Origin of the sequence: Streptomyces sp. P13-3-3 (assembly GCF_050571355.1) — a bacterium.
Classification (GTDB): domain Bacteria; phylum Actinomycetota; class Actinomycetes; order Streptomycetales; family Streptomycetaceae; genus Streptomyces; species Streptomyces althioticus.
The window spans coordinates 3,808,005-3,918,687 of record NZ_CP192228.1; the positions used below are offsets into that span (position 1 = coordinate 3,808,005).

General features: G+C 70.3%; 115 protein-coding genes and 2 pseudogenes (2 of these 117 only partly in view). 94 read left to right on the plus strand and 23 right to left on the minus strand.

The genetic code is table 11. The features are described 5' to 3' along the window. Positions 1–2,332, plus strand: partial view of a DNA-directed RNA polymerase subunit beta' gene (locus tag ACQZOG_RS17490; protein WP_033272478.1) — the 3' portion only. 1,580 nt of this gene lie to the left of the window's left edge; the window shows 2,332 of its 3,912 coding nt (coding positions 1,581–3,912); its start codon lies off the left edge, out of view; it ends in the stop codon at positions 2,330–2,332. A gap of 162 nt (positions 2,333–2,494) precedes the next feature. Continuing rightward, the gene (locus tag ACQZOG_RS17495; RefSeq protein WP_359498706.1) at positions 2,495–3,025 is read left to right on the plus strand and encodes a DUF1707 and DUF4190 domain-containing protein; all 531 of its coding nucleotides are present in this window, start codon (positions 2,495–2,497) and stop codon (positions 3,023–3,025) included. 4 nt (positions 3,026–3,029) lie between these two features. Here the strand turns inward: ACQZOG_RS17495 and ACQZOG_RS17500 are convergent, their stop codons facing one another. The 6 genes from ACQZOG_RS17500 to ACQZOG_RS17525 form a co-directional block, all read right to left on the minus strand. Next, the gene (locus tag ACQZOG_RS17500; RefSeq protein WP_359520348.1) at positions 3,030–4,160 is read right to left on the minus strand and encodes a M48 family metalloprotease; all 1,131 of its coding nucleotides are present in this window, start codon (positions 4,158–4,160) and stop codon (positions 3,030–3,032) included. A gap of 219 nt (positions 4,161–4,379) precedes the next feature. Beyond that, positions 4,380–4,943, minus strand: coding sequence for a Pycsar system effector family protein (locus ACQZOG_RS17505; RefSeq protein ID WP_261675466.1), 564 nt, complete (start codon positions 4,941–4,943; stop codon positions 4,380–4,382). Beyond that, positions 4,940–6,382: a hypothetical protein gene (locus ACQZOG_RS17510; RefSeq protein ID WP_354793188.1), complete on the minus strand. Its 1,443-nt coding sequence runs from the start codon at positions 6,380–6,382 to the stop codon at positions 4,940–4,942. Before ACQZOG_RS17510 ends, ACQZOG_RS17505 begins: the two co-directional genes overlap by 4 nt. A 34-nt stretch (positions 6,383–6,416) precedes the next feature. Next, a complete protein-coding gene (locus ACQZOG_RS17515) occupies positions 6,417–8,636 on the minus strand; it encodes a hypothetical protein (RefSeq protein ID WP_359520350.1) in 2,220 nt (739 codons plus the stop codon). Continuing rightward, the gene (locus tag ACQZOG_RS17520; RefSeq protein ID WP_261675470.1) at positions 8,633–9,484 is read right to left on the minus strand and encodes a hypothetical protein; all 852 of its coding nucleotides are present in this window, start codon (positions 9,482–9,484) and stop codon (positions 8,633–8,635) included. The genes ACQZOG_RS17515 and ACQZOG_RS17520 overlap by 4 nt, the downstream gene beginning before the upstream one ends. Before the next feature lie 250 nt (positions 9,485–9,734). Beyond that, entirely contained in the window at positions 9,735–10,523 is a 789-nt protein-coding gene (locus ACQZOG_RS17525) for a Crp/Fnr family transcriptional regulator (protein WP_261675471.1), read from the minus strand. A gap of 401 nt (positions 10,524–10,924) precedes the next feature. Between ACQZOG_RS17525 and rpsL the strand changes: the two genes are divergently transcribed. The 4 genes from rpsL to tuf all read left to right on the plus strand — a co-directional run bounded on the left by rpsL (position 10,925) and on the right by tuf (position 15,298). Next, on the plus strand, positions 10,925–11,296 hold the full coding sequence (gene rpsL, locus ACQZOG_RS17530) for a 30S ribosomal protein S12 (protein ID WP_003948652.1): 372 nt from the start codon (positions 10,925–10,927) through the stop codon (positions 11,294–11,296). 2 nt (positions 11,297–11,298) lie between these two features. Next, positions 11,299–11,769 carry a 30S ribosomal protein S7 gene (gene rpsG, locus ACQZOG_RS17535; RefSeq protein ID WP_003998848.1) on the plus strand — a complete coding sequence of 157 codons (471 nt, stop codon included), beginning with the start codon at positions 11,299–11,301 and terminating at the stop codon, positions 11,767–11,769. A gap of 39 nt (positions 11,770–11,808) precedes the next feature. Then, complete coding sequence (fusA, locus tag ACQZOG_RS17540) at positions 11,809–13,935, plus strand: elongation factor G (protein WP_058916773.1); 2,127 nt, start codon at positions 11,809–11,811, stop codon at positions 13,933–13,935. Between the two features lie 169 nt (positions 13,936–14,104). After that, the gene (gene tuf / locus ACQZOG_RS17545) at positions 14,105–15,298 is read left to right on the plus strand and encodes an elongation factor Tu (protein ID WP_033272475.1); all 1,194 of its coding nucleotides are present in this window, start codon (positions 14,105–14,107) and stop codon (positions 15,296–15,298) included. A 124-nt stretch (positions 15,299–15,422) separates the two neighbouring features. Here the strand turns inward: tuf and ACQZOG_RS17550 are convergent, their stop codons facing one another. Next, positions 15,423–16,163: a TetR/AcrR family transcriptional regulator gene (locus ACQZOG_RS17550; RefSeq protein ID WP_193456071.1), complete on the minus strand. Its 741-nt coding sequence runs from the start codon at positions 16,161–16,163 to the stop codon at positions 15,423–15,425. 115 nt (positions 16,164–16,278) lie between these two features. Here ACQZOG_RS17550 and ACQZOG_RS17555 point away from each other — a divergent pair, with 115 nt between their 5' ends. Further along, positions 16,279–17,142: an SDR family oxidoreductase gene (locus tag ACQZOG_RS17555; RefSeq protein WP_430741629.1), complete on the plus strand. Its 864-nt coding sequence runs from the start codon at positions 16,279–16,281 to the stop codon at positions 17,140–17,142. A 16-nt stretch (positions 17,143–17,158) separates the two neighbouring features. Here the strand turns inward: ACQZOG_RS17555 and ACQZOG_RS17560 are convergent, their stop codons facing one another. After that, positions 17,159–17,776, minus strand: a complete 618-nt coding sequence (locus tag ACQZOG_RS17560) for a TetR/AcrR family transcriptional regulator (protein WP_430741630.1) — start codon at positions 17,774–17,776, stop codon at positions 17,159–17,161. Positions 17,777–17,920: 144 nt separating this feature from the next. Between ACQZOG_RS17560 and ACQZOG_RS17565 the strand changes: the two genes are divergently transcribed. From ACQZOG_RS17565 to ACQZOG_RS17575, 3 genes are all read left to right on the plus strand, one after another. Then, a complete protein-coding gene (locus tag ACQZOG_RS17565; protein WP_430741631.1) occupies positions 17,921–18,943 on the plus strand; it encodes an aldo/keto reductase in 1,023 nt (340 codons plus the stop codon). Positions 18,944–18,974: 31 nt separating this feature from the next. Further along, positions 18,975–19,874 carry an LLM class flavin-dependent oxidoreductase gene (locus ACQZOG_RS17570; RefSeq protein WP_430741632.1) on the plus strand — a complete coding sequence of 300 codons (900 nt, stop codon included), beginning with the start codon at positions 18,975–18,977 and terminating at the stop codon, positions 19,872–19,874. Between the two features lie 134 nt (positions 19,875–20,008). Beyond that, positions 20,009–21,196 (plus strand): endo-1,4-beta-xylanase, encoded by a 1,188-nt coding sequence (locus tag ACQZOG_RS17575; protein WP_033272471.1) that lies wholly within the window; start codon positions 20,009–20,011, stop codon positions 21,194–21,196. Between the two features lie 19 nt (positions 21,197–21,215). Here ACQZOG_RS17575 and ACQZOG_RS17580 read toward each other — a convergent pair whose 3' ends face one another. Both ACQZOG_RS17580 and ACQZOG_RS17585 read right to left on the minus strand, forming a co-directional pair. Next, entirely contained in the window at positions 21,216–21,416 is a 201-nt protein-coding gene (locus ACQZOG_RS17580; protein WP_351033026.1) for a hypothetical protein, read from the minus strand. An 88-nt stretch (positions 21,417–21,504) separates the two neighbouring features. Beyond that, entirely contained in the window at positions 21,505–21,852 is a 348-nt protein-coding gene (locus tag ACQZOG_RS17585; protein WP_203550294.1) for a hypothetical protein, read from the minus strand. A gap of 433 nt (positions 21,853–22,285) precedes the next feature. Between ACQZOG_RS17585 and ACQZOG_RS17590 the strand changes: the two genes are divergently transcribed. The 3 genes from ACQZOG_RS17590 to gdhA all read left to right on the plus strand — a co-directional run bounded on the left by ACQZOG_RS17590 (position 22,286) and on the right by gdhA (position 24,983). Continuing rightward, positions 22,286–23,161: a helix-turn-helix domain-containing protein gene (locus ACQZOG_RS17590; protein ID WP_193466714.1), complete on the plus strand. Its 876-nt coding sequence runs from the start codon at positions 22,286–22,288 to the stop codon at positions 23,159–23,161. Further along, positions 23,158–23,370 (plus strand): DUF397 domain-containing protein, encoded by a 213-nt coding sequence (locus ACQZOG_RS17595; protein ID WP_037641075.1) that lies wholly within the window; start codon positions 23,158–23,160, stop codon positions 23,368–23,370. Before ACQZOG_RS17590 ends, ACQZOG_RS17595 begins: the two co-directional genes overlap by 4 nt. Before the next feature lie 278 nt (positions 23,371–23,648). Next, a complete protein-coding gene (gdhA, locus tag ACQZOG_RS17600) occupies positions 23,649–24,983 on the plus strand; it encodes an NADP-specific glutamate dehydrogenase (protein ID WP_106963427.1) in 1,335 nt (444 codons plus the stop codon). A gap of 57 nt (positions 24,984–25,040) precedes the next feature. On the opposite strand, the gene ACQZOG_RS17605 is transcribed toward gdhA, so the two are convergent. Further along, on the minus strand, positions 25,041–25,799 hold the full coding sequence (locus tag ACQZOG_RS17605; RefSeq protein WP_430741633.1) for a YqjF family protein: 759 nt from the start codon (positions 25,797–25,799) through the stop codon (positions 25,041–25,043). Between the two features lie 75 nt (positions 25,800–25,874). Between ACQZOG_RS17605 and ACQZOG_RS17610 the strand changes: the two genes are divergently transcribed. The 11 genes and pseudogenes from ACQZOG_RS17610 to ACQZOG_RS17660 all read left to right on the plus strand — a co-directional run bounded on the left by ACQZOG_RS17610 (position 25,875) and on the right by ACQZOG_RS17660 (position 35,284). After that, positions 25,875–26,207, plus strand: coding sequence for a cupin domain-containing protein (locus ACQZOG_RS17610; RefSeq protein WP_430741634.1), 333 nt, complete (start codon positions 25,875–25,877; stop codon positions 26,205–26,207). A gap of 2 nt (positions 26,208–26,209) precedes the next feature. After that, the gene (locus ACQZOG_RS17615; RefSeq protein ID WP_399567466.1) at positions 26,210–26,851 is read left to right on the plus strand and encodes a hypothetical protein; all 642 of its coding nucleotides are present in this window, start codon (positions 26,210–26,212) and stop codon (positions 26,849–26,851) included. 77 nt (positions 26,852–26,928) lie between these two features. Continuing rightward, positions 26,929–27,576 (plus strand): hypothetical protein, encoded by a 648-nt coding sequence (locus ACQZOG_RS17620; RefSeq protein ID WP_430741635.1) that lies wholly within the window; start codon positions 26,929–26,931, stop codon positions 27,574–27,576. Between the two features lie 24 nt (positions 27,577–27,600). After that, positions 27,601–28,068, plus strand: coding sequence for a hypothetical protein (locus tag ACQZOG_RS17625; protein WP_430741636.1), 468 nt, complete (start codon positions 27,601–27,603; stop codon positions 28,066–28,068). A 59-nt stretch (positions 28,069–28,127) separates the two neighbouring features. Beyond that, a complete protein-coding gene (locus tag ACQZOG_RS17630; RefSeq protein WP_430741637.1) occupies positions 28,128–28,346 on the plus strand; it encodes a hypothetical protein in 219 nt (72 codons plus the stop codon). A gap of 150 nt (positions 28,347–28,496) precedes the next feature. After that, the gene (locus tag ACQZOG_RS17635) at positions 28,497–28,658 is read left to right on the plus strand and encodes a hypothetical protein (protein WP_430741638.1); all 162 of its coding nucleotides are present in this window, start codon (positions 28,497–28,499) and stop codon (positions 28,656–28,658) included. A gap of 329 nt (positions 28,659–28,987) precedes the next feature. After that, positions 28,988–33,460, plus strand: a complete 4,473-nt coding sequence (locus ACQZOG_RS17640) for a DUF6531 domain-containing protein (protein WP_430741639.1) — start codon at positions 28,988–28,990, stop codon at positions 33,458–33,460. A gap of 2 nt (positions 33,461–33,462) precedes the next feature. Further along, a complete protein-coding gene (locus tag ACQZOG_RS17645; RefSeq protein ID WP_158698220.1) occupies positions 33,463–33,996 on the plus strand; it encodes a hypothetical protein in 534 nt (177 codons plus the stop codon). 81 nt (positions 33,997–34,077) lie between these two features. Next, positions 34,078–34,197, plus strand: a pseudogene (locus ACQZOG_RS17650) (polymorphic toxin type 28 domain-containing protein); the annotation flags it as partial. 82 nt (positions 34,198–34,279) lie between these two features. Further along, positions 34,280–34,717 carry a contact-dependent growth inhibition system immunity protein gene (locus tag ACQZOG_RS17655; protein WP_430741640.1) on the plus strand — a complete coding sequence of 146 codons (438 nt, stop codon included), beginning with the start codon at positions 34,280–34,282 and terminating at the stop codon, positions 34,715–34,717. 57 nt (positions 34,718–34,774) lie between these two features. Continuing rightward, positions 34,775–35,284 carry a hypothetical protein gene (locus ACQZOG_RS17660; RefSeq protein ID WP_371233878.1) on the plus strand — a complete coding sequence of 170 codons (510 nt, stop codon included), beginning with the start codon at positions 34,775–34,777 and terminating at the stop codon, positions 35,282–35,284. 178 nt (positions 35,285–35,462) lie between these two features. Here the strand turns inward: ACQZOG_RS17660 and ACQZOG_RS17665 are convergent, their stop codons facing one another. Next, the gene (locus ACQZOG_RS17665) at positions 35,463–35,909 is read right to left on the minus strand and encodes an ATP-binding protein (protein ID WP_397804531.1); all 447 of its coding nucleotides are present in this window, start codon (positions 35,907–35,909) and stop codon (positions 35,463–35,465) included. Positions 35,910–36,060: 151 nt separating this feature from the next. Here ACQZOG_RS17665 and ACQZOG_RS17670 point away from each other — a divergent pair, with 151 nt between their 5' ends. From ACQZOG_RS17670 to truA, 40 genes are all read left to right on the plus strand, one after another. Next, on the plus strand, positions 36,061–36,906 hold the full coding sequence (locus tag ACQZOG_RS17670) for a helix-turn-helix domain-containing protein (RefSeq protein WP_367506822.1): 846 nt from the start codon (positions 36,061–36,063) through the stop codon (positions 36,904–36,906). Beyond that, entirely contained in the window at positions 36,903–37,103 is a 201-nt protein-coding gene (locus ACQZOG_RS17675) for a DUF397 domain-containing protein (RefSeq protein WP_397804529.1), read from the plus strand. Before ACQZOG_RS17670 ends, ACQZOG_RS17675 begins: the two co-directional genes overlap by 4 nt. A 126-nt stretch (positions 37,104–37,229) precedes the next feature. Further along, positions 37,230–40,769: a helicase-related protein gene (locus ACQZOG_RS17680; RefSeq protein ID WP_397804527.1), complete on the plus strand. Its 3,540-nt coding sequence runs from the start codon at positions 37,230–37,232 to the stop codon at positions 40,767–40,769. Beyond that, the gene (locus tag ACQZOG_RS17685) at positions 40,766–43,555 is read left to right on the plus strand and encodes a DUF1156 domain-containing protein (protein WP_430741641.1); all 2,790 of its coding nucleotides are present in this window, start codon (positions 40,766–40,768) and stop codon (positions 43,553–43,555) included. The genes ACQZOG_RS17680 and ACQZOG_RS17685 overlap by 4 nt, the downstream gene beginning before the upstream one ends. 98 nt (positions 43,556–43,653) lie before the next feature. Further along, complete coding sequence (locus tag ACQZOG_RS17690; RefSeq protein WP_430741642.1) at positions 43,654–47,040, plus strand: DUF499 domain-containing protein; 3,387 nt, start codon at positions 43,654–43,656, stop codon at positions 47,038–47,040. 128 nt (positions 47,041–47,168) lie between these two features. After that, positions 47,169–48,149 carry a hypothetical protein gene (locus tag ACQZOG_RS17695; protein WP_370404586.1) on the plus strand — a complete coding sequence of 327 codons (981 nt, stop codon included), beginning with the start codon at positions 47,169–47,171 and terminating at the stop codon, positions 48,147–48,149. Between the two features lie 54 nt (positions 48,150–48,203). Next, a complete protein-coding gene (locus ACQZOG_RS17700) occupies positions 48,204–48,755 on the plus strand; it encodes a hypothetical protein (RefSeq protein ID WP_430741643.1) in 552 nt (183 codons plus the stop codon). A gap of 166 nt (positions 48,756–48,921) precedes the next feature. Beyond that, positions 48,922–49,131: a hypothetical protein gene (locus ACQZOG_RS17705; RefSeq protein ID WP_430741644.1), complete on the plus strand. Its 210-nt coding sequence runs from the start codon at positions 48,922–48,924 to the stop codon at positions 49,129–49,131. 161 nt (positions 49,132–49,292) lie between these two features. After that, positions 49,293–50,267 (plus strand): SUKH-3 domain-containing protein, encoded by a 975-nt coding sequence (locus tag ACQZOG_RS17710; protein ID WP_371233881.1) that lies wholly within the window; start codon positions 49,293–49,295, stop codon positions 50,265–50,267. 426 nt (positions 50,268–50,693) lie between these two features. Further along, entirely contained in the window at positions 50,694–51,002 is a 309-nt protein-coding gene (gene rpsJ / locus ACQZOG_RS17715; RefSeq protein ID WP_003948644.1) for a 30S ribosomal protein S10, read from the plus strand. 17 nt (positions 51,003–51,019) lie between these two features. Continuing rightward, the gene (gene rplC, locus ACQZOG_RS17720) at positions 51,020–51,664 is read left to right on the plus strand and encodes a 50S ribosomal protein L3 (protein ID WP_033272460.1); all 645 of its coding nucleotides are present in this window, start codon (positions 51,020–51,022) and stop codon (positions 51,662–51,664) included. An 8-nt stretch (positions 51,665–51,672) separates the two neighbouring features. Continuing rightward, the gene (gene rplD, locus ACQZOG_RS17725; RefSeq protein WP_033272459.1) at positions 51,673–52,332 is read left to right on the plus strand and encodes a 50S ribosomal protein L4; all 660 of its coding nucleotides are present in this window, start codon (positions 51,673–51,675) and stop codon (positions 52,330–52,332) included. Next, positions 52,332–52,751 carry a 50S ribosomal protein L23 gene (gene rplW / locus ACQZOG_RS17730; RefSeq protein ID WP_006130779.1) on the plus strand — a complete coding sequence of 140 codons (420 nt, stop codon included), beginning with the start codon at positions 52,332–52,334 and terminating at the stop codon, positions 52,749–52,751. Before rplD ends, rplW begins: the two co-directional genes overlap by 1 nt. Positions 52,752–52,789: 38 nt before the next feature. Then, entirely contained in the window at positions 52,790–53,626 is an 837-nt protein-coding gene (rplB, locus tag ACQZOG_RS17735; protein ID WP_033272458.1) for a 50S ribosomal protein L2, read from the plus strand. Between the two features lie 12 nt (positions 53,627–53,638). After that, the gene (rpsS, locus tag ACQZOG_RS17740) at positions 53,639–53,920 is read left to right on the plus strand and encodes a 30S ribosomal protein S19 (RefSeq protein ID WP_010036728.1); all 282 of its coding nucleotides are present in this window, start codon (positions 53,639–53,641) and stop codon (positions 53,918–53,920) included. A 44-nt stretch (positions 53,921–53,964) separates the two neighbouring features. Beyond that, positions 53,965–54,312 carry a 50S ribosomal protein L22 gene (gene rplV, locus ACQZOG_RS17745; protein WP_006130776.1) on the plus strand — a complete coding sequence of 116 codons (348 nt, stop codon included), beginning with the start codon at positions 53,965–53,967 and terminating at the stop codon, positions 54,310–54,312. Further along, positions 54,312–55,139: a 30S ribosomal protein S3 gene (rpsC, locus tag ACQZOG_RS17750; protein WP_004927271.1), complete on the plus strand. Its 828-nt coding sequence runs from the start codon at positions 54,312–54,314 to the stop codon at positions 55,137–55,139. Before rplV ends, rpsC begins: the two co-directional genes overlap by 1 nt. Before the next feature lie 5 nt (positions 55,140–55,144). Further along, the gene (rplP, locus tag ACQZOG_RS17755) at positions 55,145–55,564 is read left to right on the plus strand and encodes a 50S ribosomal protein L16 (protein ID WP_004984526.1); all 420 of its coding nucleotides are present in this window, start codon (positions 55,145–55,147) and stop codon (positions 55,562–55,564) included. Further along, on the plus strand, positions 55,564–55,788 hold the full coding sequence (gene rpmC, locus ACQZOG_RS17760) for a 50S ribosomal protein L29 (RefSeq protein WP_003974259.1): 225 nt from the start codon (positions 55,564–55,566) through the stop codon (positions 55,786–55,788). Before rplP ends, rpmC begins: the two co-directional genes overlap by 1 nt. Next, positions 55,785–56,072, plus strand: a complete 288-nt coding sequence (gene rpsQ / locus ACQZOG_RS17765; RefSeq protein ID WP_019526950.1) for a 30S ribosomal protein S17 — start codon at positions 55,785–55,787, stop codon at positions 56,070–56,072. The genes rpmC and rpsQ overlap by 4 nt, the downstream gene beginning before the upstream one ends. A gap of 98 nt (positions 56,073–56,170) precedes the next feature. Beyond that, a complete protein-coding gene (gene rplN, locus ACQZOG_RS17770; protein WP_003998823.1) occupies positions 56,171–56,539 on the plus strand; it encodes a 50S ribosomal protein L14 in 369 nt (122 codons plus the stop codon). 2 nt (positions 56,540–56,541) lie between these two features. After that, positions 56,542–56,865: a 50S ribosomal protein L24 gene (rplX, locus tag ACQZOG_RS17775; RefSeq protein WP_033272457.1), complete on the plus strand. Its 324-nt coding sequence runs from the start codon at positions 56,542–56,544 to the stop codon at positions 56,863–56,865. Further along, positions 56,865–57,422, plus strand: coding sequence for a 50S ribosomal protein L5 (rplE, locus tag ACQZOG_RS17780; protein ID WP_006130773.1), 558 nt, complete (start codon positions 56,865–56,867; stop codon positions 57,420–57,422). Before rplX ends, rplE begins: the two co-directional genes overlap by 1 nt. A 5-nt stretch (positions 57,423–57,427) precedes the next feature. After that, positions 57,428–57,613, plus strand: a complete 186-nt coding sequence (locus tag ACQZOG_RS17785; RefSeq protein ID WP_003948630.1) for a type Z 30S ribosomal protein S14 — start codon at positions 57,428–57,430, stop codon at positions 57,611–57,613. Positions 57,614–57,824: 211 nt separating this feature from the next. Then, positions 57,825–58,223, plus strand: coding sequence for a 30S ribosomal protein S8 (rpsH, locus tag ACQZOG_RS17790; protein ID WP_033272456.1), 399 nt, complete (start codon positions 57,825–57,827; stop codon positions 58,221–58,223). 24 nt (positions 58,224–58,247) lie between these two features. After that, a complete protein-coding gene (gene rplF, locus ACQZOG_RS17795; RefSeq protein ID WP_033272455.1) occupies positions 58,248–58,787 on the plus strand; it encodes a 50S ribosomal protein L6 in 540 nt (179 codons plus the stop codon). A 3-nt stretch (positions 58,788–58,790) separates the two neighbouring features. After that, entirely contained in the window at positions 58,791–59,174 is a 384-nt protein-coding gene (gene rplR / locus ACQZOG_RS17800) for a 50S ribosomal protein L18 (RefSeq protein ID WP_004927235.1), read from the plus strand. Between the two features lie 41 nt (positions 59,175–59,215). Further along, positions 59,216–59,821, plus strand: coding sequence for a 30S ribosomal protein S5 (gene rpsE / locus ACQZOG_RS17805; RefSeq protein WP_004927232.1), 606 nt, complete (start codon positions 59,216–59,218; stop codon positions 59,819–59,821). A 2-nt stretch (positions 59,822–59,823) separates the two neighbouring features. Further along, positions 59,824–60,006, plus strand: a complete 183-nt coding sequence (gene rpmD / locus ACQZOG_RS17810; RefSeq protein ID WP_003974250.1) for a 50S ribosomal protein L30 — start codon at positions 59,824–59,826, stop codon at positions 60,004–60,006. 2 nt (positions 60,007–60,008) lie between these two features. Continuing rightward, the gene (rplO, locus tag ACQZOG_RS17815; RefSeq protein ID WP_024883206.1) at positions 60,009–60,464 is read left to right on the plus strand and encodes a 50S ribosomal protein L15; all 456 of its coding nucleotides are present in this window, start codon (positions 60,009–60,011) and stop codon (positions 60,462–60,464) included. A 243-nt stretch (positions 60,465–60,707) separates the two neighbouring features. Beyond that, the gene (gene secY, locus ACQZOG_RS17820; protein ID WP_033272454.1) at positions 60,708–62,021 is read left to right on the plus strand and encodes a preprotein translocase subunit SecY; all 1,314 of its coding nucleotides are present in this window, start codon (positions 60,708–60,710) and stop codon (positions 62,019–62,021) included. Next, complete coding sequence (locus ACQZOG_RS17825) at positions 62,021–62,674, plus strand: adenylate kinase (protein ID WP_033272453.1); 654 nt, start codon at positions 62,021–62,023, stop codon at positions 62,672–62,674. The genes secY and ACQZOG_RS17825 overlap by 1 nt, the downstream gene beginning before the upstream one ends. A 159-nt stretch (positions 62,675–62,833) precedes the next feature. After that, on the plus strand, positions 62,834–63,670 hold the full coding sequence (gene map / locus ACQZOG_RS17830) for a type I methionyl aminopeptidase (protein ID WP_058916786.1): 837 nt from the start codon (positions 62,834–62,836) through the stop codon (positions 63,668–63,670). Positions 63,671–63,819: 149 nt separating this feature from the next. Further along, positions 63,820–64,041 (plus strand): translation initiation factor IF-1, encoded by a 222-nt coding sequence (infA, locus tag ACQZOG_RS17835; RefSeq protein ID WP_004927214.1) that lies wholly within the window; start codon positions 63,820–63,822, stop codon positions 64,039–64,041. A gap of 59 nt (positions 64,042–64,100) precedes the next feature. Next, positions 64,101–64,214, plus strand: coding sequence for a 50S ribosomal protein L36 (gene rpmJ, locus ACQZOG_RS17840; protein WP_003974245.1), 114 nt, complete (start codon positions 64,101–64,103; stop codon positions 64,212–64,214). A 192-nt stretch (positions 64,215–64,406) separates the two neighbouring features. Next, positions 64,407–64,787, plus strand: a complete 381-nt coding sequence (gene rpsM, locus ACQZOG_RS17845; RefSeq protein WP_003992375.1) for a 30S ribosomal protein S13 — start codon at positions 64,407–64,409, stop codon at positions 64,785–64,787. Positions 64,788–64,853: 66 nt separating this feature from the next. After that, complete coding sequence (gene rpsK, locus ACQZOG_RS17850; protein WP_003956432.1) at positions 64,854–65,258, plus strand: 30S ribosomal protein S11; 405 nt, start codon at positions 64,854–64,856, stop codon at positions 65,256–65,258. Positions 65,259–65,428: 170 nt separating this feature from the next. After that, positions 65,429–66,451 (plus strand): DNA-directed RNA polymerase subunit alpha, encoded by a 1,023-nt coding sequence (locus ACQZOG_RS17855; RefSeq protein ID WP_003966937.1) that lies wholly within the window; start codon positions 65,429–65,431, stop codon positions 66,449–66,451. Between the two features lie 191 nt (positions 66,452–66,642). Continuing rightward, complete coding sequence (gene rplQ, locus ACQZOG_RS17860) at positions 66,643–67,122, plus strand: 50S ribosomal protein L17 (protein WP_033272451.1); 480 nt, start codon at positions 66,643–66,645, stop codon at positions 67,120–67,122. A gap of 142 nt (positions 67,123–67,264) precedes the next feature. Then, positions 67,265–68,104, plus strand: coding sequence for a tRNA pseudouridine(38-40) synthase TruA (gene truA / locus ACQZOG_RS17865; protein ID WP_403257852.1), 840 nt, complete (start codon positions 67,265–67,267; stop codon positions 68,102–68,104). A 19-nt stretch (positions 68,105–68,123) separates the two neighbouring features. Here the strand turns inward: truA and ACQZOG_RS17870 are convergent, their stop codons facing one another. Beyond that, positions 68,124–69,008, minus strand: coding sequence for a hypothetical protein (locus ACQZOG_RS17870; RefSeq protein WP_037641111.1), 885 nt, complete (start codon positions 69,006–69,008; stop codon positions 68,124–68,126). Positions 69,009–69,082: 74 nt separating this feature from the next. On the opposite strand from ACQZOG_RS17870, the gene ACQZOG_RS17875 reads away from it, so the two are divergent. From ACQZOG_RS17875 to glmM, 4 genes are all read left to right on the plus strand, one after another. Beyond that, positions 69,083–70,297 (plus strand): glycosyltransferase family 87 protein, encoded by a 1,215-nt coding sequence (locus tag ACQZOG_RS17875; RefSeq protein ID WP_033272448.1) that lies wholly within the window; start codon positions 69,083–69,085, stop codon positions 70,295–70,297. A 243-nt stretch (positions 70,298–70,540) separates the two neighbouring features. Next, entirely contained in the window at positions 70,541–70,984 is a 444-nt protein-coding gene (rplM, locus tag ACQZOG_RS17880; protein ID WP_019526965.1) for a 50S ribosomal protein L13, read from the plus strand. A gap of 42 nt (positions 70,985–71,026) precedes the next feature. After that, positions 71,027–71,539, plus strand: a complete 513-nt coding sequence (rpsI, locus tag ACQZOG_RS17885) for a 30S ribosomal protein S9 (RefSeq protein ID WP_033272447.1) — start codon at positions 71,027–71,029, stop codon at positions 71,537–71,539. Between the two features lie 425 nt (positions 71,540–71,964). Further along, complete coding sequence (gene glmM / locus ACQZOG_RS17890) at positions 71,965–73,323, plus strand: phosphoglucosamine mutase (protein ID WP_033272446.1); 1,359 nt, start codon at positions 71,965–71,967, stop codon at positions 73,321–73,323. A gap of 382 nt (positions 73,324–73,705) precedes the next feature. Here the strand turns inward: glmM and coaA are convergent, their stop codons facing one another. After that, positions 73,706–74,674, minus strand: a complete 969-nt coding sequence (gene coaA, locus ACQZOG_RS17895; protein WP_033272445.1) for a type I pantothenate kinase — start codon at positions 74,672–74,674, stop codon at positions 73,706–73,708. Between the two features lie 177 nt (positions 74,675–74,851). On the opposite strand from coaA, the gene ACQZOG_RS17900 reads away from it, so the two are divergent. The 4 genes from ACQZOG_RS17900 to ACQZOG_RS17915 all read left to right on the plus strand — a co-directional run bounded on the left by ACQZOG_RS17900 (position 74,852) and on the right by ACQZOG_RS17915 (position 79,073). After that, complete coding sequence (locus ACQZOG_RS17900) at positions 74,852–75,640, plus strand: hypothetical protein (protein WP_193455562.1); 789 nt, start codon at positions 74,852–74,854, stop codon at positions 75,638–75,640. A gap of 102 nt (positions 75,641–75,742) precedes the next feature. Beyond that, positions 75,743–77,590 (plus strand): glutamine--fructose-6-phosphate transaminase (isomerizing), encoded by a 1,848-nt coding sequence (gene glmS / locus ACQZOG_RS17905; protein ID WP_430741645.1) that lies wholly within the window; start codon positions 75,743–75,745, stop codon positions 77,588–77,590. 49 nt (positions 77,591–77,639) lie between these two features. Next, positions 77,640–78,011 (plus strand): holo-ACP synthase, encoded by a 372-nt coding sequence (locus tag ACQZOG_RS17910; protein ID WP_033272442.1) that lies wholly within the window; start codon positions 77,640–77,642, stop codon positions 78,009–78,011. Positions 78,012–78,236: 225 nt separating this feature from the next. Further along, positions 78,237–79,073 (plus strand): RNA polymerase sigma factor SigF, encoded by an 837-nt coding sequence (locus ACQZOG_RS17915; RefSeq protein WP_167338169.1) that lies wholly within the window; start codon positions 78,237–78,239, stop codon positions 79,071–79,073. 188 nt (positions 79,074–79,261) lie between these two features. On the opposite strand, the gene ACQZOG_RS17920 is transcribed toward ACQZOG_RS17915, so the two are convergent. After that, a complete protein-coding gene (locus tag ACQZOG_RS17920) occupies positions 79,262–80,410 on the minus strand; it encodes a hypothetical protein (RefSeq protein WP_359494416.1) in 1,149 nt (382 codons plus the stop codon). A gap of 236 nt (positions 80,411–80,646) precedes the next feature. Here ACQZOG_RS17920 and ACQZOG_RS17925 point away from each other — a divergent pair, with 236 nt between their 5' ends. From ACQZOG_RS17925 to tsaE, 4 genes are all read left to right on the plus strand, one after another. After that, positions 80,647–82,107: a bifunctional ADP-dependent NAD(P)H-hydrate dehydratase/NAD(P)H-hydrate epimerase gene (locus ACQZOG_RS17925; protein ID WP_037641117.1), complete on the plus strand. Its 1,461-nt coding sequence runs from the start codon at positions 80,647–80,649 to the stop codon at positions 82,105–82,107. Positions 82,108–82,658: 551 nt separating this feature from the next. Further along, entirely contained in the window at positions 82,659–83,837 is a 1,179-nt protein-coding gene (gene alr / locus ACQZOG_RS17930; protein WP_033272438.1) for an alanine racemase, read from the plus strand. A 36-nt stretch (positions 83,838–83,873) separates the two neighbouring features. Next, on the plus strand, positions 83,874–85,082 hold the full coding sequence (locus ACQZOG_RS17935; RefSeq protein WP_203550284.1) for an alpha/beta fold hydrolase: 1,209 nt from the start codon (positions 83,874–83,876) through the stop codon (positions 85,080–85,082). Beyond that, positions 85,057–85,554: a tRNA (adenosine(37)-N6)-threonylcarbamoyltransferase complex ATPase subunit type 1 TsaE gene (gene tsaE / locus ACQZOG_RS17940; protein WP_033272436.1), complete on the plus strand. Its 498-nt coding sequence runs from the start codon at positions 85,057–85,059 to the stop codon at positions 85,552–85,554. The genes ACQZOG_RS17935 and tsaE overlap by 26 nt, the downstream gene beginning before the upstream one ends. 288 nt (positions 85,555–85,842) lie before the next feature. Here tsaE and ACQZOG_RS17945 read toward each other — a convergent pair whose 3' ends face one another. Then, the gene (locus ACQZOG_RS17945) at positions 85,843–86,388 is read right to left on the minus strand and encodes a hypothetical protein (RefSeq protein WP_033272435.1); all 546 of its coding nucleotides are present in this window, start codon (positions 86,386–86,388) and stop codon (positions 85,843–85,845) included. 118 nt (positions 86,389–86,506) lie between these two features. Between ACQZOG_RS17945 and tsaB the strand changes: the two genes are divergently transcribed. From tsaB to ACQZOG_RS17980, 7 genes are all read left to right on the plus strand, one after another. Further along, the gene (gene tsaB / locus ACQZOG_RS17950) at positions 86,507–87,160 is read left to right on the plus strand and encodes a tRNA (adenosine(37)-N6)-threonylcarbamoyltransferase complex dimerization subunit type 1 TsaB (RefSeq protein ID WP_033272434.1); all 654 of its coding nucleotides are present in this window, start codon (positions 86,507–86,509) and stop codon (positions 87,158–87,160) included. Next, the gene (gene rimI / locus ACQZOG_RS17955; protein WP_033272433.1) at positions 87,157–87,714 is read left to right on the plus strand and encodes a ribosomal protein S18-alanine N-acetyltransferase; all 558 of its coding nucleotides are present in this window, start codon (positions 87,157–87,159) and stop codon (positions 87,712–87,714) included. The genes tsaB and rimI overlap by 4 nt, the downstream gene beginning before the upstream one ends. After that, the gene (tsaD, locus tag ACQZOG_RS17960) at positions 87,707–88,804 is read left to right on the plus strand and encodes a tRNA (adenosine(37)-N6)-threonylcarbamoyltransferase complex transferase subunit TsaD (RefSeq protein ID WP_033272432.1); all 1,098 of its coding nucleotides are present in this window, start codon (positions 87,707–87,709) and stop codon (positions 88,802–88,804) included. Before rimI ends, tsaD begins: the two co-directional genes overlap by 8 nt. After that, positions 88,801–89,064, plus strand: a complete 264-nt coding sequence (locus tag ACQZOG_RS17965; protein ID WP_033272431.1) for a hypothetical protein — start codon at positions 88,801–88,803, stop codon at positions 89,062–89,064. The genes tsaD and ACQZOG_RS17965 overlap by 4 nt, the downstream gene beginning before the upstream one ends. 130 nt (positions 89,065–89,194) lie before the next feature. Then, complete coding sequence (locus ACQZOG_RS17970) at positions 89,195–90,247, plus strand: LacI family DNA-binding transcriptional regulator (protein ID WP_033272430.1); 1,053 nt, start codon at positions 89,195–89,197, stop codon at positions 90,245–90,247. Positions 90,248–90,561: 314 nt separating this feature from the next. Then, a complete protein-coding gene (locus tag ACQZOG_RS17975) occupies positions 90,562–90,918 on the plus strand; it encodes a YciI family protein (RefSeq protein ID WP_033272429.1) in 357 nt (118 codons plus the stop codon). A 59-nt stretch (positions 90,919–90,977) separates the two neighbouring features. Further along, positions 90,978–92,243: an RNA polymerase sigma factor gene (locus ACQZOG_RS17980; protein ID WP_430741646.1), complete on the plus strand. Its 1,266-nt coding sequence runs from the start codon at positions 90,978–90,980 to the stop codon at positions 92,241–92,243. Positions 92,244–92,841: 598 nt separating this feature from the next. Here ACQZOG_RS17980 and ACQZOG_RS17985 read toward each other — a convergent pair. Continuing rightward, positions 92,842–94,017 (minus strand): class I SAM-dependent methyltransferase, encoded by a 1,176-nt coding sequence (locus ACQZOG_RS17985; protein WP_037641120.1) that lies wholly within the window; start codon positions 94,015–94,017, stop codon positions 92,842–92,844. A 138-nt stretch (positions 94,018–94,155) separates the two neighbouring features. Here ACQZOG_RS17985 and ACQZOG_RS17990 point away from each other — a divergent pair, with 138 nt between their 5' ends. The 5 genes and pseudogenes from ACQZOG_RS17990 to ACQZOG_RS18010 all read left to right on the plus strand — a co-directional run bounded on the left by ACQZOG_RS17990 (position 94,156) and on the right by ACQZOG_RS18010 (position 99,686). Then, a complete protein-coding gene (locus ACQZOG_RS17990; RefSeq protein ID WP_261676295.1) occupies positions 94,156–95,028 on the plus strand; it encodes a polysaccharide deacetylase family protein in 873 nt (290 codons plus the stop codon). Continuing rightward, a pseudogene (locus ACQZOG_RS17995) lies at positions 95,025–95,756 on the plus strand (polysaccharide deacetylase family protein); the annotation flags it as partial. The gene ACQZOG_RS17990 and the pseudogene ACQZOG_RS17995, both read left to right, overlap by 4 nt. A gap of 617 nt (positions 95,757–96,373) precedes the next feature. Next, positions 96,374–96,682, plus strand: a complete 309-nt coding sequence (gene groES / locus ACQZOG_RS18000) for a co-chaperone GroES (RefSeq protein ID WP_006130737.1) — start codon at positions 96,374–96,376, stop codon at positions 96,680–96,682. A gap of 150 nt (positions 96,683–96,832) precedes the next feature. Beyond that, positions 96,833–98,461 carry a chaperonin GroEL gene (gene groL, locus ACQZOG_RS18005; RefSeq protein ID WP_033272426.1) on the plus strand — a complete coding sequence of 543 codons (1,629 nt, stop codon included), beginning with the start codon at positions 96,833–96,835 and terminating at the stop codon, positions 98,459–98,461. Positions 98,462–98,627: 166 nt separating this feature from the next. Further along, positions 98,628–99,686 carry a hypothetical protein gene (locus ACQZOG_RS18010; protein WP_387787389.1) on the plus strand — a complete coding sequence of 353 codons (1,059 nt, stop codon included), beginning with the start codon at positions 98,628–98,630 and terminating at the stop codon, positions 99,684–99,686. Positions 99,687–99,713: 27 nt separating this feature from the next. On the opposite strand, the gene ACQZOG_RS18015 is transcribed toward ACQZOG_RS18010, so the two are convergent. Beyond that, the gene (locus ACQZOG_RS18015; RefSeq protein ID WP_387787392.1) at positions 99,714–100,601 is read right to left on the minus strand and encodes a septum formation family protein; all 888 of its coding nucleotides are present in this window, start codon (positions 100,599–100,601) and stop codon (positions 99,714–99,716) included. A 96-nt stretch (positions 100,602–100,697) separates the two neighbouring features. Between ACQZOG_RS18015 and ACQZOG_RS18020 the strand changes: the two genes are divergently transcribed. Beyond that, on the plus strand, positions 100,698–100,970 hold the full coding sequence (locus ACQZOG_RS18020) for a hypothetical protein (protein ID WP_033272423.1): 273 nt from the start codon (positions 100,698–100,700) through the stop codon (positions 100,968–100,970). A 27-nt stretch (positions 100,971–100,997) separates the two neighbouring features. Here ACQZOG_RS18020 and ACQZOG_RS18025 read toward each other — a convergent pair whose 3' ends face one another. The 3 genes from ACQZOG_RS18025 to ACQZOG_RS18035 form a co-directional block, all read right to left on the minus strand. Then, positions 100,998–101,477: a hypothetical protein gene (locus ACQZOG_RS18025; protein ID WP_359568353.1), complete on the minus strand. Its 480-nt coding sequence runs from the start codon at positions 101,475–101,477 to the stop codon at positions 100,998–101,000. Between the two features lie 440 nt (positions 101,478–101,917). After that, the gene (locus ACQZOG_RS18030) at positions 101,918–102,691 is read right to left on the minus strand and encodes an SDR family NAD(P)-dependent oxidoreductase (protein WP_058916800.1); all 774 of its coding nucleotides are present in this window, start codon (positions 102,689–102,691) and stop codon (positions 101,918–101,920) included. An 86-nt stretch (positions 102,692–102,777) separates the two neighbouring features. Beyond that, entirely contained in the window at positions 102,778–103,458 is a 681-nt protein-coding gene (locus ACQZOG_RS18035; RefSeq protein WP_351036089.1) for an MOSC domain-containing protein, read from the minus strand. 92 nt (positions 103,459–103,550) lie between these two features. Between ACQZOG_RS18035 and ACQZOG_RS18040 the strand changes: the two genes are divergently transcribed. Next, complete coding sequence (locus tag ACQZOG_RS18040; protein WP_193455574.1) at positions 103,551–104,450, plus strand: LysR family transcriptional regulator; 900 nt, start codon at positions 103,551–103,553, stop codon at positions 104,448–104,450. Between the two features lie 104 nt (positions 104,451–104,554). Here the strand turns inward: ACQZOG_RS18040 and ACQZOG_RS18045 are convergent, their stop codons facing one another. After that, positions 104,555–104,887 (minus strand): WhiB family transcriptional regulator, encoded by a 333-nt coding sequence (locus tag ACQZOG_RS18045; RefSeq protein ID WP_058916801.1) that lies wholly within the window; start codon positions 104,885–104,887, stop codon positions 104,555–104,557. Positions 104,888–105,267: 380 nt separating this feature from the next. Here ACQZOG_RS18045 and ACQZOG_RS18050 point away from each other — a divergent pair, with 380 nt between their 5' ends. The 4 genes from ACQZOG_RS18050 to ACQZOG_RS18065 all read left to right on the plus strand — a co-directional run bounded on the left by ACQZOG_RS18050 (position 105,268) and on the right by ACQZOG_RS18065 (position 109,976). Continuing rightward, complete coding sequence (locus tag ACQZOG_RS18050; protein WP_003948568.1) at positions 105,268–105,879, plus strand: response regulator transcription factor; 612 nt, start codon at positions 105,268–105,270, stop codon at positions 105,877–105,879. 570 nt (positions 105,880–106,449) lie between these two features. Then, positions 106,450–107,037 (plus strand): sigma-70 family RNA polymerase sigma factor, encoded by a 588-nt coding sequence (locus ACQZOG_RS18055; protein WP_006130726.1) that lies wholly within the window; start codon positions 106,450–106,452, stop codon positions 107,035–107,037. 182 nt (positions 107,038–107,219) lie between these two features. After that, positions 107,220–108,725: an IMP dehydrogenase gene (guaB, locus tag ACQZOG_RS18060; protein ID WP_033272417.1), complete on the plus strand. Its 1,506-nt coding sequence runs from the start codon at positions 107,220–107,222 to the stop codon at positions 108,723–108,725. A 126-nt stretch (positions 108,726–108,851) separates the two neighbouring features. Next, on the plus strand, positions 108,852–109,976 hold the full coding sequence (locus ACQZOG_RS18065; protein WP_033272416.1) for a GuaB3 family IMP dehydrogenase-related protein: 1,125 nt from the start codon (positions 108,852–108,854) through the stop codon (positions 109,974–109,976). A 542-nt stretch (positions 109,977–110,518) separates the two neighbouring features. On the opposite strand, the gene ACQZOG_RS18070 is transcribed toward ACQZOG_RS18065, so the two are convergent. Next, positions 110,519–110,683 carry the final stretch of a nucleotide sugar dehydrogenase gene (locus ACQZOG_RS18070; protein ID WP_033272415.1) on the minus strand. Its footprint extends 1,044 nt past the window's final position, so only the last 165 of its 1,209 coding nucleotides appear in the window; its start codon lies off the right edge, out of view; it ends in the stop codon at positions 110,519–110,521.

Sequence of the window (110,683 nt, forward strand, 5' to 3'; positions counted from 1 at the left end):
CGTCTGCACCGCGTTCAACGCGGACTTCGACGGTGACCAGATGGCCGTCCACCTGCCGCTCTCCGCGGAGGCGCAGGCCGAGGCCCGCATCCTGATGCTGTCCTCGAACAACATCCTCAAGCCGGCCGACGGCCGCCCGGTGACGATGCCGACCCAGGACATGGTCCTCGGTCTGTTCTTCCTCACCACCGACGGCGAGATGCGCGACCTCAAGGGCGAGGGCCGTTCCTTCGCCTCGGTCGCGGAGGCGATCATGGCCTTCGACGCGGGCGAGCTCTCGCTCCAGTCGAAGATCGACATCCGCTTCCCGGTCGGCACCATCCCGCCGCGCGGCTGGACCCCGCCGGTGGGCGAGGACGGCGAGACCGAGGGCGGCGCCGAGTGGCAGCAGGGGGACCCGTTCCGCCTGAACACCACCCTGGGCCGGGCGCTCTTCAACGAGCTGCTGCCCGAGGACTACCCGTTCGTCGACTACGAGGTCGGCAAGAAGCAGCTCTCCGAGATCGTCAACGACCTCGCCGAGCGGTACCCGAAGGTCATCGTGGCGGCGACGCTCGACAACCTGAAGGCGGCCGGCTTCTACTGGGCGACCCGTTCCGGCGTCACCGTGGCCATCTCCGACGTCGTCGTTCCCGAGGCGAAGAAGGAGATCGTCAAGGGCTACGAGGCGCAGGACGAGAAGGTCCAGAAGCAGTACGAGCGCGGTCTGATCACCAAGGACGAGCGCACGCAGGAGCTCATCAACATCTGGACCAAGGCGACCAACGAGGTCGCCGAGGCGATGAACGACAACTTCCCGAAGACCAACCCGATCTTCATGATGGTGAACTCGGGTGCACGAGGCAACATGATGCAGATGCGTCAGATCGCCGGTATGCGTGGTCTGGTGTCGAACGCGAAGAACGAGACGATCCCGCGTCCGATCAAGGCGTCGTTCCGTGAGGGCCTGTCCGTGCTGGAGTACTTCATCTCCACGCACGGTGCCCGTAAGGGTCTGGCGGACACCGCTCTGCGTACCGCCGACTCGGGTTACCTCACCCGTCGTCTGGTCGACGTCTCCCAGGACGTCATCATCCGCGAGGAGGACTGCGGCACCGACCGCGGTCTGCGCCTGAAGATCGCGAGCCGGGACGAGACGGGCGTGCTCCGCAAGGAGGGCGACGTCGAGACGTCCGTGTACGCGCGCTGCCTCGCCGAGGACATCGTCGTCGACGGGCAGGTGCTGGCCCCGGCCGGCACCGACCTGGGCGACGTCCTCATCGAGGAGCTCGTCCAGCGCGGCGTCGAGGAGGTCAAGACCCGCTCGGTCCTGACCTGCGAGTCCGCCGTCGGCACCTGCGCGATGTGCTACGGCCGTTCGCTGGCCACGGGCAAGCTGGTCGACATCGGTGAGGCGGTCGGCATCATCGCCGCCCAGTCCATCGGTGAGCCCGGCACCCAGCTGACGATGCGTACCTTCCACACCGGTGGTGTGGCCGGTGACGACATCACCCAGGGTCTGCCGCGTGTCGTCGAGCTCTTCGAGGCCCGTACCCCGAAGGGTGTCGCCCCGATCTCCGAGGCCTCCGGCCGCGTGCGGATCGAGGAGACGGAGAAGACGAAGAAGCTCGTCGTCACCCCGGACGACGGCAGCGACGAGACGGCGTACCCGATCTCGAAGCGCGCCAAGGTCCTGGTCTCCGAGGGCGAGCACGTCGAGGTGGGCCAGCAGCTCACCGTGGGTGCCACCAACCCGCACGACGTGCTGCGCATCCTGGGTCAGCGTGCCGTCCAGGTCCACCTGGTCGGCGAGGTCCAGAAGGTCTACAACTCGCAGGGCGTGTCGATCCACGACAAGCACATCGAGATCATCATCCGGCAGATGCTGCGCCGCGTGACGATCATCGAGTCCGGCGACGCCGAGCTGCTGCCCGGCGAGCTGGTCGAGCGGTCGAAGTTCGAGACCGAGAACCGTCGTGTGGTCCAGGAGGGCGGTCACCCGGCCTCCGGTCGTCCGCAGCTCATGGGTATCACCAAGGCCTCGCTGGCCACGGAGTCCTGGCTGTCGGCGGCGTCCTTCCAGGAGACGACGCGAGTCCTCACGGACGCGGCGATCAACGCCAAGTCCGACTCGCTCATCGGCCTCAAGGAGAACGTCATCATCGGTAAGCTCATCCCGGCCGGTACGGGTCTGTCCCGCTACCGCAACATCCGGGTCGAGCCGACCGAGGAGGCCAAGGCCGCGATGTACTCGGCCGTCGGCTACGACGACATCGACTACTCGCCGTTCGGCACCGGCTCCGGCCAGGCCGTTCCGCTGGAGGACTACGACTACGGTCCGTACAACCAGTAAGCGAGTCGCCTGAACCGAAGGGCGGTCACTCCGTACGGGGTGGCCGCCCTTCGGCGTGTGCGCCCGCGGACGCGTATCTGGAACCGCACGCCCCGTGCGCTGCGTTCCTGTGGGTGAAACGCTCATACTGGGACTGTCCGTCCCGGCCCTGGGGAGGCAGCCGTGTCGTATCCGACTCCGTGGCAGGGGCCTCCGTTGCCCGGATCCGGCGTCCCGTCGATGCTGGCCTCCCACGCGGACCGCGAGCGCGCGGTGGACGTGCTGCGCGCGGGGTACGGGGAGGGCCGCCTGGACCACCCGGAGTTCGAGAAGCGGGTGGCGCGTGCCTACTCGGCGCGTACGGTGGGGGAGCTGTCCCTCCTGGTGGCCGACCTGCCGCAGGGCCCGGCGCCCCAGCCGATGACACCCCACGGCCCGGTCCCGCCGGCGTTCCTGCCCCGCCCGCAGCCCCGCACCAACGGCAAGGCGCTGGCGTCCATGGTGTGCGGGGTGCTGTGCGTGGCCACCGGCGGCCTCACCGGCATCCCGGCCGTGATCCTCGGGCACATGGCCCAGTCCGAGATGCGCCGCACCGGCGAGACGGGCGACGGCATGGCCCTGACGGGGCTGGTGCTCGGGTGGCTGTCGGTGGCGGGGTGGCTGGTCTTCCTGGGGCTGTTCGGGCTGCTGGCGGTGGTGGCGACGTCGGGCTGAGCCCTCAGCGCGGCGGCCGGAGGTACTCCTGCAGGTGGTGCAGCCGCGTGTGGTAGTCGGGATGCGAGGACAGCAGCCTGCTGGCGGGCGCCTCCTTCTCCTGCGCTCCGCCCTGCCCGGCCGCGGCCAGCTGCGCCTGCTCCTGCTGGTGCAACTTCTCCAGCACGGCGGCCAGCATCGGAGCGAAACCCAGCGCCGCCGCGTGTTGATCGGCCCGCAGCTCGGAGCGGCGGCCGACGGCGGCCAGGGCGTACGGCATGCCCAGGAGCAGCAGCGGCAGACCGTACAGGGTGCCGATGGTGGCCAGGGCGACGCCACCGACGCAGATGCCGAAGAACGCCACGCCGATGCAGGAGAACGCCCGCGACACGTGGAACAGGAAGCCGGTGACGGTACGCAGCAGCCGCCAGGCGATCCGGCCGGGCAGCGCGTACCAGTAGCCCAGCAGCCCGGACCAGGCGTGCCCGCCGACGTGGTGGCCCAGCTCGTGCGCCATGACGGCGGCCAGTTCGCCGTTGGGCAGCTGGTTCAGGGCGAAGCGCGTCACGCCCACGATGTGGCCGGCGGCGGCGACGGCGTTGAGGCTGTCGCTGTCCTCGACCCACAGTTCGTAGTTGCGGCCCTCGACGCCGGCACGGGCGGTGACCTCACGCCAGACCGGTTCAAGTGTGGCCCGTTCTTGCGGAGTGGGGTAGCGCAGACGGAGCAGATGGCGTGCGAGGGCGCTTTCGGTGGGCCGGTGGAAGACAAGTGCGCCACTGGCCAGCCAGGCCAGTATGACCAGAGGGCCGAGGCCGCCGAAGAGCAGCGAGACCAGGACGACGACCACCAGACTGCACAGGAAGTTCGGCAGGTACAGGAGCAGGTTGCCGAAGGCGGTGGCGTCGGTGTGCCGCTGGTGGCTGGAGACGTGGACACGCCCGCGGTGGGCGGTGTCGATGTGGTGCGGGTGCAGCGGGGAGCCGGGTGGCGCGACGGCGGGGGGGTGCGGATACGGGGGCGGCGGGGCCGCGGCCGCCTGGGGGAGAGGCGGCCGCGGCTGGGGAGCCGTGGGGTACTGCGGTACGGGACCGGGTCCCGGGTGGTGCGAGGTCTGCGGGGCCGTCGGGTACGGGGGCGGCTGTGCCGCGGACATGGGGACCTGCGGGGGCTGCGGGTACGGCGGCGCCTGCGGCGGGACGTACGGCTGTCCGGGCCCGGGCGCGGAGGGGTGGGTAGGCGGGACCCGGGGCGTCTGCGCCCCTGGTTGCGACGGCCCGCCCGCAGGCTCGGGGTACTCCGGGGGGATCGGCGGTGGCTGGGTCATGGTGCTTGCTTCCTTCGAGGGACGTGCGCGGGAGGCCGTCCGCGTGGGTCAGCCGGTGAGCAGGGAGGCGGGCAGCAGGAGCGTGCCGGTGCAGAAGGCGATCAGGCCGGTGCGGATCCACTGGTGCTTGCGCCAGGCGATGAGGCTCGTCTCGGTGAGCGCCGTCGTCAGAGCGGCCAGGGGATCGGCCTCGGTGTCGGCGAGCGCGGAGTCCAGCCGGCCCGCTTCGACGGCCCGCCGGATGTCGCCGAAGTACGACAGGGGCTGCCCCGGCGCCCAGCTTCCGCTGCGGTAGCGGGGCAGGACGGCCAGGAGGAGCGCCAGCAGTGACAGGGCGAGGGCCGCGATTCCGGCCCACCACACCACGGCCCCCAGGGCGGACAGCCTGTCCGGCGACCAGTCACGGCCCGCGAGCAGACCGCTGAACACGCCCGCGGTGATGCCGAGCGCGGCGACGAGGACGGCTGCCTTGCTGTCGGCGCGGGCGATCTCGGTGCGCAGGTCCGCGAGCAGGCGTTCGCACACCTGGGTGTGGGCGGCGGAGGGGGGCGCCGCGGGCGGCGCCGGGACCGGGGGCATCGGGGAGGGGGCGTCCGGGTCGACGGCGGTCATGACTCCGGTTCCTTCTCCGCGGGCGCCGTCGGGTCGGGCGCGACGGGCGGTTGCTGCGGGGGCGCGGTCGGCGTGGTGCCGTAGCCCGGAGGCGGCTGCCAGGCCGGGGCCGTCGAGGGCGGCGGCGGGTACGTCCCAATCGGGGATACGGGCGGGACCGGCGGGGTGTACGGCCCGGGCGGCGGCGTCCGGGGCGGGCCGGGCGGCGGGGTGTACGACGCGACGACCGGGGGCGGGAACTCCGCGGGCCGGGGCGCGTGTGCGTCCGGGGTGCCGGGTGCACCGGGGGATGAGGGGGGTGCCGCGGGCGGGGCGTTGTCGGCCCCGGCCCCGTCAGGCGACGGCAGCAGGGGCGGGTCCTGCGGTACCCCGGGCAGCCGCTGGTTGAGGATGTCGCTGACGGTGCGCAGCGCGAGCTGCTTGGGCCCCTCCAGCTCGAACTTCTCCGCGCCCTCCCCGCCTAGCAGCTCCTTCACCAACTCCATCTGGGCCTGGATCATGCGGAGCTGGTCCTCGCGCATGCTGTTCATCACCAGGTGCGAGTCCTCCGGGTGCTGCGCCAGGTGCAGTGCCCAGGAGTGCACCCCGCCCTGTGAGAGATGCCACTGGTAGAACTCGATCTTCTGGGCCTCGATCTGCTGCATCTCCAGCGACTGCCGCCCCTGGAGCATCGCCTGTTCGTGCTGCCACCGGTGCTGCTGCATGGCCAGCTCCTGCTGTTGACGGCCGTACTCCAGGGACCGCGCGGACTGGAGCGCGTCCTGCCGGCGGTGGCGTTCGTCCATGGCGACGTCGACCCGCATGCCCTCCTGCGCCGCGTGGATCTGCTCCTCCGCCGAGTGGCCGATCTGCTGGAGCCTCCGCTGGTGCTCGATGTCCGCCTGGTCCCGCCGTAGCCGGAGCGTCCACGACACCTGCAGTCCCGCGGGAGCCCCCAGCGGACCGATGACGGTGACGGCGTCCAGCAGTTCCCGTTCGGCCCGCGCGCTGTCCTCGACGGCGAAGCGGCGGGTGACCGGGCGGGCCGCCTGCTGGAGTTCGCCGATGAGCAGCGTGGGCACGTCCCGGACGCCGCAGGCCACGAACCGGGCCGGGTCCAGCACCTGCCACGTGACATCCACCTCGGCGGTGAACTCGAAGGCGTCGTTGTCGCTGGGCAGGGTGAGCGTCTCGGTGAACGGGTGGACACCCATGTCCACCTCGTACACGGCGGTGTAACGGCGGGCGGCGATCTCGGCGCGGCTGGGCCGGGCGGGCGGCGGATAGGCCTCGTAATTGCCCTTCGGGGTGGAGAAGACCAGGGCGTGGTCGATGCGGACCACGTGCTTCAGGGACAGCTCGAAGCGGGACAGCTGTCTCACGGTGAGCACGGGGTCGGTCAGCCGGGTGTGCCGGTCGGCGGACTGCTGCCACTCGGGCGGACGGTGGAAGGAAGGCATGGGCCGGATGTCTTTCGTCGGTGGGGTCGGAGCGTCAGCGGGGCGGCAGCGCGCCCAGCAACCGGGCGGCGACCTCCGGCGGGGGGTTCCCGTCCTCGCCGGGCATGGTGCGCAGCAGGTGGCTGAGCCGCTGGTACTCGGTCGGCGTGGTGACGAGCCTCGGCAGCAGTGCGGCGAGCGCCCATTCGACGGTGGTGGAGCGGTCGGCGACCAGAACCCACTCACGCATCGCCGCGAGGGCACCCGTCGTGTGCTGCGGGTCGCCGAGCGCCTCGCGCCACAGGTGCGCGATGCCGTCGGCGTCCCGGTGCTCGTCGGTCGCGGCGCGGGCGTACCGGTCGAGGACCAGCGGGACGCCGTGGCGCTCGTCGTCCTGGGTGCGACGGCAGGCGCTGACGAAGCCGCCGAGGGCCAGGTCGTGCACGGCGCGATCGTCGTCGAGGTGGGCGCGCAGGTCGTCGAGGACCTCGGAGGAGGCGGGGGAGAGCAGCAGCAGTTCCACGGCCTCCGCGAGCTCACCGGCCGTCTCCACGTCGAAGTCGTCCGGATCGCCCACGTTCCGGTACAGCTCGCGGGCCGCGGCGCGCAGCGCGGCGAGCGCCTGGGCTGGCCGCTCGGGACCGATCAGGGCGTAGGCGCGGACCGCCACCCAGCGCAGCCGGGGGTCCTCGGCTGACGACCAGGTGTCGAGGATGCGCGGCACGTTGGGGGTGCCGATGTGGTGGGCGAGGGTCAGCGCGTTGACGGCGACGAGCCGGTGGCGGAACCGGTTGGACCGTGCCCAGGGCTCGATGACCAGGGCCATCGCGGACGGCAGGTCGGTACGGGCGAGCACGGCCACGGTTGATGCGGCGCGGGTGCGCACCAGCGGGCGTCCGTCGTCGGCGAGTCGGCGCAGCCACGAGATCAGCGCGGGCCGCGCCGACGGGTGCCCCGTCCACACCTCGCGCAGCAGCACCAATGCGGCCCGCTCGTCGTGGAACGCGGCCTTCGTCTGCGTGATCGGGCCCCACTCGGTGTGCTCCTCGCCCTCGGACAGCCGGGCGCGGGCGAGCTGAAGACGCTTGCCGATGTGGGTGCCGAAGATCGGGATGTCCGGTGCCCGGGAACGGTCCTGCGTCTGCTGGAGGAAGTCGTACAGCCGGTCGCCGAGTTCGGCGGTGAGCGCGTAGGGGCCGTCGTCGAACGCGGCGAGCGCGATCAGGAACGCCTTGTCCCGCAGGTGGACGGTGTTCTCGTCCTCCTCGAACCACTCGCGGACCTGGTTCTCCAGCGACACCAGCGAGAAAGAGGCGACCTCCTGTTCGGTGGCCTCACCCGCGGCGAACCGGCCGAGCAGCTGGGCGAAGGCGGCCACTTCGCGCAGCTGATGGCCGCGGTCGAGGAACTCCTTGACCGCCGGCAGCTCCAGCAGGCGCGGTACGGCGTCCTGGCCCGCGCGGACCCGCAGGTGCGCGGCGAGCACGTCCGCGTCGGCGGGTGGCCGCCACTCGACGGGGAGGACGTCGTCCTCCAGGACGGCGGTCGGTCCCACGGTGATCACCGCGTACGCGTTCCGCTCGGCGAGGCGGTCGGCGGCGCCGAGCAGTTGGGTCTCGCGGAGGGCGCTGCCGCGGCGTGTCTCCAGGTCGCACAGCACGTAGCCGCGGGCCGCGCCGGGACGGTCCGCGGCGCCGTCCGGCGTGTCGTCGCGTGCGGTGAAGGCGTCGGCCAGGGAACCGGGGGTGGTCGCGCGGTCGAGGGCGATTACGGGGGCCGCGCCGAGCCTGTGCAGCAGCATCAGGGCGGCCGTGCGCCGACCGGAGAAGCGGGCGCCTGAGAGGACCAGCACCCGCTCCCGGCGCAGCCGTTCGACCAGGTCGCCGAAGGCGTCGGCTGTGGTGACGAAGGTAGCGGCGAGCCGGGTCAGGGTGGAGGGCGGGATTTCGCCCGAGGCGGAGGCGGCTGTGGACAGGCCGGGGAACGTCCAGTGATGGACCGTCTTGGTGCCCATGACCACGTCGCCGGTGACCTGGCCGCCGGAGACGCCGTGCTGGTCGCCCTCGACGTAGCCGCCGCCGAACTCGGCATGCGAGCCGACCTTCATCGTGCGAGGGCTGTGGTCGACCAGGTCGCGGCGGGCCGACCACGCGTTCTGCGGCTGGTCGTGCTCCTCCGTCTCCTCGGCGGAGGACTCCTTCGCAGGGTGCTCGTCGGGCGTGGCCCCGTCCGGGGCGGTGGCGTCTTTGGGGGCCGCCGGGTCGGGTCCGTTCACGAGCGGTCACCGTCCGTCTTGGTGCCCATGACCACGTCGCCGGTGACCTGGCCGCCGGAGACGCCGTGCTGGTCGCCCGCGACGTAGCTGCCGCCGAACGACACGGTGCCGCCGTTGACGTCCAGGACCGGACCCGGCGCCGGGGCTCCCCGGTGTGCTGCCGGCGCCGGGTGGTTCCGGGCGTCCTCCGCGGCGCCGGGGGCGGTCGACGCCGGGCGGTCCCCCGATCCGCCCGGCGCTTCGCCCGCCCCCTGCTCACCGTGGTCCTCCCCGGCCGACGGCACCGGGCCGTGCAGCCACGCCGTCAGCGGGCCGTTCTTCGTCTCCACGGACACCCGATGGAAGTCGGCGGCCGGGACGCCGGGGTGGTCGTGGCGTACGACGCCCTGGTACACGGAGTCCGAGACGCACAGGGCGAAGCCGTCGGGGCGCTCTCGCAGGGCCGCCCTGAGGAGGGCGGCGTCCAGCAAGCGGCAGGCGTGGTTGAGGTCGGAGCCGACCCAGCCGTGGAGGCCGTCGACTGCCACGTAACCGCCTGCGACGACGCCGCGGAGCCTCATCTGCGCCGAACGGGACGCCATGCGGTTCACGGCTCGCAGTTCCGTGGGGATCTCGGTGAGGAGGGCCCGCATCAGTGCGGTGACCGGCGCGTTCGCGTCGATCAGCTCCATCACGGAGTCGCCGCGGTCGGCGCGCGTGCGCAGCGTCTCGTCGATGCCGGCGGCCTCCAGCGCCCGATCGGTGACGTCGTACAGCATGCGCCGCAGATACGCCTGCTCGACGTCGTCCCGGTCGCTGAACCTCTCGATGTCCAGCAACAGGATCGTGCGGCTCACGGGGTGGGTCATGGTCGCCCTTCGCAGGATGGGGTGGTCGCGCAGGGCAGCAGAGTGGCGTGAGCGGAGCGTGGGGCGTGAGGGCGTATGACCCAGAGAAACTGTGTACCTGTACACAGAAGCGAGCCCTCGAAAGGGCGCGGGGAACTGTGCGCTCAGCCCCCCGGCGGAGGTCGGCTGGGGTGGAGGCCCGTTGTGGGGTGCTGTCCGTCCGCGGATGGCGGGGTGGGCGCGCCCGTAAGGGGCGCGAGGGGCTGCGCGGTCAGGCTCCGCCCGGCCGGGGCCCGCGTCGTCGCGTCGTTCCCTCCCGCGGCCGCCGCGGAGAGGGGACCGCCGGAGCAGGGTCGTCGGAGACGGCGATGCGGCGGAGGACGTCCGGGCGCCGGATCAACAAGGTCCGGCGCCCGGTGGACACCGCATCCTTCTCCCGCAGCTCGCGCAGTAGCCTCTGCACCATCTCCCGGGACGCCCCCACCGACCCGGCCAGCTCCTGCTTGCTCAGCGGCACGGCCAGTTCGACACCGTCCGCCGTACGGCGGCCGTGGCTGCGCGCCAGGTCCAGCAACAGCACGGCGAACCGCTGACGCACGCTCATCGAGGCGAACTCCAGCCGCCGCCGGTCCGCCGCCCGGGTGCGGTCCGCGGTGAGGCCGAGGAGCGCGAACGACGCGGCGGGCGACCGGCTCAGGAACTCCTTGAACCGCGCGTGCTCCACGGCCACCGCCCGCACCGGCTCCAGCGCGGTCACCGTCGCCGACCGAGGCCGCCCGGTCAGCGCGGCGGACTCGCCGACGACGTCGCCGGCGCCGCGCAGCGCGAGCAGTGCCTCGTAGCCGTTGGCGGCCGCGGCCGTAACCTTCGTCCATCCCTGGACCAGGAACAGCACGTGGGAGGACGGTTCACGCTGGTGCAGCAGCACGACGCGCGGCGCGAACCGCAGCTCACGGCCGAGCCCGAGCAGCGCGGTGCGCTCTCCGCTCTCCAGACGGGCCAGGAACGGCACCCTGTCCTCCAGGCCACCGTCGTCCGGACCGTGTGACGCCGATGTCATCAGACTGGACCCCCCGTTCATCCGCGGCGGACGGATCAAAGTACTGAGCGCGGGGTGTGTAAAGGGCGCGATCCGGCCAAGTCGCCGAAGGGTTACGTGCCGTGCGAAAGGAATCACGGGCACCAGCAGGAAGAACCGCGAGAAGTCCGGCGTGTCGCGTCCCACTCCGTTTGTTTTGACCGGAGTCCATGAGCTAGGTACGCTCAGACCTTGTGCCTGGGGTGTGCCCTGGCCTTCGTGCGTGCCATCACACCGCACCGGGGGCTGTGAAACGGTCACCGCAATTCAGCGCTTCCTTCTGCCTTGCGGTGGGAGTCCGCCGGATTCGACACACCCGACCGCGTGGGTCGGAGATGTTCCAGGTTAGCTGTACCCATCGGCACACAGAAACCGGAGAAGTAGTGCCTACGATCCAGCAGCTGGTCCGAAAGGGCCGGCAGGACAAGGTCGAGAAGAACAAGACGCCCGCACTCGAGGGTTCCCCTCAGCGCCGTGGCGTCTGCACGCGTGTGTTCACGACCACCCCGAAGAAGCCGAACTCGGCCCTGCGTAAGGTCGCGCGTGTGCGTCTGACCAGCGGGATCGAGGTCACCGCCTACATTCCGGGTGAGGGACACAACCTGCAGGAGCACTCCATCGTGCTCGTGCGCGGCGGCCGTGTGAAGGACCTGCCGGGTGTTCGCTACAAGATCATCCGCGGCTCGCTCGACACCCAGGGTGTCAAGAACCGCAAGCAGGCTCGCAGCCGTTACGGCGCCAAGAAGGAGAAGTAAGAATGCCTCGTAAGGGCCCCGCCCCGAAGCGCCCGGTCATCATCGACCCGGTTTACGGCTCCCCTCTGGTGACCTCCCTGATCAACAAGGTGCTGCTGAACGGCAAGCGCTCCACCGCCGAGCGCATCGTCTACGGCGCCATGGAGGGCCTGCGCGAGAAGACCGGCAACGACCCGGTCATCACGCTGAAGCGCGCTCTCGAGAACATCAAGCCGACCCTCGAGGTCAAGTCCCGCCGTGTCGGTGGTGCCACCTACCAGGTCCCGGTCGAGGTCAAGCCCGGCCGTGCCAACACGCTGGCGCTGCGCTGGCTGGTCGGTTACTCCCGCGCCCGTCGCGAGAAGACCATGACCGAGCGTCTGCTCAACGAGCTCCTCGACGCCAGCAACGGCCTGGGCGCCGCTGTGAAGAAGCGTGAGGACACGCACAAGATGGCCGAGTCCAACAAGGCCTTCGCGCACTACCGCTGGTAGTCGCAGACCCCATCGAGACCGAGAGAAGACTGAAGCCTTATGGCTACCACTTCGCTTGACCTGGCCAGGGTCCGCAACATCGGGATCATGGCCCACATCGACGCGGGCAAGACGACGACCACCGAGCGGATCCTGTTCTACACCGGCGTTTCCTACAAGATCGGTGAGGTCCACGACGGCGCTGCCACCATGGACTGGATGGAGCAGGAGCAGGAGCGTGGCATCACGATCACCTCTGCTGCCACCACCTGTCACTGGCCGCTGGAAGACGTCGACCACACCATCAACATCATCGACACGCCGGGCCACGTCGACTTCACCGTCGAGGTGGAGCGTTCCCTGCGCGTGCTCGACGGTGCCGTGACGGTGTTCGACGGCGTCGCCGGCGTCGAGCCCCAGTCCGAGACCGTGTGGCGTCAGGCGGACCGCTACGGCGTTCCGCGTATCTGCTTCGTCAACAAGCTCGACCGCACCGGTGCCGAGTTCCACCGCTGCGTCGACATGATCAGCGACCGCCTGGGTGCGCAGCCGCTCGTCATGCAGCTGCCCATCGGTGCCGAGGCCGACTTCCAGGGTGTCGTCGACCTCGTCACGATGAAGGCCTTCGTGTGGTCCGCCGAGGCGGCCAAGGGCGAGATGTACGACATCGTCGACATCCCGGCCACGCACACCGAGGCCGCCGAGGAGTGGCGCGGCAAGCTGCTCGAGGCCGTCGCGGAGAACGACGAAGAGCTGATGGAGCTGTACCTCGAGGGCCAGGAGCCCTCCGTGGAGCAGCTGTACGCGGCGATCCGTCGTATCACCATCGCCTCCGGCAAGGGCGACGGCACCACCGTCACCCCCGTGTTCTGCGGCACCGCGTTCAAGAACAAGGGCGTGCAGCCCCTGCTCGACGCCGTCGTGCGCTACCTGCCCTCCCCCCTGGACGTCGAGGCCATCGAGGGCCACGACCCCAAGGACGCGGAGCAGGTCGTCGCCCGCAAGCCGTCGGACGAGGAGCCCCTCGCCGCGCTCGCGTTCAAGATCATGAGCGACCCGCACCTCGGCAAGCTCACCTTCGTCCGCGTGTACTCCGGCCGTCTGGAGTCCGGCACCCAGGTGCTGAACTCCGTGAAGGGCAAGAAGGAGCGCATCGGCAAGATCTACCGCATGCACGCGAACAAGCGTGAGGAGATCGAGTCGGTGGGCGCCGGTGACATCGTCGCCGTCATGGGTCTGAAGCAGACCACCACCGGTGAGACGCTGTCCGACGACAAGAGCCCGGTCATCCTGGAGTCCATGGACTTCCCGGCGCCGGTCATCCAGGTCGCCATCGAGCCCAAGTCGAAGGGCGACCAGGAGAAGCTCGGCGTCGCGATCCAGCGGCTCGCCGAGGAGGACCCCTCGTTCCAGGTTCACTCGGACGAGGAGACCGGCCAGACCATCATCGGCGGTATGGGCGAGCTGCACCTCGAGGTGCTGGTCGACCGCATGCGCCGTGAGTTCAAGGTCGAGGCCAACGTCGGCAAGCCCCAGGTCGCGTACCGTGAGACGATCCGCAAGACCGTCGAGCGCGTCGACTACACCCACAAGAAGCAGACCGGTGGTACCGGTCAGTTCGCCAAGGTGCAGATCGCGATCGAGCCGATCGAGGGCGGCGACGCCTCGTACGAGTTCGTGAACAAGGTGACCGGTGGCCGCATCCCGAAGGAGTACATCCCTTCGGTGGACGCCGGTGCCCAGGAGGCCATGCAGTTCGGCATCCTGGCCGGCTACGAGATGACGGGCGTCCGCGTCACGCTTCTCGACGGTGGCTACCACGAGGTCGACTCCTCCGAGCTCGCGTTCAAGATCGCCGGATCGCAGGCCTTCAAGGAGGCCGCGCGCAAGGCCGGCCCTGTGCTGCTCGAGCCGATGATGGCCGTCGAGGTCACCACGCCCGAGGACTACATGGGTGAGGTCATCGGCGACATCAACTCCCGCCGTGGCCAGATCCAGGCCATGGAGGAGCGGGCCGGTGCCCGCGTCGTGAAGGGTCTCGTGCCCCTCTCGGAGATGTTCGGCTACGTCGGCGACCTGCGCAGCAAGACGTCCGGCCGTGCCAGCTACTCCATGCAGTTCGACTCCTACGCCGAGGTTCCGCGGAACGTCGCCGAGGAGATCATCGCGAAGGCCAAGGGCGAATAAGGGGCTCCGTTTAACGGACTCCGTAACAACGCTTTAGGCTTGACCCCGGAGCCTGCAAGTGGTCATTCCACCGTCACCCGGTGGAATGACCCGGGCCCGGGTTTCCCAGCAAAGATCACCTGGCGCCGATGAAGTAAGGCGTACAGAACCACTCCACAGGAGGACCCCAGTGGCGAAGGCGAAGTTCGAGCGGACTAAGCCGCACGTCAACATCGGCACCATCGGTCACATCGACCACGGTAAGACGACCCTCACGGCCGCCATTACCAAGGTGCTGCACGACGCGTACCCGGACCTGAACGAGGCCTCGGCCTTCGACCAGATCGACAAGGCTCCCGAAGAGCGCCAGCGCGGTATCACCATCTCCATCGCGCACGTCGAGTACCAGACCGAGACGCGTCACTACGCCCACGTCGACTGCCCCGGTCACGCGGACTACATCAAGAACATGATCACGGGTGCGGCGCAGATGGACGGCGCCATCCTCGTGGTCGCCGCCACGGACGGCCCGATGCCGCAGACCAAGGAGCACGTGCTCCTGGCCCGCCAGGTCGGCGTTCCCTACATCGTCGTCGCCCTGAACAAGGCCGACATGGTCGACGACGAGGAGATCCTGGAGCTCGTCGAGCTCGAGGTGCGTGAGCTCCTCTCCGAGTACGAGTTCCCGGGCGACGACGTTCCGGTCGTCAAGGTCTCCGCCCTGAAGGCCCTCGAGGGCGACAAGGAGTGGGCCAACTCCGTCCTCGAGCTCATGAACGCCGTCGACACCGCGATTCCGGAGCCGGAGCGCGACGTCGACAAGCCGTTCCTCATGCCGATCGAGGACGTCTTCACGATCACCGGTCGCGGTACGGTCGTCACCGGCCGTATCGAGCGTGGTGTCCTGAAGGTCAACGAGACCGTCGACATCATCGGCATCAAGCCGGAGAAGACCACCACCACGGTCACCGGCATCGAGATGTTCCGGAAGCTCCTCGACGAGGGCCAGGCCGGTGAGAACGTCGGTCTGCTCCTCCGCGGCATCAAGCGCGAGGACGTCGAGCGCGGCCAGGTCATCATCAAGCCGGGCTCGGTCACCCCGCACACCGAGTTCGAGGCCCAGGCCTACATCCTGTCGAAGGACGAGGGTGGCCGTCACACCCCGTTCTTCAACAACTACCGCCCGCAGTTCTACTTCCGTACGACGGACGTGACCGGCGTCGTGACCCTCCCCGAGGGCACCGAGATGGTCATGCCGGGTGACAACACCGAGATGAAGGTGGAGCTCATCCAGCCCGTCGCCATGGAGGAGGGCCTGAAGTTCGCCATCCGTGAGGGTGGCCGGACCGTGGGCGCCGGCCAGGTCACCAAGATCGTCAAGTGACGTTCTGACCTGGTAGCTCCTGCTGCGAGCACCTGAAAGGGGCCCGCACGACTTCGGTCGTGCGGGCCTCCTTTTTGCTTTCCGGGCCGGGTTTTCCAGGACTGCGGTTCTCTGGGTGCCGGCCTCAGAGGTTGGCGAGGCGGGTCAGCCACTCGTCGAGGAGGAGACGCTCCGCGGGGCTCAGGGGAGTCCGGTCGTCGAGGACGGCCCGGAGGGCCCTTGCCGCCCCTGCGGGACCCTCCTCGGCCTCTACGACCGGCTCCTTGCGGGTCACGGCCGTCACCATCGCCTCTCTCAGAGAGGCCAGCAGTGCCGGGTCGCGTTGCGTCTCGGGCAGCGACAGCCAGGTGAGCACCGCGCCGCGTCCCGTCGCGTGGATGATCTGCGCGGCCAGTTCCTCGTCGACGCGCAGCCAGCCGGCCGCGGCGAGCCTGCGGACGCGCGCCCGAAGGATCTTCAGGCCGGCCTGGAAGGCGGGGGAGTCGGAGCGGGTGGGCTCCCCGTACATCAGCGTGAAGAGCGCCGGGTTCGAGAGGCCGAACTCGACCGCGAGGTCCCAGCCGTGACGCAGGTCCTCGACGAGGTCCGGCGGGTCGGGGTCGAGGCGCTTTCCGGCGACGAACGTGGCGAAGCCGTACTCGGCGACGGCGTCCAGCAGCCCTTCCTTGTCGCCGAACAGCCGGTAGATGGCCGGCGGCTGGAGGCCCGCCGCGTCGGCGACGGCCCTGGTGGTGACGGCGTCCCGGCCGCCTCGCGCCAGCAGGTCGATGGCCGCGTCGATGACGCGCTGCCGGGTCTGCTCCCGGGCTCCGGAGGAGGGGACGCCGCCGTCCGCGGCGGCGTCAGAGGTCGTCGATGAGGACATGAATCAATGGTAGCGCCTGCCCGATATCGACGTTAGTATCGTTGATAACGGTGACGTGGTTCCGATGGAAACATATCCGTGGGCGTCGCCGTGTCCGCTACTGAGGGAGCGTGTCATGATCATCATCACGGGAGCCACCGGGAAGCTGGGCCGTCTGGTCGTCGAGAAGCTCCTCGACCGCGTGCCGGCCACCGAGGTCGGCGTCAGCGTCCGCGATCCGCGCAAGGCGCGGGGTCTCGCCGAGCGGGGTGTGCGCGTGCGTCAGGGCAGCTTCACCGACCCGGGCAGCCTCGCCCACGCCTTCGAGGATGCCTCGCAGGTGCTGCTGATCTCCGTCGACAAGATGGGCGAGGAGTGCGTGAAGCAGCACCGCACCGCCGTCGAGGCCGCCGTCACGGCCGGCGTCCGCCGGGTCCTCTACACCGGGCACGTGGGCGGCGGTTCCGCGTCCCGCTTCCAGGCCTGCCGCGACCACGCGGCGACCGAGGAGGCGCTGCGCACCTCGGGCCTGCCGTACACCGTGCTGCGCAACGGCTTCTACGCCTCCAGTGCCCTGGACTTCCTCGCTCCCGGGCTGCAGTCGGGCCGGGTCGCTCTGCCGGCGGACGGCCCGGTGAGCTGGACGGCGCACGCCGACCTGGCCGAGGCGGCGGCGGCGATCCTGGCCGACGAGGGCCGCTTCGAGGGGGCCACCCCGCCGCTGACGGGACCGGAGGCGCTGACCTTCGACGACCTGGCCCGCATCGCCACCGAGGTGACGGGCCGTACGGTCACCAGGGCGGTCGCGCCCGACGAGGAGTTCCGGGCGGGCCTGACGGGCCGGGGCGTGCCGGACGAACTGGCCGGCCACCTGCTGGGTGTCTTCGAGGCGAGCAGGGCGGGGGAGTTCGCGGCGGTCGATCCGGCGCTGGCGGATCTGATAGGCCGGGAGCCGGTCGGGGTGGCGGCACAGTTGCGGGAGAGGGTGGAGCGCGGCTGAGGGTGCGCGGGGCTCGTCAGCTGGGGCGGCGCAGGCCGTCGACCAGGACCGCTGCCAGGCGGCGGGCGTCGTAGTCGGGGTCGGTCTCCGCGCCGATGCAGAGGTTGCCCACGCCGCGCATCAGGGTGAGGGCGGCGATGTCCTCGCGGATCTCCCCGGCCGCCCGCGCGGCGTCGAGCAGCTGCGTGCAGACGGGGACCAGGCGGTCGAGGAAGTACGCGTGCAGGCCCTCGAAGCCCGACTGGTCGGAGCGGAGGACCGCGGCCAGGCCGTGCTTGGTGACCAGGAAGTCGACGAACAGGTCGATCCACTGCCGCAGTGCGTCGTGCGGGCTCGGGGTGGACTCCAGCAGGGCCGGGCCGGCCTCGGCGCAGGCCTCCACCTGATGCCGGTAGACGGCGATGATCAGGTCCGCGCGGGTGGGGAAGTGCCGGTAGAGGGTGCCCAGGCCGACGCCGGCCCGGGAGGCGATGTCGCGCACCGGGGCGTCCACGCCGCTCGTGACGAAGACCGCGGCGGCCGCCTCCAGCAGCGTCTCCTTGTTGCGCCGGGCGTCCTTGCGCCGTGACGCGGTGTCGCCCGCGTCGCCGTCCTTGTCCCTCTGCTTCACCGTGTCGTCCTCCACCTCGCGCATGCCTCCGCATGGTCTCACGCACGCCCGAGGGCGCTTCCTCGTGCCCGGGGTGCCGGATCCACTGGCGAAACGGAACAGTGTTCCGTATCGTAGGACGCGTACCGGAACGTCGTTCCGTTTACCTACCCGTGAGGAGACCACGGCATGCAGTACCGCACGCTCGGCCGCACCGGCGTCCAGGTCAGCACGCTCGCCCTGGGGGCGATGAACTTCGGCGCCATCGGGCGCACCACGCAGGAGGAGGCCACCGCCATCGTCGACGCGGCCCTGGAGGCCGGCGTCAACGTCATCGACACCGCCGACATGTACGGCGACGGCGAGTCCGAGGAGATCGTGGGCAAGGCCATCGCCGGCCGCCGCGACGACATCGTGCTGGCCACGAAGGCGACCATGCCGATCGGTGACGAGCGCAACCACCGCGGCAGCTCGCGGCGTTGGATCTACACCGCCCTCGACAACAGCCTGCGCCGCCTCGGCGTCGACCACGTGGACCTCTACCAGATGCACCGCTGGGACCCGACGACCAGCGACGAGGAAACCCTGTCGGCCCTCACCGACCTCCAGCGCGCCGGCAAGATCCGCTCCTTCGGTTCCTCGACCTTCCCCGCGTACCGCATCGTGCAGGCCCAGTGGGCCGCCCGCGAGCACCGGCTCGGCCGGTACGTGACCGAGCAGCCCAGCTACTCGATGCTGCAGCGCGGCATCGAGGCCCACGTCCTGCCGGTGACCGAGGAGTACGGCATGGGCGTGCTGGCCTGGTCCCCGCTGGCCTCCGGCTGGCTGTCGGGTGCGGTGCGCAAGGGCCGGGACGTCACCACCCACCGCTCGGCGATCCTGCCGGAGCGCTTCGACCCCTCGCTGCCGCACAACCAGGCCCGGTACGACGCGGTGGAGCGGCTGGCCGGCGTCGCGGACGAGGCCGGGCTCACCCTGATCCAGCTCGCGCTCGGCTTCGTCAACGCCCACCCCGCCGTGACGGCCGCGCTCATCGGTCCCCGCACGGTCGAGCACCTCAGCTCACAGCTCGCCGCCGCGGACACCGTGCTGTCCGCCGACGTCCTCGACGCCATCGACGAGATCGTCGCCCCGGGGACCGACCTGGCTCCCGGCGAGAAGTTCGACACCCCGCCCGCGCTCCTCGACGCCTCGCTGCGCCGCCGTCGCTGACCGCCGCCCGTCCGGAAGGGGGCTCCGGCCCATGCCCGACACGACCCATCCGGCCGCCCGGCCCGGGCGGCCCAGCTTCGGCGTCATGACGGCGCCCTCGCAGGTCGGCTACGACGACCTCGTCCGCGTCTGGCGCGAGGCGGACGAGGTGCCCGAGATCGAGCACGCCTGGCTGTTCGACCACCTCATGCCCATCTGGGGTGATCCGGAGGGGCCGACGTTCGAGGGCTGGACGCTGCTGGCTGCCCTCGCGGCGCAGACGCGGCGGCTGCGGCTGGGGGTGATGGTCACCAGCAACCGGTTCCGGCCGCCCGCCCTCCTCGCGAAGATCGCGACGACCGTCGACGTCGTGTCGGGCGGCCGGCTCGACTTCGGCATAGGCGTCGGCTCGCGCCCGAACCCGCCCGAGGCCTGGCGGGAGTACCCGGCCCACGGGCTGCCGTTCCACGAACCGGCGCAGGCGGTGGCGAGCCTGGCCGAGGCCTGCGTGCTGATCAAGCGGCTGTGGACGGAGGAGAAGCCCTTCGACTTCCACGGTGAACACCACCGCCTGACGGGGGCGTTCGGCAGCCCGAAGCCGGTGCAGCGCCCGCACCCGCCGATCCTCGTCGGCGGCCGGTCGTCGGCGACGCTGCGTGTGGCCGCGGCCCACGCCGACCTGTGGAACGTTCCGGGCGGCGACATCGACGACGTGGTGCGGCGCAGTGCCCTGCTGGACCGGTACTGCGCCGACATCGGCCGCGACCCCGCGTCGATCGTCCGGTCGATCCACGTCCCGGTCGACACCGGCCGGCCCGACGCCGTACGGGACGCCGTGGGGGAGGCGCTGGAGGCAGGGTTCCGGCACATCGTGCTCGGGCTGCCCGCTCCGTTCCCCGAAGGCATTGCCCGGTGGGTGGCGGAGGAGGTGATCCGCCCGTCGACGGGATGAGCGCCGCGCGAACACCTCTCACATGCACGGGTATTGACGCGCCGCTCGGCAGGACCGTACGGTCCGGCCATCCCTAATGTTTCGGTTACCACTTCGAAACATTCGAGAATGACGACGGGAATGAGAGCCCCCGCATGAGACCCTTCCGTTTCGCCACCGTGGCCCTCGCCACCGCAGCGCTGGCCCTGCCGCTCCTCGGCGGTTCGGCGTCCGCCGCCTCGCCGGCCGGCCCTAAGGCGCCGCCGCACGCCCACGGCTCGCACGCCCCGCTGCGCGCGGCCGCCCCCGAAGGTTTCGTGATCGGCACCGCCGTCGCCGGCGGCGGCCACCACCTGGAGCAGGACTACCCGGACCCCTTCACGTACGACAAGGAGTACCGGAAGGTCCTGGGGCGGGAGTTCAGCTCGGTCTCGCCCGAGAACCAGATGAAGTGGGACTACATCCACCCCGAGCGCGACCGCTACGACTTCAAGCAGGCGGACGCGATCGTCGAGTTCGCGCGCAAGAACCACCAGGTGGTGCGCGGCCACACGCTGTTGTGGCACAGCCAGAACCCGGCGTGGCTGGAGGAGGGCGACTTCACCAAGGCGGAACTGCGCGGGATCCTGCGCGAGCACATCACCAAGGTGGTCGGCCGCTACAAGGGCAAGATCCAGCAGTGGGACGTGGCGAACGAGATCTTCGACGACCAGGGCAACCTGCGGACGCAGGAGAACATCTGGATCCGTGAGCTCGGCCCGGAGATCGTCGCGGACGCGTTCCGCTGGGCGCACAAGGCGGACCCGAAGGCGAAGCTGTTCTTCAACGACTTCAACGTCGAGAGCGTCAACGCGAAGAGCGACGCGTACTACGCGCTGGTGAAGGACCTGCTCAAGCAGCGGGTGCCGGTGCACGGCTTCTCCGTGCAGGGCCACCTGAGCACGCGCTACGGCTTCCCCGGCGACCTCGCCGACAACCTGCACCGCTTCGACGCGCTCGGCCTCGAGACCGCGGTCACCGAGCTGGACGTCCGCATGGACGTGCCCGAGGGCTCGCTGCCGACCCCGGCCCAGGAGAAGCAGCAGGCCGAGTACTACCAGCGGATGCTGGAGGCGTGCCTGGACGTCGAGGGCTGCAACTCGTTCACCATCTGGGGCTTCACCGACAAGTACTCGTGGGTCCCGGTGTTCTTCGAGGGCGAGGGCTTCGCGACGGTCATGACGGAGGACTTCGACCGCAAGCCGGCGTACTACGCGCTGCGCGACACGCTGAAGGACGCCCGTCACCACGACTGCGGGAAGGGTGGCCCGAAGGGGCCGAAGGGGCCGAAGCACAAGCACTGAGCGGTCTCCCGCACGTCCCTCACACCGCCGCCCCGGCCCGGTCGCCCGTCACCGGTCCGGGGTGGCGGTGCTGTGGGCTCCCGGGGCAGAAGCCCAGGTAGGTGATCTGGAGGATGTACACCCGCTCACTGCGCACGACGATCTGATAGGCGAACATTCCGCCGCGCACGGTGATGTCACTGCCCCTGGGGTCCAGCTCGGCATGGGCCCGACCGTGCACGCGGCCTGGTGCTCCACCTCGGCGACGAACGCGGGTGGTGCGGTGCGGGCGGCTTCCTCGGCTCCGAAGGCGTACTCCCACGCCCAGCTCAATCGCGTACTGCCTTCATGGCCTCGTCCAGCACCTCGGTCAGTTCGCGCAACGCCTCCTTGGCCGTCCTGGCGTCCTCGTGCTCCAGGTTGCTCCTGGCGCGGGCATGCCGGGCGGCGAGGTCGGGGCGGCGGGCGATCTCGATGTCACGGGCCCAGGTGAGGACCCAGCCGCGTACCGGGCTGAGCGACTGCCACTCCACGACCTTGGCGAAGGCCTCATCCTTGGTCCGCTGCATCTCCGGGAGGAGCTGCGGGGCGACGACGGCGAGTGCGGCACGGAGGGCGTCGGGGGTCTGCTCCGGACGGGGTACCAGCTCGTGTCCGTGGCCGGCCTGCGTGCTCATGGAGTCCTCCAGGGAGTGCACTGGCCAGAGCAGTCGTCCGGGGTGGCCGGGGTGTCGGAGCGCGGGCATGAGGGAGCGTTTCTCCTGCTCAGGAGGTGCGTGGCAAGCCGGCTGCTCTGGCTTGCGCTCTACCGGAAGCAGAAGCGCCGGGGGCTCGCGAGCGCAGCTGAGTGGTGGATGATCACTCACCCGAGTGATCATCGGGACCCGCTGGACTCTTCGTCGCCTCCCGTGCAAGAAGTCAGCAGCGCGCAGAGAGCTACCGGCGTGGCGAAGGCCGTGCGGGTGGTGCGCATCGAAGTCCCGTTCCTCCGAACATCAGTGGTCTGTCGTGATCGTCCACGAGTTGTCCAGTGCTGTCCACGCTGTCCGGCTCGTTGGCAGGGGGAGGTGCCGGTGTGTGCGGTGCGCGGACGACTCGGAGGGGTGTGGGATGGCGGTGGACGGTGAGGCCGTACGGGGCTCGGGGGAGGCCGACGAGCCGGGGTGGGAGGTGGATCCGGACGACGAGTGGGGCGTCGCCGTCATCACCACCGTGGGACGGCAGTTGAAGCTGCGGCGCGAGGCCGAGGAGATGCGGGTGTGCGACTTCGCCCGTGCCGTCGGCTACGGGGAGGACCTCGTGTACAAGGTCGAGGCGGGAAAGCGGATTCCGCGGCGCGAGTATCTGGAGCGGGCCGACGAGGTGCTGAGGGCGGGTGGGCTGCTCGCGGCGGCGTGGGAGGACGTGAAGAGGGTTCGGTATCCGCGCCGAGTACGGGAGTTGGCCAAGCTCGAGGCGCAGGCCGTCGAGATCGGCGTATACGAAAGCATCAGCGTCAACGGCCTGTTGCAGACCCCGGAGCACGCGCGGGCGCTGTTCGAGGCATGGCAGCCCGCCTATTCGGAGGAGGACCTGGAGCGCGTGCTGGCGGCCCGGATGGCACGGCAGTCCGTCTTCGAGCGCTCACCCGCGCCCGCACTGAGCTTTGTCCTGGAAGAGGCGGCCCTCCGGCGCCGCGTGGGCAGCACAATGGTGTGCCGCCGACAACTCGAACGCCTGCTGCAGGTAGGCCGGTTGCGCAACGTCACCCTCCAGGTGATGCCGACCAGCAGCGGCGCCCATCCAGGGCTGAGCGGACGGATCGAGATCCTGAAGTTCGCCGACGGCACGGCGGTGGGCCGGTCCGACGGCGCGTACAACGGCCGCCCCACCTCCGACCCGAAACAGCTCCGCGTTCTCGAACTGCGGTATGGCACCATCCGAGCCCAGGCGCTCCCGCCCGGGGAGTCGCTCACCTTCATCGAGCACGTGCTGGGAGAGACATGATGCGCAAGGCAGCCGCCGGAGACATCTCCGAGCCGAAGTGGTTCAAGAGCAGCTACAGCAGCGGCCCCGACGGCGACTCCTGCGTCGAGGTCGCCATAACCCCCCGCACCGTCCACGTCCGCGACTCGAAAACACCCGCCGGCGCCCGGCTGGCCCTCACCCCCACGGCGTGGACCCGCTTCCTGGCGTACGCGTCCCACGAGGGCTGATCCGGCCCCGCCCGCGCACGCGACCCCGTATCCACACTCCGTACAACGTGTCCAGATAGCGGACAATCGGGCCCGCCTCTTGGTATCCGCTTAACACAGGAGTAACACTGGAAGGGTCGGGCGACCTGTCGTATACGAAACAGGTGTTCCGACGTCCCGCGCGCGGCAACGGCGCCGAGCGCTCCTCACCGGTTCCCCGGCAGAAGCGATGCATGCCCGCGAACCGGTTGCCAGCCGTGCCAGAAAGGGACCCCGTGACCTCACGCCCCGACCCCAAGATGTCGCTCGACCAGATCCGCGCCGAGATCGAGCGACGCAACCCGGCCGAGCCGGAGTTCCACCAGGCCGCGCGTGAGGTGCTGGAGACGCTCGCCCCCGTACTCACCGCGCGGCCGGAGTACGCCGACCCCGGCCTCGTGGAGCGGCTGATCGAGCCCGAGCGGCAGATCATCTTCCGGGTGCCGTGGACGGACGACAACGGCCGCGTCCACGTCAACCGGGGCTTCCGCATCGAGTTCAACAGCGCCCTCGGCCCGTACAAGGGCGGCCTGCGCTTCCACCCCTCGGTGAACCTCGGCATCATCAAGTTCCTCGGCTTCGAGCAGATCTTCAAGAACGCGCTCACCGGGCTCAACATCGGCGGCGGCAAGGGCGGCAGCGACTTCGACCCGCAGGGCCGCAGCGACGCCGAGGTCATGCGCTTCTGCCAGTCGTTCATGACGGAGCTGTACCGGCACATCGGCGAGTACACGGACATCCCCGCCGGTGACATCGGCGTCGGCGCCCGCGAGATCGGCTATCTCTTCGGCCAGTACCGGCGCATCACCAACCGCTGGGAGGGCGGCGTCCTCACCGGCAAGGCGGCCGGCTGGGGCGGCTCGCTGATCCGCCCGGAGGCGACCGGCTACGGCAACGTGCTGTTCGCCGAGGCCATGCTGCGCGCCCGCGGCGAGGAACTGGACGGGCAGACCGCCGTCGTCTCCGGCTCCGGCAACGTCGCCATCTACACCATCCAGAAGCTCACCGCCCTCGGCGCCACCCCCGTCACCTGCTCCGACTCCGGCGGCTACGTCGTCGACGAGAAGGGCATCGACCTGGAGCTGCTGCGCCAGATCAAGGAGGTCGAGCGCGGCCGCGTGAGCACGTACGCCGAGCGCCGCGGCGGCTCCGCGCGGTTCGTGCCCGGCGGGCGCGTCTGGGAGGTCCCCGCGGACGTCGCCCTCCCGTCGGCCACGCAGAACGAGCTCAACGCCGACGACGCCGCCGCGCTGATCCGCAACGGCGTGAAGGCGGTCTCCGAGGGCGCGAACATGCCCACCACCCCCGACGCCGTCGACCTGCTCCAGCAGGCCGGTGTCGCCTTCGGCCCCGGCAAGGCGGCCAACGCGGGCGGTGTCGCGGTCAGCGCGCTGGAGATGACGCAGAACGCGTCCCGCACGTCCTGGAAGGCCGACCACGTCGAGGCGGAGCTGGCCAGGATCATGACCGACATCCACACCACCTGCGCGGAGACCGCCGAGCGCTACGGCCTCCCCGGTGACTACGTCGCCGGCGCGAACATCGCCGGGTTCGAGCGGGTCGCGGACGCGATGCTGGCGCAGGGCGTCATCTGACGCGTACGTCGTACGTCCGTGGGGCCGGGGGCATCGCGCCCTCGGCCCCCTCCGCGTTCAGGGCGTGGGGACGCCCGCCGGGCGGGCCGGGCGGCCGAAGCGGGCGGGCACGCCCGGCGAGTACAGCACGCTGACCGGCTCACCGGCCGGCGCGGGCAGCCCCGCCGCCGCGACCAGGTCCTCCTGGCACTCCAGCAGCTCGGCCCGGTAAAGCGGCCAGCGCGGATGGGCGTTCGGCAGGTACATCGGGCGCCCGAAGAACACGCCGTGCATGCCCCAGCGGGCGGTGAGGAAGTGCTCCAGCTCCGTCGGCCGGTCGACCGCCTCGCCCCGCCGCACGGTGAGCCGCGTCCCCGCGCCGCGCGGCCCGGGCAGGCGCCGGGAGGCGGTGTACGTGACGGTGCGGTCGTCGACGTGCCGTACGCGCATCCGGGACCAGACGTACGGCATCCCGAACCCGAGGCGGCCGACCAGGACCGGGACCAGCCGGGAGGCGTCCAGGGACAGGAACACCACCCCGCGCCGGCCGTGGTCGTCCACGGAGTAGAGGCGGACGTTGGTCTCGGGGAAGCTCCCCAGGTACGGCACGCCCGGCAGCCGCAGCCACCCCACCCGGTGCATCCGGAACGCGACGAGACCGACGTACGTCACGCCGTCCAGGGTGTCGGGCACGGCGCCCGGCGGCAGCAGCCCCGCCACGTCGGCCGGGTCCACCGCCCAGTGGACGAACGTCAGGTCCAGCCAGGACTGGGTGAGCAGCGGACGCGCGATCGCGTCCGGCGGGTCGGGCGTCACGGGCTGCGGGGTCGACGGCACGGCGCCAGTATCGCGGAAGGCGCGTACCCCACATGGCCCTGGCCGCGGCCAGGGGCGCTCGGCGACGCTGGACACATGGAGAAGCTCTCGCTCGACGCCCTTGTCCGGACCCACCTGGAGCAGGCCGCCAGCGCCTCCAGCGGCCGCAGCGCGACCACTGTGTACGGCGGTCACGAGCACACCCTGCGCCAGACCCTCCTCGCCCTGACCGCCGGCACGGAGCTCGCCGAGCACGACAGCCCCGGCGAGGCCACCCTGCTCGTCCTGCGCGGCCGCGTCCGCCTCACCAGCGGCGACACGGGCTGGGAGGGCCGCACCGGCGACCTCCTCGTCATCCCGAACGCCCGGCACGGCCTGGAGGCGCTGGAGGACGCGGCGGTGCTGCTGACGGTGGCGAAGAAGGGCTGACGGTGACCGGAGACGGTAGGCCGGTCGAGGAGTTCACGGCAGAACTGCTCGCCCGGGAGGTCTTCGGCCCGCTCGGCGGGGTGGTGGAGATCGGAGCGGTGAACGCCACGGGCACGTGGCGCCTGGCCGACGTATCACTGGGCGACTTCCTGCACGGGCGCAGGGCCGAGGTGGACGTGCTGCTGGCGCGCCTCCGGTCGGCCTGCGCCTTCGACAGCACGGCGATGAGCATCGCCTGGGACCTGGGCTGGCTCCGCCCCCACGACGTGACCGCCGCCTCGCTGCTCCTCTGGTCGGGTGGGCTGACGGGCGTCCCGGACGACCCGGCGGAGCTGGAGTCGCCGGCGGTGGTCCGGCACATGTGCCAGGTCGGCGCGGACCTCCAGCTCACGCGCCTGCTGCACGCGTCGGTGACCGCGGCGGTGACGGCCGGCACGGAGGCGAAGCGGGGCGCGCGCGCACTGGCGGCCGTACTGACGGCGGCCTGCGCCCTCTCGGGTGGGCCACGCCCGTCGGACGTTCTGCGTCTGTGGCGGGTCGCCCACCTCGTGCACGTCCTCCGCCCCGGCTCGGACGCGTCGGACGCCGGCCGCTCGGCCTTCCGGGCGTACGAACACGTCCTGACGGCGACCTTCGGCGACTGACGGGCCCGCGTCCGACGCGATGACGGCTCGGTGGCACCATGTCGGCACGTCATCGACCGAAGGGGGACGTCGGCGTCATGGCCCGTTACATGGAAGCGCTGACCGTCGAGCGGGGCGGTTTCCGGATCAAGGTGCCGGAGAGCTGGTGGGAGTTCGACGTACGGCCGGAGTCGCGGGACGACTCGATCCACCGCATGGTGACCGAACGCCTGCGCGCCCACCCCGAACTGGCCCCGCACCGCGACACGTACATCTCCTTCCTGCGCAAGGCGGCGGCGGACGCCTGGAAGTCGGGCACGCTGTACTGCGGCTGCATGGCGGAGACCTTCGGGGGCGACACCCCGATCACCGGCTCGGTCACCGTCTCGCTGGTCGGCGGCCGCACCAGCAAGGGCGACCCGCTCCCCACCGACCCGGAGGCGGTCGCCGCCCAGCTCGCGGTCAAGGAGGCGAAGCGGGAGGGCGACTCCTGGCGCAAGGTGACCACCGTCGACATCCCGGGCGTCGGCCCGGCGGCCCGGACGTACGGCATCGAGGACGTGCCGGTACCGGGCGACGAACTCGGCCGCACGATCCGGGCGGTGCTGATGCAGACGTTCATCCCGGTGCCGGGGCAGGAGGGCAAGGTCGCCCTGGTCGCGGGCAGCAGCCAGGTCCTGGACCTGGCGGAGTCCTTCTTCGACATCTTCGACGCGATCACGTCGACGTTCCGGTTCGCGGACTGAGCGGGCCGAGCGGACTGAGCGGGCATGACGCGGTCGTGGGACTGGGCGACGGGGGAGGGGCTGCTGGGGCTCGACGACCCGGGGGAGTGGGACGCCGCGTTCGAACGCGGTGAGCGGAACCTGGGAACGGCGGCGATCGGCCTCGCCTTCAACTGCCCGCTGGAAGACGCCTCCCCGCGTCTCGTCCGCGCGACGCAGCTCCCGGACACCGCCCAACGAGGCTTCGCCTTCACGGCGGTGGGCACGGCGGCCCGGCTGAACGGGGCGCTGACACCGGAGCTGTACGAGGTGCTGCGCGCGGCGGGCCCCGGACGCAAGAGCATCGCCGTGAACGCCGTGGACGACACCCTGACCTTCGTACGGTTCCGCGACCTGCCGCCGTGGCTGAAGTGGAGGGTGGTGTACGTGACGGTCCGGGACAAGCTGGAAGGCTGGTGGTTGCGGGGGGAGGACGCGGCGCGTCGCGTGTGGCAGGTCGTGCGCCGTGGGTGACGCGGCACTGGCGGAGGGGGAATCGAAAACGAGCTAGGTTTCAGGGGAGGGGGTTGGGCGTGATCGTTCCTTCGAGACTGCTCGGAGATCTGCTCGAACAGATCCACCAGGAACGAGCGGCTCATCTGGCGCTGGACTTCGCACGGCACGTGTTGGATCTGGAGCGGGACGAGATCGAGGAGCCCGTGTGGGCCGCGTGCCTGGAGTACGTCGAGGCGTGTCACGAGGCGATTGACCTCGGGAAGGTTCCTCCTCGGCTGTCCGAGGCGAAGGAGTGACTGTGGGAAGCCGCCGCACGGTGGAACACCGACAGGCACGTCCTCGCCCGGGGAGCGGGGCTGGCTCTCGACGCCGCACGGGTCGGCACCGAGCAGATGCTGGCCAAGGCGGCGGGGCATGGCCCCTCCACCCCTATCCCTTGCCTCTACATGGCCCGCCGGCTCCAGGCGGAAGTCGGCCACTGGGCCGCGCAGCACCGTCCGGCCGGCACCGACGAGCGACTCGCCGCCCGCCGCGCCCGCTGGGAGGAAGCCCGCTGGCAGGTGCGGCACGTCATCGCGTCGGAACGGAACCCACACGGGGACGCGTGAGGAGGAGCGGCCATGCGCATCGGCACGGGAGTCGTCCACGCCTGTCGGGGAGACGGACCCCCCAAGAACTCCTGGTCCGGTACGAGTGAGCCCCCTGCTGACGTGACGGTGATCGTGGCCCCAGCACGTGGTGAGTAGCGCCCGACTGACGCCCCTGCGGCGAGAAGGGCCGCTCTTCCGATCGAACTGTCGTGCCGGGTAAGTTCACGTGTGCATACGGGTGTTGGCGATGTGCGCGTGACGGGGGTTGCGGGATGGCGGGTCACCGGCCGACTGATTGGCATGTCCTTGATCTGGACAAGGATCCGACGCCTGGTGACCCGGAGCGGGTGCGGAAGCTCGCGAGGTTCCTGCACGACTTCGCCGACGACGTCTCCGAGGCGTTGCGTCTGGTGAAGGGGATGGCCGGTGAGGGGACGCTGGCGGAGTGGGCCGGGAAGTCGGCGAAGGTGTTCAAGGAGGAGTTCTCCGGCGTTCCCAAGAATCTGCGGAAGCTGGAGAAGTCGTACGCGATGTGCGGGGACGCGCTCGCGGACTACTGGCCGAAGCTGGAGCGGGCGCAGGCGCTGGCGGACAAGGCGTTGGCGAAGGCGCGTGAGGCGCAGGCGGATCTGACGTCGGCGCAGTCGAAGCTGGCGTCTGCGGAGTCGTGGGTGGGGCGGGCGACGAAGGAGGCCGACAAGTACAAGGACGACCCGACGGGGTCGAAGTCGGACGCGGACAAGCCCGACGAGGCGAAGGTGCGGGCCGCGACCCGGGACGTGCAGAGCGCCAGGAGCGCGCACACGAAGGCGCAGTCGGATGTGACGTCCGCGCAGGGCGCGCTGGACGCGGCGAAGAAGATGGCCGCGGACGCGCGGAAGATGCGTGAGGAGGCGGCGCGGGACGCGAAGTCGAAGATCGACGAGGCCTCAGACGCGGGGATCCAGAACCGGTCGTGGTGGGAGGAGATCGGCGACTGGTTCACCGACAACTGGGACAACATCGTCGCGGCCTGCAAGATCGTGGTGGCGGTCGTCGGCATCGTCGCGATGATCATCGGCGGGCCGATCCTCGGCGCGATCGTCCTCATCGCCGCCCTCGTCGTCCTCGCCGACACGCTCTACAAATACTCCAAAGGCCAGGCCTCCCTCTGGGACGTCGGGCTCGCCGCGTTGGGTTGCATACCCGGCATGAAGGGGCTGACCACCCTCGGCGGACTCGCCCGGGGTGCCAAAGCCCTGGGGCAGGGCGGCCTCAGGGGCATGGCGGCGGCCGTACGGGGTCTGGGCAAGAGCGCCCGCAGCATGGTCACCGGTACCAAGGGGGCCTGGAACAGGCTGAGCAAGGTGGTCCGCTCCAAAGGCAGCGATCCCGTGGACATGGCCACGGGCGCGATGTACCTGCCGCAGTCGGACATCGAGTTGCCGGGTCTGCTGCCGCTCGTCTTCACGCGACGCGTCGCCTCCGACTACCGGTGCGGCTGGTGGTTCGGTCCCACCTGGGCCTCGACCATCGACCAACGACTCGAGGTCGACACGGCCGGCATCGTGTATGTCACCGAGGACGGACTGCTGATCGCGTACCCGCATCCGGTCGACGTACAGACACCAGTACTTCCCGTGGCAGGGCCGCGGTGGCCACTGACTCGCACCGAGGGCGGCGGCTACCGGATCGACGACCCGGCGACCGGGCACACCCGTCACTTCGCCTGCCCCGACGGTCAGGGCATCGCACTGATCACCGGTATCAGTGACCGCAACCACCACACGATCACCTTCGACCACGACGAGCACGGCACTCCGCTCGCAATGCGTCACTCCGGCGGCTACCACCTCGCCTTCACTACTGAGGGTGGTCGGGTCACCACCCTCAGCCTGGTCGGCGCCGCCGAGGACGGGTCGGACGTCGTCGTCAGGCGTTACGGCTACACCGGAGGCAGTCTGACCGAAGTGATCAACTCCTCGGGCCTGCCACTGCGGTTCACCTACGACCACCGTCTCCGCGTCACGTCCTGGACAGACAGGAACAACAGCCGTTACGCGTACACCTACGACGAATGGGACCGCTGCGTCGCCGAAGGCGGCGAGGCCGGCCACATCACCGTCACCCTCGACTACGACGGCATCGACCCCAGGTGGCCCGACTGCCGCGTCACCACTCTCACCACGGCCGAAGGCGCGGTCAGTCGTTTCGTCGTCAACGCCGGCAGCCAGGTCGTCGCCGAGATCGATCCTCTCGGCGGGATCACACACACCGCCTACGACGACCACCACCACGTTGTCTCTCAGACCGACGAACTCGGCCACACCACCGAGTACGTGAACGACGAACTCGGCCGCCCCCTAGTCATCCGCTATCCGGACGGGACCCGGACGACGATCGCGTACGACGAGCTGGGCCTGCCCGTCGAGACGGCGATGCCGGACGGAGGACGGTGGCTGCGCACGTACGACGCACGTGGCAACGGTCTCACCCTCACCGACCCCACGGGAGCGACGAGCCGTTTCCGCTATGACGAGCAGGGCGGTCTCGTGGAGTTCACGGACGCCCTCGGAGCGGTCACCCACCTCGTGAACAACGACGCGGGCCTCATCGTGGAGGCCACGGACCCGCTCGGCGGACGAACACTGCTGCAACGTGACGCCTTTGGCCGGAGGGTCTCGGAGACCGGCCCACTGGGCACCGTGACCTGGTGGCGCTGGAACACGGAGGGCGAGCTGCTCGGCCTCACCCGTCCCGACGGGTCCACCGAGTCCTGGACGTACGACGCGGAGGGCAACTGCACGGGCCACACCGACGCGATGGGCGCCGAGACCCGCTGGTCCTACACCCACTTCGACCTGCCCAGCGCCCGCGCCAACCCCGACGGGACGGAGTACCGCTTCGAGTACGACCCGTCGCTCCGGCTGACACGGGTGACCGGCCCGACGGGCCGTACCTGGGACTACACCTACGACGCCGCAGGGCGTCTGACCGAGGAGTCGGACTTCGAGAACCGGGTCGTCCGCTATGCGTACGACGCGGCGGGCCGGCTCACCGCACGGACCAGCGCGGCCGACGAGGTCATCCGTCACACCCGGGACGTAATGGGGCGGTTGGTACGCACCGAGTCCGGTGGTGAGGCCACGGACTTCACCTACGACGCGTCCGGCCGCCTCACGGGGGCCGTATGGCCGGGCGGACGACTGTCCCGCTCGTACGACGCCTCGGGGCAGCTGACGGAGGAGACGATCAACGGGCACACACTGCACCTCGCGTACGACCCGGCGGGGCAGCTCATCCGGCGCCGCACCCCCTCCGGCGCCGACACGACGTACTCTTTCGACGCCGCCGGCCGGAGGACCGGGCTGACCTCGGGCCGACACACCGTGGCCTCGGCCCATGACGCGGAAGGTCGGGAGACGAGCCGGACCTGGGAGCAAGCCCTTCACCTGGCGCAGGCGTGGGACTCCGCCGGCAGGCTGGTCGGCAGCCGGGTGCGCGGGCCCGACGGCTCGGTGGTGTCTTCGCACGAGTACCTGTGGAGGCCGGACGGTGCACCGTCCGGAGCCGGGCCACGGAGTTACAGCCTCGACACCGCCGGGAGGGTCGTCCAAGTACACGCGGCCGACTGGACCGAGACGTACGTCTACGACCGAGAGGGCAACCAGTCGGAGGCCCACTGGCCCCCGACGCACCCCGGTACCGAGGCCTCGGGGCCGCGCGAGTACGCCGGAGCGCGGCTTGTCGCCGCCGGGCGGACGCGGTACGAGCACGACGCGAGCGGGCGGCTCACCGTACGGCGCCGCACCCGCCTGTCCCGCAAGCCGGACGTGTGGCGTTACACCTGGGACGCGCAGGACCGGTTGTCGGAGGTCATTACCCCCGACGGGACCGTTTGGCGCTACCACTACGACCCGCTCGGGCGCCGTACGGCCAAGCAACGCCTGGGCGACGACGGGCGGACCGTGCTGGAGGAGACCCGGTTCACCTGGCACGGGGGGATTCTGGTCGAGCAGTGCACGACCATGGCCGGAGTGCCCGTTGCCCAGACCATGACCTGGGAGTTCGACGAGAGCGGTTTGGAGCCGCTGGCACAGACGGAGCGGTACACGCGTGTGGAAGGCCTGTCGCAGGAAGAGGTGGACAGCCGCTTCTACGCCATTGTCACCGACTCCATCGGGCTTCCCAGTGAGCTGCTCGACGAGTACGGCACCGTCGTCTGGCGCCGGACCTCGACCTTGTGGGGGGTGACCACATGGAACCCCGATGCGACGGCGTACACGCCCCTGCGCTTCCCGGGTCAGTACCACGATGCCGAGACGGGGCACCACTACAACCTGCACCGCCACTACGACCCCGAGACGGGTCGGTACCTCAGTCCGGATCCTCTGGGCCTGACCGCGGCCCCCAACCCGGACACGTATGTCCACAACCCCCTGACGTGGCTCGACCCTTACGGGCTCTCCCCGTACCCGCCGATCCGGGTGAGGCCGGGGCAGCAGGTGAAGAAGGGCACGCCGTACGAGATGAGCCCGCCGGAGCGGGAGTTCGTGGAGAAACTTCTGGAGAAACGAACGAACTTGCGCGTCTACCGTACTCACGGAAAGCAGGCAGAGGGAGACTTCGTGATCGTAGACATGACCAACAAGAATCATAAGGTCGGGTGGGTGGTCGACCACAAGATGAATGCCGATAAGGTCACCAAGGGTAACCAATTCACAAATGCGGCTCGAGCGGCGAAGAGTCTCGGTCTTGAGAAGTATGAGATTGCCACGGGTGACACCGGAAAATTGTTGAACATTCTCAGTCGTGGTCGCGGCGCGTGGGGCGGAATCTGATCATGATTGTATTTCCCAGGCTCCTCAGTGATCTGCTGGACGAGATGGACGGTCCGCGAGCGGGCCATCTGGCGTTGGACTTCGCATGGCATGTGCTGGATCTGGAGCGGGAAGGAATCGAGGAACCGGTACTGTCCGCGTGCTTGGAGTACATTGAGGCGGCTCATGAGGCGATTGACCTAGGAGAGGCCGTGCCTCGCTTGTTGGAAGTCAGGGAACGCCTGGATGCGGTTGCCGAGCGGAGGGTTTCCAACATGTTTTTCCTTGCCGGCGAAGCGCAGTTCACGGTGGATGCGGCGCGTGTCGGTGTTGGATTGATGCTGGACAAGGCGTACGAGCGGGGTCCGTTCAGTCACCCTTCCTGCCTGTCCGTCGCCCGCCAACTGCAGGCGGAGGTCGGCCGCTGGGCCGTCCAACACAGTGAGGGCGGTGCTGACGAGCGTCTTGTAGCTCGCCGGGCTCGTTGGGAAGAAGCCCGTTGGCAGGTGTTGCACATCCTCAGGACGGAGCCCAATCCGCACAGTGACGCCGGATAACCACTGTGCCGCCCGTGTCGCACCACCCCGGTCGGCACGGTCAGTACGTACGCGTACGACGCCGCCCGCAACCCCGTTGACATGGGCGCCGCCCGGCGCGAGGCCAACGGTCTGAACAGCATCCGCAAGATCATCGAGCGGGAGATGCAGAGCCTGCCGCAGGGGCTCACCGAACGGGGACTGAAAGTACTGATCAAGAAATGGAGGGAGAGGCTGACCGGCCAAGGAGCCGGACCGGGAAGGTGCTACCCCTGCCGGTCGGCCATCACGAAAGGACTCGTCGGTGTCCCAGCCCGTCGACCCCACCCAGTCCCTGGAACGGCTCGAGGGACAGCGCTGGCCCGAGCCGCCGGAGGACGCCACTTCGCTGGTCAGAGCGGTCCACGAACTGCGGCGTCGCCCTGTCGGCGACCTTCGGCCCGACGAGCTGGCCCGCCTGATCACCCAGGACGTCGGGCTGCCCTGGCTGCTCCCTCTCGCGGTCCGCATCCTCCGGGACACGGCCCCGTCCCAGATCGCGGGGGGTTGGTACGACGACGACCTTCTGTACGCGGTGGTGACGCGGAAGACGCAGGTGTGGGAACGGTTCCCGGACCTAGCCCGAGAGCTGAAGGCGACGGTCGAGTCACTGGTCGACCTCTCGAGCTATGTACGGGAGGAGGCCGCCGCCTTCTGCGCCGCCGTTCCCGGGGCATCTTCATGGCCGATGCCCACGACGTAGCGCGGACAGTGTTGCCAACTCCCGTACGGTCGGGCCGCATGGCGGCTTGGATACCAAGTGACGTCGCGTGTGGAGTTCGGGCGGCGGGAATGGTGCGGTATGGCGTCTGAATGGGACTGGGAAGGTGGCGAAGGGCTGCTCGGCATGGACGACTCGGCAGAATGGGACGCGGCATGCGAGCGTGGTGAGAACCATCTCGGCACCGCGGCGATCGGGTTGGCCTACAACTGTTCGTTGGAGGAGGCGGCGCCGCGAATTGTCAGAGCGATGCAGTTTTCGGATTCCGAGCAACGAAGGTACGCGTTCACTGCCGCGGGTGCGGCGGCGCGGGTCAATCGAAATCTGACGCCGCAACTGTACGCAGCCCTCCGCGATGAAGGGCCGAAAGGCCTTGCCGTGCACGCCATTGCAGACACTCTCTACGCCGTACCGTTCCGGAGATTGCCCCCGTGGTTCAAGTGGCGGAAGGTGCGGTCGAAGGCGCGGAACAAGCTGGAGAGTTGGTGGCTGCGCTCCGGTGAAGCGGTGGGTGACGCCTGGCGGTCCCTGCGCGGTCGGCGTTCCTGAGGAGCGACAGGCCGGCCGGGCCGTGGCCGCCACGGGGGCGCGGGATGTCGCGCGTGCCTGCCCGACATCCCCCGTCCGGACTCGGACGCCACGGTCGCGGACAGGTCGGCGTTCGTATCTGGACGCTGGAGGCCACGATGGGGACGTGGGTCGGGCTGCCCCTGAGACACGCCGTCCGCTACCGCCGGGGCGGGACGGGCCGCTGCCCGGTGGGCCCGGTCCCCACCTCGGCCCAGACGGTCTTGAGCGGGGGCGGACCGGGGGCGACTCCCCAGCGGTCGGCGAGGGCCTCCACAAGCAGCAGGCCGCGGCCGGCCTCGGCGTCGTCGGCGGAGCGCTGCCGGCACGGCAGCCGGTCACCGCGCGTGTCGGTGACCTCGATGCGGAGGGTGTCACCGACGACGTACAGCAACAGCCGGAAGTCCCGCCCGGAGACGTGGCCATGGGTGACGGCGTTGGCCGCCAGCTCCCCGACGATGAGCTCCGCCGGATGCGACGGCAGCCCCCACGTGCGCAGTTGCTCGGTGGCGAGCAGCCGGGCGAGACGCGCGCCACGAGGCGTGGAGGACAGCTGGAGGCTGACGTTACGGACGGGGCGGGCGAGGTGGTTTTCAGGGGCACGCATGTCTTGATTCATGTCACTCAGCGTGGCCGAACCTGCTTCCGTGGATGAGTGACAACGCCTGCACGTACCGTCACTGTCCCGGTTTTTGTCTCGGCTGTCTCGACTGTCTCGGGCGTTGTGCGGAGTACGAGTACGCGCCGAAGGAGGAGTCGTGGACGAGGGTGTCGACGAGGCGGGCTGGGATGTCGAGCCGGGCGACGAGATCGAGCCGGTGGTGCAGGCGGTGGGCCGCCTGCTCAAGGTATGCCGGGAGTCCGCCGGGATGAGCGTGCCCGAGCTGGCGGCCGCCCTCGGGTACGGCGAGGACATGATCCGCAAGATCGAACGAGGGGCCCGCATCCCCCGCCCGGAGTGCCTGGACAGGGCCGATCAGATCCTGAGGGCACAGGGCCATCTGCGGGCCTTCATGGACGACATGCGCAAGGCGCGCTATCCGAAGAAGGTGCGGCAACTGGCCGAGCTGGAGGAGCGGTCGGTGGAGATGCTGCTGTACAGCAACCACAACATCCATGGGCTGTTGCAGACGGAGGAGTACGCGCGAGCGCTGCTTCGCACCTGGCGCCCGGCCTACTCGCCGGACGAACTGGAACGTATGGTCACCGCTCGGATGGCCCGGAAGTCGGTTTTCGAGCGCTCGCCCGCGCCGGAGCTGGGATTCGTCCTGGAAGAGGTGACGCTGCGCCGCCCGATCGGGGACACAATGGTGCTGCGCCGGCAGCTCGAACACATCCTGGAGGTGGCGAAGTTGCCGTTCGTGGAGCTGCAGGTGATGCCGACCGCCCACGCGAACCACCCGGGAACGGGGGGCCGTATCCAAGTGCTCAAGTTCGCAGACGGGACGGGGATGGGGCGCACCGACGGTGACTTCGGAGGTCGCCCGGTCTCGCACCCCAGGCAGCTCCGCGTCCTCGACCTGCGCTATGGCATCATCCGGGCTCAGGCGCTCACACCAGAGGAGTCTCTGGTCTTCATCGAGCAAACGCTGGGAGAGCTATGAGCACGCCGGAACTCCATTGGTTCAAGAGCAGCTACAGCGACAGCAGTAACGGCAACGACTGCGTCGAAGTCGCCCTCACACCCCTCACCATCCACGTCCGCGACTCTAAGAACGCCTCCGGCCGGCGTCTCGCGCTCACGCCGGAGGCGTGGGCCGCGTTCGTCGCGCCGTTCGGCTCGGCGCGTACGCCCGACTGATAGCGACGGCGCAAGCTCGGTGCACTCTCAGTCCCCATATTTCCCGTACGGCATCATTGACATCGGGGGAAGGTGCCTTCACCGTACCTTCACATACGAGATCAAGGGATTCGGGGGAGAACGGCGATGCCTGAGCGGGGTCGGCTCCGTCTCGGTGATCTGACGGCGGGACGGACCGTGTCGGGCATCATCACCGACAGCGACGTCACGATCGTCGCGGTGCGGATGTACGGGCCGACGGCGGCACAGGTCACCTACCGTCGGCCCGACGGCACCGTGGACGAGACGATCCTCTACGAGGACGACGAGGCGAGGCTGGCCGAGTCCGCGTCCGGAGCGGCGGGCAGCGGCTTCCACGCGGACCCCGGGCTGTACCGGCTGGCGGCCGAGGCGCTGCGGATCAGGATGGCGGCGCGCGGTGACGCCATGCTCGCCGTCTCCACCAGCCTCCTCGAACCGCTGCCCCACCAGATCCAGGCCGTCTACAACGAGCTGCTGCCCCGTACCCCGCTGCGTTTTCTCCTCGCCGACGACCCGGGCGCCGGCAAGACGATCATGGCTGGGCTCTACATCAAGGAACTGGCCCTCCGCGGCGATCTGGAGCGCTGCCTTATCGTGGCGCCGGGCGGGCTGGTCGAGCAGTGGCAGGACGAGCTACTGGAGAAGTTCGGCCTGGACTTCACCCTGCTCACCCGACAGCTGACCGACGCGACGATCGACGGCAACGTCTTCGACCGGCATCCGCGGCTCATAGCGCGCATGGACGCCCTGGCCCGCTCCGAGGACCTGCAACGGCTCCTGGAGGAGAGCGGCTGGGACCTGGTCGTCGTCGACGAGGCGCACCGGATGAGCGCCAGCTATTTCGGTACGGAGCTGAAGACCACCAAACGCTTCGAGCTGGGCCGTCTCCTCGGCCGGCTCACCCGGCACCTGCTGCTGATGACCGCGACCCCGCACGCCGGTAAGGAGGAGGACTTCCAGCTCTTCATGACGCTGTTGGACAGCGACCGGTTCAGCGGCCGGTACCGGGCGGGCATCCACCGGCACGATGTCACCGGGCTGATGCGTCGCATGATCAAGGAGGACCTGCTCACCTTCGACGGTCGAAGGCTCTTTCCCGAGCGCCGCGCCTACACCGTCCCCTACGACCTCTCACCTGCCGAGCACGAGCTGTACGAGCAGGTCACGGAGTATGTCCGCCAGGAGATGAACCGGGCGGAGCGGCTGGACGGTCGGCGCGGCAACCAGGTCGGTTTCGCGCTCACCGTCCTCCAGCGTCGCCTCGCCTCCAGCCCGGCGGCCATCCACCGTTCCCTGGAGCGCAGGCGGCAGCGGCTGGAGACCCGCCGCCAGGAGATGCTGTCCGGCCACCCCCTGCCTTCCGCCAGCACCGCACGCAGCCCTGAGCCTGCCTCCGTGCCGGTCCCGCCCGTCCCGGCCGAGGACGAGCTGGACGACCTGACCGGAGACGAGCTGGAGCGACTGGAGGAGCTGGTCGTCGACGCCGCGACCGCTGCTCGCACGGTGTTGGAACTGGAGCTGGAGATCGCCGCTCTGCAAGAGCTGGAGCGGCTCGCGGGACGGGTCCTGGCCTCCGGTGACGACCGCAAGTGGCAGGAACTGTCGGCGCTGTTGGAGGACGAACCGCTGCTGCGGGACGAGCACGGTGTGCCGCGCAAACTGATCATCTTCACCGAGCACCGCGACACCCTCGACTATCTCTCCCACCGGATCAGGAACCTGATCGGTCGCCCGGAGGCGGTCGTCATCATCCACGGCGGCACCCCGCGCCCACGCCGCCGCGACGTCCGCGACGCCTTCAACCAAGACCCCGAGGTCCGTGTCCTCATCGCCACGGACGCCGCAGGTGAGGGCCTGAACCTCCAGCGCGCCCACCTCATGGTCAACTACGACCTGCCGTGGAACCCGAACCGCATCGAGCAGCGCTTCGGGCGTATCCACCGCATCGGCCAGACCGAGGTCTGCCACCTGTGGAACCTGGTCGCCGCCGACACCCGCGAGGGCCAGGTGTTCCAACGGCTCCTCGACAAGATCGAACAACAGTCGAAGGCGTACGAGGGCAAGGTCTACAACGTCCTGGGCGAGCTCTTCGAGGGCGAACCGCTGCGCGGCCTCCTTCTCCAGGCCATCCGCTACGGCGACCAGCCGGAGGTCAAGAACCGGCTGGACCAGGTCATCGACGCCCGGGTCGGCGAACGCGCCGTCGAACTGATCGCGGGACTGGCGCTCGACGCCCACGTCATGGGGCTGGAGGACGTCCAGGAGGTCCGGCTGCGCATGGAGGAGGCCCAGGCCAAAAGGCTGCACCCGCACTACGTACGAGCTTTCTTCCAGGACGCCTTCGACCGCCTCGGGGGCCATCTCCGAGCCCGTGAGAGCGGCCGGTACGAGATCACCCACATCCCCGCCGTGCTCCGCGACACGGGCCGCTTCGGACGGGGACTCGGCGGAGTCGTGCAGCGCCGTTACGAGAGGGTGTGCTTCGACCGTGACCGCGTCGTCCTCCCCGGCGCCGCCCGCGCCGACCTCATCGCACCCGGGCATCCGCTTTTCGACGCCGTACTGGAGGAGACCGTCCACCGTCACGGCGACCTGCTCACCCGCGGCACCGTGCTCGTCGACGCCTCCGACGCCGGTACCCGCCCCAGGCTGCTGACCGCGCTGGTCCAGGAGGTCGCCGACGGGCACCGTCGCTCGGTCGACCGCTCCTTCGCCTTCGTCGAACTCCACCCCGACGGCACCGCCCACGACGCCGGACCCGCCCCCTACCTCGACTACCGGCCGCCCACCCCCCGCGAGGCCGAGGCCGCCGAGGCGCTCCTGAAAGAGGACTGGTTGCGCGACGGCGGCCCCGCTCGTGCCCTGGAATGGGCCGTCCGCGAAGCCGTCCCCCAGCACCTTTCCCGCACCCGGGAACGTCTGGTGCCGGTCATCGAGCGCACCCGGGCCCAGGTCGAACAGCGCCTCCGCCAGGAGATCGGCTTCTGGTACGCCCAGGCGGGGAAGCTTGAACTCGACCTTGCCGAGGGTAAGAAGGTTCGCCACCGCCCCGAGACCGCCCGCGCCTGGGCCGAGGACCTCGAACGGCGCCGCGAGCAGCGCCTCGCCGCCCTCGACAAGGACCAGGCCCTCCAGGCCCGCCCGCCCGTCGTCGCCGGCTGCGCCCTCGTCGTCCCCGTCGGCTGGCTCCTGCACAGGATCGACCCCGCCGAGACCGCGCTGGAGAAGGACGTGCGGGACGCTCTGCACGCCACCGACGGTTACGAGGCCGACCGCCGGGCTGTCGCCGCCGTCCTCACCGCCGAGCGCGGGCTGGGCCGCCTGCCCGAGGAAATGGCCCATAACAATCCCGGCTACGACATCCGGTCTCGTACGCTTGAGGGCCACCTCGTGCACATCGAGGTCAAGGGCCGTCGGGAGGGTGCGGAGCACTTCTACATCAGCCGCAACGAGGTCCTCGTCGCCAAGAACCGGGGCGTGCATCACCGTCTCGCCCTGGTTTCCGTCAGCCCGCACGGCCCGGAACACGACGAGGTCCGCTACCTGACCGACGCCTTTGCCGATACCGACTTCGGCGACCTGAAGACCGAAGGGCTTCTGCTGTCCTGGCAGGACGCCTGGAACAAGGGAGGAACCCCGCAGTGAGCGGTGCAACCGAAGAGACGGCCCCGGAGCGCCGCACCAAGCTGATCGAGGTCTCCCTCCCGCTGGAGGCGATCAACAGGGAATCCGCTAGGGAGAAGTCCATCCGCCATGGGCACCCCTCCACCCTCCACCTTTGGTGGGCCCGCCGGCCCCTCGCCGCCGCCCGGGCGATGCTCTTCGCCCAGCTCGTCGACGACCCCTCCACACGGTCCGACCTGTCGCCGGAGGAGCAGAAGGCCGAGCGGCAGAAGCTGTTCGATCTCATTGAGGAAATGGTCCCCTGGGAGGCCACCCGCGACGAGCGGATCATGCGCAAGGTCCGCGAGAAGATCGCCGAGTCGCACGGTGACGGCCCTCTCCCGCCCGTCCTCGACCCCTTCGCGGGTGGCGGCACGATTCCGCTGGAGGCCCATCGGCTCGGCCTCGAATCCCACGCCAGCGATCTCAACCCCGTCCCGGTCGTCATCAACAAGGCGTTGATCGAGATTCCGCCGAGGTGGGCGGGCCGCAAGCCGGTCTCTCCGACGGCAGAACTGCGCACCGAAGGCAGCTGGCGCGGCGCGAGCGGCCTCGCCGAGGACGTCCGCCAGTACGGCAAGTGGATGCGCGAGCAGGCCTATGCCCGCATAGGGGCCCATTACCCGAAGGCCAAGCTGGAGGACGGTAGCGAGGCGGCGGTCATCGCGTGGCTGTGGGCACGGACGGTGACGTGTCCGAGCCCGTCCTGCGGGGCGGATATGCCGTTGGTGCGGTCGTTCTGGCTCAGCAAGAAGAAGGCCCGGCCCGCCTACGTCATTCCCGAGACGGCGGACGGCAAGGTCACGTTTACTATCGGCGGCCCTAAGGGTGAACCCCGCGATGGGACCGTGGACGGCAAGGGCGCCGAATGCCTGGTCTGCGGTGACCGAACCACGCTGAAGTACGTCCGGGCCGAGGGCGTGGCTGGGCGCATGGGCGCGATGATGATGGCCGTAGTTGCTGAGGGGAAGCGGCGGCGGGTGTATCTGCCGCCCACGCCGGAGCATGTGGGGGCGGCGGATGTAAGGCGACCGGCCGATGTGCCTGAGTCCGAACTTCCTGAGCAAGCGCTGGGGTTCAGGGTGCAGGGGTACGGGATGCGAAAGCACGCGGACCTGTTCACGAACAGGCAGTTGCTCGCCCTCACCACGTTCAGCGATCTGGTGGGCGCGGCCCGGGAGAGAGTCGAGCGAGACGCACGTGGCGCAGGTATGGGGGAAGTAGAGGCAGCCGAGTATGGGAAGTCGGTGGCAACCTATCTTGGCTTCGCCGTGAGTCGGATGTCGGACTATGCGTCGACTATCACCACTTGGGCTAGCAATCCACAAATGGAAATCTTGCGCGGCACCTTTGCTCGTCAGACCTTGTCTATGACCTGGGATTTCGCTGAGGGTAACGTGTTTGGTCCGTCGTCCGGCACGTTGGAGATCATGCTGGCAGCGATCGGTAAGACCCTGGACGCTCTGCCTGCTCAGCGACTCGCTGGACTCGTCGTTCAAGCCGACGCCACCACCCGCCCCTACGACACCTACGTCGTCAACACCGACCCCCCCTACTACGACAACATCGGCTACGCCGACCTTGCCGACTTCTTCTATGTCTGGCTTCGCCGTTCCCTCCGCGACATCTACCCGGAGGTCATGAGCACGATCCTCACTCCGAAGGAGCCCGAGCTCATCGCCACCCCCTACCGCCACAACGGAAGCTGGGAGGCTGCCGAGCGGCACTTCGAGCAGGGCTTTGTCGAGACGTTCTCGCACATGCGCGAAGGGCACCACCCGGACTACCCGCTCACCGTGTACTACGCGTTCAAGCAGTCGGAGACCGACGAGGAGGACGGCACAGCGTCAACCGGCTGGGAGACGCTGCTGAGCGGAATGATTGCGGCGGGTTGGTCGGTCACCGGCACTTGGCCTGTTCGCACCGAGCGCTCCGGCCGTTCCCGCGACATCGGTTCCAACGCCCTCGCCTCCTCCGTCGTTCTCGCCTGTCGCCCCCGCCACGCCACCGCCGGCTCCACAGACCGGCGTGGCTTCCTGCGCGCCCTGCGCAGTGAACTCCCAGACAAGCTGCGGAAGCTGCAGGAGGGCAACCTCGCCCCCGTCGACCTGCCGCAGTCCGCGATCGGTCCGGGTATCGCGGTGTTCTCCCGATACACGAAGGTGACCGAGCCCGACGGCTCGGCAATGCGCGTACGGACCGCGCTCGGGCTCATCAACGACGTACTGGCCGACGTACTGAACGAGCAGGAGGGCGAGTTCGACCAGGACACCCGTTGGGCAATCCGCTGGTTCGAGCAGTTCCAGTGGGGCAAGGGAACATTCGGGGACGCGGAGACGCTGGCGAAGGCGTACAACGTGTCCGTGAAGGGCCTCCAGGACGCCCAGATCACCAAGTCCGGGGACAGCAAGGTGTGGCTCGTCGCCCCGGCCGACCTGCCGGAGACGTACGACCCGGAGACCGACGCACGGATCTCCGTGTGGGAGGCGGCCATGCACCTGTCCCGGGTCCTGGAGGGCAAGGGCGCCGATTCCGGCGTCGGGCCTGCCGGTGAGCTGCTCGCCGGCATCCGGCGGCGTGGGGAGTTCGACGAGGACACGATCCGCGACCTGGCGCACCTCCTCTACAGCATCTGTGACCGCCGCCGCTGGTCTGAGAGCGGGCAGCGGTTCAACAACCTGGCGAGTGCCTGGTCCGACCTCCAGACGGAGGCCCGCGCGGCCGAGAAGCGCGGCCCGCGCAAGCCCACCCACCAGCCGCTCTTCTGAACGCGGTGCTCCCCGCCGGGCCACGGCGGGGAGCACCGCGCCTCCCGGCTTCGTTTCCGTAACACGCCTATCGCCCGGAAAGGCAGGACACCCGCATCATGGCGGCGAGCAACCGAGACCGCGTCAACCGCATGATCGAGATCCTCGCGGAGGGGCTGCTGCCCTTCCTAGAGCGGGAGATGGTCAAACGGCAGGGCGAGAGCTGGTTCGAGGACGCGGAGAGTGAGGCCAAGAGCCAGGGCCGGTCGATCAGCCGGACCGACGCACAGTTTCTCCTGAACCTCCTCCAGCGCTACTGGAGCACCTACTTCCGACACCTGCTGCCGGGCAACGCCCGCGGGTTCGCCAGTGAACTGAACGACGTCCGCAACCGATGGGCGCACGGCGCATCATTTGCTGCGGATGACACCCTGCGCGCGCTGGACACGGGGGAGCGGTTGCTGCGGGCCGTGCACGCGGACGTCGCTCTCGTAGACCAGGTCCGGGAGTCCCGGCAGACGTTGCAGCGCCAGGTGACAGAGGAGGAGACGAAGAAGGCGGCCCGCCGGGCGCGGGCGGTGCCGAGCGTGGCCGCCGAGGGGCTGCGACCCTGGCGCGAGGTGCTCACCCCGCACCAGGACGTGGCACGCGGTGACTTCAACGCCTCCGAGTTCGCCGCCGACCTGTGGCGGGTGGCGCGGGGCGAGGGCGCCACCGAGTACACCGAGCCGGAGGAGTTCTTCCAGCGGACCTACCTCACCGAGGGCCTCGAGGAACTGATCACCAAGTCGCTGCGCCGGGTCGCCGGTGACGGGAACGCGGCCCCCGTGATCAACCTCCAGACCAACTTCGGCGGCGGCAAGACGCACTCCATGATGGCGCTGTACCACCTGTACACGCCGGGCCTGGCCGTGAACCGGCTGCCGCAGGACCTGCAGGAACTCATCAACAACTGCGGCGGGCTTCCCCCGAGTCCGGTGCACCGGGCCGTGCTGGTCGGTAACGAGCTGGCTATCGGGCAGGCCGATCCGCAGCCGGACGGTACCCAGATCAACACCTTGTGGGGCCAGCTCGCGTGGAAGCTCGGCGGCCGGCAGGCGTACGACATCATCGCCGAGGCGGACCGCACCAGCACCAGCCCCGGCACCGCTCTGCTCCAGGACCTGCTCGCCGCCTACGCGCCCTGCGTCATCCTCATCGACGAATGGGTGCAGTACGCCGGCCCGCTGCTCGGCAACGACAACCTGCCCGCCGGGTCCTTCGAGACGCACTTCTCCTTCGCACAGTCCCTGACCGAGGCCGTCGCCTCCGTCGAGGGCGCCCAGTTGCTGGTCTCCATCCCGGCCTCCACGACCGGTGAGATCAGCGCCGCCGACCAGTACGACATCGGCGGGGAGAACAACCGCACCGCGCTGGAGCGGCTCCAGAACGTCGTCCACCGCAAGGCCGAGGCGTGGCGGCCCGCGAGCTCCGACGAGTCCTTCGAGATCGTGCGCCGCCGGCTCTTCCAGACCGCCACCAGCGAGGTTCAGGCCGAGATCAACAAGGTGGCGCGGCTCTACACCCAGTTCTATGGCACTGAGAAGCGGGAGTTCCCGGCCGGCTGCGACACCAGTGACTACGAGCGGCGGATCAAGTCGACGTACCCCATCCACCCGGAACTCTTCGCCCGGCTATACGAGGACTGGTCCACACTCCCCAAGTTCCAGCGCACTCGTGGTGTGCTGCGATTGATGAGCACCGTCATCCACGTTCTGTGGCGAGACCAGAACATGAGCCCCATGATCATGCCCGGTGACGTGCCCATACACGACACCCGCGTCAACCAGGAACTGACGTACTACCTGGAGGACCGCTGGAAGCCGATCATTGACACCGATGTCGACGGGCCCGACTCCACCCCGGCCGCCGTCGACAACGAGAAGACCGTGCTCGGGCAGCGCGGCATGAGCCGACGGGTCGCCCGTACCGTCTTCATGGGCTCCGCGCCGCGTGTGCACGCCGCCCGCAAGGGCCTGTCCGAGGCGCACATCCGGCTCGGCATGGCCATCCCCGGCGAACCTCTCGGTAACTTCCGTACCGCGCTCAACGCCCTCGCCGACCGCTCCACGTACCTCTACGGCGACGGCGAACGCCACTGGTACGACACCCACGCCAATATCACCCGCACCGCCAAGGATGAGGCGGAGAAGCTCCTCGACGACCCCGACAAGGTGTGGGCGGACGTGGTGCGCCGGCTCAGTCCCGTGCAGAGCGTGCGCGGCCCCTTCGCCGCCGTCCACGTCGCGCCTCTGACCGGTGCCGAGATCCCGGACAACGGCAGTGCCCGGCTGGTCCTGCTGCACCCCCGCTTCACCCACCGCAGCGCCAAGGGCGTACCCGACACCGAGGCCCTGCGGTTCGTCCAGGAGGCCCTCGACCAGTACCGCACCGGGCCCCGGACGCACCGCAACGCCCTTGTCTTCCTCGCCCCCGACCGCAAGGAGACGGAAGAAGTCGCCGAGGCGGTCCGCGAGTACCTGGGCTGGAAGCAGGTTCTCCAGCAGCACATCCAGCTCGACCTGACCGACAGCCAGAAGTCCCAGGCCAGGACTCGGATGGAGAAGGCTGACGAGACGGTCAACCTCCGCCTCGGCAAGGCATACCGCTGGGTTCTCGTCCCCGAGCAGTCCCCCGGTGCCAAGATCGACTGGGAGGACTTCAAGGTCGACCTTCACACCGTCGACGACGCCGCCTCCCAGACCGGCGAACGCCTCAAGCGGCAAGGCATGCTCTACGTCCAGCAGGCACCCGCCGTCCTCCACCAGCGGATCACCGACGCGCTGAGCCAGGAATGGAACCGTGACGGCCACATCTCCGTCGGCCGCCTCTGGGAACTGCACACCAAGTACCCCTACATGAACCGGCTGTGCGACCGCAGCGTCCTCGACCAGGGCGTCGAGGACGTCCTGACCCACATCACCTGGGAGCACGACGGCTTCGCCCTTGCCACCGGCCACGACGCGGCCACCGGCCGCTACCAGGGCCTCGTCCTGCCCTGTCGGAGCGTCTCCTTCGGCCAGATCACCGACACCACCCTCCTGGTCCGGGCCGACCTCGCCCTTGCTCAGGAAGCCGCCGATTTGGCCGAGGCCGCCGCCCGGCGGCAGGAACCGGCCGACCCGCAGGAGGCACCTGGAGGCAGCGGCCAGAACTCTAAGGGTGGTTCGTCGCCGCATGAGCCGCCCCGGCCCGGTCCGGGCGCCCCGGCGCCGACTCCGTCCCCGTTGCCCCGTGTTCCGACCCGTTTCTACGCCCACGCACGGCTTGGCACAGAGCAGTACAGCAAGCAGGCCACCAAGTACGCCTTCGAGATCCTCCAGCACCTCGAAGCTGTCGGGGCCGATGTCGAAATCACGGTAGAGATCCAGGCGACCGCGCCTGGCGGATTCCCAGCGGACAAAGTGCGCACCCTCACCGAGAACGCCAACACCCTTAAATTGCAAGCACAGTTCGAAGAGGATTAGGACCTCCAAGGCCCGGTCGGCGCGAACCGCGACGACCGGGCCTGATCGTTTCGGTGCCCGCCGGCGCTCTCGGTACGCTGGTCGATCCAGACCGGATGGCGTCCGACACCGCACGGGGGAACACAGGCATGGCCGCACGGAACCGGGACAGGGTCGTCCACTTCTACGAGATCGCCGACGCGGGTGCCGATGACTCCGCCCCGTCCCGTCTCCCGCACCGTGACTGGGGTACGCACATCCGTCGTCTGTGCAGCAGACCGCCTCTGCAGCGCACCGTACGCACAGGCGACGACATCCTGATCGGAGCCGTCGACCCGCACCAGACCGCCCCGCACCTGCTCCTCGCCAAGGTGCGCCAGGACGTACCGCAGCTGATCGACCACGTCGACGGCACCCTTGGCCGCCTCCAACTCGCCGCCGACAAGGAGCTGGTGGACGTCACCACGGTGTACTTCCTGCCTTTCGGCAACGTCGTCGCCACCATGGCCGGCGGTATCTCCGCGCCTCGCGTCCAGGCCCTCAGACGCTGGCTCGACGGCATGCGCGCCGCTGCCCCCGATGTCCGTGACATCGCACTGCGGCCGGTGGTCAACGCCCGTTCCCGGGAGAAACTCGCGCACGCGGCGGCCATCGAGAGGCTCGCCGTACGGATCTGCCCCGAGCCGTACGACAGTCCTTCTTCTCTCCGTGCAAGCTCCGACCTCGGTACCGCCCTCAGCCGTCTGCACGAGGACAATCCGGACATGGTCATCACACTGACCCTCGAAGTGCCGAAGAAGTCCCGCTCCCTGGTGCCGCGCCGCCGCGCCCGCGGGCACCAACGGCTTCTCGACTCCACGCGGGCCCTCGCCAACGACATCGACGACTGGCTGGACAACTCCGACGTCGTCGACACAGCCGCCGCTCGGGCTCGTATGGAAGCGTGGCACAGTCAGGCAGACGACGAGAAGATCGACTTCGTCAGTGAGCGCATCACCGCCAAGTGCGTCGTGCCGTTCTCCTCCAGCGACGGACACGCCATTGACCTCCAGGTCGCCTTGGCCAAACTGGAAGAGGTCTGCCGCGACAACGAACGCGAGCTGCGGGCCGCTGTCAGTGCCGACCTCTAGCCTGGAGGGTGACTCAGGCGAAAGCCCTGGTCAGGCGCGGGGGGAGGGGCAGAAATGCCGAGTCTGACGGAGATGACACGCGGGCTGTTGCAGGGTTGGCGGTCACGGCCGAAGACGGATTGGCTGGTGGCTGCAGCTGTAGTCGGCGGTCACGGACTGCTGGTCGCCCTGACAGGGCGAGGTGACATCCTAGGCGCACCAGACCGTGAGCAACGGCTTGCGGTCTACACCACAGGTGCCACCGTCGTCGCACTGATCGGCAGCTTCGTCACCGCGGCCATCGCTCAGTACGCGTCCGCCACCGGCCGCCGGATGCGGGCCCTGCGCACCGCGCCTCACCTGGCCTCCCAGTTCCGGCGTAACTGGGTGAGCATCTTGTCGGCGACGTTGCTCATCTCCGCCGTCTGCCTGCTAGCCATCGTCCTGGACACGACCGAGACCGATCCCGGAGGCGTCCACTGGGCCGTGGAAGGCGCGCTGGTCCTCGGCGCCGCCCGCGCCTACCGCCTGCTGTGGTTGTTCAACGCCGTCATTCAGACGTCGGACAGAGACCTCGCCGATGCTCCCCGGACACTGTCGCCAAACTCCTCCCCGCCCCGCCGATGACGTTGCTTGCTTCGCATGCAGTCACGGTGAGCTTGAATCCGTCGCCGGTTCGAGCCTCCTTCCGGTGCCGTGCGGCGCGGGACAGCATGAGACCGACCCGGCCGGGCCGCCCGTCCTCGCGCAGGACGGGCCCCGGTGCGGGAGCGTCGCGGCCGAGCAGCCGGCAGTGCTGGACGAATACCTCGTGGAGGCTGCGATCACTGGCGTGCAGCGCGTACTCCTCGCCGAAGACCCAGCAGCTGTCGTCCAGGATGCGGTGAAGTTCGTCCTGTTCCTTGACGCGGGGCTTCGTCTCCGGAGCCAAAACGAGGTGTTCCAGGACAGTGAGGAAGCCGATGCGGTCGGCCACTGCGGTCGAGGCCTTGATCAGCGCTGAGACGGTGGTCCGGTCCAGGAGCCGGACCAGCTCGCCCCTGCGGGACGATGGCGGCCGTGAACTCACGTGCGGAGGGCAATCCGGTGCACGGAACACCGAAGGCGCCGTGCCCGTCCTGTGTTCATGTGCTGGATCAACTGGGAGTTCGGGCGGTGGTGTGAGTGAGTAACGACCTGACACGCGGGTGGTCGCGGGAGACCGGGGACGTGCTGCGCCGTGCGGGCTGGAAGCCCGGACGTGCCGTGCCCACGGGGACCTGGGGGTCGGTACTGGGCGAGCGCGGGGCATTCGTGCTCCATGGCGCCGCCGAGGCGTTCCTCGCCGAGTTCGGCGGCCTTGTCACGTACGGCTGGCCGGCCGACTCGATCACCACCGCGTCGGCGGTCCGGTTCGACCCCCTGGGGGCCGCGTGGCAGAGGGAGCGCTTCGCCGAGGCCTGCCGGGAAGCGGGAACGTCGTTGTGTCCGGTGGGCACCGCGGACCAGGGAGCAAGCCTTCTCGGCATCAGCGAAGACGGTGTGATCCACCTCGTGCGGGAGAGTGCGGAACCGATAGGGACGAGCATCGATCAGGCGCTGGACCGCCTGGTGGAGACACAGCGGGCGCAGTCCGGGCTCTGGTCACCTGGAGGGGCAGCCCAGGAGCACCCCTTCTGGCGGCGCTTCCGTGCCGGGCACGCCGGTCCGGACACCGAGTCGCGTCGACCTGAGGAGACGGGACGTGTGCTGAGGGCGGCGGGCTGGTCACCGGGCCGGGAAGTGGCCACGGACACGTGGGAGAGCATTCTCCTGCACACCGGTGAGTTCGAGTTGCACGACGCCGCCCGCCGCTTCCTCGCCGAGTTCGGTGCCCTGGGCGTCCCCCACCGGGAGCCCGCGGACTCGATGCCGTGGATGGAGTTCTCGCTCGACCCCCTCGCGGCGATGTGGGACGCCGAGATCATCGACGACCTCGCCGAACAGGCGGGTGCCGAGCTGTACCCCATCGGTACGCGGGACCGCGGCAACCAGTACCTCGCCATGGCGGAGGACGGCGCCGTGTACGCGGGCATGGACCAGGTCCACCTGCTGGCCCCCACCCCTGACGAAGCCCTGCGCAGGCTCACCTCCCGGATCCGCCCGGAGGCCACTCCCTGACCGCCCGAAGCCGGGGCGCGCCCCCGCAGGGTTTGACCGCGACCCCCGTCGGGGTAATCTCTTCCGCTCGATTGGCCAGCCCCCCGCCCTCTGTGGCAGACTGGCCGAGTTGCTCGGTCGAGTGTTGATGCTGCGCGCCTCCCGCCGGGAGGACCGGAAGCGAGTCCCACAGTACTCGTCGTCCCTGATCAGGGGCGGACGTACGGGAATCTTCCGGGAAGTGTGGTGCGGCGCCGGCCAGGCGCCCGGTGGGCCTTTCGCCCCCGGTCCGCGGTTCTGGTAGGGCCGTGTCAATCCCGCAGGGATGTTCGGACAAGGGACATCTGTGTCAGCGGGAGTGCGACACGCCCGACCGCGTGGGTCGGAGGTGAGGGGAAGCCGCTCCGGGTTCCAGAGCGTAATGAGAGACAGGACTACGAAGTAGCCATGGCGGGACAGAAGATCCGCATCCGGCTCAAGGCCTACGACCACGAGGTCATCGACTCTTCGGCGAAGAAGATCGTCGAGACGGTGACGCGTACTGGTGCGTCGGTCGCGGGCCCGGTGCCGCTGCCCACTGAGAAGAACGTGTACTGCGTCATCAAGTCGCCGCACAAGTACAAGGACTCGCGCGAGCACTTCGAGATGCGCACGCACAAGCGCCTGATCGACATCCTCGACCCGACCCCCAAGACCGTTGACTCTCTGATGCGACTCGACCTCCCGGCCGGTGTCGACATCGAGATCAAGCTCTGAAGGCCGGTGATCTGAGAATGGCTAAGCAGATCAAGGGCATCCTGGGCGAGAAGCTCGGCATGACGCAGGTGTGGGACGCGAACAACCGCGTCGTCCCGGTCACCGTCGTCAAGGCCGGCCCCAACGTCGTCACCCAGGTCCGCACGAACGACGTCGACGGCTACGAGTCCGTCCAGATCGCCTTCGGCGAGATCGACCCGCGCAAGGTGAACAAGCCCCTCAAGGGTCACTTCGCCAAGGCCGACGTCACCCCCCGTCGTCACCTCGTCGAGATCCGCACGTCGGACGCCTCCGAGTACACGCTGGGCCAGGAAGTCACCGCTGAGGTGTTCGAGGCCGGCGTGAAGGTCGACGTGACCGGCAAGAGCAAGGGCAAGGGCTTCGCCGGTGTCATGAAGCGCCACAACTTCCGTGGCCTCGGCGCCGGGCACGGCACCCAGCGCAAGCACCGCTCGCCCGGTTCCATCGGTGGCTGCGCCACCCCGGGTCGTGTGTTCAAGGGCCTCCGCATGGCGGGTCGCATGGGCAACGAGCGGGTCACCACCCAGAACCTGACCGTCCACGCCGTTGACGCGGAGAAGGGTCTGCTGCTCATCAAGGGCGCGGTTCCCGGTCCGAACGGCGGCCTCGTCCTGGTCCGCACCGCGGCCAAGGGGGCCTGAGGTAACCGATGAGCACTGTTGACATCCTTTCGCCGGCGGGCGACAAGGCCGGTACCGTCGAGCTCCCCGCGGAGATCTTCGACGTCGAGAAGGTCAGCGTTCCGCTGATCCACCAGGTCGTCGTCGCGCAGCTGGCCGCTGCCCGTCAGGGCACGCACAAGACGAAGACCCGTGGCGAGGTCCGTGGTGGCGGCAAGAAGCCGTACCGCCAGAAGGGCACCGGCCGCGCCCGTCAGGGCTCGACCCGTGCGCCGCAGTTCGCCGGTGGTGGCGTCGTGCACGGTCCCGTGCCGCGCGACTACTCGCAGCGCACGCCCAAGAAGATGAAGGCTGCCGCTCTGCGTCACGCCCTCACCGACCGGGCGCGCCACAACCGCATCCACGTCGTCACCGGCGTGGTCGAGGGTGAGGCCCCGTCCACGAAGGCCGCCAAGTCGCTGTTCGGCAAGATCTCGGAGCGCAAGAACCTGCTCCTGGTCGTCGACCGCGCCGACGAGGCCGCGTGGCTGTCCGCCCGCAACCTGCCCCAGGTCCACATCCTGGAGCCGGGCCAGCTGAACACGTACGACGTTCTCGTCTCGGACGACGTGGTCTTCACCAAGGCCGCTTTCGAGTCCTTCGTCGCCGGCCCGAACAAGGCCAACGACAACGAAGGGAGCGAGGTCTGATGGCTGCCCGTCACCCCTCGATCGCCTCGAAGGCCGCCAAGGCGGCCAAGGCTGCGCGCGTCGCCAAGGCGCGTCGCCACGAGGCCGAAGGCAAGAACACCGTCGTCACCCCGGCGAGCAAGGCGTACACGGACCCCCGTGACGTCCTGCTGAAGCCGGTCGTGTCCGAGAAGAGCTACGCGCTCATCGACGAGAACAAGTACACGTTCCTCGTCGACCCGCGTGCCAACAAGACCCAGATCAAGGAGGCCGTCCAGGCGGTCTTCGAGGTCAAGGTCACCGGGGTCAACACGATCAACCGCGTCGGCAAGCGCAAGCGGACCCGCACCGGGTTCGGCCAGCGTGCCGCCACCAAGCGCGCGATCGTGACCCTCGCCGAGGGCGACCGTATCGACATCTTCGGCGGTCCGACCGCGTAAGCGGTCAGGATCGTTCGATATCGGACGAGGACTGAGAAATGGGTATCCGCAAGTACAAGCCGACGACTCCGGGCCGTCGTGGCTCCAGCGTCGCCGACTTCGTCGAGGTCACGCGGTCCACGCCGGAGAAGTCGCTGGTCCGTCCCCTGCACAGCAAGGGCGGCCGTAACAATTCCGGTCGTGTGACCGTCCGCCACCAGGGCGGTGGCCACAAGCGCGCCTACCGAGTGATCGACTTCCGTCGTCACGACAAGGACGGCGTGCCGGCGAAGGTCGCGCACATCGAGTACGACCCCAACCGCACCGCGCGCATCGCGCTCCTGCACTACGCGGACGGCGAGAAGCGCTACATTCTCGCGCCGCGTGGCCTGAACCAGGGCGACCGCGTCGAGAACGGTCCCGGGGCCGACATCAAGCCGGGCAACAACCTTGCCCTGCGCAACATCCCCGTGGGTACGACGCTGCACGCCATCGAGCTGCGTCCCGGCGGCGGCGCCAAGTTCGCCCGCTCCGCCGGCGCCTCGGTGCAGCTGCTCGCGAAGGAGGGCACCATGGCCCACCTCCGCATGCCCTCCGGCGAGATCCGCCTGGTCGACCAGCGCTGCCGCGCCACGGTCGGCGAGGTCGGCAACGCCGAGCAGAGCAACATCAACTGGGGCAAGGCGGGCCGCAAGCGGTGGCTGGGCGTCCGCCCGACCGTCCGCGGTGTCGTCATGAACCCGGTGGACCACCCGCACGGTGGTGGTGAGGGCCGGACCTCCGGTGGCCGTCACCCCGTGTCCCCCTGGGGCAAGAAGGAAGGCCGTACTCGTTCGCCCAAGAAGGCGTCGAACAAGTACATCGTCCGCCGCCGCAAGACGAACAAGAAGCGCTAAGGACGGGTTGAGATGCCTCGTAGCTTGAAGAAGGGACCCTTCGTCGACGACCACCTGATCAAGAAGGTGGACGCGCAGAACGAAGCCGGTACCAAGAACGTCATCAAGACCTGGTCCCGTCGCTCGATGATCGTCCCGGCGATGCTGGGCCACACGATCGCGGTGCACAACGGCAAGACCCACATCCCGGTGTTTGTCACCGAGTCGATGGTCGGCCACAAGCTCGGCGAGTTCTCGCCGACCCGCACCTTCCGGGGCCACGTCAAGGACGACCGGAAGTCGAAGCGCCGCTAGTCGGCGGGGTGCAATCGACCATGACAGACACTGAAGGGACAACCATGGAAGCCAGGGCCCAGGCGCGGTACATCCGCGTCACGCCCATGAAGGCCCGCCGCGTGGTGGACCTCATCCGTGGCATGGACGCCACGGAGGCTCAGGCGGTCCTGCGTTTCGCCCCGCAGGCCGCGAGCGTGCCGGTGGGCAAGGTGCTGGACAGCGCCATTGCCAACGCCGCGCACAACTACGACCACACCGACGTCGACAGCCTCTTCATTTCCGAGGCCTACGTCGACGAGGGCCCGACCCTGAAGCGGTTCCGTCCGCGCGCCCAGGGCCGCGCCTACCGGATCCGCAAGCGGACCAGCCACATCACCGTGGTCGTCAGCAGCAAGGAAGGAACCCGGTAATGGGCCAGAAGGTTAACCCGCACGGGTTCCGGCTCGGTGTCACGACCGACTTCAAGTCGCGTTGGTACGCCGACAAGCTGTACAAGGACTACGTCAAGGAAGACGTCGCCATCCGCCGGATGATGACGTCCGGCATGGAGCGCGCCGGCATCTCCAAGGTCGAGATCGAGCGCACCCGTGACCGTGTGCGTGTGGACATCCACACCGCGCGTCCGGGCATCGTGATCGGCCGCCGTGGCGCCGAGGCCGACCGCATCCGCGGCGACCTCGAGAAGCTCACCGGCAAGCAGGTCCAGCTGAACATCCTCGAGGTCAAGAACCCCGAGACCGATGCCCAGCTGGTCGCGCAGGCCGTCGCCGAGCAGCTCTCCTCCCGCGTCTCCTTCCGCCGTGCCATGCGCAAGAGCATGCAGTCGGCCATGAAGGCGGGCGCCAAGGGCATCAAGATCCAGTGCGGCGGCCGCCTCGGTGGCGCCGAGATGTCCCGCTCGGAGTTCTACCGCGAGGGCCGTGTGCCCCTGCACACGCTCCGCGCGAACGTGGACTACGGCTTCTTCGAGGCCAAGACGACCTTCGGCCGCATCGGCGTGAAGGTCTGGATCTACAAGGGCGACGTCAAGAACATCGCCGAGGTCCGCGCCGAGAACGCCGCTGCCCGCGCCGGCAACCGCCCGGCCCGTGGCGGTGCCGACCGCCCGGCCCGTGGTGGCCGCGGTGGCGAGCGTGGCGGTCGCGGTCGCAAGCCGCAGCAGGCTCCCGCTGCCGAGGCCCCCAAGGCCGAGGCTCCGGCGGCCGCTCCGGCTGAGAGCACCGGAACGGAGGCCTGACCACCATGCTGATCCCCCGTAGGGTCAAGCACCGCAAGCAGCACCACCCGAAGCGCAACGGCATGTCGAAGGGTGGCACGCAGGTTGCGTTCGGCGAGTACGGCATCCAGGCGCTCACCCCGGCGTACGTGACGAACCGCCAGATCGAAGCGGCTCGTATCGCCATGACCCGCCACATCAAGCGTGGCGGCAAGGTCTGGATCAACATCTACCCGGACCGCCCCCTCACCAAGAAGCCGGCCGAGACCCGCATGGGTTCCGGTAAGGGCTCCCCGGAGTGGTGGGTGGCCAACGTCAAGCCCGGACGCGTCATGTTCGAGCTGTCGTACCCCAACGAGAAGATCGCGCGCGAGGCCCTGACCCGTGCGGCTCACAAGCTGCCGATGAAGTGCAAGATCGTCAAGCGCGAGGCAGGTGAAGCGTGATGTCGGCCGGTACCAAGGCGTCAGAGCTGCGCGAGCTGGGCAACGAGGAGCTTCTGGCGAAGCTCCGCGAGGCCAAGGAAGAGCTGTTCAACCTCCGCTTCCAGGCGGCCACGGGTCAGCTCGAGAACCACGGTCGGCTCAAGGCCGTCCGCAAGGACATCGCGCGGATCTACACCCTGATGCGTGAGCGCGAGCTGGGCATCGAGACGGTGGAGAGCGCATGAGCGAGAACAACGTGACTGAAGAGACGAAGGCCGCCCGGGGCTTCCGCAAGACCCGCGAGGGTCTGGTCGTCAGCGACAAGATGGACAAGACCGTCGTCGTCGCTGTCGAGGACCGCGTGAAGCACGCGCTGTACGGCAAGGTCATCCGCCGTACGAACAAGCTCAAGGCGCACGACGAGCAGAACGCCGCGGGTGTCGGCGACCGCGTCCTCCTCATGGAGACCCGGCCGCTGTCCGCCACCAAGCGCTGGCGCGTCGTCGAGATCCTCGAGAAGGCCAAGTAAATCTCCTGCGGGGCATTCCTCGCAGGACAGTTCCGCCAGGCTCCGGGGGCCGTTCCTGAACGGCCCCCGGGGAACCGGCAGACAAACAGGAGATAGACGTGATCCAGCAGGAGTCGCGACTGCGTGTCGCCGACAACACTGGTGCGAAGGAAATCCTTTGCATCCGTGTGCTCGGTGGCTCCGGTCGCCGCTACGCGGGCATCGGTGACGTCATCGTCGCCACCGTCAAGGACGCGATCCCCGGTGGCAACGTGAAGAAGGGTGACGTCGTCAAGGCGGTCATCGTTCGCACCGTCAAGGAGCGCCGCCGTCCGGACGGCTCGTACATCCGCTTCGACGAGAACGCCGCCGTCATTCTGAAGAACGACGGCGACCCTCGTGGCACCCGTATCTTCGGCCCGGTGGGCCGTGAGCTGCGCGAGAAGAAGTTCATGAAGATCATCTCCCTCGCGCCGGAGGTGCTGTGAGCATGAAGATCAAGAAGGGCGACCTGGTCCAGGTCATCACCGGTAAGGACAAGGGCAAGCAGGGCAAGGTCATCGCGGCCTTCCCCCGCGAGGACCGCGTCCTGGTCGAGGGTGTCAACCGGGTCAAGAAGCACACCAAGGCCGGTCCGACCGCCAGCGGTTCGCAGGCCGGCGGCATCGTGACCACCGAGGCCCCGATCCACGTCTCCAACGTCCAGCTGGTCGTGGAGAAGGACGGCAACAAGGTCGTCACGCGCGTCGGTTACCGCTTCGACGACGAGGGCAACAAGATCCGCGTTGCCAAGCGGACGGGTGAGGACATCTGATGACGACCACCACCACTCCGCGTCTGAAGACGAAGTACCGCGAGGAGATCGCGGGCAAGCTGCGTGAGCAGTTCTCCTACGAGAACGTCATGCAGGTTCCCGGCCTCGTCAAGATCGTGGTCAACATGGGTGTGGGCGACGCCGCCCGCGACTCCAAGCTGATCGAGGGCGCCATCCGCGACCTCACCACGATCACCGGTCAGAAGCCGGCCGTCACCAAGGCCCGCAAGTCCATCGCGCAGTTCAAGCTGCGTGAGGGTCAGCCGATCGGTGCCCACGTCACCCTCCGTGGCGACCGCATGTGGGAGTTCCTGGACCGCACCCTGTCGCTCGCGCTGCCGCGCATCCGCGACTTCCGTGGTCTGTCCCCCAAGCAGTTCGACGGCCGGGGCAACTACACCTTCGGTCTCACGGAGCAGGTCATGTTCCACGAGATCGACCAGGACAAGATCGACCGTGTCCGGGGTATGGACATCACCGTGGTGACCACGGCGACCAACGACGAAGAGGGCCGTGCCCTTCTCCGTCACCTCGGCTTCCCGTTCAAGGAGGCGTGAGCGAGATGGCGAAGAAGGCTCTCATCGCGAAGGCTGCTCGCAAGCCCAAGTTCGGAGTGCGCGGCTACACCCGCTGCCAGCGCTGCGGTCGTCCGCACTCCGTGTACCGCAAGTTCGGCCTGTGCCGCGTGTGCCTTCGTGAGATGGCTCACCGTGGCGAGCTGCCGGGCGTGACCAAGAGCTCCTGGTAATCCGGTAGTTCCGGACTCCCAGGGCTCTCGGTAAGCAATGGGAACGGCAGGAGGCCCGCTCCGCATGGCTTAGGCTTGTGGGGTTGGGCACCTGCCGTGCCCGTACGACTTACTACGCCGTAGGTCCACCGCGCCGCACCCGTCCCGTCTCGGATCGGGGAGAGGGATGGCGCACCAGGAAACCCCGGCGAGAGAGGCCGAAGGCCAATTCATGACCATGACTGATCCGATCGCAGACATGCTTACGCGTCTGCGGAACGCGAACTCGGCATACCACGACACCGTGTCGATGCCGCACTCGAAGATCAAGTCTCACATCGCGGAGATCCTCCAGCAGGAGGGCTTCATCACGGGCTGGAAGGTCGAGGACGCCGAGGTCGGCAAGAACCTCGTCCTGGACCTCAAGTTCGGTCCCAACCGTGAGCGCTCCATCGCGGGCATCAAGCGGATCTCCAAGCCCGGTCTCCGGGTGTACGCGAAGTCCACCAACCTGCCGAAGGTGCTGGGCGGCCTCGGCGTGGCGATCATCTCCACGTCGCACGGGCTCCTCACCGACAAGCAGGCCGGCAAGAAGGGCGTGGGTGGGGAAGTCCTCGCCTACGTCTGGTAGCGGAAGGGAACGGAGGAAACAGCTATGTCGCGCATCGGCAAGCTCCCCATCGCGGTTCCCGCCGGCGTGGACGTCACCATCGACGGCCGTACGGTTTCGGTCAAGGGCCCCAAGGGCACGCTGACCCACACCGTCGTGGCGCCGATCGAGATCGCCAAGGGTGAGGACGGCGTCCTGAACGTCACCCGCCCCAACGACGAGCGTCAGAACAAGGCCCTGCACGGCCTGTCCCGCACGCTGGTGGCGAACATGATCACCGGCGTGACCCAGGGTTACGTGAAGAAGCTCGAGATCAGCGGTGTCGGTTACCGCGTTGTCGCCAAGGGTTCGAACCTGGAGTTCTCCCTCGGCTACAGCCACCCGATCACGGTCGAGGCCCCCGAGGGCATCACCTTCAAGGTGGAGGCCCCCACCCGTTTCTCGGTCGAGGGCATCGACAAGCAGAAGGTCGGCGAGGTTGCGGCCAACATCCGCAAGCTGCGCAAGCCCGACCCGTACAAGGCCAAGGGCGTCAAGTACGAGGGCGAAGTCATCCGCCGCAAGGTCGGAAAGGCGGGTAAGTAAGCCATGGCATACGGGCAGAAGATCCTCAAGGGCGACGCCTACAAGCGTGCTGCTATCAAGCGTCGTCACATCCGGATCCGCAAGAAGGTCGCCGGCACCGCCGAGCGTCCTCGCCTGGTCGTGACTCGTTCCAACCGCCACATCGTGGCGCAGGTGATCGACGACCTGAAGGGTCACACCCTGGCGTCGGCGTCCACCCTGGACGCGTCCGTCCGCGGCGGCGAGGGCGACAAGTCCGCGCAGGCCAAGCAGGTCGGCGCCCTGGTCGCCGAGCGCGCCAAGGCCGCCGGTGTCGAGGCCGTCGTGTTCGACCGTGGTGGCAACCAGTACGCCGGGCGCATCGCCGCTCTGGCCGACGCCGCCCGCGAAGCCGGACTGAAGTTCTGAGCCGGTTCCGTAGCTAGCGGAAACAGAGAGAGGTAATTCCAATGGCTGGACCCCAGCGCCGCGGTGGCGGTGCCGGTGGCGGCGAGCGGCGGGACCGGAAGGGCCGTGACGGCGGCGCAGCTGCCGCCGAGAAGACCGCATACGTTGAGCGCGTCGTCGCGATCAACCGTGTCGCCAAGGTTGTGAAGGGTGGTCGTCGCTTCAGCTTCACCGCGCTGGTCGTGGTGGGCGACGGTGACGGCACCGTGGGTGTCGGATACGGCAAGGCCAAGGAGGTGCCGGCCGCCATCGCCAAGGGCGTTGAGGAGGCCAAGAAGCACTTCTTCAAGGTCCCCCGCATCCAGGGCACCATCCCGCACCCCATCCAGGGTGAGAAGGCTGCCGGCGTCGTGCTGCTCAAGCCCGCGTCGCCCGGTACCGGTGTGATCGCCGGTGGTCCGGTGCGCGCCGTGCTCGAGTGCGCCGGTATCCACGACGTGCTGTCGAAGTCGCTCGGCTCCGACAACCAGATCAACATCGTGCACGCGACCGTGGAGGCCCTCAAGGGTCTGCAGCGTCCCGAGGAGATCGCGGCCCGCCGCGGTCTGCCCCTCGAGGACGTCGCTCCCGCGGCTCTTCTCCGTGCGCGTGCCGGGGCGGGTGCGTAATCATGGCGCAGCTCAAGATTACGCAGGTCAAGTCCTACATCGGCAGCAAGCAGAACCACCGTGACACCCTGCGCTCCCTTGGTCTCAAGGGCATCAACACGCAGGTCGTCAAGGAGGATCGTCCCGAGTTCCGCGGCATGGTGCACACCGTCCGCCACCTCGTGACGGTCGAGGAGGTCGACTGATCATGGCGGAGAACAACCCGCTCAAGATCCACAACCTCCGTCCCGCCCCCGGTGCCAAGACCGCGAAGACCCGTGTCGGTCGTGGTGAGGCGTCGAAGGGTAAGACGGCCGGTCGTGGTACCAAGGGCACCAAGGCCCGTTACCAGGTTCCGGAGCGCTTCGAGGGTGGCCAGATGCCCCTCCACATGCGTCTCCCGAAGCTCAAGGGCTTCAAGAACCCGTTCAAGACCGAGTTCCAGGTCGTGAACCTGGACAAGCTCGCCTCCCTCTACCCCGAGGGCGGAGAGGTCACGGTCGAGGACCTGGTCGCCAAGGGCGCCGTGCGCAAGAACAGCCTCGTCAAGGTCCTGGGCCAGGGCGAGATCTCCGTGGCGCTGCAGGTGACGGTCGACGCCGTCTCCGGCTCCGCCAAGGAGAAGATCACCGCCGCGGGCGGTACCGTCACCGAGCTCGTCTGACCCCGTCAGGTGTCTCGATGACGTAGAGCGATCCCGACCGGGGATACCCCACAAATGGGGTATCCCCGGTTGGTCGTTCCTAGGGCGGTGGTGTCGCCGGTAAGGTGGCCTGCGCTGCCCATTCACCTCGGGAGCCCCACGCGGGGCACTCAGGGCGGCAGTTGACCGTTAAGAATTCGTCCTCAGTCGGAATCTCAGACCATCACCCTTGACGCAGTTGCGCGGGGGGTCGCAGGAGGCACCGTGCTCACCGCGTTCGCCCGGGCGTTCAAGACGCCCGACCTGCGCAAGAAGCTGCTCTTCACGCTCGGCATCATCGTGGTGTACCGCGTCGGTACGCACGTACCCATCCCGGGTGTCGACTACCGGAACGTCCAGACCTGTATCGACGCCGCGCAGGCGAACCAGGGCCTGTTCGGTCTGGTGAACATGTTCAGCGGCGGTGCGCTGCTCCAGATCACGGTCTTCGCGCTCGGGATCATGCCGTACATCACGGCGAGCATCATTCTGCAGCTGCTGACCGTGGTGATCCCGCGCCTGGAAGCCCTGAAGAAGGAGGGGCAGGCCGGCACGGCGAAGATCACGCAGTACACCCGTTACCTGACGGTCGCGCTCGCCATCCTCCAGGGCACCGGCCTGGTGGCCACCGCCCGCAGCGGCGCCCTCTTCCAGGGCTGCCCGGTCGCGAGCCAGATCGTCCCGGACCAGTCGATCTTCGTGACCATCACCATGGTCATCACCATGACCGCCGGCACGGCCGCGGTCATGTGGCTCGGTGAGCTCATCACCGACCGCGGCATCGGCAACGGCATGTCGATCCTGATGTTCATCTCGATCGCCGCCACCTTCCCCTCCGCCCTGTGGGCCATCAAGGAGCAGGGCAGCCTGGCGGACGGCTGGATCGAGTTCGGCACCGTCATCGCCGTCGGCCTGGTCATGGTCGGCCTGGTCGTCTTCGTCGAGCAGGCCCAGCGCCGGATCCCCGTCCAGTACGCGAAGCGCATGATCGGCCGCCGGTCCTACGGCGGCACGTCGACCTACATCCCGCTGAAGGTCAACCAGGCGGGTGTGATCCCGGTCATCTTCGCCTCGTCGCTGCTGTACATCCCGGCGCTGATCGCGCAGTTCTCCAGCGGCACCTCGGGCTGGAAGACCTGGATCGAGTCGCACCTCGTCCGCGGTGACCACCCGATCTACGTGACGCTGTACTTCTTGCTCATCGTCTTCTTCGCGTTCTTCTACGTGGCCATCTCGTTCAACCCCGAGGAAGTCGCGGACAACATGAAGAAGTATGGTGGCTTCATCCCGGGCATCCGGGCTGGCCGACCGACCGCTGAGTATCTGAGCTACGTACTCAACCGGATCACCTGGCCGGGTTCGCTGTACTTGGGTCTGATCGCTCTCGTACCGACGATGGCGTTGGTTGGTTTCGGGGCAAACCAGAACTTCCCGTTCGGCGGGACGAGCATCCTGATCATCGTGGGTGTCGGTCTCGAGACGGTGAAGCAGATCGAGAGCCAGCTCCAGCAGCGCAATTACGAAGGGTTCCTCCGCTGATGCGAATCGTCCTCGTCGGGCCGCCGGGTGCTGGGAAGGGCACACAGGCAACCCGCCTTGCCGAGAAACTGCGCATCCCGCACATCTCCACGGGCGACCTGTTCCGCGCCAACATCAGCCGGCAGACCGAGCTGGGAAAGCTCGCCAAGTCCTACATGGACGCCGGTAACCTCGTCCCGGACGAGGTCACCATCGCCATGGCCAAGGACCGCATGTCGCAGCCCGACGCCGAGGGCGGCTTCCTGCTGGACGGCTTCCCGCGCAACGTGTCGCAGGCCGAGGCGCTGGACGAGCTGCTGAAGACCGAGGGCATCAAGCTGGACGCGGTGCTCGATCTCGAGGCCCCCGAGGACGAGGTCGTGAAGCGGATCGCCGGGCGGCGCGTCTGCCGCAAGGACTCCTCGCACGTCTTCCACGTGACCTACAGCAAGCCGAAGCAGGACGGCGTCTGCGACCACTGCGGCGGCGAGCTGTACCAGCGCGACGACGACTCCGAGGAGACCGTCCGCACGCGCCTGGAGGTCTACCACACGCAGACCGAGCCGATCATCGACTACTACCGGGCCCAGGGCCTGGTGGTGACCATCTCCGCGATGGGCCCCGTCGACGAGGTCACCGGCCGGGCGCTGGAGGCGCTGAAGAGCGGCCAGTAGTCCGTCCCGCCGCCTGCACAGCCGCGGTTCCCCCCGAGGGGCCGCGGCTGTGGCGTGGGCGGGGTCCGTGCCGCCGCCCGCGCGGCACGCGGGCGGCTCGCGCCCGTATCGTTGGAAGCGTTCGTACTCCTCCACCGGTCCAGAAAGGCCCTCGTCCCCATGGTGCAGATCAAGAGCCCTGAGCAGATCGCCAAGATGCGCGAGGCGGGGCTGGTCGTCGCCGCCATCCACGCGGCCACGCGTGAGGCCGCGGTGCCCGGGGCCTCCACCAAGGATCTGGACCAGGTGGCCCGCAAGGTGCTCGCCGAGCACGGCGCCAAGCCGAACTTCCTCGGTTACGGCGGCTTCCCCGCCACCATCTGCACCTCGGTGAACGAGGTCGTGGTCCACGGCATCCCGTCCGACGACGTGATCCTCAAGGACGGGGACATCATCTCCATCGACTGCGGCGCCATCATCGACGGCTGGCACGGCGACGCCGCCTACACCGCGTTCGTCGGCTCCGGTCACTCCCCGGAGCTGGTCGAGCTCTCCCGGGTCACCGAGGAGTCGATGTGGGCCGGCATCGCGGCCATGAAGCAGGGCAACCGGCTGGTCGACATCTCCCGTGCGATCGAGACGTACATCCGCCGCCAGCCGAAGCCCGGCGGCGGCAAGTACGGGATCATCGAGGACTACGGCGGCCACGGCATCGGCACCGAGATGCACATGGACCCGCACCTGCTGAACTACGTCGACCGCAAGCGCGGCAAGGGGCCGAAGCTGGTGCCCGGCTTCTGCCTGGCGATCGAGCCGATGGTCTCCCTCGGCACCCCGCGCACCGAGGTCCTCTCCGACGACTGGACGGTCATCACGACCGACGGCACCTGGTCCTCCCACTGGGAGCACTCGGTCGCCCTCACCGAGCAGGGCCCCCTGGTGCTGACCGCCCCCGACGGCGGCAAGGCGAAGCTCGCGGAGATGGGCGTCCAGGCCGCCCCCGACCCGTTGGGTTAGGGATCTCGCCCGGAGGGCAGAATCTCTCGATTCGTGTTTCCGGGTGCGCTGACGTAGACTGACTCGTCGGCTCTGGTGCACCCGCATGTCCGCATGTGGTCACGGTGTACTCGAGAGTCGATCAAGGTAGTCGATTCGAAGGGCGAAGCGTGGCCAAGAAGCAAGGTGCCATCGAGATCGAGGGCACTGTCGTCGAGTCTCTGCCGAACGCCATGTTCAGGGTCGAGCTCCAGAACGGCCACCAGGTCCTGGCACACATCAGCGGCAAGATGCGCATGCACTACATCCGCATCCTCCCTGACGACCGGGTCGTGGTGGAGCTGTCTCCGTACGACCTCACGCGTGGCCGGATCGTCTACCGGTACAAGTAGATCTTGCCCGCTCCCCGGTCCGCCGGGGTGATGGCACTGACCCGGAGAACCTCACACCCATGAAGGTCAAGCCGAGCGTCAAGAAGATCTGCGACAAGTGCAGGGTGATCCGCCGTCACGGTCGGGTCATGGTCATCTGCGACAACCCGCGCCACAAGCAGCGCCAGGGCTGACCGCAGCACTGATCCACCCTCTGCGCCTCCCGCAGACTTCGCGCGACGCGAGCAACACACGTTCATACGCAGGACCCGAGCCGCACGGCTCGACACCCCCGGCTCGGAGGCCGGGGACCCGGTCCGTACCTGGTACGGCGGGCGGGGAGTCGGTTCTGTGGAAGACCTCCGACAACCAACTGGAGCCATTGAATGGCACGCGTTTCCGGTGTTGACATCCCGCGCGACAAGCGCGTGGAGATCGCCCTCACCTATGTGTTCGGCATCGGCCGGACCCTTTCGCAGCAGACGCTGGCCGCGACCGGCGTCGACCCGAACACCCGCGTCCGCGACCTGAGCGAAGAGCAGCTCGTCGCGATCCGCGAGTTCGTGGACAACAACATCAAGACCGAGGGTGACCTCCGTCGCGAGATCCAGGCCGACATCCGCCGCAAGGTCGAGATCGGCACCTACCAGGGTCTGCGTCACCGTCGCGGTCTGCCCGTCCGCGGTCAGCGCACCAGCACCAACGCGCGTACCCGCAAGGGCCCGCGTCGCGCCATCGCCGGCAAGAAGAAGCCGGGCAAGAAGTAGTCCTCAGCGGACTTCGCCGTCCAGCGGTCTTCGCTGTAGGACCGACCACCTCCCGTAGGAGTACAGATGCCCCCCAAGGGTCGTCAGGGCGCTGCCAAGAAGGTGCGCCGCAAGGAAAAGAAGAACGTCGCTCACGGCCACGCGCACATCAAGAGCACGTTCAACAACACGATCGTCTCGATCACGGACCCGTCCGGCAACGTGATCTCCTGGGCCTCCGCCGGCCACGTCGGCTTCAAGGGCTCCCGGAAGTCCACGCCGTTCGCCGCGCAGATGGCCGCCGAGTCGGCTGCCCGCCGCGCCCAGGAGCACGGCATGCGCAAGGTCGACGTGTTCGTCAAGGGCCCGGGTTCCGGTCGTGAGACCGCCATCCGCTCCCTGCAGGCCACGGGCCTCGAGGTCGGCTCCATCCAGGACGTCACCCCGACCCCGCACAACGGCTGCCGCCCGCCGAAGCGCCGCCGCGTCTGAGTCGCGTTCCGCGTCTCACTCGGCCGCTTCGCAGGGCCTGAGGTTCCGGGCGGTACGGCTCGCAAGGGCCGTATCGCCCGTACCCTTGCAGTACCCGCACTTTTCACCGGGTGCGGTTTCCGTCGGACGTCAAATAGCGGGCGTCCACGAAAGAAGGATCTGATCCACTCATGCTGATCGCTCAGCGTCCCTCGTTGACCGAAGAGGTCGTCGACGAATTCCGCTCCCGGTTCGTGATCGAGCCGCTGGAGCCGGGCTTCGGCTACACCCTCGGCAACTCCCTCCGCCGCACCCTCCTGTCGTCGATCCCCGGTGCCGCTGTCACCAGCATCCGCATCGACGGCGTCCTGCACGAGTTCACCACCGTGCCGGGCGTCAAGGAGGACGTCACCGACCTGATCCTCAACATCAAGCAGCTGGTCGTCTCCTCGGAGCACGACGAGCCGGTCGTGATGTACCTGCGCAAGCAGGGCCCGGGTCTGGTCACCGCCGCCGACATCGCGCCCCCGGCCGGTGTCGAGGTGCACAACCCGGACCTCGTCCTCGCCACGCTCAACGGCAAGGGCAAGCTGGAGATGGAGCTGACCGTCGAGCGCGGTCGCGGCTACGTCTCCGCCGTGCAGAACAAGCAGGTCGGCCAGGAGATCGGCCGTATCCCGGTCGACTCGATCTACAGCCCCGTGCTGAAGGTCACCTACAAGGTCGAGGCGACCCGAGTCGAGCAGCGCACCGACTTCGACAAGCTCATCGTCGACGTCGAGACCAAGCAGGCGATGCGTCCGCGTGACGCCATGGCCTCCGCCGGCAAGACCCTGGTCGAGCTGTTCGGTCTCGCCCGCGAGCTGAACATCGACGCCGAGGGCATCGACATGGGCCCGTCCCCGACGGACGCCGCCCTCGCCGCCGACCTGGCGCTGCCGATCGAGGAGCTGGAGCTCACGGTCCGGTCGTACAACTGCCTCAAGCGTGAGGGCATCCACTCCGTGGGTGAGCTCGTCGCGCGGTCCGAGGCGGACCTGCTCGACATCCGGAACTTCGGTGCGAAGTCCATCGACGAGGTCAAGGCCAAGCTGGCCGGCATGGGCCTCGCGCTGAAGGACTCGCCTCCCGGGTTCGACCCGACCGCCGCGGCGGACGCGTTCGGCGCGGACGACGACGCGGACGCGGGTTTCGTGGAGACCGAGCAGTACTGAGCTCGGGACCTGCGGTCCGTTGCTGACTGCCGGCCGGTTTCGGCTGGTCGCGCAGTTCCCCGCGCCCCTTCGGGGGCGCGGGTCCTCCAGGACGTCTGTGAAGGCGCTCTGGATCTCCGACAGGCGACCGCCTGCTCGGATACTGACTCCGGTACCTGATACGGCCGGGGCAGACACACAGGAGAGTCACTATGCCGAGGCCCACCAAGGGTGCCCGTATGGGCGGCAGCGCCGCGCACGAGAAGCTCCTCCTCGCGAACCTCGCGAAGGCGCTCTTCGAGCACGGCCGCATCACCACCACCGAGGCGAAGGCGCGCAAGCTGCGTCCCTACGCCGAGCGTCTGGTCACCAAGGCGAAGAAGGGCGACCTTCACAACCGCCGCCAGGTGCTCCAGGTGATCACGGACAAGAGCATCGTCCACACGCTCTTCACCGAGATCGGCCCGCGGTACGAGAACCGTCCCGGTGGCTACACCCGCATCACCAAGATCGGTAACCGCCGTGGCGACAACGCGCCCATGGCCGTCATCGAGCTGGTCGAGGCGCTGACGGTGCAGCAGGCCGCTGTCGGCGAGGCCGAGGCCGCGACCAAGCGGTCCGCGAAGGACGCCGAGGCCGCGGAGGCGGCCGAGACCCAGGCCGACACGGCCGAGGAGTCGAAGGACGCGTAAGCGTTCTGCGGGGGGCCTGCCCATGGGCGGCCGCGGCTCCGTCGTGGTTGTTCGCGCAGTTCCCCGCGCCCTTTGAGGGTGTTGTCGGGCCCGCTTCTTTCACAGGAGCGGGCCCGCTTCGTTGTGGAATGGAGATGTCCGGGTGAGTGGTGTGGTGCGGGTTCGGCTGGATCTTTCCTATGACGGGACCGCGTTCTCCGGGTGGGCCAAGCAGGCCGGAGGGCGGCGGACCGTGCAGGGGGAGATCGAGGACGCCCTGCGGACCGTGACGCGGTCCGCGACGACGTTCGAGCTGACCGTGGCCGGGCGGACCGACGCCGGTGTGCACGCGCGCGGTCAGGTCGCCCACGTGGACCTGCCGCGCGAGGTGTGGGCCGAGCACCGGGCGAAGCTGCTGAAGCGGCTCGCCGGGCGGCTGCCGAAGGACGTGCGGGTATGGGCGCTCAGGGAGGCGCCGGAGGGCTTCGACGCCCGGTTCTCGGCGATCTGGCGGCGCTACGCCTACCGCGTCACCGACAACCCCGGCGGCGTCGACCCGCTGCTGCGCAACCACGTGCTGTGGCACGACTGGCCGCTCGACGTGGACGCCATGAACGAGGCCGCCCGCGGACTGCTCGGCGAGCACGACTTCGCCGCCTACTGCAAGCGGCGCGAGGGCGCGACGACCATCCGGACGCTCCAGCAGCTGAGCCTGGTACGGGGCGACGACGGGATCATCACGGCCACCGTGCGGGCCGACGCCTTCTGCCACAACATGGTGCGCTCGCTGATCGGCGCGCTGCTGTTCGTCGGTGACGGCCACCGCACACCGGACTGGCCCGCGAAGGTCCTCGCCGCGGGCGTACGGGACTCGGCCGTCCATGTCGTACGCCCGCACGGCCTGACCCTGGAGGAGGTCGGCTACCCGGCCGACGAGCTCCTTGCGGCCCGCAGCGTGGAGGCGCGCAACAAGCGGACGCTGCCGTCGGCCGGCTGCTGCTGACGCGCTCCGGGCGGCCGGGTCAGCCGGCCGCCGCCGCCGACGCCTGGGCCTCGCCCCTGCGGCGGATCTGACGGTACGTGAACTCCTGGAGGTCGTCGCCGGTCTTGAAGACGGCCTTGTCCTTCTCCGTCACGTCCTTGCCGCTGGTGAAGCCGGCCAGCGTGAAGTAGGCGTAGCGGCCGTAGGCGTTGGTGGTGGAGCGGCAGACCGCGCCGACGCAGAAGTCCTTCACCCCGCCGCCGGACAGCGACTTGACGATGCTCTTCGCGTCCGCCTGCTGCTTGGCCTTCGTGGCCTGCGCCTCGGTCGCGAAGACCGCCACGCCGACCGTCACCGCCACGCCGTCCCGGCTGTAGGTGACGCGGATCAGGCGCGTGCACCTGTTGTCGGTGAGGACCTTGGGGAGCGTGGACTTCGCCGCGGACGCGCAGTCCTTGGTGTCCGCCGTCGGGCCTTTCTTGTAGACCGTGTCGCCCATGGTCAGCTGCGTGCCTGGGAACAGGATGTCGGGGCTCAGCGGCGCCTTGTCCTTCTGGGCGCTGGCGACGAAGTCCTTCGGGTCCAGCGGGGGCGGCGCGCTCGTCGGTTCGAACGACGGGACCGTGCCGGTGGCGCTCGGCAGGTCGGAGACGCCGGGCAGCGCGGACTCGGTGCCCGGGGAGGCCTGGTTCGAGCCGCCCGCCGACACGACGGCGACCGCCACCGCGGTGCCTATCGCCACGGCGGCGAGTGCGCCGCCGCCTATGAACAGCAGCCGGCGCCGCTTGGCGCGCGCCTCGGACGCGTCGGCGAGCGCCGCCCAGTCGGGTGACCCGCCGGCGCTGCCGCCGCCGTTCCACGGCTGCTGCGAATTCGGTTTCCAGGGATCCCACTGCTGGGAGGACCCCCCCTGCCCAAAGCTCATGGGGCGCATCTTAGACGGGGCAAGGGGTGTGCTGGTCCGCCTCAACGGGCCCGCGAGGCCCTAGCGTTGCGCCCATGGCGACGGGCAAAAGCGACATCTCCGGGTGGTTGGTGCGCCCCGCGGGCACCGGCTGGTGGGCCGGACTCGTGGCGGTCCTGGCCGCCCTGACGACCCATACGGTGCTGGTGACCTCGGACGGAGGCATGGACAACGGCATCGTCGTGGACGCGGCGCGCACCTGGCTGGACGGCGGATCGCCGTACGACGACGCGCATTTCCTCTATTTCCCGAGCGCGGTCGTCGCGGCCGCCCCGCAGGCGCTGCTGCCACGGTCCGTGCTCGACGTCCTGATGCCGGTCCTGGTCGTCCTCGCGCTCGTGGCGGGCTGGGCGTGCGCGCTGCTGACGCACCGGGTGCCGCTGCGCAGCAGGCTCGCCGTCCTCGGGCTGCTCGCGCTTGCCGCCGGGTTCGCGCCGTTCGCGCAGCTGGTGCGGCTGGGCAACTGGACGGTGACGGCCGTGCTGGCGCTGCCGCTGTGCCTGCTGCTGGCGAGCCGGGGGCGATGGGTCGCGGCGGGTGCGGTGATCGGGGTGGCGGTGGCGCTGAAGCCGCTGCTCGCGCCGATGGCGCTGCTGTTCCTGTTCGCCCGCCGGTGGGGTGCGCTCGCGCTGGTGGTGCTGGTGCCGGCGGTGTCGTCGGTGGTGGCCGCCCTCTTCCTGCCCGACCCCACCGGCTTCCTCACCCGGACCCTCCCCTTCCTGTTCACCGCCGACGACGCCTTCCTCCGGCTCTACGAGGCGGGTCCGGCGGCCGTGCTGCCCCGGCTCGGCGTCCCCGAGGCCCTGGCCCAGGCGCTCGCGGCCGCCGCCGCGGCGGCCGGGGTGGTGTGCGCCTACCGGCGGTGGCGGGGGCCGGGGCCCGAGCCGCTGCGGCTGGCGGAGACGTCTGCCGGGCTGATGCTGTCCGCGTTCCTGGTGTCGCGGCCCTCCTACAACCACTACCTGCTCGTGGTGCTGCCGCTGTTGTTCGCCGGACTGCCGTATGCGGGGTCGGTGACGCGGCGGCCGTGGTTCTGGCTGTCGCTGGTGCCGCAGCTGCCGGGGGTGACCTGGCCGTGGCTGGAGTCGGGGAAGCGCCGGGCGTTCCGGGACGCGGTCACGCTGTGCGTACTGGCGGGGACGGTGGCGTACCACTCCGTCCGGGGTGCGCGGGACGCCCGCGACGAGGAAGGGGCAGGCCGGGCGGCGGACGGGTGGCGTGCGGCCGCGGGCGGCGCCGTACGGCCGTAAAATGGGGCGCGCCCACGGGCGGCGGGCTCGTTTTGACCCGTCCGGCCGAGCACGGGTATTCTGCGTCTCTGTTGTGTGTAGTGGCTTACTCATTCTCACGTGAGGGGCCCTTACACCGGTCCACCGGGCCGATGACCAGCGACCAGCACGCGGTTTGCGTCACCGCTGTGCGGTCAGGGCTGTCGTGATCGTCTTCGGTGACCTTGTCAGGACCATTCACTGAAGAAGCGAAGGCTACGAACCGTGCGTACGTACAGCCCCAAGCCCGGCGATGTGACGCGCCAGTGGCACGTCATCGACGCTCAGGACGTCGTCCTGGGCCGTCTGGCCTCCACTGCCGCCTCCATCCTGCGCGGCAAGCACAAGCCGATCTACGCGCCCCACGTCGACACCGGTGACTTCGTCATCATCATCAACGCCGACAAGGTGCACCTCTCCGGCAACAAGCGGACCCAGAAGATGGCGTACCGCCACTCGGGCTACCCGGGTGGTCTGCGCTCCGTCCGCTACGACGAGCTGCTCGCCAAGAACCCCGAGAAGGCCATCGAGAAGGCCGTCAAGGGCATGCTCCCCAAGAACACCCTGGGCCGTCAGATGCTCTCGAAGCTGAAGGTCTACTCGGGCGACCAGCACCCGCACGCTGCCCAGCAGCCGGTGCCGTTCGAGATCACCCAGGTCGCGCAGTAAGTCCGGCCACCCCCTAAGACTGAACAGAATCTGAGGAGAATCGTGGCCGAGACCACTGCCGAGCAGCCGCTCGAAGAGCTTGACATCGACAGCTACACCACCGAGTCGGACGCGCCCGTCGAGGGCGAGTACACCTCGGAGTCCATGGCGTCCCGCTTCGGTGAGCCCCAGCCGGCCGCCGGCCTGGGCCGTCGCAAGAACGCCATCGCCCGCGTCCGGATCGTTCCGGGCACCGGCAAGTGGAAGATCAACGGTCGCACCCTCGAGGACTACTTCCCGAACAAGGTGCACCAGCAGGAAGTGAACGAGCCCTTCAAGGTGCTCGAGCTCGAGGGCCGCTACGACGTCATCGCCCGCATCGCGGGTGGCGGTGTCTCCGGTCAGGCCGGTGCGCTCCGTCTCGGTGTCGCCCGTGCGCTGAACGAGGCGGACGTCGACAACAACCGCGGTCCGCTGAAGAAGGCCGGATTCCTGCGCCGCGACGACCGTGCGGTCGAGCGGAAGAAGGCCGGTCTGAAGAAGGCCCGCAAGGCTCCGCAGTACAGCAAGCGCTAATCGCAGGGCGCTCGCGCGTACTCCGAACGCCCCGGCGGCACGCCAACGTGCTGCCGGGGCGTTCGTTTATTCACTGACGCGGGCGTATAACGGCACAAGGCGCTCAAACGCTAATGTGATCGGATGGTTCGGCGGTGACGCCGGGTGCGTACCCGGTGGGGCCGTGGTGTGTACCCGGTGGGGCCGTGGTGTGTACCCGGTGAGCCCGTGGTGTGCACCCGGTGAGGCCGTGGTGCGCGTTCATGCGGCTCCGGAGCCGCGGGCGCTCCGTGACCGTCGAACATCAGAAGCAACGTCGAACATCATGAGCTCAGCTTTGTCAGTGGCACAGCCGTCGGCCGTACGGGCCGGTCCAACGCCTCGGCGGGACCTTGGTGGCGGGGCCCTGGAGGGCTGCCGATACTGACGCATCCTCAGGAGGACAAGTGGGACGACTCTTCGGCACGGACGGCGTGCGCGGTGTCGCCAACGCGGATCTCACGGCGGAAATGGCCCTCGGCCTGTCCGTCGCCGCCGCGCACGTACTGGCCGAGGCGGGCACGTTCGAAGGGCACCGGCCCACCGCCGTCGTCGGGCGTGACCCGCGCGCGTCCGGGGAGTTCCTGGAGGCCGCCGTGGTCGCCGGGCTCGCCAGCGCGGGCGTGGACGTCCTGCGGGTCGGCGTGCTGCCGACGCCGGCCGTCGCCCACCTCACCGGTGCGCTCGGCGCGGACCTCGGTGTGATGCTCTCCGCCAGCCACAACGCCATGCCCGACAACGGCATCAAGTTCTTCGCCCGCGGCGGGCACAAGCTCGCCGACGATCTGGAGGACCGGATCGAGGCGGTCTACGAGGAGCACCGGACCGGTGCGCCGTGGGACCGGCCCACCGGGTCCGGGGTCGGGCGTGTGCGGGACCACGAGGAGGGCTTCGACACGTACGTCGGCCACCTCGTCGGCGTGCTGCCGAACCGGCTCGACGGACTGAAGATCGTGCTGGACGAGGCGCACGGGGCGGCGGCGCAGGTGTCGCCGGAGGCGTTTCGTCGGGCTGGGGCCGAGGTGGTCACCATCGGAGCCGAGCCGGACGGGCTGAACATCAACGACGGGTGCGGGTCGACGCACCTGGAGCAGCTGAAGGCCGCCGTCGTCGAGCACGGGGCCGCACTGGGGATCGCGCACGACGGGGACGCCGACCGGTGTCTCGCCGTCGACCACACGGGTGAGGAGGTCGACGGGGACCAGATCCTCGCGGTGCTGGCGCTGGCCATGCGGGAGCGGTCCGCGCTGCGGTCCGACACGGTGGTCGCGACGGTGATGTCGAACCTCGGGTTCAAGCTCGCCATGGAGCGGGAGGGGATCCGGCTCGTCCAGACGGCGGTGGGGGACCGGTACGTGCTGGAGGAGATGAAGCAGCACGGGTTCGCCTTGGGCGGCGAGCAGTCCGGGCACGTGATCATCCTCGACCACGCCACGACGGGGGACGGGACGCTGACGGGGCTGCTGCTGGCGGCGCGGGTCGCGGAGAGCGGGCGGTCGTTGCGGGAGCTGGCTTCTGTGATGGAGCGGTTGCCGCAGGTGCTGATCAATGTGCCTGATGTGGACAAGTCGCGGGTGAAGACGTCGGCGGAGCTGGCGACGGCTGTCGGCGAGGCTGAGCGGGAGCTGGGCGGGACGGGGCGGGTTCTGCTTCGTCCGTCGGGGACGGAGCCGCTCGTGCGGGTGATGGTGGAGGCGGCCGACATCGACCAGGCGCGGTCGGTGGCGGGACGGCTCGCGGATGCGGTGAAGTCGGCGCTGGGCTGAGGTCTGACGCCTGCGGCGCATTCACCTGTCCGGTGGGGGTTGCTGTAGCGCCTACGGTGGGGTGGTGGTGCGGGGCCGCGGTGGGGGTGGTCGTCCTCGGTCTGGCGCGATAGTGCGTGCTTGTACGTGAAGGGCGCGGACGCGCCAGCCGCTGCGGGCGCCCACCCCCACCCCGTCCCCTCCCCGCCGTACGCGGCCCAGCCGCGGGCAGTCGTGCCGCTGGGGCGGCACGGGTGGGCGCGGCGGCACCTCGTTGGCGCCGAGGTGCGTCAACACCCCCTCGGCCGGCACCGACACCGGGTGGCTTGTGGTGCCGGGGCGGGCCGCACCCGCGCGGGGTGAGTCGGTGCACCCGGGGTGCAAAGGTCCCGCACCCGGAGGGTCAGAGTTTGCGGAGGCTCAGGCGTTGGACCTTGTGGTCCGGGCCCTTGCGGAGGACCAGGGTCGCCCGGCCCCGCGTAGGGGCGATGTTCTCGACGAGGTTCGGCTTGTTGATCGTCCGCCACATCGTGCGGGCGTAGTCCAGGGCCTCTTCCTCCGACACCTGTGTGTACTTCCGGAAGTACGAGGACGGGTCCTGGAACGCCGTCTGCCGCAGCTTGCGGAAGCGGTTCAGGTACCAGTGCTCGATGTCCTCCGCCCGCGCGTCGACGTACACGCTGAAGTCGAAGTAGTCGGCGAGACCGACCCGCGTGCGGCCGTCCTTGCCGGGCAGGGCGGGCTGAAGGACGTTGAGTCCCTCCACGATCAGGATGTCCGGCCGCCGCACCGTGAGCTTCTCGCCCGGGACGATGTCGTAGATCAGGTGCGAGTAGACGGGGGCGGTCACTTCGGACTTGCCCGCCTTGATGTCCGCCACGAAGCGCGTCAGCGCCCGTCGGTCGTAGGACTCGGGGAAACCTTTCCGCGACATCAGGCCCCGCGCCTGGAGCTCCTGGGTGGGCAGCAGGAAGCCGTCCGTGGTGACGAGTTCGACGCGGGGATGCTCGGGCCAGCGGGAGAGCAGGGCCTGGAGCAGGCGCGCCACCGTCGACTTGCCCACGGCGACGGAGCCGGCGACCCCTATGACGAAGGGCGTGCCCGACTGGGAGCCCTTCTCGCCGAGGAAGGTGTTGAGCGCGCCGCGCAGCCCGTCGGTGGCGCGGACGTAGAGGTTGAGCAGCCGGGACAGCGGCAGGTAGATGTCCCGCACCTCGTCGAGGTCGATGACGTCGCCGAGGCCGCGCAGCTGCTCCACCTCCTCCGCCGTCAGCGGCAGCGGCGTCTTGTCGCGCAGCGCGCTCCACTCGGAACGGGTGAGGTCGACGTAGGGAGTCGCCTCCGGCCGCTGCCGGTGGGCGCTCCTGGGCATCGAGGAGACCGGAGAGATCACAGTCCATTGTTAACGGAGTTCGACCGCGGCGACAGGTGGGCTGTGTCACGCCGGGAACTTTGTGGGGCCCTGGTGATCAACTGTGAAGCGGCTGTGTCTACAGTGCGCGCACGTGATGCGGATCATCCCTCCGCACCTTCGAGAAAGAGTTTCTCCGTGAGAACCAGTTCCGTCCGTCGTACCGCGCTCGCCGCCTCCGCCGCCGCGCTGGCCCTGCTCGTCACCGCCTGCGGTGGCTCCGGCGACGACCAGGACAAGGCCGACGAGGGCAAGGGCAAGGCCGCGCCCAGCACCTCCGCCGCCGCGCCGGCGAAGACGCTCACCGCCGCCGAGCTGGAGAAGGCGGCCCTCGCGCAGTCGGACGTCAAGGGCGGGAAGGTCGCCACCAAGCTCCCCGCCACGGACGACATCGCGGCCGAGAAGGTGGAGACGCAGGACGCCGCCTGCCTGCCGCTGGCGCACGCCCAGGCAGGCGTGGCCCAGGGTGAGCCGGCCGCGTCCGTGAAGCGGTCCTGGACCGGTGAGCCGGTGAAGCCGTCCGCGGACACCAAGCCCGAGGAGGCCCTCCTGGCCGCTCTGGACACGGAGAAGGTGCTGATCAACCTCGCCTCCTACGAGGGTGACGGCGCCGAGCAGGCCGTGAAGGGTGTCGTCGAGGCGGCCGAGAAGTGCGCGGGCGGGTTCAAGGCCACCCTCGTCGGCGAGCCGCTGGACGTCGTGAAGGTCGCCACCGGCGACGCGCCCGAGGGCGGCGACGAGGGCGCCGCCGTCACGCTGACCGTGGCCGCCGACGAGGGCGTCAAGGCGCCCGCCAAGATCGTCCTGGTGCGCAAGGGCTCGACCGTGGTCACCTTCAGCGCCGTGAACCTGGCGTCCATGGCCACCGGCAAGGACTTCGAGGTCCCGGCGGACGTCGTCGCCGCCCAGGTCGGCAAGCTCGGCTGACGCGGAACCTCTCCCACCGGTGCCTCGTGCACCGGTGGGAATTTCCGATTTCGGGCACGCGGAGGCCGTTTTCGGCGGCTGACGGACCGTAGGCTGCCCGGCATGTGCGGAATCGTGGGTTACGTGGGGCCGCAGTCGGCGCTTGACGTCGTGACGGCCGGACTGAAGCGACTGGAGTACCGGGGCTACGACTCGGCGGGCGTCGCCGTGCAGGCCGACGGCGGACTGGCCACGGCGAAGAGGGCCGGAAAGCTGGTCAACCTGGAGAAAGAGCTGGGCGATCGGCCCCTGCCGGCCGGGACGACCGCGATCGGGCACACCCGGTGGGCCACCCACGGAGGGCCCACCGACGCCAACGCCCACCCGCACATGGACAACGCGGGCCGGGTCGCCGTCGTCCACAACGGCATCATCGAGAACTTCGCCGCCCTGCGCGAGGAGTTGACCGAACGCGGGCACGAACTGGCCTCCGAGACCGACACCGAGGTCGTCGCCCACATCCTCGCCGAGGAGTACTCCGCCTGCGCCGACCTCGCGGAAGCGATGCGGCTGGTGTGCCGGAGGCTGGAGGGCGCCTTCACGCTGGTGGCCGTGCACGCCGATGAGCCGGATGTGGTGGTGGGCGCGCGGCGCAACTCCCCCCTGGTGGTGGGGGTCGGGGCGGGCGAGTCGTTCCTCGCCTCGGATGTCGCCGCGTTCATCGCCCACACCCGTGAGGCGATCGAGCTGGGCCAGGACCAGGTGGTCGAGCTGCGCCGGGACGCGGTGAAGGTGACGGACTTCGACGGGGCGCCCGCCGACGTCCGGGAGTACCACGTCGACTGGGACGCCTCCGCCGCCGAGAAGGGCGGCTACGACTACTTCATGCTCAAGGAGATCGCCGAGCAGCCGAAGGCGGTCGCCGACACCCTGCTGGGCCGCATCGACGGGTCGGGCTCGCTGACCCTGGACGAGGTGCGCATCCCGGCGAACGTCCTGCGCGAGGTCGACAAGGTCGTCATCGTCGCCTGCGGCACCGCCTTCCACGCCGGGCTCATCGCCAAGTACGCCATCGAGCACTGGACGCGCGTGCCGTGCGAGGTGGAGCTGGCGAGCGAGTTCCGCTACCGCGACCCGATCCTGGACCAGCAGACACTCGTCGTCGCCATCTCCCAGTCCGGCGAGACCATGGACACGCTGATGGCGCTGCGGCACGCGCGGGAGCAGGGCGCCAAGGTGCTGGCCATCTGCAACACCAACGGGTCGACCATCCCGCGGGAGTCGGACGCCGTGCTGTACACGCACGCCGGTCCGGAAGTCGCGGTCGCGTCGACGAAGGCCTTCCTGACGCAGCTGGTCGCCTGCTATCTCGTCGCGCTGTACCTGGGGCAGGTGCGCGGGACCAAGTACGCCGACGAGATCCGGGCCGTGGTGCGTGACCTCGGGTCGATCTCCGGGGCCGTCGAGCGCGTCCTGGAGACCATGGAGCCCGTGCGGGAGCTCGCCCGGTCGTTGGTGGAGAAGAACACGGTTCTCTTCCTGGGGCGGCACGTCGGTTACCCCGTGGCGCTGGAAGGTGCGCTGAAGCTGAAGGAGCTCGCCTACATGCACGCCGAGGGGTTCGCGGCGGGTGAGCTGAAGCACGGGCCCATCGCGTTGATCGAGGACGACCTGCCGGTGGTCGTGGTGGTGCCGTCGCCGCGCGGGCGGTCCGTGCTGCACGACAAGATCGTGTCCAACATCCAGGAGATCCGCGCGCGCGGCGCCCGGACCATCGTGGTCGCGGAGGAGGGGGACGACGCGGTCGTCCCGTACGCCGACCATCTGATCCGTGTCCCGGTCACGCCCACGCTGCTCCAGCCGCTGGTCGCGACCGTGCCGTTGCAGGTGTTCGCCTGCGAGCTGGCCACCGCCCGCGGCAACGAGGTGGACCAGCCGCGGAACCTCGCCAAGTCGGTGACCGTGGAGTGAGGTGCGCGGTGCCGGAGGGCGGCGGTGACCGGCGATCTAGGGTGCTCGCATGAGCATCATCGGAGTCGGGATCGACGTCGCCGAGATCGAGCGGTTCGCCGCGTCGCTGGAACGCACGCCCGCGCTGGCGCGGCGGCTCTTCGTGGAGAACGAACTGCTGCTGCCCAGCGGGGAGCGGCGCGGCATGGCCTCCCTGGCGGCGCGGTTCGCCGCCAAGGAGGCCCTGGCCAAGGCGCTCGGGGCGCCCGCGGGGCTGTACTGGACCGACGCCGAGGTGTGGTGCGAGGACAGCGGGCAGCCGCGGCTGCGGGTGAAGGGGACCGTCGCCGCCCGGGCGGAGGAGCTGGGGGTGCGTTCCTGGCACGTCTCGCTCAGCCACGACGCCGGGGTGGCCTCGGCGGTCGTGATCGCGGAGGGGTGACCTGTCGGTGTTCTCCGCGTGGCCCGGGGTGGCCGTCGACCTTCCCGTCTGGGGCGATGTGCTCCTTCTGATCGCCGCCGTCCTGACCGTCGTTTTCGCCCTCGTACGCCTCCTGAGAAAAAATCGTCGATGAGAGTGCGTGCATCCAGGAAGTGGGGGTACAGGCAGGGAGCCGGTATCGGAGCGGGGGCATCAATGAGGGAGGGCTTTACTGTGACGTCGACAATGGCACGGACGGACCAGGCGCAGAGCGTGACCGAGCTGCCGGAGGTCGCGAATCCCGGCCAGGTCGCGCCGCAGGACGCGCGTGAACTGTCCCGGCAGTTCTTCCGGCGGCTGACGGAGCTGGAGGAAGGTACTCACGAGTACCAGTACGCGCGCAACACGCTGATCGAGATGAACATGTCTCTCGTCCGCTACGCGGCCGGCCGGTTCCGCAGCCGCGGCCCGGAGGAGATGGAGGACATCGTCCAGGTCGGCATGATCGGTCTGATCAAGGCCATCGACCGGTTCGAGCTCTCCCGCGAGGTCGAGTTCACCTCCTTCGCGATCCCCTACATCGTCGGCGAGATCAAGCGCTTCTTCCGTGACACCTCGTGGTCCGTGCACGTGCCGCGGCGGCTCCAGGAGGCCCGGGTGCAGCTCGCCCGCGCCACCGAGGAACTGCGCAGCCGGCTGGGGCGCACGCCCACGACCGCCGAGCTGGCCACGCTGATGAGCCTCACCGAGGCCGAGGTCAACGAGGCCCGGCTGGCCGCCAACGGCTACAACTCCGCCTCCCTCGACGCCGCCATCGGCAGCGAGCCGGACGGCGAGTCCGTCCTCGCCGACTTCATCGGCGCCGAGGACGCGGCGCTGGGTCTGGTCGAGGACTTCCACGCCCTCGCCCCGATGATCGCCGAGCTGGACGAGCGCGAGCGGAAGATCGTCCACTGGCGGTTCGTGGAGGAGCTGACGCAGGCGGAGATCGGTGAGCGGCTGGGCTGCTCGCAGATGCACGTGTCGCGGCTGCTGTCGCGGACGCTGAAGCGGCTGCGGGCGGGGATGCTCTCCACCAACTGAGGCCGCCGGTTCGTCTCGCTTCGGCAGCGGGGTGTTCCGAGCAGGTGAGCGGTGCGGGGTGCGGTGCCTTCGGGTACCGCACCCCGCTGCGTGGTGTGGTGCCTTCGGGTGCCGCACCCCGTTGTGTCGTGCGGTGCCTTCGGGTACCGCACCCCGCTGCGTCGTGCGGGCTCTCAGCGGGTGGACTTTCAGCAGACGGACTGGGTGCTGTTCACCAGGCGGTTGTTGCGGAAGGTGATGTTCTCGCCGCAAGGGCTCTCGCGGATCGCCGAGTTCGTCACCGTGAGGTTCTGGACCGTGACGTCCCTGTTGTTCGCGAACTCCGAGCGGGCCGCCAGACGGATCTCGCCGCCGCCGGTCACCGTGCCGCTCTGCGCCGCGAGGTTCACGTTGTAGCAGTTCTCGATCAGGATCGCGTTGTTGCCGGTGTTCGAGAGCGTGATCCGGTCGATCGTCGCCCCGCCGCTCTCCGAGACGCAGAACACGCCGCGTCCGCCGCCCCGCGCGATCACCTCGCCGACGCGGATGTTCGTCGCGTAGCCGCTGCCGATCCGGCCGTTGCGGTTGGCCATGCGGAACGCCGCGTAGCCGGTGCCGGTGCCGGCGTTCTCCGCGTCCACCTTCGACACCGTGGCGTTGATCGTCTGGTTGAGGAGGAGACCGGACTCACCCACGTCGCGCGCCGTGACCGTGCCGACGGTCAGGCCGTCCACGCCGTACGTCTCCACGGCGTGGCTCGACGCGCCCGACACGTACACGTCGTCGATACGGACGTTGCGCGTCCACTGGCTGGTGTCGCCCCGGTTGTCGATGCGGACGCCGAGTCCGCGGGAGAGGCGCATGTCGATCTGGCCCAGGACCACGTTCTGCACGTTGCGCAGGAAGATGCCGTAGAGCGGGGCGCCGGTGACGCCGAGGTGCTGCACCTCGATGTCGCGGGTGCCGCGTGAGTAGACCGGCGCCTGGTCGCCCGAGCCGGTGCCGGTGACGTCGATCGTGCCGCAGACGTCCAGGACCGTGTAGCTGGGGAGCGAGATGCGGGAGCCGGCCGAGACGGAGCCGGAGCCTCGGACGACGACGCGCTCCTTGCTGGTGCGGTTCGCCGTGAGGGCGCCGATCGCCGCCTGGACGGCGGCGCGCATGTCCGTGCCCGTGTACACCGTGCTGCTGCCCCGGCGGGCGGTCCAGGTGGAGCCGTTCCGGACGGCCTCGGCGTGGTAGGCGCCGTCGCCGCAGGCCGCCGCGCGGGCGTGGGCGGGGGGTGCGGTGAGGGTGGCCAGCGCCGTCAGGAGGGCGGTGGTTGCTGCTGAGGCGAGTAACGCGGCTCTGCGTCGCATGAGGTGTCGTCCCGTCCTTGTCGGTTGCCGAACCGGTTCGGCAACCGACGACCCGACGACCTGCAAGGACGGTTGTCGAACCGGTTCGAGTGAATCGATTCACCCCGTGGGGGTCGGGAGTGTGGCAAGGGTGGGAGGTGGAGTCAAGGGGGTGCGGGAGGGGGCGATGGGGCGCGGTGCGGTGGGGTGCGGTGACGGGAAGGCGAGGGGGTGGGGGGTGCGGGAAACTCGGAGGTATGCGGACTGCTTACAGCGTGGAGACGGTCAGGGCGGCGGAGCGGGAACTGATGGCGCGGTCGCCGGAGGGGGCGCTGATGCAGCGGGCCGCCGCGGGGCTCGCCGCGGCGTGCGCCGATGTGCTGGGGCGCGTGTACGGCAGCCGGGTGGTGCTGCTGGTGGGGAGCGGGGACAACGGCGGTGACGCGCTGTACGCCGGTGCGCGGCTCGCCCGGCGGGGGGCCGGGGTGCGGGCGGTGCTGCTGGCGCCGGGGCGGGCTCATGCGGGTGGGCTGGCCGCGTTGCGGCGGGCGGGGGGTTCCGTGGTGTCCGACGCCGGTGGTGCGGTGGGGCTCGTCGAGCAGGCCGATCTCGTGGTGGACGGGATCGTGGGGATCGGGGGGAAGGGCGGACTGCGGGAGGCCGCGGTTCCGTTGGCGGAGGCGGCTCGGCGGGGGCGGGGGGTTGTCGTCGCGGTCGACCTGCCGAGTGGGGTCGACGCGGATACGGGGGAGGTGCGGGGGGCTGCTGTGCGGGCCGATGTCACGGTGACGTTCGGGGCGTACAAGCCGGGGTTGTTGATCGATCCGGGGCGGGAGTACGCGGGGGTGGTGCGGTTCGTCGACATCGGGCTGGGGGGCAGGGCGGGCGGCTCGCCTCGGGCGGAGGCGCTGCAGCATGCGGATGTGGCGCGGTTGCTGCCGGTGCCGGGAGCGGAGAGCGACAAGTACCGGCGGGGGGTGGTCGGGATCGCGGCCGGGTCCGCGCGGTATCCGGGGGCGGCCGTGCTGGCGGTGGGCGGTGCGCTGCGGGGTGGCGCGGGGGCCGTGCGGTACGTGGGGCCGGCGGGCGGTGCGGTTCTGGCTCGGTATCCCGAGACGCTGGTGTCCGAGCGAGGGCCGGCCCGGGCGGGGCGGGTGCAGGCGTGGGTCGTCGGGCCGGGGGCCGGGGACGACGCGGCGACGGTGGGGGAGGTGCTGGCGGCGGACGTGCCGGTGCTGATCGACGCGGACGGGTTGCGGCTGGCGGAGGTGGGCGCGGTGCGGGGTCGGGGGTTGAGGGGGGTGCCTACGTTGATGACCCCGCACGCGGGGGAGGCGGCCGCGTTGCTGGGGGTCGAGCGGGAGGAAGTGGAGTCGGGGCGGCTGGCGGCTGCGCGGGAGCTGGCGGCGCGGTACGAGGCGGCTGTGCTGCTGAAGGGGTCGACGACGGTGGTGGCGGAGGCGGGGGGTGGGGGTGCGGTGCGGGTGAACCCGACGGGGACGCCGTGGCTGGCCACGGCGGGGAGCGGGGACGTTCTGTCGGGGCTTGGCGGGTCGCTGCTGGCGGCGGGGTTGTCGGCGGTGGACGCGGGGAGTGTGGCGGCGTACCTGCACGGGTTGGCGGGGCGGTTCGCGGCGGAGGGGGCGCCGGTGGCGGCGGAGGATGTGGCGGGGCGGATCGCTGAGGCTTGGCGGAGTGTGGTGGGAGCGGGGGTGTGAGGCGTGCGGCGGAGGGGTGCGGTGCGGTGGGGGCTTGCGTGTGAGGCCTGCGGCGCATTCACCTGTCCGGTGGGGGTTGGTGTAGCGCCCAGGGTGGGGTGGTGGTGCGGGGCCGCGGTGGGGGTGGTCGTCCTCGGTCTGGCGCGAGAGTGCGTCTTGAGAGGCCGAGGGCGTGGACGCGCCAGCCGCTGCGGGCGCCCACCCCCACCCCGTCCCCTCCCCGCCGTGGGCGGCTACACCGACACCGGTGGCGGGCGTCGCCCCGCCAACTGCGGGCATGCGTGCCGCCTGGGGCGATGGGGGTACCTCCCGCTCGAGCGAAGCCGAGAGTGGGGGAGGGTGGGCGCGGCGGTACCTCGTTGGCGCCGAGGTGCGCCGACTCCCCCCGGCCCGCACCCGCGTCGGCGCCCATCAACGCACCGTTGCTGCGGCACGCACCCCCGTGACCTGCCCCAACGCCAGTTGGACGGGGCAGGGAAGCGCACGGAGTGCGAAGGCGCCGCACCCCCGGTGCGGAGGACTCGCGTGGTCGCTCTGAGACACTGTCCGGGATGAAAGAGACAGCTGACCCGCACGGCGCGCAGCTCCGCGCCCGCGCTGTGATCGATCTGGCCGCCGTGCGGGCCAACGTACGCACCCTCCGCGACCGCGCCCCCCGCGCCGCCCTGATGGCCGTCGTCAAGGCCGACGGGTACGGGCACGGCGCGGCCCCCTGCGCCCGCGCGGCCGTGGAGGCCGGTGCGACCTGGCTGGGTACCGCCACCCCGCAGGAGGCGCTCGCGCTGAGGGCGCCGGGGTCGGGCGTGCCGGACGACGTCCGGGTGATGTGCTGGCTGTGGACGCCCGGGGGGCCCTGGCGGGAGGCCGTCGAGGCCGACGTCGACGTCTCGGTGAGCGGGTTCTGGGCGCTGGACGAGGTCGTCGCGGCCGCGCGGGCGGCCGGCCGGCCCGCGCGGGTGCAGCTGAAGGCGGACACCGGGCTGGGGCGGGGCGGGTGCCAGCCCGCGGACTGGGCCGAGCTGGTCGCGGGCGCGCTGCGTGCGCAGGCCGAGGGGCTGCTGAAGGTCACCGGGCTGTGGTCGCACTTCGCCTGCGCCGACGAGCCGGGACACCCGTCGATCGCCGCGCAGCTGCTCACCTTCCGGGAGATGGTGGCGTACGCCGAGGCGCAGGGCGTCGAGCCCGAGGTGCGGCACATCGCCAACTCGCCCGCGACGCTGACGTTGCCCGAGAGTCACTTCGACCTGGTGCGGCCCGGCATCGCGATGTACGGCGTGTCGCCCAGCCCCGAGATCGGCACGCCGGTGGAGCTGGGGCTGCGCCCCGCGATGACTCTCTCCGCGTCGCTGGCGCTGGTGAAGAACGTGCCGGGCGGGCACGGGGTCAGTTACGGGCATCACTACGTGACCGCCGGGGCGACGACTCTGGGGCTCGTGCCTCTCGGGTACGCCGACGGGATTCCCCGGCACGCCTCGGGCGGGGGGCCCGTGCTGGTGGAGGGGAAGTGGCGGACCGTCGCCGGGCGGGTCGCCATGGACCAGTTCGTCGTCGATCTGGGGGGTGACGAGCCCGGGGAGGGGGCCGAGGCCGTGCTGTTCGGGCCCGGTGACCGGGGCGAGCCCACCGCGGAGGACTGGGCGCAGGCGTCCGGGACCATCGCGTACGAGATCGTGACCCGGATCGGCGGCCGTGTCCCGCGTGTGTATGTGAACGGGGAACAGAGCGGGTAAGCGCCCTGCGTGGGGTCCGGGGAAGAGGAGCGGTACGTGAGCGAGAGCAGTGCGCAGGCCGTGACGGCCGCGTCCGCCGGGGGATGGCGCCGGGCGACCGGTGTCGCGGGCCTCGCGATAGGCGTGCTGGCCACCGGCGCCGCCGCAGGCGTGGCCTTGGAACGGATGACCGTCGGCCGGGGCATGCGCCGCAAGGCCCGGCTGGTTCTCGACTCGGCGGGGCCCTACGGGTCGCTGCGGGGGACGCCCGGCAGGGCGTACGCCGACGACGGGACCGAGTTGTACTACGAGGTCGACGAGGTCGAGGCGGAGGGCCAGGACGGGCGGAAGCGGCGGTTGTTCGGGCGGCGGGCGCCCGCGCCGGTGACCGTGGTGTTCAGCCACGGGTACTGCCTCAACCAGGATTCCTGGCACTTCCAGCGGGCCGCCCTGCGTGGAGTGGTGCGGACCGTGCACTGGGACCAGCGCAGTCACGGGCGTTCGGCGCGAGGGGCCGCCCAGGTGGAGCGGGGGGAGCCCGTCACCATCGAGCAGCTCGGCAGAGATCTGAAGGCCGTCGTCGACGCCGCCGCTCCCGAGGGGCCGCTGGTGCTCGTCGGGCACTCCATGGGCGGGATGACCGTGATGGCGCTCGCCGATCAGTTCCCGGAGCTGATCCGGGAGCGGTGTGCCGGGGTCGCGCTGGTGGGGACGTCGTCGGGGCGGCTGGGGGAGGTCAACTTCGGGCTTCCGGTGGCCGGGGTCAACGCCGTGCGGCGGGTGCTGCCCGGGGTGCTGAAGGCGCTGGGGCAGCGGGCCGAGCTGGTGGAGAAGGGGCGCCGGGCCACGGCGGATCTGTTCGCCGGGGTCGTCAAGCGGTACTCGTTCGCCTCGAGGGACGTCGATCCCGCCGTCGCGCGGTTCGCCGAGCGGATGATCGAGTCCACACCGATCGATGTCGTCGCCGAGTACTACCCGGCCTTCGACGGTCACGACAAGACGGAGGCGCTCGCCCATTTCGCGGGGCTTCCGGTGCTGGTGCTGGCAGGGGTGGGGGATCTCGTGACCCCCAGTGAGCACAGTGAGGCCATCGCCGACCTGCTGCCCGGGGCCGAGCTGGTGCTGGTGCCCGACGCCGGGCACCTGGTGATGCTGGAGCACCCCGAGCAGGTGACCGACCGCCTCGCCGACCTGCTCGTCCGCGCGGGCGCGGTGCCCGCAGGGGCTACCGTGGGTGGCTATGGAAGCAGCGCACACCCTGGCTGAACTGACCGTCACCTCCCCCGAGCAGATGCGCGACCTCGGCCGGCGTCTCGCCAAGCTGCTGCGCGCGGGCGACCTCGTCCTGCTCTCCGGTGAGCTGGGCGCCGGCAAGACGACCCTGACGCGCGGGCTCGGCGAAGGGCTCGGCGTGCGGGGCGCGGTGACCTCGCCGACGTTCGTCATCGCCCGGGTGCACCCCTCGCTGGGGGACGGCCCGCCGCTGGTGCACGTCGACGCCTACCGGCTGTCGGGCGGGCTCGACGAGATGGAGGACCTGGACCTCGACGTCTCGCTGCCGGAGTCGGTGGTCGTCGTCGAGTGGGGCGAGGGCAAGGTCGAGGAGCTGACCGAGGACCGGCTGCATGTCAGCATCCACCGGGCGGTCGGCGACACCACGGACGAGGTGCGGCACGTGAGGGTGCTGGGGCTGGGCGCGCGCTGGGCGGGGGCGGAGCTGGGGGCGCTGTCCGCCTGAGCGTCCCGACAAGGTGTCGGCAAGGTGTTGCGTCCGCGGCGTCCCGCGTGGTCACATGGTACCCAGCTCGCGGTTAGGTTTACCTAACCGCGTCCCGCCCCCGATGCACAGGAGGCGTCCATGCCGGCCGTCCCGAGCAGGCGTGATTCCACGCCGCGACCGGTGCCCATGCGTGACCTGCTCGCCGCCTGCGCCGCGGCCGCCGCCGTCTCCACCCCGCCGTCCGCGCCCGAGCCGCCGCGGCAGGAGAAGACCGTACGCGAGCGGCGCGAGGCCGCCTGAAAGGCTCTACGGCACCACGACGACCGTGCGGCCGATCGTCGCGAACTTCCACATCGCCGTGCCGTCCGCCCGCGTCTCCCGGATCCCGCCCGTGCGTTCCTGCGGGTCGAGGACGGGCGCCGAGCCGTCGACCGCCGCGCTGAACCCGATCACCGTGCCGTCCACGCTCGCGAAGCGCACCACGTGCTCGACCGGCACACCGTCCGAGCCGGTGACCTTCCCCGACCGGGACGTCACCCGGTAGGTGCCCGGGGCCGGGTCGACCGTGCTGGGGCTGACGCCGAACGTGCGGCGCACCTTGTCGCCCTTGTCCACCAGCCACACCCGGTCGCGGCGCAGCGAGTACACGACCCGCTGTCCCAGCCCCGAGCGCGGTGGCAGGGCGGCCGGGTGGCTGCTGCGGGGAGCCTTCGGCGCGGGCGCCGGGCTGCCGGACGCCTGCCGGCGCAGGTCGGGCGGGACCGTGTCCGCGGCCCGGCTGCCGAGGTAGCCGACCGTCGCGAGGGCCGCCGCCGTCAGTCCCGCCACGATCATCGAACTGGTCCCCGCCATCGCCGTCACCCCTGTCCTGCTTTGCCCCGCGCTGTAAGGATGTGACGCGACCGTAGCAGTCCGTGACCGTCCGGCCCGTGCGGCCGTGGCCGGGGCGCGGGAGCCGTAGGCTGTTTGCGTGCTCTTGCTCGCTCTGGATACCGCCACCCCCGCCGTCACCGTCGCGCTGCACGACGGCGACGACGTCATCGCCTCGTCGAGCCAGGTGGACGCCCGGCGCCACGGTGAACTGCTGCTCCCGGCCGTCGACCGGGTGCTCGCCGAGGCCGGTCTGCGGCTCGACGCCGTCACCGGGATCGTGGCCGGCACCGGCCCCGGCCCCTACACCGGTCTGCGGGTCGGCCTGATGACCGCCGACACCTTCGGGCTCGCCCTCGGCGTGCCCGTGCACGGTGTGTGCACGCTCGACGGCCTGGCCTACGCGGCCGACCTGGACGGCCCCTTCGTCGTGGCGACCGACGCCCGCCGCAAGGAGGTCTACTGGGCGCGGTACGCCGACTCCCGCACCCGCCTCACCGAACCGGCCGTCGGCCGGCCCGCCGACATCGCCGGCGAGGTCGCGGGACTGCCCGCGGTCGGCGCGGGCGCGCTGCTCTACCCGGACACCTTCCCCCAGGCGCACGAGCCGGAGCACGTGAGCGCCGCCGCCCTCGCCCGGCTGGCCGTGGAGAGGCTGAAGGCGGGCGAGGAACTGCCCGCCCCCCGGCCGCTGTACCTGCGGCGGCCCGATGCCCAGGTCCCCAAGAACTACAAGGTGGTCACCCCCAAGTGACGGGAACCGAGACGGTCGTCCTGCGTGAGATGCGCTGGTGGGACATCGACCCCGTACTGGAGCTGGAGCGCGACCTCTTCCCCGAGGACGCGTGGTCCCGCGGCATGTTCTGGTCCGAGCTGGCCCACTCCCGCGGGCCGGGCGCGACCCGGCACTACGTCGTCGCCGAGGAGGGCGGCCGGATCGTCGGCTACGCCGGCCTCACCACCTCCGGCGCGGAGGGCGAGGACGGCGCCGCCCCGGCGGCCGACGTGCAGACCATCGCGGTCACCCGCGGCCACTGGGGCACCGGGCTCGGCTCGCGGCTGCTGACCGACCTGCTGCGCGCGGCCACGGCGTTCGAGTGCGCCGAGGTCATGCTGGAGTGCCGCGTCGACAACGTCCGCGCCCAGAAGCTCTACGAGCGCTTCGGCTTCGAGGTCATCGGAGTCAGGCGCGGCTACTACCAGCCGGGCAACGTGGACGCGCTGGTCATGCGCTTGACCGGCCCGTCCGCCTCCGTGACCCCGGGCCACCCCGTGAACGGCGTACAAGGAACCGAGATCCATGGCTGACGAACCCCTGGTACTGGGGATCGAGACCTCCTGCGACGAGACCGGCGTCGGCATCGTCCGCGGCACCACCCTGCTCGCGGACGCCGTCGCCTCCAGCGTCGACGAGCACGCCCGCTTCGGCGGCGTCGTCCCCGAGGTGGCGAGCCGCGCCCACCTCGAGGCGATGGTCCCCACCATCGAGCGGGCGCTGAAGGACGCCGGGGTGAGCGCGCGCGACCTCGACGGCATCGCCGTCACCGCCGGGCCGGGTCTCGCCGGCGCGCTGCTGGTCGGCGTCTCGGCGGCGAAGGCGTACGCCTACGCCCTCGGCAAGCCGCTGTACGGCGTCAACCACCTCGCCTCCCACATCTGCGTCGACCAGCTGGAGCACGGGCCGCTGCCCGAGCCGACGATGGCGCTGCTGGTCTCCGGCGGCCACTCCTCGCTGCTGCTGTCCGCCGACATCACCTCCGACGTCCGCCCGCTCGGCGCGACCATCGACGACGCGGCGGGCGAGGCCTTCGACAAGATCGCCCGGGTGCTGAACCTCGGCTTCCCCGGCGGCCCCGTCATCGACCGGTACGCCCGCGAGGGCGACCCGGACGCGATCGCCTTCCCGCGCGGCCTGACCGGCCCCCGCGACCCGGCGTACGACTTCTCCTTCTCCGGGCTGAAGACGGCCGTCGCCCGCTGGATCGAGGCCAGGCGGGCGGCCGGCGAGGAGGTGCCGGTGCGGGACGTGTCGGCGTCCTTCCAGGAGGCCGTCGTGGACGTGCTCACCCGCAAGGCCGTGCGGGCCTGCAAGGACGAGGGCGTCGACCATCTGATGATCGGCGGCGGCGTGGCCGCCAACTCCCGTCTCCGTGCCCTCGCCCAGGAGCGCTGCGAGGCCGCCGGCATCCGGCTGCGGGTGCCGCGCCCCAAGCTGTGCACGGACAACGGCGCGATGGTGGCCGCCCTCGGCGCGGAGATGGTCGCCCGCAACCGCGCGGCCTCCGACTGGGACCTCTCGGCGGACTCCTCGCTCCCGGTCACCGACCCGCACGTGCCGGGCACCGCCCACTCCCACGACCACGTCCACGAGACCGCGCGGGAGAACCTCTACACATGACCGTCGCGCTGATGTGGGAGGCCCGCGCGGTCCCCGGCCGCGGCCCGGACCTGCTGGCCTGGGCCGAGGAGCGGGCCCGCGAACTGCCCCGCCGCCCGTCCCGCCGCGAGGTCTTCCGCGCCCCGCAGGACCGCGTCCTCGTCATCACCTGGTGGAACGCCCCCCTCGACGCCGACCTCCCCGAGCTCCCCGAGCCGGAGAACACCCTGGTCACACGGGCGGTGCACCGGTGGCGGTTCGAGTCGCTGGGAAGTGTCTGAGCCGGGGAGGGGGCACCGCGTCGGATGGACCGGAAGGACCATGTGACGCGAATGTTTCGTCATACGATTCGAATGTTCCGGCCGGTCGCGGGTCTTCGCCCGCGCGGCTCGCGGAGATACGATCGCCGCCATGACTTCCCCGCAGCCCGCTGACACCCGGACCAACGGGCGCAGCACGCAGACCGCGACGCTCGCCGAGATCGCCCGCGAGGCGGGTGTCTCCGCGCCGACTGTTTCGAAGGTGCTCAACGGCCGCGCCGACGTCGCCCCGAGCACCCGGTCCCGGGTCGAGGAGCTGCTGCGCACCCACGGATACCGGCGTCGCCGCGCCGAGGCCAGCCGTTCCCCCCTGATCGACCTGGTCTTCCACGAGCTGGAGAGCGCCTGGGCGATGGAGGTCATCCGGGGCGTGGAGAACGTCGCCCGGGACGCGGGGCTGAGCGTCGTGCTGTCCGAGAGTGCGGGGCGGCTCACGCCCGGCCGGACCTGGGCCGACCAGGTCGCCGCCCGCCGCCCGCACGGCGTGATCCTCGTGCTGTCCGGCCTCGACGAGTCCGGGCGCGCGCTGCTGACCAGCCGGTCCATCCCGTTCGTGGTGATGGACCCGGCCGGCGACCCGGGCACCGACGTGCCCTCCATCGGCGCGACCAACTGGCAGGGCGGGCTCGCCGCGACCCGCCACCTGATCGAGCTGGGCCACACCCGGATCGGCGCGATCAGCGGGCCCTCGCGGATGATGTGCAGCCGCGCCCGCGTCGACGGCTACCGGGCCGCCCTGGAGACCGCGGGGCTGCCGGTCGACCCCGAGCTGATCGTCTCCGGCGACTTCCACCACGACGCCGGCTACCAGCAGGGGCTCGCCCTGCTGCGCCGTGAGGACCGGCCCACCGCCGTGTTCGCCGGCAACGACCTCCAGGCGCTCGGGCTGTACGAGGCCGCGCGCGAACTGGGGCTGCGGATCCCGGAGGACCTGAGCGTGGTCGGCTTCGACGACCTGCCGGTGGCCCGCTGGGTGGGCCCGCCGCTGACGACCGTACGGCAGCCGCTGACGGAGATGGCGGAGGCGGCGGCGAAGCTGGTGCTCGACCTCGGCAAGGGTGAGGACTCCGCGGCGGCGACCCGGGTGGAGCTGGCCACCAGCCTGGTGGTGCGGAGCAGCACGGCCGCGCCCGCCGCGCGCTGAAGCGCCCGGCGGCGGGTAGGTGCGAATCTGAGAATTGCGCGAGAAAAACGTCCGGGGAACGGTGTCCGTCATCATGCGGACGGACGTTCCTGCCTGTGACGGGACAACAGGGGAACCACCGTGACCATGCCGGTGCTTCCCGCCCCCTCCGACGCCAACCGGGTGGTGCCCGACGAGCCGGAGGCCGGGCGGCTGTGGGCCTCGCTGGAGTGAGGTGAGAATTTTCTCCGCCGGGTGTCGATTTCCGTCCGCGCCGTTCGACGCAGAGGTGAGAGGCCGGGAAGGACCCGGCCCGCACACCACGAGGAGCCGACATGCCGCGCTATCTCTCCCTCATCCGGATCGACGAGAACAACGCCCCCGAGGGCGGGCCCAGCCCCGAGCTGATGCAGCGCATGGGCGAGCTGATCGAGGAGATGACCAAGAACGGCGTCCTGCTGGACACCGCCGGACTCACCCCGACCGCCCAGGGCTCCCGGGTCCACTACGAGAGCGGCCGGCTGTCCGTGACGGACGGGCCGTTCACCGAGACCAAGGAGGTCATCGGCGGATACGCCGTCCTCCAGGCCAAGGACAGGGCCGAGGCGATCGAGTGGACCAAGCGGTTCCTGAAGGTGCACGAGCCGCACTGGACGGTGACCTGCGAGGTCCGGGAGATCGAGGAGGGCTGACGGGCGGCCCTCACGGCCCCGCTTGGCCGTGCGGCCGTACGGGTGTCTGATGGTGGGCTGTGACACCACAGCCCGCCGCCGGACCGGACGGGGCCGTCGAGACCGTCTTCCGCATGGAGTTCCCGCGGGTGGTCGCCGCGGTGGCCCGCATCGTCCGGGACGTCGGCATCGCGGAGGAACTCGCGCAGGACGCCTTGGTCGCGGCCCTGGAGCGGTGGCCGGAGGACGGGGTGCCCGACAACCCGGGCGCCTGGCTCACGGCCACCGCCCGCCACCGCGCCGTCGACCTGGTGCGCCGCCGCGAGACCTACGCCCGCAAGCTGGCCGAGATCGGCCGGGACCAGGCGACGGCGACGGCCCCGCCCGAGGAGCCCGCCGACCCGGACGACATCGACGACGACCTGCTGCGGCTCGTCTTCACCGCCTGCCACCCGGTGCTGTCCGCCGAGGCGCGCACCGCCCTCACCCTGCGGCTGCTCGGCGGCCTCACCACGGCCGAGATCGCCCGCGCGTTCCTCGTGCCCGAGGCGACCGTGGCCCAGCGGATCGTCCGCGCCAAGCGCACCCTGGCCAGGAAGAACGTCGCCTTCGAGGTGCCTTACGGACCCGACCGCGAGGCCCGCCTCGGCTCGGTCCTCGACGTCATCTACCTGATCTTCAACGAGGGATACGCGGCCACCGCCGGCGACGACTGGCTGCGGCCCGCGTTGTGCGAGGACGCGCTGCGGCTGGCCCGGGTGCTGTCCGGGCTGATGCCGAAGGAGCCCGAGGTGCACGGGCTGACCGCCCTGCTGGAGTTCCAGGCGTCCCGGACCGCCGCCCGCACCGGTTCCGACGGCGAGCCGGTGCTGCTCGCGGACCAGAACCGCGCCCGCTGGAACCGCATGCTGATCGCCCGCGGCGCCACCGCCCTCGCCCGCGCCGACGCGGTCGCCTCCGGCCCTCCCGGCCCGTACGTCCTCCAGGCGGCCATCGCCGCCTGCCACGCACGCGCGTACCGCTACGAGAAGACGGACTGGCACCGCATCGCCGCCCTCTACGGCCTGCTCGCCGCCCGTACCCCGTCCCCGGTGGTCGAACTCAACCGCGCGGTCGCCGTCTCCATGGCGGACGGCCCGGAGGCGGCCCTGCCCCTGGTCGACGCGCTGTCCACGGAACCGGCCCTCCGCAACTACCACCTGCTCCCCTCCGTCCGGGGAGACCTCCTGTCCCGCCTCGGCCGGACGGAGGAGGCACGGGAGGAGTTCATCCGGGCGGCAGACCTGGCGGGCAACGCCCGGGAGCGGGAGATGCTGCGGAGGCGGGCGGAGCGGGCGGGCGGCTGACGCCTCCCTCCGCGAGGGGCGCCCGTCCCGGGGCGTGCACCGGGCGCAGCCTGCGGGCCGTCGTGCCGCTGGGGCGGCATTGGTGGGCGCAGGCGGTGCCTCTGCAGCGCCCCTGCTGGACCCGCGCCCCTGCCGACGGCAACCCGTCTGCCGAGAGACGCCGTCCGCTGACTGCTGCCCGTCGTGGGCTGATCGCGCAGTTCCCCGCGCCCCTAGGGTGCCTGGCCTCGGGGCAGTCGTGCCGCGGGGGTGAAGGGGGAGCCCGCTCCCCGCCGTCTGCGGGCCGTCGTGCCGCTGGGGCGATGGGGGTACCTCCCGCTCGAGCGAAGCCGAGAGTGGGGGAGGGTGGGTGCAGGCGGCACCTCTGCAGCGCGCCCCTGCTGGACCCGCGCCCCTGGCGACGGTAACCCGTCTGCCGAGAGACGCCGTCCGCTGACTGCTGCCCGTCGTGGGCTGATCGCGCAGTTCCCCGCGCCCCTAGGGTGCCTGGCCTCGGGGCAGTCGTGCCGCGGGGGTGAAGGGGGAGCCCGCTCCCCGCCGTCTGCGGGCAGTCGTGCCGCTGGGGCGATGGGGGAGGGTGGGCGCAGGTGGCGCCTGTTCAGCGCACCGGGTGTCCCAGCAGCATCGTCGGGGCGCCCGCGACGCGGGTCAGGAAGACCGTGACCGATGCCGTGCCGTGCGGTTTCGGGAGGGCCTTGCGGCGGAGTTCCTCCGGTTCGACCGCCGAGCCTCGCTTCTTGACCGTCAGGACGCCCACCTCGCGCTCCCGCAGCAGGGCCTTCAGCTTCTTGACGTTGAAGGGGAGCACGTCGGTGATCTCGTAGGCCGTGGCGAACGGCGTCTCACGCAGCGCGTCCGACGTCACGTAGGCGATCGTCGGGTCGATCAGGCCGCCGTCGAGAGGTTCGGCGACCTCGGCGACCAGGTGGGAGCGGATGACGGCGCCGTCGGGCTCGTACAGGTAGCGGCCGACGGGGCGGACCTCCGGGTCGGGGAGGCCACGGGAGGCGAGGGTGCGCGGGCCCGGCAACAGGGTCGCGCGGACCGTGCCGGGGGCGGTGCCGAACCACAGGACCGCCTCCTTCACGTCCCCGCCGTCGGAGATCCACTCCGCCTCGGCCTCCGCCGGGACCGCCTCGTGCGGGATGCCGGGCGCGATCTTCAGCGCGGCGGCCCGGGGCGCCTTCAGCGCCGCCCCCACCGCCCACGACAGGGGTGGCGAGTACGCCTCCGGGTCGAAGATCCGGCCGCGCTTCGACGAGCGCCGGGCCGGGTCCACGAACACCGCGTCGTAGCCGGCCGTGTCGACCTCCGTCACGTCCGCCTCACGCACCTCGATCAGGCCGGCGAGACCGAGCGCCTCGGCGTTGGCGCGGGCGGCCGCGGCCGTCCGCGGGTCCCGGTCGACGGCCAGGACGCGGATGCCGGCGCGGGCCAGCGCGATCGCGTCGCCGCCGATCCCGCAGCACAGGTCGGCGACCGACCGTACGCCCGCCGCGCGCAGCCGCTCCGCCCGGTACGCGGCGACGCTGCGCCGGGTCGACTGCTCCACGCCGTTCGGCGTGAAGAACATCCGTGCCGCGTCCTCCGCCCCGAACTTCGCCACCGCCCGCTGCCGCAGCCGCGCCTGGCCGAGCGCCGCCGACACCAGCTCGGCGGGGTGGTCGCGGCGGAGCCGGGTCGCGACGGCGAGTTCGCGGGCGGGGTCGGTGTCGCGCACCTCGTCGAGGAGGGCGCGGCCTTCGGGGGTGAGGAGCGGGGCGAGGTCGTTCACCGGGACATTGTGGGCCAGTCGGTGGACCGTGCGCCTCCGGCCGAGGTGTCGGGCGGGACGCGGGCCGGGTGGCTGCGAGGATCCGGCCCCATGCGAGTAGTAGGACAAAACGATAAGAAGCGGATGCGGCGGCTGGGGATGCGGACCGGTCTCGCCGCCCTCGCGCTCGCCGCTCTCGCCTCGGGGTGCGGCAAGGGCAGCGACACCGTCGAACCGGCCGGCGGCCAGCCCCTCCAGGCGCCCCCGGCCCGCGCCCTCGACTCCTACGCCGAGAAGCTGCGCGCCGCGCAGGCCGCCCGCGCCGCCGCGGCGAAACGCTGGGGCCTGAAGAAGGTCCCCCTGGCCGCGCCGCCGCCCCCGGCGAAGAAGCCGCGCATCACCACCCGCGACGGCTTCGAGGTCAAGGGTCACGAACGGCTGGACCTCCCGCCGGTCTTCACCACCGTCCCGGTCAAGGAGAAGGTCGTCTTCCTCACCATCGACGACGGCGCCGAGAAGGACCCCGAGTTCCTCCGGATGATGACCGAGCTGAAGGTGCCGTACAGCGCCTTCCTCAGCGACTACCTCGTCGAGGAGGACTACGGCTACTTCAAGGACATGCAGAAACGGGGCGTGGCCCTGCACAACCACACGCTCCACCACCCGTACCTGCCGGCCCTCTCGCACGCCAAGCAGAAGCGCGAGATCTGCGGCATGCAGGACGTCATCGAGAAGCGCTACGGCACCCGCCCGACCCTCTTCCGCCCGCCCTACGGCAACTACGACAAGGCGACCCTGCGCGCCGCGAAGAGCTGCGGCATCACCCACGTCCCGCTGTGGAACGAGGAGGTCTTCACCGACCACTGGGAGTACCGCGAGTGGGACCGGAAGATCCACCCCGGCGACATCGTGCTGTCCCACTTCCGGGGCCGCGAGGACTGGGACGGCACCATGCGGGACATGATCCGCCGCTTCCTCGACAAGGTCACGGCCGAGGGGTACGCCGTGGCCAGGCTGGAGGACTACCTGTGAGGCGGCGGCGCGGGACGATCCCGGGGCCTCTCCCGGCGGCCCTCGCCCTGCTGCTCGCCGCGGCCGCCGGATGTGCCGCCCCGTCCGGCGCGGGACACCTCTCCTCCCGCGCCGGCGGGCCGGCCACCGCGGTCGCCCCGGCGCCGCTCCCGCCGGTCGTCGACCACGTCACCACCGACGACCCGGTCGTCTTCCTCACCTACGACGACGGCGCCGAACGCGACCCCCGCTTCATCGACCTCGTGCGCGAGCGCAGGCTGCCGGTCAGCATGTTCCTCACCGACAGCGTGACGGGCCCCGGCTACGGCCACTTCGCCCGCCTCCGCGCGGTCGGCGCGAACCTCCAGAACCACACCCTCGACCACCCGGCGCTGCCCGGCCTGCCCCTGGCCGCCCAGCGCGCCCAGATCTGCGGCCAGCAGCGCAAACTCGCCGCGCGCTTCGGGATCCGCCCCCGCCTCTTCCGCCCGCCCTACGGCCGGCACGACACCGCCACCCTGCGCGCCGCCGCCGAGTGCGGCATCACCGCCGTGGTCCTGTGGCGCGTGACCCTCGAACCCGACGGCCACCTCACCTACACCCACGGCCCCCGCCATCTGCGTCCCGGCGACATCATCTCCGTACCGTCGGGCGAGGCCCCGCCCCTGACCCTGGCGGAACGCACGACGAGGCTCCTGACGGAGCTGGACGAGCGGGACTTGAGGGTGGGCAGGCTCGAGGACCACGTAGGCACGACGCCCAGCCCGGTCCCTCCCGGCCCGGATGAGGCCACTCCCAGCCCGGGCGAGGCGACTTCCAGCCCAGACGCGGCCCCTCCCGACCTGAACGAGGTTCCTCCCAGCCCGGGCGAGGCGACTTCCAGCCCAGACGCGGCCCCTCCCGACCTGAACGAGGTTCCTCCCAGCCCGGGCGAGGCGACTTCCAGCCCAGACGCGGCCCCTCCCGACCTGAACGAGGTTCCTCCCGGCCCGGACGCGGCCCCTCCCGGCCCGGGCGGGGCCACTCCCAGCCCGGGCGAGGCGACTTCTAGCCCGTCCGGCGCTTGAGGACGAGGCCCGAAGGGCCGAAGGGGGGTCCGGGGGCGCAGCCCCTGGGGACGGTCACACCAACACCGGCACCGCACAACCCCGCGCCCGAAAAACACCCCCATCCCCCGACGCGCCGCACGGCAATTGGCACTCCGCTTGACCGAGTGCTAATCGCGGTCATAGTCTCGGGTCTGGCACTCCCCCCTGGAGAGTGCCAACAACGCGACGGGCAGGTCCGGCACCCGCGACGACGGATCGACCTGGTCGCCACCTCAGACAGTTAACCCCGTGAGATCTCCGAAGGGGGAGGTCGGATCGTGACGACCGCCAGCTCCAAGGTTGCCATCAAGCCGCTCGAGGACCGCATCGTGGTCCAGCCGCTCGACGCCGAGCAGACCACGGCTTCGGGCCTGGTCATTCCGGACACGGCGAAGGAGAAGCCCCAGGAGGGCGTCGTCCTGGCCATCGGTCCGGGCCGCTTCGAGGACGGCAAGCGCGTCGAGCTCGACGTGAAGGTCGGCGACGTCGTTCTGTACAGCAAGTACGGCGGCACCGAGGTCAAGTACAACGGCGAGGAGTACCTCGTCCTCTCGGCCCGCGACGTCCTCGCGATCGTCGAGAAGTAGGAGGACTCCGGGGCCCGCCCCGGAGAACTCGACCTCGTAGCAAGTACTTCTGCTCGAACACTGCGCCCCTGGCCCCAGCATCCGACAAGGAGCCGGGCGGCCCAGGGGCGCAGTGATTTCACCTAGATTTCCGAGAGGGCTCCCGCTGCCATGGCGAAGATCCTGAAGTTCGACGAGGACGCCCGTCGCGCCCTCGAGCGCGGCGTCAACAAGCTTGCCGACACGGTCAAGGTGACGATCGGCCCCAAGGGCCGCAACGTCGTCATCGACAAGAAGTTCGGCGCCCCCACCATCACCAACGACGGTGTCACGATCGCCCGCGAGGTGGAGATCGAGGACCCGTACGAGAACCTCGGCGCGCAGCTGGTGAAGGAGGTGGCGACCAAGACCAACGACATCGCGGGTGACGGCACCACCACCGCCACCGTGCTGGCCCAGGCGCTGGTCCGCGAGGGCCTGAAGAACGTCGCCGCCGGCGCCTCCCCGGCCGCCCTGAAGAAGGGCATCGACGCCGCGGTCGCCGCCGTCTCCGAGGACCTCCTCGCCACGGCGCGCCCGATCGACGAGAAGTCCGACATCGCCGCCGTCGCCGCGCTGTCCGCCCAGGACCAGCAGGTCGGCGAGCTCATCGCCGAGGCGATGGACAAGGTCGGCAAGGACGGTGTCATCACCGTCGAGGAGTCCAACACCTTCGGTCTGGAACTGGACTTCACCGAGGGCATGGCCTTCGACAAGGGCTACCTGTCGCCGTACTTCGTGACGGACCAGGAGCGCATGGAGGCCGTCCTCGACGAGCCGCAGATCCTGATCACGCAGGGCAAGATCTCCGCCATCGCGGACCTCCTGCCGCTGCTGGAGAAGGTCATCCAGGCCAACGCCTCCAAGCCGCTGCTGATCATCGCCGAGGACGTCGAGGGCGAGGCCCTGTCGACCCTGGTGGTCAACAAGATCCGCGGCACCTTCAACGCCGTCGCCGTCAAGGCGCCCGGCTTCGGTGACCGCCGCAAGGCGATGCTGCAGGACATGGCCGTCCTCACCGGCGCCACGGTCGTCTCCGAGGAGGTCGGCCTCAAGCTCGACCAGGTCGGCCTGGACGTGCTCGGCTCCGCCCGCCGCGTCACCGTCACCAAGGACGACACCACGATCGTCGACGGCGCCGGCAAGAAGGAGGACGTGGAGGGCCGCGTCGGCCAGATCAAGGCCGAGATCGAGGCCACGGACTCCGACTGGGACCGCGAGAAGCTCCAGGAGCGCCTCGCGAAGCTGGCCGGCGGCGTGTGCGTGATCAAGGTCGGCGCCGCCACCGAGGTGGAGCTGAAGGAGAAGAAGCACCGTCTGGAGGACGCCATCTCCGCGACCCGCGCCGCGGTCGAGGAGGGCATCGTCTCCGGTGGTGGCTCCGCGCTGGTCCACGCCGTCAAGGTCCTCGAGGGCAACCTCGGCAAGACCGGCGACGAGGCCACCGGTGTCTCCGTGGTCCGCAAGGCCGCCGTCGAGCCGCTGCGCTGGATCGCCGAGAACGCCGGCCTCGAGGGCTACGTCATCGTCTCCAAGGTCGCCGAGCTGGAGAAGGGCAGCGGTTACAACGCCGCCTCCGGCGAGTACGGCGACCTGATCAAGGCCGGCGTCATCGACCCGGTCAAGGTCACCCGCTCCGCCCTGGAGAACGCCGCCTCCATCGCCTCCCTCCTGCTGACGACCGAGACCCTGGTCGTCGAGAAGAAGGAAGAGGAAGAGCCGGCCGCCGCCGGTGGCCACGGCCACGGCCACGCCCACTGACGACCCGAGGTCGCCAGAGCCTGAAGCGAGGGCCCGGCGCCCCGTCCGCGAGGACGGCGGCCGCCGGGCCCTCGTCGTACCCCGCCCCAGTCCCCTCGATCATGGAACCGCGCCACGCCGGTACGGAGTCTGTGGAGACGACGGCCGAAGCGATGGGGGGATGGCGATGGACCAGGTGCTGTACGGGGAACGCTCCCGCAACCCGCTCGCGCGCACCGTGCGCCTCGGCGAGTCCGGACTGCGCCGCGGCGGCCGGACGACCCCGCTGGAGGAACTGAACCTCGCCGCTGTCGCGGAGGCGTTCCTGCGGGGCGCCTGGCTGGGCGGTGGAGGCGCCGAACGCCCCCTGGCGTCCCTCCCCGAAGGCGCCGGCCTGGTCCCCGTCACCCGGGCCACCGGCACCTGCGTCCCCCTGAAGGTGCGTCAGGCGTCCGCGTTCGCCCACGCGCTGGGCGAGCTCGCGGTACGCCGGTGCGGCGGCCCGGAACAGGTCGCCGCCCTCGCCGCACGGGCGCGGGACGAGGGCGTCCCCCTGTGGATCGCCCGCCGCTACGCGCACGGCCCCGCCGGTCCGGTGGCGGTGGCCGTGGACCGCCGCCAGGTCCGCGTCGACGTCTGGGGCCCGCACGCCCCCGCCGTACGCCTGCGCGCGCCGTACGGCTTCCTCGGCCACGGCGACGGAGGCACCGGCCTGGTGCTGACCGTGGGGAACGCCTCCGCGCGGCTCGTGCTGCGCAAGAAGTTCCGCAAGTCGAAGAGCACGGTGGAGATAGGGCTCCCCGACCGGCACTGGATCCTGCGCCGCGTGGACGCGGAGAGCTCCCGGCTCTTCCGCGGCGACACCCCGGTCGCCCTGCTGATCCGCCCGCCACGCGGCGCCGAGCCTGCCCCCGGCACCCTGTTGCTGCCGCTGGCCGAGGTCCGTCACGAGAGCCCCGACCCGCTGGACGCGGTGATGGCCCACGCGGTGGCGGTCTCCTTCGGCCTCGGCGACGCGACGGGCCTGGCCCGCTTCCGCGCCGCCCGTCCGCAACGCCGCGACACCGACGACGGCTGGGACCAGCCCTGGTTCAGCAACCTCGGCCGCGGCCGCGACGACAACGAGCCCGGCGGCGGCGACGGCTGGGGCAACGACGGCGGCGACGCCGGAGACGGAGGCGGCGGAGGCGGGGACGGCGGAGGCGGGGGAGACGGCGGCGGGGGAGACGGCGGCGGAGGCGAGTAGCCCGGAGGCCGCTGCGGGACGGCGGCCTCAGCTCGCCCAGACCTCCGCGTCCTCGGCCGGGACGGTGGTGGCGAGGCCCAGTTCCTTGCGGGCGGCGACGGTCTCGCCCGGGTCGATGAGGGTGAACGCCTGGTCGTAGGCGAGGTAGAAGGCGTCGGCGTCGGGGGCGTTCGCGGCCTTCTCCCACTGGCCGGCCGCCTTGGTGAGCGTCGCCCGGAGCTTGCCGACCTCGGTGCCGTCGATGCCGCCCAGGTCCTCGACGTGTGTGCCGAGGGCCGCCGCGACGGCCTCGGCCTGCGCCTTGTAGTCCTTCAGGGCGCCCTCGACGTCGTCCGTGACCGGCTGGTGGGCCCACAGGGTCTCGTAGACGGCGTTCGACCCCTTCAGGAACGTGAGCTGGTCGGGCTCGAAGGACTTCGCGGTGTTCAGCGACCCCTTGAAGGTGCCCTTCTCCACGGTGTACGTGCAGCTCACGGCGCGGTCGCCGGTCGCCCAGCTCTCCCGGGTCGGGGTGTAGTGCGACAGCCCGACGCCCGCGGGGAGTGCCCAGGTGTCCGGGGCGTACCGCTGTGCCTCGGCGGCACAGCGCTCGTCGGCGATCCCGACGATCTTCTCGTCACCGGGGTGCTTCGGGCCGCCCTCGACGGCGAACTCGCCGACGACCTCCCCTTGGTGGGCTTCCTCGCAGGGCACGACCTCGACGAGATACGCCTCGCCCTCGGCCTTGCCGTTCGGGTTGTAGCAGTCGCCGACGTCGAGCGAGAACACCGACCGCTGCCGGGCCGCCTTCCTCGCCCCGTCCTTGGCGTCGTCGACGACCTCGGCCGCCTCGGAACAGCCGACGGCGGCGAGCGCGAGAAGCGCGGCGACGGCGGCCGGACCACGCGGTGAACGGTACGGGGCACGGCTCATCATTGCTTCCCCCTCTTTTCTGTGAGCTGTGACCTGTGAGCAGGGGAGAAGGTTGCAGTGCGTACGGGTACGTGCCGTTGCCGCACCTAGGATGCGGGCATGCCAAACCCGAGCCGGAGGAAGCACCGCACCTGGTTCATCGCCTGGGCGCTGCTGTGCGCGGCGGGCCTCGCCGCGACGGAGGCGCTGACCGGCACCTCACCCGCCGACACGGACTGCGCCGACTACATCGCGGACGTCGAGGCGCGCGTGGCGGAACAGAGAACCGAGAACTCGGACCGCGCTCTCGTAGTGACCTGGGCCGGCACGTCGTCCGGCCAGGACGGTGAGTGCCTGGACGAACTGCGGGAGCACTTCGCCGCCAAGAACTGACCGCCGGACGCCCCGGTGTTCGTGCGCTCAGGAACCAGGTTCGCGAGTCGCCGCAGGGTGCTTGCCCGGTTCGGCGGGTCGCCCGGTGAAGAGCGCCACCTGCCACGTGCCGTTCTCCCGGGTGAGGGTCAACGTATCCCGCATGGTTCGACCGGACGCGTCCTCCGCGAGAAGGCGGACCGACGCGATGTCCGGGCCCAGGTCGTGCGCGATCCGCATCTCCTCGACCGTCCAGCCGCGTCCGCCCCGCTCGGCGAGCACCCGCTCCGCCTCTTGCCGGGACCAGTCCGCGTCCTCGACGCCTCCGACGGACATGAGACCGTCCGCGCTGCGGGCGTTGAGGGCGTGCACGTAGTCCTCCACCGCCTCGCGGGCGCCCCGGGACGGGTTCCCGTCGGGGTCGGCCGGAGCCGAACAAGCGGTGGCGACGACCACCGCGGCCGTCGCCGTCACCAGTCGGCGCGTGAGTCCGGCCGTCGACGCCCTGATGCGTTGTCGCTGTGCCATGTCGCCCATGTGCCCCCCTGCTCCTCGGACTGTCCGTGAGGAGCGCACAGGCGGACGCATCGTTCCCGTACGGCGGTTTCCGGTGAGGGGAATGGCTGGTTCGGTACAGTCACAACTCCGGCCGCCCCTTCGCCACCCTGCCGGAGGCGCTGAACTGGAGGGTGGTCATTCCAGTCATGGTGGCCCGCCTGCCCGTGCCGGGACGCCGAGGAAGTCGCCCTTGTGGATGCCCTCCCGGCGCCAGCGGGTGCAGACCCCGTCGCCCTGGGCCATGCGGTCCTCACGCGGAACGTGAAGTCGAAGCTGTCGCGACCTCGAAGAAGCGGCGGGCCGTGTCCGCGTACCGCCGCGCGTCGCGCATCACGTCCAGGGGGCGGTGAAGGCCGGCGTCCCCTCGCGCAGGGCGCCCGGGTCCGCGTCCCGGCGCGGACGGGGAGGCGTCAGCGCGGCCCGTACTTGCGGCCCGTCCTCGAGGAGATGCCGCCCAGCAGGTTCCGCGGGACCAGCTTCGACGCGCCCATCAGCACCTTGTACCGAGGGTCCGGGACGGACAGTGACTTGCCCCGGGCCAGGTCCGCCAGGGCCGTCGCGGCGACCTTGTCCGCGTCCAGCCACATCCACCGCGGGATGTTGTCCGTGCCCATGCCGGCCCGCTCGTGGAACTCGGTGCGCACGAAGCCGGGGCACAGCGCCATCAGGCGTACGCCGTGACCGGCCAGGTCCTGCGCCGCGCCCTGCGTGAACTGCACGACCCACGCCTTCGACGCCCCGTACGTCCCGCGCGGCACGAACGCCGCGGTCGAGGCGACGTTCACGACGCCGCCGCGCCCGCGCTCCCGCATCGCCTCGACCGCCGCCGACGTCAGCCGCAGCACGGCCTCGCAGTGGACCTTGAGCATCGTCAGCTCGTCGGACATGGGGACCTCGAGGTAGCGGCCCTTGTGCCCGAACCCGGCGTTGTTGACCAACAGGTCGACGGGGTTGCGGCGGTCGGCGAGCCGGCGCTCCACCGCCTCGATCCCCTTGTCCTCGGCCAGGTCGGCGGTCAGCACCTCCGCCTCGATGCCGTGGCGGTCGTGCAGCTCGGTCGCCTGTTCCCGCAGGCGGGCCGTGTCCCGGGCCACGAGCACCAGGTCGTGGCCGTCGGCCGCCAGCCGCCGCGCGAACGCGGCACCGATCCCCGCCGTCGATCCCGTAATCAGAGCCGTTGTCATGGCCCAAGAGTAGTGACCCGGAGCGGAGGCGTCCGCTCTGCGGTCCGGGCGGGCACGGGTCCTTCAGGACACCCCCCGACGTACGGTCAGACCTCCACCGCCGCCCCGGACTTCTCCACATGCTCCCGCGCCTGCCTCAGCGCCTCCGGGTGCAGCGCGTCCCCCGCCGCCAGCAGCCGGGGGAGCAGCTCCCGTTCCGTCGTCACCGCGCGGAACTGCAGGGCCACCGTCACGTCATGATCCGGCCGGTGCACGATCCGTACGGTGTCGCCCGCGCGCACCTCCCCGGGTGTGATCACCCGCAGGTACGCCCCCGGCGCCGCCCGCTCCGTGAACCGCTTCACCCAGCCCTTCTCACCCAGATGGCCCTGGAAGGTCCGGCACGGAATGCGCCCCGACGTGACCTCCAGCACCACCTCGGGCCCCACGGCCCAGCGCTCGCCGATCAGCGCGCCGGACACGTCGACGCCCTCGGTGGTCAGGTTCTCGCCGAACGAGCCGGCGGGCAGCGGGCGCCCCAGCGCGCGCTCCCACTCGTCGAGGTCCTCGCGGGCCACCGCGTACACCGCCTGGTCGTCCCCGCCGTGGTGCCGCGTCTCGCACACCGCGTCCCCGGCCAGACCGCTCCCGCCGATCCCCTTCGCGCCGGGCGCCGACACCCGCACCGGTCCGTCCGCCGGACGCTTGTCGATACCGGTCAGGCCGTCGCGCTGGCCCGTGTAGGGGACGGGCTTCGGGCGGCCCAGGTTCACAGACAGAAGCTTCATGCGGTGCACGGTAAGGCATGCACATCAAAGCGTCGACGCATTAATTCCCGCGTGATCAAAGGCGGGCTTATCCCTGCGCGTATCCTGGCGGTGTGATCGAAGCCCGCCACCTCCGCGTGCTGCGCGCCGTGGCCTCCACCGGTTCCTTCTCCGCCGCCGCCCGCGAGCTGGGATGCACCCAGCCCGCCGTCAGCCAGCAGATGAAGGCCCTGGAGGGGTCCGTCGGCACGCCGCTCCTCATCCGCACGGGCCGCGAGATGCGGCTGACCCAGGCCGGCGAGGCGTTGGTGCGGCACGCGGCGGGCATCCTCGCCGGGCTCACCGCCGCCGAGGAGGAGGTCGCGGCCATCGCCGGCCTGCGCGCCGGACGGGTACGGCTGGTGTCGTTCCCCAGCGGCAGCTCCACGCTCGTGCCGACCGCCCTGGCCGCACTGCGCGGCGCCCACCCCGGCACCCGCGTCTCCCTGGAGGAGGCCGAACCGCCCCGCTCCGTGCGGATGCTGCGCGAGGGCGACTGCGACGTGGCCCTCGCCTTCCGCTACGAGGGCGCGGCCGGTGCGGAGGAGTGGGCGGACCTGGTGGTGCGGCCGCTGCTGTCGGACCGGCTGGTCGGGCTCGTGCCCGAGCGGCACCGGCTGGCCCGCGCGGGGTCGGCCGCCATCGGTGAGTTCGCGGAGGAGCCGTGGATCGCGGGCTGCCCGCGCTGCCGGGGACAGCTCGTCGAGGTGTGCGAGACGGCGGGTTTCACCCCGCGCATCGACTTCGCGACCGACGACTACCCGGCGGTCGCCGGTCTGGTCGGCGCGGGACTGGGGGTCGCGGTTTTGCCGCAGCTCGCGCTGGAGTCGCTGCGCCCGCGCGGCGTGCGCACCGTGGACCTGGAGCCCGCCGTGCGGCGGGAGATCGTCGCGCTCACCCTGCCGGACCTCGCGCAGGTCCCCGCGGTCACCGCGACGCTGGAGAAGCTGGCGGCGGCCGCCGCCGCCGGGTGAGGGAAGCCGCCCCGGCAGCCTGACGGCACCTGGTCGCCGGAGAGCGGCAGGCGGAGCAAGGGCACGCGGGCGTGCCAGGGGTTCCTTTCCGAAGAAACGTTCCTTCAGGTGTTCGAGGCGGCGGCGTGTCCGCCGGCGCCCGACGCCGACACCAGCCGGTTGCGCGCCCGCCCCATCAGTTCTTCGCGCTCGTCCTCGGTCAGGCCGCCCCACACGCCGTACGGCTCGCGCACCGCGAGCGCGTGCGCGGCGCACTCGGCGCGTACCGGGCACCTCATGCAGACCTCCTTGGCCGAGTTCTCGCGTGCGCTGCGTGCGGCACCCCGCTCGCCCTCCGGGTGGAAGAAGAGCGAGCTGTCCACCCCGCGGCAGGCAGCCAGGAGCTGCCAGTCCCACAGGTCCGCGTTCGGTCCGGGAAGGCGGGAGAAATCTGCCATTGCGTGACCCCTTGTAGCCGTTACTGGGCGGATCCGGTGTCCACGACCGTACAACTACGATCAAAGGAGATGAAAATATGACTCATTGCGAATCTAGCTCCGGACACCATCAAAGGGGAAGAAAAGGGTCTGAATGGGGCATGGGTTGTGGTGAAAGTTCGGGGGTACGTCGCGCATGTCTCCTACGTGAGCGCCTCCTCACGTAGAGTGCCGAAGATGGCAGACGGCCCCGTAACTCTTTCGAGTGACCGTCGTTGAGAGTGCGAGGCGGTTGAAGGAACAAGCGCTCGGGCGGGCGTCCGAGACGGTCGACCGCAAGGTGACGATTTCGTACCAGCCTGGAGGCTCAAGGTGACGCGCATCAGCTGCGGAGGGCGGCCATGACTTCCGTCCTCGTCTGCGACGACTCCCCGCTTGCCCGAGAGGCGCTCCGCCGCGCGGTCGCGACCGTGCCCGGCGTCGAGCGCGTGACGACGGCGGCCAACGGCGAGGAAGTCCTCCGCCGCTGGGGCGCCGACCGCTCGGACCTGATCCTCATGGACGTGCGCATGCCCGGTCTGGGCGGCGTCGAGACAGTACGGCGGCTGCTCTCCGCCGACCCCGGGGCACGCATCATCATGCTCACGGTCGCCGAGGACCTGGACGGCGTCGCCCTCGCGGTGGCCGCCGGGGCCCGCGGCTATCTGCACAAGGACGCCTCCCGAGCGGAGCTGCGCGCCACGGTCACGCAGGCGCTCGCCGACCCGACCTGGCGGCTCGCCCCGCGCCGGCTGCGCTCGGCCGAGATGGGCGCGGCGCCCACGCTCACCGCGCGTGAGATCCAGGTGCTGGAGGGGATGAGCCACGGCCGCTCCAACGCGGAGATCGGCCGGGAGCTGTTCCTCTCCGAGGACACGGTGAAGACCCACGCGCGCCGTCTCTTCAAGAAGCTCGGCGCCTCGGACCGGGCCCACGCGGTGGCGCTCGGGTTCCGGTGGGGTCTGGTGCGGTAGGCCGTCCCGTCCTTCGGGCCGGGCCGGCCGAGGTGCGGGGCGCCGTTCCGGCGCGGGGTCCGGGTGTGCGTCCGGGCCCGGACCCGGCGAGCTGTCGTCCCGGTGGACGCGGCGTCCGGTCGCCGCTCGGACGGACCGGGTCCGGGTCATGGCCGCGGCGCCGCGCGGACGGTGCGGGGCGGCGTCGACGGCGCGTACGGGTTCGGCACGGACATCCGTGTCCCTCCCGCACCGCCGCGGCTTCGGCCGTCGAGACGTTCCGCACGGGCGCGAGCCGTGCCGGCACCGCCGCATCCCGGGCGCCGGCCCCGTACGGGCGGGCCCGTCAGCGGCTGCTCTCGTGGGCCGGCACACACGTTGGACGTGGTGTTCGCCGCGGCCGGGAGGGACCCACTGCTCGTTTCGCGGCGGATGCCGCATCCTTGAGGTGTGGAGTTCCTCGGGGACGAGTCGGTCGAGCGGAAGGGGAGGGCGCAAGGGATGACTTCCGGCGCACCTGCTCATAACGCTTCGGTGCACAACCAAGGACACGGTGCCACGGACCCCGCGTCCGCAGGGCACCATGGACCGATGCGCGACGACGAGGCGGGCACGGCCCAGGGGGCGATCGGTGCGCTCGTCCACCGCGCGGTCGACGGAGACGAGCAGGCCACGCACGACCTGCTCGCCCACGTTCACCCCCTCGCCCTGCGCTACTGCCGTACTCGTCTCTCCCGCCTGCCGGGAGACGCCCGGCACTTCGTGGAGGACCTCGCCCAGGAAGTCTGCGTGGCGGTGCTGCTCGCGCTGCCCCGCTACAAGGACACCGGCCGGCCCTTCGAGGCGTTCATCTTCGCCATCGCCTCCCACAAGGTCGCCGACCTCCAGCGCGCCGCGATGCGGCACCCCGGTTCGACCGCCGTGCCGTCCGACGAGATGCCGGAGCGGCCCGACGACTCGCTGGGCCCGGAGGAGCGCGCCCTGCTCAGCAGCGACGCCGAGTGGGCCAAGAAACTGCTGGCCAGCCTGCCGGAGAACCAGCGCGAGCTGATCCTCCTGCGTATCGCCGTGGGGCTCACCGCGGAGGAGACCGGTCAGATGTTGGGAATGTCACCCGGCGCGGTCCGGGTGGCGCAGCACCGCGCGCTGAGCCGGCTGCGGGCCCTGGCGGAGCAGTAACGCCCGTCCCCGCACCGCCTCTTCGTGAGCGCGCCGGCGCATCAGTTGCATATGAACGGACGATCAGCCGCTCCCGTACGAACATACGAAGCCGGGGACCGTGCGGAACCGTGGAATGAGACACCCACGCTTCCCGTTAGCATGGACATCCGCACCGATCAAGGCCATTTGGGGAAGGTGTCATGACTGCCAACGTCGACGGAGTGCCCGGAAAATTCGCGACACTCGGGCTGACCTACGACGACGTGCTGCTGCTGCCGGGCGCGTCGGACATGGCGCCCGACCAGATCGACACCGCCTCGTACGTCTCCAAGAACGTGCGGGTGAACATCCCGCTGCTGTCCGCCGCCATGGACAAGGTGACCGAGTCCCGCATGGCCATCGCGATGGCCCGCCAGGGCGGCGTCGGCGTGCTGCACCGCAACCTGTCCATCGAGGACCAGGCCAACCAGGTCGACCTGGTGAAGCGGTCCGAGTCGGGCATGGTCACCGACCCCATCACGATCCACCCGGACGCCACGCTCGCCGAGGCCGACGCGCTGTGCGCGAAGTTCCGCATCAGCGGCGTCCCGGTGACCGACGGCAACAAGAAGCTGCTGGGCATCGTCACCAACCGTGACATGGCCTTCGAGACCGACCGGTCCCGTCAGGTGCGCGAGATCATGACGCCGATGCCGCTGGTGACCGGCAAGGTCGGCATCTCCGGCCCGGACGCCGTGGAGCTGCTGCGCCGCCACAAGATCGAGAAGCTCCCGCTGGTCGACGACGCGGGAATCCTCAAGGGCCTCATCACGGTCAAGGACTTCGTCAAGGCCGAGAAGTACCCCAACGCCGCCAAGGACGGCGAGGGCCGTCTGCTGGTCGGCGCCGCGGTCGGTGTCGCCGGTGACGCGTTCGAGCGCGCCCAGGCGCTGATCGAGGCGGGCGTCGACTTCATCGTGGTCGACACCGCGCACGGCCACTCCCGGCTGGTCGGCGACATGGTCGCCAAGATCAAGTCGAACTCCTCCGGCGTCGACGTGATCGGCGGCAACATCGCCACCCGCGACGGCGCCAAGGCGCTCGTCGACGCGGGCTGCGACGGCATCAAGGTCGGTGTCGGCCCCGGCTCCATCTGCACCACGCGCGTCGTGGCCGGCGTCGGCGTCCCGCAGGTCACCGCGATCTACGAGGCCGCGCTGGCCGCCAAGGAGGCCGGCGTGCCGGTCATCGGCGACGGCGGTCTGCAGTACTCCGGCGACATCGCCAAGGCGCTCGTCGCGGGCGCCGACACGGTGATGCTCGGCTCGCTGCTCGCGGGCTGCGAGGAGTCGCCGGGTGAGCTGATGTTCATCAACGGCAAGCAGTTCAAGTCGTACCGCGGCATGGGGTCGCTGGGCGCCATGCAGACCCGCGGCGACCGCAAGTCCTTCTCCAAGGACCGCTACTTCCAGGAGGGCGTCGCCTCCGACGAGCAGCTGGTGCCCGAGGGCATCGAGGGCCAGGTGCCCTACCGCGGCCCGTTGTCGTCCGTCGTCCACCAGCTCGTCGGCGGTCTGCGCCAGTCGATGTTCTACGTCGGCGGCCGCACCGTCCCCGAGCTCCAGGCCAACGGCCGCTTCGTCCGGATCACCTCGGCGGGCCTCAAGGAGAGCCACCCGCACGACATCCAGATGACGGTCGAGGCACCGAACTACAGCCGCCAGTAGCGGCGGGCTTCCCGAGGGCGGCTCCGGACCACCGGGGCCGCCCTCGCTTCGCGTCCGGGGCGGTGGGCGCCGCGGCCGTCGGGGATACTGGAAGGCGCTGCAACGCAACAGGGAAAGGCCACAGACGTGACTGAGATCGAGATCGGGCGCGGCAAGCGCGGCCGCCGGGCGTACGCCTTCGACGACATCGCGGTCGTCCCCAGCCGCCGTACGCGGGACCCGAAGGAGGTCTCGATCGCCTGGCAGATCGACGCCTACCGCTTCGAGCTGCCGTTCCTGGCCGCTCCCATGGACTCGGTCGTCTCGCCGGCCACCGCGATCCGCATCGGCGAGCTCGGCGGCCTCGGCGTGCTGAACCTCGAAGGCCTGTGGACCCGCCACGAGGACCCGCAGCCGCTGCTCGACGAGATCGTCGGCCTGCCCGACGAGGCGGCCACCCGCCGCCTCCAGGAGATCTACGCCGCTCCCATCAAGGAGGAGCTGATCGGGCAGCGCATCAAGGAGGTGCGCGACTCCGGCGTCGTCACCGCCGCCGCGCTCTCCCCGCAGCGCACCGCCCAGTTCTCCAAGGCCGTCGTCGACGCGGGCGTGGACATCTTCGTCATCCGCGGCACCACGGTCTCCGCGGAGCACGTCTCCGGCTCGCACGAGCCGCTGAACCTGAAGCAGTTCATCTACGAGCTGGACGTCCCGGTGATCGTCGGCGGCTGCGCCACCTACACCGCCGCGCTGCACCTGATGCGCACCGGCGCGGCCGGCGTCCTCGTCGGCTTCGGCGGCGGCGCCGCGCACACCACGCGCAACGTGCTGGGCATCCAGGTGCCGATGGCCACCGCCGTCGCCGACGTGGCCGCGGCCCGCCGCGACTACATGGACGAGTCCGGCGGCCGGTACGTGCACGTCATCGCCGACGGCGGCGTCGGCTGGTCCGGAGACCTGCCCAAGGCGATCGCCTGCGGCGCGGACTCCGTGATGATGGGCTCCCCGCTGGCCCGCGCCACCGACGCGCCGGGCCGCGGCCACCACTGGGGCATGGAGGCCGTCAACGAGGAGCTGCCGCGCGGCAAGAAGGTCGACCTCGGCACGGTGGGCACGCTGGAGGAGATCCTCACCGGCCCGTCCCACACCCCCGACGGCTCCATGAACCTCTTCGGCGCCCTCCGCCGCGCCATGGCCACCACGGGCTACAGCGAGCTGAAGGAGTTCCAGCGCGTCGAGGTGACGGTGGCGGACTCCCAGCACCGCCGGTAGTCGCCGGGCGGCATCCTCACGGCTCACGAAGGGGCCGGTCACCTGAACGGGTGACCGGCCCCTTTCGCGTGTCGGCGGGCGCGCGTGGTGGCCGGGGGCGTGCGGTTGCGCCGAGACCCTGTTGGCGCCCGATGTGCCCGGTGAGGCCGCCAGTGTCCTCGGCGGCGCCCAGTTCTTCTGGGAGCCCCCTTCCAAGGACCTGGTCCGGACCCCGCCCTCGGGGCCCGGCCCGATTCCGACGGATCGTCCACCGAGCTACTGGGCGGTGTCGTGGAAGGGGGCGCCCATGGGCCGCCACCGCAGGCCCACCCGCTGGGACCGGATCCGTCTGTGGACGGTGAAGTGCCGGAGGAGGTGGATCTTGCGGCTTTTCGGATGGTGAGCGGCCGCCCCCACGAAGACTAGGGGCGGACACCCGTGAATCATCCAGGAGCCTGCCGCAGTAGCCGCTGCGGTGGGCTCCACCTGTTCGTACCGTACCCGCGCGCCGTCCCGCCCACCAGCAGCCCCCGTGACACGGTGGTCCGCCGCGCGCCCCCCTCTCACAACCGGTGCGCCGCCCCCGTAGGGGTCGCGCCTCGGGTGTCCAGGAGGAGCTGGGCCTTGACCGAGAGGCCCTGGAGGTCGTACGTGCGGTGCTGCTGGAGGAGGATCGTGAGGTCGGCGTCGGCGGCGGCCTCGTAGAGGGAGTCGGCGCGGGGGACGGG

What these genes read in the sequence shown, in the direction of transcription:
- ACQZOG_RS17500 (WP_359520348.1), bottom strand. Translation starts at nt 4,160, where the DNA reads ATGTCCGCGGCACAGCCGCCCCCGTACCCGACGGCCCCGCAGACCTCG.
- ACQZOG_RS17505 (WP_261675466.1), bottom strand. Translation starts at nt 4,943, where the DNA reads ATGACCGCCGTCGACCCGGACGCCCCCTCCCCGATGCCCCCGGTCCCG.
- ACQZOG_RS17510 (WP_354793188.1), bottom strand. Translation starts at nt 6,382, where the DNA reads ATGCCTTCCTTCCACCGTCCGCCCGAGTGGCAGCAGTCCGCCGACCGG.
- ACQZOG_RS17520 (WP_261675470.1), bottom strand. Translation starts at nt 9,484, where the DNA reads ATGACCCACCCCGTGAGCCGCACGATCCTGTTGCTGGACATCGAGAGG.
- ACQZOG_RS17525 (WP_261675471.1), bottom strand. Translation starts at nt 10,523, where the DNA reads ATGACATCGGCGTCACACGGTCCGGACGACGGTGGCCTGGAGGACAGG.
- rpsG (WP_003998848.1), top strand. Translation starts at nt 11,299, where the DNA reads ATGCCTCGTAAGGGCCCCGCCCCGAAGCGCCCGGTCATCATCGACCCG.
- fusA (WP_058916773.1), top strand. Translation starts at nt 11,809, where the DNA reads ATGGCTACCACTTCGCTTGACCTGGCCAGGGTCCGCAACATCGGGATC.
- ACQZOG_RS17550 (WP_193456071.1), bottom strand. Translation starts at nt 16,163, where the DNA reads ATGTCCTCATCGACGACCTCTGACGCCGCCGCGGACGGCGGCGTCCCC.
- ACQZOG_RS17555 (WP_430741629.1), top strand. Translation starts at nt 16,279, where the DNA reads ATGATCATCATCACGGGAGCCACCGGGAAGCTGGGCCGTCTGGTCGTC.
- ACQZOG_RS17560 (WP_430741630.1), bottom strand. Translation starts at nt 17,776, where the DNA reads ATGCGCGAGGTGGAGGACGACACGGTGAAGCAGAGGGACAAGGACGGC.
- ACQZOG_RS17565 (WP_430741631.1), top strand. Translation starts at nt 17,921, where the DNA reads ATGCAGTACCGCACGCTCGGCCGCACCGGCGTCCAGGTCAGCACGCTC.
- ACQZOG_RS17570 (WP_430741632.1), top strand. Translation starts at nt 18,975, where the DNA reads ATGCCCGACACGACCCATCCGGCCGCCCGGCCCGGGCGGCCCAGCTTC.
- ACQZOG_RS17575 (WP_033272471.1), top strand. Translation starts at nt 20,009, where the DNA reads ATGAGACCCTTCCGTTTCGCCACCGTGGCCCTCGCCACCGCAGCGCTG.
- ACQZOG_RS17585 (WP_203550294.1), bottom strand. Translation starts at nt 21,852, where the DNA reads ATGAGCACGCAGGCCGGCCACGGACACGAGCTGGTACCCCGTCCGGAG.
- ACQZOG_RS17590 (WP_193466714.1), top strand. Translation starts at nt 22,286, where the DNA reads ATGGCGGTGGACGGTGAGGCCGTACGGGGCTCGGGGGAGGCCGACGAG.
- ACQZOG_RS17595 (WP_037641075.1), top strand. Translation starts at nt 23,158, where the DNA reads ATGATGCGCAAGGCAGCCGCCGGAGACATCTCCGAGCCGAAGTGGTTC.
- gdhA (WP_106963427.1), top strand. Translation starts at nt 23,649, where the DNA reads ATGTCGCTCGACCAGATCCGCGCCGAGATCGAGCGACGCAACCCGGCC.
- ACQZOG_RS17610 (WP_430741634.1), top strand. Translation starts at nt 25,875, where the DNA reads ATGGAGAAGCTCTCGCTCGACGCCCTTGTCCGGACCCACCTGGAGCAG.
- ACQZOG_RS17620 (WP_430741635.1), top strand. Translation starts at nt 26,929, where the DNA reads ATGGCCCGTTACATGGAAGCGCTGACCGTCGAGCGGGGCGGTTTCCGG.
- ACQZOG_RS17625 (WP_430741636.1), top strand. Translation starts at nt 27,601, where the DNA reads ATGACGCGGTCGTGGGACTGGGCGACGGGGGAGGGGCTGCTGGGGCTC.
- ACQZOG_RS17635 (WP_430741638.1), top strand. Translation starts at nt 28,497, where the DNA reads ATGGCCCGCCGGCTCCAGGCGGAAGTCGGCCACTGGGCCGCGCAGCAC.
- ACQZOG_RS17645 (WP_158698220.1), top strand. Translation starts at nt 33,463, where the DNA reads ATGATTGTATTTCCCAGGCTCCTCAGTGATCTGCTGGACGAGATGGAC.
- ACQZOG_RS17665 (WP_397804531.1), bottom strand. Translation starts at nt 35,909, where the DNA reads ATGCGTGCCCCTGAAAACCACCTCGCCCGCCCCGTCCGTAACGTCAGC.
- ACQZOG_RS17675 (WP_397804529.1), top strand. Translation starts at nt 36,903, where the DNA reads ATGAGCACGCCGGAACTCCATTGGTTCAAGAGCAGCTACAGCGACAGC.
- ACQZOG_RS17680 (WP_397804527.1), top strand. Translation starts at nt 37,230, where the DNA reads ATGCCTGAGCGGGGTCGGCTCCGTCTCGGTGATCTGACGGCGGGACGG.
- ACQZOG_RS17690 (WP_430741642.1), top strand. Translation starts at nt 43,654, where the DNA reads ATGGCGGCGAGCAACCGAGACCGCGTCAACCGCATGATCGAGATCCTC.
- ACQZOG_RS17695 (WP_370404586.1), top strand. Translation starts at nt 47,169, where the DNA reads ATGGCCGCACGGAACCGGGACAGGGTCGTCCACTTCTACGAGATCGCC.
- ACQZOG_RS17700 (WP_430741643.1), top strand. Translation starts at nt 48,204, where the DNA reads ATGCCGAGTCTGACGGAGATGACACGCGGGCTGTTGCAGGGTTGGCGG.
- rpsJ (WP_003948644.1), top strand. Translation starts at nt 50,694, where the DNA reads ATGGCGGGACAGAAGATCCGCATCCGGCTCAAGGCCTACGACCACGAG.
- rplC (WP_033272460.1), top strand. Translation starts at nt 51,020, where the DNA reads ATGGCTAAGCAGATCAAGGGCATCCTGGGCGAGAAGCTCGGCATGACG.
- rplD (WP_033272459.1), top strand. Translation starts at nt 51,673, where the DNA reads ATGAGCACTGTTGACATCCTTTCGCCGGCGGGCGACAAGGCCGGTACC.
- rplW (WP_006130779.1), top strand. Translation starts at nt 52,332, where the DNA reads ATGGCTGCCCGTCACCCCTCGATCGCCTCGAAGGCCGCCAAGGCGGCC.
- rplB (WP_033272458.1), top strand. Translation starts at nt 52,790, where the DNA reads ATGGGTATCCGCAAGTACAAGCCGACGACTCCGGGCCGTCGTGGCTCC.
- rpsS (WP_010036728.1), top strand. Translation starts at nt 53,639, where the DNA reads ATGCCTCGTAGCTTGAAGAAGGGACCCTTCGTCGACGACCACCTGATC.
- rplV (WP_006130776.1), top strand. Translation starts at nt 53,965, where the DNA reads ATGGAAGCCAGGGCCCAGGCGCGGTACATCCGCGTCACGCCCATGAAG.
- rpsC (WP_004927271.1), top strand. Translation starts at nt 54,312, where the DNA reads ATGGGCCAGAAGGTTAACCCGCACGGGTTCCGGCTCGGTGTCACGACC.
- rplP (WP_004984526.1), top strand. Translation starts at nt 55,145, where the DNA reads ATGCTGATCCCCCGTAGGGTCAAGCACCGCAAGCAGCACCACCCGAAG.
- rpmC (WP_003974259.1), top strand. Translation starts at nt 55,564, where the DNA reads ATGTCGGCCGGTACCAAGGCGTCAGAGCTGCGCGAGCTGGGCAACGAG.
- rpsQ (WP_019526950.1), top strand. Translation starts at nt 55,785, where the DNA reads ATGAGCGAGAACAACGTGACTGAAGAGACGAAGGCCGCCCGGGGCTTC.
- rplX (WP_033272457.1), top strand. Translation starts at nt 56,542, where the DNA reads ATGAAGATCAAGAAGGGCGACCTGGTCCAGGTCATCACCGGTAAGGAC.
- rplE (WP_006130773.1), top strand. Translation starts at nt 56,865, where the DNA reads ATGACGACCACCACCACTCCGCGTCTGAAGACGAAGTACCGCGAGGAG.
- ACQZOG_RS17785 (WP_003948630.1), top strand. Translation starts at nt 57,428, where the DNA reads ATGGCGAAGAAGGCTCTCATCGCGAAGGCTGCTCGCAAGCCCAAGTTC.
- rpsH (WP_033272456.1), top strand. Translation starts at nt 57,825, where the DNA reads ATGACCATGACTGATCCGATCGCAGACATGCTTACGCGTCTGCGGAAC.
- rplF (WP_033272455.1), top strand. Translation starts at nt 58,248, where the DNA reads ATGTCGCGCATCGGCAAGCTCCCCATCGCGGTTCCCGCCGGCGTGGAC.
- rplR (WP_004927235.1), top strand. Translation starts at nt 58,791, where the DNA reads ATGGCATACGGGCAGAAGATCCTCAAGGGCGACGCCTACAAGCGTGCT.
- rpsE (WP_004927232.1), top strand. Translation starts at nt 59,216, where the DNA reads ATGGCTGGACCCCAGCGCCGCGGTGGCGGTGCCGGTGGCGGCGAGCGG.
- rpmD (WP_003974250.1), top strand. Translation starts at nt 59,824, where the DNA reads ATGGCGCAGCTCAAGATTACGCAGGTCAAGTCCTACATCGGCAGCAAG.
- rplO (WP_024883206.1), top strand. Translation starts at nt 60,009, where the DNA reads ATGGCGGAGAACAACCCGCTCAAGATCCACAACCTCCGTCCCGCCCCC.
- ACQZOG_RS17825 (WP_033272453.1), top strand. Translation starts at nt 62,021, where the DNA reads ATGCGAATCGTCCTCGTCGGGCCGCCGGGTGCTGGGAAGGGCACACAG.
- map (WP_058916786.1), top strand. Translation starts at nt 62,834, where the DNA reads ATGGTGCAGATCAAGAGCCCTGAGCAGATCGCCAAGATGCGCGAGGCG.
- rpmJ (WP_003974245.1), top strand. Translation starts at nt 64,101, where the DNA reads ATGAAGGTCAAGCCGAGCGTCAAGAAGATCTGCGACAAGTGCAGGGTG.
- rpsM (WP_003992375.1), top strand. Translation starts at nt 64,407, where the DNA reads ATGGCACGCGTTTCCGGTGTTGACATCCCGCGCGACAAGCGCGTGGAG.
- rpsK (WP_003956432.1), top strand. Translation starts at nt 64,854, where the DNA reads ATGCCCCCCAAGGGTCGTCAGGGCGCTGCCAAGAAGGTGCGCCGCAAG.
- ACQZOG_RS17855 (WP_003966937.1), top strand. Translation starts at nt 65,429, where the DNA reads ATGCTGATCGCTCAGCGTCCCTCGTTGACCGAAGAGGTCGTCGACGAA.
- rplQ (WP_033272451.1), top strand. Translation starts at nt 66,643, where the DNA reads ATGCCGAGGCCCACCAAGGGTGCCCGTATGGGCGGCAGCGCCGCGCAC.
- ACQZOG_RS17870 (WP_037641111.1), bottom strand. Translation starts at nt 69,008, where the DNA reads ATGAGCTTTGGGCAGGGGGGGTCCTCCCAGCAGTGGGATCCCTGGAAA.
- ACQZOG_RS17875 (WP_033272448.1), top strand. Translation starts at nt 69,083, where the DNA reads ATGGCGACGGGCAAAAGCGACATCTCCGGGTGGTTGGTGCGCCCCGCG.
- coaA (WP_033272445.1), bottom strand. Translation starts at nt 74,674, where the DNA reads ATGCCCAGGAGCGCCCACCGGCAGCGGCCGGAGGCGACTCCCTACGTC.
- glmS (WP_430741645.1), top strand. Translation starts at nt 75,743, where the DNA reads ATGTGCGGAATCGTGGGTTACGTGGGGCCGCAGTCGGCGCTTGACGTC.
- ACQZOG_RS17910 (WP_033272442.1), top strand. Translation starts at nt 77,640, where the DNA reads ATGAGCATCATCGGAGTCGGGATCGACGTCGCCGAGATCGAGCGGTTC.
- ACQZOG_RS17915 (WP_167338169.1), top strand. Translation starts at nt 78,237, where the DNA reads ATGGCACGGACGGACCAGGCGCAGAGCGTGACCGAGCTGCCGGAGGTC.
- ACQZOG_RS17920 (WP_359494416.1), bottom strand. Translation starts at nt 80,410, where the DNA reads ATGCGACGCAGAGCCGCGTTACTCGCCTCAGCAGCAACCACCGCCCTC.
- ACQZOG_RS17925 (WP_037641117.1), top strand. Translation starts at nt 80,647, where the DNA reads ATGCGGACTGCTTACAGCGTGGAGACGGTCAGGGCGGCGGAGCGGGAA.
- alr (WP_033272438.1), top strand. Translation starts at nt 82,659, where the DNA reads ATGAAAGAGACAGCTGACCCGCACGGCGCGCAGCTCCGCGCCCGCGCT.
- tsaE (WP_033272436.1), top strand. Translation starts at nt 85,057, where the DNA reads ATGGAAGCAGCGCACACCCTGGCTGAACTGACCGTCACCTCCCCCGAG.
- ACQZOG_RS17945 (WP_033272435.1), bottom strand. Translation starts at nt 86,388, where the DNA reads ATGGCGGGGACCAGTTCGATGATCGTGGCGGGACTGACGGCGGCGGCC.
- tsaD (WP_033272432.1), top strand. Translation starts at nt 87,707, where the DNA reads ATGGCTGACGAACCCCTGGTACTGGGGATCGAGACCTCCTGCGACGAG.
- ACQZOG_RS17965 (WP_033272431.1), top strand. Translation starts at nt 88,801, where the DNA reads ATGACCGTCGCGCTGATGTGGGAGGCCCGCGCGGTCCCCGGCCGCGGC.
- ACQZOG_RS17970 (WP_033272430.1), top strand. Translation starts at nt 89,195, where the DNA reads ATGACTTCCCCGCAGCCCGCTGACACCCGGACCAACGGGCGCAGCACG.
- ACQZOG_RS17975 (WP_033272429.1), top strand. Translation starts at nt 90,562, where the DNA reads ATGCCGCGCTATCTCTCCCTCATCCGGATCGACGAGAACAACGCCCCC.
- ACQZOG_RS17990 (WP_261676295.1), top strand. Translation starts at nt 94,156, where the DNA reads ATGCGGACCGGTCTCGCCGCCCTCGCGCTCGCCGCTCTCGCCTCGGGG.
- groL (WP_033272426.1), top strand. Translation starts at nt 96,833, where the DNA reads ATGGCGAAGATCCTGAAGTTCGACGAGGACGCCCGTCGCGCCCTCGAG.
- ACQZOG_RS18010 (WP_387787389.1), top strand. Translation starts at nt 98,628, where the DNA reads ATGGACCAGGTGCTGTACGGGGAACGCTCCCGCAACCCGCTCGCGCGC.
- ACQZOG_RS18015 (WP_387787392.1), bottom strand. Translation starts at nt 100,601, where the DNA reads ATGATGAGCCGTGCCCCGTACCGTTCACCGCGTGGTCCGGCCGCCGTC.
- ACQZOG_RS18020 (WP_033272423.1), top strand. Translation starts at nt 100,698, where the DNA reads ATGCCAAACCCGAGCCGGAGGAAGCACCGCACCTGGTTCATCGCCTGG.
- ACQZOG_RS18025 (WP_359568353.1), bottom strand. Translation starts at nt 101,477, where the DNA reads ATGGCACAGCGACAACGCATCAGGGCGTCGACGGCCGGACTCACGCGC.
- ACQZOG_RS18030 (WP_058916800.1), bottom strand. Translation starts at nt 102,691, where the DNA reads ATGACAACGGCTCTGATTACGGGATCGACGGCGGGGATCGGTGCCGCG.
- ACQZOG_RS18035 (WP_351036089.1), bottom strand. Translation starts at nt 103,458, where the DNA reads ATGAAGCTTCTGTCTGTGAACCTGGGCCGCCCGAAGCCCGTCCCCTAC.
- ACQZOG_RS18045 (WP_058916801.1), bottom strand. Translation starts at nt 104,887, where the DNA reads ATGGCAGATTTCTCCCGCCTTCCCGGACCGAACGCGGACCTGTGGGAC.
- ACQZOG_RS18050 (WP_003948568.1), top strand. Translation starts at nt 105,268, where the DNA reads ATGACTTCCGTCCTCGTCTGCGACGACTCCCCGCTTGCCCGAGAGGCG.
- ACQZOG_RS18055 (WP_006130726.1), top strand. Translation starts at nt 106,450, where the DNA reads ATGCGCGACGACGAGGCGGGCACGGCCCAGGGGGCGATCGGTGCGCTC.
- guaB (WP_033272417.1), top strand. Translation starts at nt 107,220, where the DNA reads ATGACTGCCAACGTCGACGGAGTGCCCGGAAAATTCGCGACACTCGGG.